The 98,820-nt window shown below is 55.5% G+C and carries 103 protein-coding genes, 1 other RNA gene, 1 pseudogene and 1 other annotated feature; of the genes and pseudogenes, 59 read left to right on the top strand and 46 right to left on the bottom strand.

Going from position 1 to position 98,820, the window contains the following annotated elements; genetic code table 11:
- Positions 1-213: 213 nt before the first annotated feature.
- The 3 genes from clpB to rluD all read right to left on the bottom strand — a co-directional run bounded on the left by clpB (position 214) and on the right by rluD (position 4,624).
- The gene (gene clpB, locus SOM48_RS20885) at positions 214-2,787 is read right to left on the bottom strand and encodes an ATP-dependent chaperone ClpB (protein WP_320512933.1); all 2,574 of its coding nucleotides are present in this window, start codon (positions 2,785-2,787) and stop codon (positions 214-216) included.
- Positions 2,788-2,915: 128 nt separating this feature from the next.
- Positions 2,916-3,647: a purine nucleoside phosphorylase YfiH gene (yfiH, locus tag SOM48_RS20880; protein WP_320512932.1), complete on the bottom strand. Its 732-nt coding sequence runs from the start codon at positions 3,645-3,647 to the stop codon at positions 2,916-2,918.
- The gene (gene rluD, locus SOM48_RS20875; protein ID WP_054804222.1) at positions 3,644-4,624 is read right to left on the bottom strand and encodes a 23S rRNA pseudouridine(1911/1915/1917) synthase RluD; all 981 of its coding nucleotides are present in this window, start codon (positions 4,622-4,624) and stop codon (positions 3,644-3,646) included. Before rluD ends, yfiH begins: the two co-directional genes overlap by 4 nt.
- A gap of 131 nt (positions 4,625-4,755) precedes the next feature.
- On the opposite strand from rluD, the gene bamD reads away from it, so the two are divergent.
- The 4 genes from bamD to pheA all read left to right on the top strand — a co-directional run bounded on the left by bamD (position 4,756) and on the right by pheA (position 7,504).
- A complete protein-coding gene (gene bamD / locus SOM48_RS20870) occupies positions 4,756-5,493 on the top strand; it encodes an outer membrane protein assembly factor BamD (protein ID WP_023480633.1) in 738 nt (245 codons plus the stop codon).
- 268 nt (positions 5,494-5,761) lie between these two features.
- The gene (gene raiA, locus SOM48_RS20865; protein WP_288883712.1) at positions 5,762-6,097 is read left to right on the top strand and encodes a ribosome-associated translation inhibitor RaiA; all 336 of its coding nucleotides are present in this window, start codon (positions 5,762-5,764) and stop codon (positions 6,095-6,097) included.
- Positions 6,098-6,195: 98 nt separating this feature from the next.
- Positions 6,196-6,321: a sequence feature (Phe leader region), on the top strand.
- Entirely contained in the window at positions 6,197-6,247 is a 51-nt protein-coding gene (gene pheL / locus SOM48_RS20860; RefSeq protein ID WP_200134660.1) for a pheA operon leader peptide PheL, read from the top strand. Its footprint overlaps the feature before it by 51 nt.
- 22 nt (positions 6,322-6,343) lie before the next feature.
- Complete coding sequence (pheA, locus tag SOM48_RS20855) at positions 6,344-7,504, top strand: bifunctional chorismate mutase/prephenate dehydratase (protein WP_042718544.1); 1,161 nt, start codon at positions 6,344-6,346, stop codon at positions 7,502-7,504.
- Here pheA and SOM48_RS20850 read toward each other — a convergent pair.
- From SOM48_RS20850 to SOM48_RS20820, 7 genes are all read right to left on the bottom strand, one after another.
- Positions 7,501-8,373, bottom strand: coding sequence for an SMP-30/gluconolactonase/LRE family protein (locus tag SOM48_RS20850; RefSeq protein WP_320512931.1), 873 nt, complete (start codon positions 8,371-8,373; stop codon positions 7,501-7,503). The two genes, pheA and SOM48_RS20850, sit on opposite strands and share 4 nt — an antisense overlap.
- Before the next feature lie 68 nt (positions 8,374-8,441).
- Positions 8,442-9,563: a bifunctional chorismate mutase/prephenate dehydrogenase gene (gene tyrA / locus SOM48_RS20845; protein WP_076769061.1), complete on the bottom strand. Its 1,122-nt coding sequence runs from the start codon at positions 9,561-9,563 to the stop codon at positions 8,442-8,444.
- A 9-nt stretch (positions 9,564-9,572) separates the two neighbouring features.
- Complete coding sequence (gene aroF, locus SOM48_RS20840; RefSeq protein ID WP_320512930.1) at positions 9,573-10,643, bottom strand: 3-deoxy-7-phosphoheptulonate synthase AroF; 1,071 nt, start codon at positions 10,641-10,643, stop codon at positions 9,573-9,575.
- A gap of 182 nt (positions 10,644-10,825) precedes the next feature.
- Entirely contained in the window at positions 10,826-12,169 is a 1,344-nt protein-coding gene (locus tag SOM48_RS20835) for a PepSY-associated TM helix domain-containing protein (protein ID WP_320512929.1), read from the bottom strand.
- A 60-nt stretch (positions 12,170-12,229) separates the two neighbouring features.
- Positions 12,230-12,697 carry a DUF2946 domain-containing protein gene (locus SOM48_RS20830; RefSeq protein WP_054804227.1) on the bottom strand — a complete coding sequence of 156 codons (468 nt, stop codon included), beginning with the start codon at positions 12,695-12,697 and terminating at the stop codon, positions 12,230-12,232.
- 173 nt (positions 12,698-12,870) lie between these two features.
- Positions 12,871-13,920, bottom strand: coding sequence for a site-specific integrase (locus tag SOM48_RS20825; RefSeq protein ID WP_076769062.1), 1,050 nt, complete (start codon positions 13,918-13,920; stop codon positions 12,871-12,873).
- Between the two features lie 6 nt (positions 13,921-13,926).
- Positions 13,927-14,772, bottom strand: coding sequence for a helix-turn-helix domain-containing protein (locus SOM48_RS20820; protein WP_320512928.1), 846 nt, complete (start codon positions 14,770-14,772; stop codon positions 13,927-13,929).
- Positions 14,773-14,965: 193 nt separating this feature from the next.
- Here SOM48_RS20820 and SOM48_RS20815 point away from each other — a divergent pair, with 193 nt between their 5' ends.
- From SOM48_RS20815 to SOM48_RS20675, 29 genes and pseudogenes are all read left to right on the top strand, one after another.
- The gene (locus SOM48_RS20815) at positions 14,966-15,256 is read left to right on the top strand and encodes a Cro/Cl family transcriptional regulator (protein ID WP_373456993.1); all 291 of its coding nucleotides are present in this window, start codon (positions 14,966-14,968) and stop codon (positions 15,254-15,256) included.
- A 38-nt stretch (positions 15,257-15,294) separates the two neighbouring features.
- Complete coding sequence (locus SOM48_RS20810) at positions 15,295-15,633, top strand: DUF5347 domain-containing protein (protein ID WP_054804228.1); 339 nt, start codon at positions 15,295-15,297, stop codon at positions 15,631-15,633.
- Between the two features lie 66 nt (positions 15,634-15,699).
- Positions 15,700-15,927: a DUF2732 family protein gene (locus tag SOM48_RS20805; protein ID WP_128482325.1), complete on the top strand. Its 228-nt coding sequence runs from the start codon at positions 15,700-15,702 to the stop codon at positions 15,925-15,927.
- Positions 15,927-16,148 carry a TraR/DksA C4-type zinc finger protein gene (locus SOM48_RS20800; protein WP_023480592.1) on the top strand — a complete coding sequence of 74 codons (222 nt, stop codon included), beginning with the start codon at positions 15,927-15,929 and terminating at the stop codon, positions 16,146-16,148. The genes SOM48_RS20805 and SOM48_RS20800 overlap by 1 nt, the downstream gene beginning before the upstream one ends.
- The gene (locus tag SOM48_RS20795; RefSeq protein ID WP_320512927.1) at positions 16,149-18,188 is read left to right on the top strand and encodes a replication endonuclease; all 2,040 of its coding nucleotides are present in this window, start codon (positions 16,149-16,151) and stop codon (positions 18,186-18,188) included.
- Between the two features lie 89 nt (positions 18,189-18,277).
- Positions 18,278-18,463 carry a hypothetical protein gene (locus SOM48_RS20790; protein ID WP_023480627.1) on the top strand — a complete coding sequence of 62 codons (186 nt, stop codon included), beginning with the start codon at positions 18,278-18,280 and terminating at the stop codon, positions 18,461-18,463.
- 197 nt (positions 18,464-18,660) lie between these two features.
- Positions 18,661-18,864 (top strand): tail protein X, encoded by a 204-nt coding sequence (locus tag SOM48_RS20785; RefSeq protein ID WP_054804230.1) that lies wholly within the window; start codon positions 18,661-18,663, stop codon positions 18,862-18,864.
- Positions 18,855-19,076, top strand: coding sequence for an HP1 family phage holin (locus SOM48_RS20780; RefSeq protein WP_023480641.1), 222 nt, complete (start codon positions 18,855-18,857; stop codon positions 19,074-19,076). The genes SOM48_RS20785 and SOM48_RS20780 overlap by 10 nt, the downstream gene beginning before the upstream one ends.
- On the top strand, positions 19,060-19,569 hold the full coding sequence (locus tag SOM48_RS20775) for a lysozyme (RefSeq protein WP_320512926.1): 510 nt from the start codon (positions 19,060-19,062) through the stop codon (positions 19,567-19,569). Before SOM48_RS20780 ends, SOM48_RS20775 begins: the two co-directional genes overlap by 17 nt.
- Positions 19,566-19,997 carry an Rz-like lysis system protein LysB gene (gene lysB / locus SOM48_RS20770; protein ID WP_320512925.1) on the top strand — a complete coding sequence of 144 codons (432 nt, stop codon included), beginning with the start codon at positions 19,566-19,568 and terminating at the stop codon, positions 19,995-19,997. Before SOM48_RS20775 ends, lysB begins: the two co-directional genes overlap by 4 nt.
- Positions 19,885-20,130 (top strand): Rz1-like lysis system protein LysC, encoded by a 246-nt coding sequence (gene lysC / locus SOM48_RS20765; RefSeq protein WP_312605036.1) that lies wholly within the window; start codon positions 19,885-19,887, stop codon positions 20,128-20,130. Before lysB ends, lysC begins: the two co-directional genes overlap by 113 nt.
- A complete protein-coding gene (locus SOM48_RS20760) occupies positions 20,093-20,560 on the top strand; it encodes a phage tail protein (protein ID WP_320512924.1) in 468 nt (155 codons plus the stop codon). The genes lysC and SOM48_RS20760 overlap by 38 nt, the downstream gene beginning before the upstream one ends.
- 87 nt (positions 20,561-20,647) lie before the next feature.
- Positions 20,648-21,283 carry a phage baseplate assembly protein V gene (locus SOM48_RS20755; protein WP_139966958.1) on the top strand — a complete coding sequence of 212 codons (636 nt, stop codon included), beginning with the start codon at positions 20,648-20,650 and terminating at the stop codon, positions 21,281-21,283.
- A complete protein-coding gene (locus SOM48_RS20750; RefSeq protein WP_023480652.1) occupies positions 21,280-21,627 on the top strand; it encodes a GPW/gp25 family protein in 348 nt (115 codons plus the stop codon). The genes SOM48_RS20755 and SOM48_RS20750 overlap by 4 nt, the downstream gene beginning before the upstream one ends.
- Positions 21,628-21,631: 4 nt before the next feature.
- A complete protein-coding gene (locus tag SOM48_RS20745) occupies positions 21,632-22,540 on the top strand; it encodes a baseplate assembly protein (protein WP_076769064.1) in 909 nt (302 codons plus the stop codon).
- A complete protein-coding gene (locus tag SOM48_RS20740) occupies positions 22,533-23,144 on the top strand; it encodes a phage tail protein I (RefSeq protein ID WP_042713141.1) in 612 nt (203 codons plus the stop codon). Before SOM48_RS20745 ends, SOM48_RS20740 begins: the two co-directional genes overlap by 8 nt.
- Before the next feature lie 141 nt (positions 23,145-23,285).
- Positions 23,286-24,248, top strand: coding sequence for a phage tail protein (locus SOM48_RS20735; protein ID WP_320512923.1), 963 nt, complete (start codon positions 23,286-23,288; stop codon positions 24,246-24,248).
- Between the two features lie 150 nt (positions 24,249-24,398).
- Positions 24,399-25,502 carry a phage tail protein gene (locus tag SOM48_RS20730; RefSeq protein WP_320512922.1) on the top strand — a complete coding sequence of 368 codons (1,104 nt, stop codon included), beginning with the start codon at positions 24,399-24,401 and terminating at the stop codon, positions 25,500-25,502.
- Positions 25,502-26,098 carry a tail fiber assembly protein gene (locus SOM48_RS20725; protein ID WP_320512921.1) on the top strand — a complete coding sequence of 199 codons (597 nt, stop codon included), beginning with the start codon at positions 25,502-25,504 and terminating at the stop codon, positions 26,096-26,098. Before SOM48_RS20730 ends, SOM48_RS20725 begins: the two co-directional genes overlap by 1 nt.
- Positions 26,099-26,299: 201 nt before the next feature.
- Positions 26,300-26,842, top strand: a pseudogene (locus SOM48_RS20720) (phage tail protein); the annotation flags it as partial.
- Between the two features lie 998 nt (positions 26,843-27,840).
- Positions 27,841-28,032 (top strand): hypothetical protein, encoded by a 192-nt coding sequence (locus tag SOM48_RS20715; protein ID WP_315080258.1) that lies wholly within the window; start codon positions 27,841-27,843, stop codon positions 28,030-28,032.
- Between the two features lie 163 nt (positions 28,033-28,195).
- Positions 28,196-29,377: a phage tail sheath protein gene (locus SOM48_RS20710; protein WP_288883398.1), complete on the top strand. Its 1,182-nt coding sequence runs from the start codon at positions 28,196-28,198 to the stop codon at positions 29,375-29,377.
- A gap of 11 nt (positions 29,378-29,388) precedes the next feature.
- Positions 29,389-29,907 (top strand): phage major tail tube protein, encoded by a 519-nt coding sequence (locus tag SOM48_RS20705; RefSeq protein ID WP_023480575.1) that lies wholly within the window; start codon positions 29,389-29,391, stop codon positions 29,905-29,907.
- Between the two features lie 62 nt (positions 29,908-29,969).
- Positions 29,970-30,251: a phage tail assembly protein gene (locus tag SOM48_RS20700; RefSeq protein WP_042713148.1), complete on the top strand. Its 282-nt coding sequence runs from the start codon at positions 29,970-29,972 to the stop codon at positions 30,249-30,251.
- Between the two features lie 32 nt (positions 30,252-30,283).
- Positions 30,284-30,403: a GpE family phage tail protein gene (locus SOM48_RS20695; RefSeq protein WP_034813568.1), complete on the top strand. Its 120-nt coding sequence runs from the start codon at positions 30,284-30,286 to the stop codon at positions 30,401-30,403.
- Positions 30,396-32,258 carry a phage tail tape measure protein gene (locus SOM48_RS20690; RefSeq protein ID WP_320512920.1) on the top strand — a complete coding sequence of 621 codons (1,863 nt, stop codon included), beginning with the start codon at positions 30,396-30,398 and terminating at the stop codon, positions 32,256-32,258. The genes SOM48_RS20695 and SOM48_RS20690 overlap by 8 nt, the downstream gene beginning before the upstream one ends.
- Positions 32,255-32,704, top strand: a complete 450-nt coding sequence (locus SOM48_RS20685; protein WP_076769068.1) for a phage tail protein — start codon at positions 32,255-32,257, stop codon at positions 32,702-32,704. The genes SOM48_RS20690 and SOM48_RS20685 overlap by 4 nt, the downstream gene beginning before the upstream one ends.
- Complete coding sequence (locus SOM48_RS20680) at positions 32,704-33,843, top strand: phage late control D family protein (protein ID WP_320512919.1); 1,140 nt, start codon at positions 32,704-32,706, stop codon at positions 33,841-33,843. The genes SOM48_RS20685 and SOM48_RS20680 overlap by 1 nt, the downstream gene beginning before the upstream one ends.
- Positions 33,844-33,924: 81 nt before the next feature.
- Positions 33,925-34,119, top strand: a complete 195-nt coding sequence (locus SOM48_RS20675) for an ogr/Delta-like zinc finger family protein (RefSeq protein ID WP_054804241.1) — start codon at positions 33,925-33,927, stop codon at positions 34,117-34,119.
- A gap of 159 nt (positions 34,120-34,278) precedes the next feature.
- Here the strand turns inward: SOM48_RS20675 and rplS are convergent, their stop codons facing one another.
- The 5 genes from rplS to ffh form a co-directional block, all read right to left on the bottom strand.
- Complete coding sequence (gene rplS, locus SOM48_RS20670; RefSeq protein WP_006178051.1) at positions 34,279-34,626, bottom strand: 50S ribosomal protein L19; 348 nt, start codon at positions 34,624-34,626, stop codon at positions 34,279-34,281.
- A gap of 41 nt (positions 34,627-34,667) precedes the next feature.
- Positions 34,668-35,438, bottom strand: coding sequence for a tRNA (guanosine(37)-N1)-methyltransferase TrmD (gene trmD, locus SOM48_RS20665; RefSeq protein WP_023480607.1), 771 nt, complete (start codon positions 35,436-35,438; stop codon positions 34,668-34,670).
- Positions 35,439-35,468: 30 nt separating this feature from the next.
- Positions 35,469-36,017, bottom strand: a complete 549-nt coding sequence (gene rimM / locus SOM48_RS20660; protein ID WP_023480523.1) for a ribosome maturation factor RimM — start codon at positions 36,015-36,017, stop codon at positions 35,469-35,471.
- Between the two features lie 18 nt (positions 36,018-36,035).
- Positions 36,036-36,284 (bottom strand): 30S ribosomal protein S16, encoded by a 249-nt coding sequence (gene rpsP, locus SOM48_RS20655; protein ID WP_023480584.1) that lies wholly within the window; start codon positions 36,282-36,284, stop codon positions 36,036-36,038.
- 257 nt (positions 36,285-36,541) lie between these two features.
- Complete coding sequence (gene ffh / locus SOM48_RS20650) at positions 36,542-37,903, bottom strand: signal recognition particle protein (protein WP_023480583.1); 1,362 nt, start codon at positions 37,901-37,903, stop codon at positions 36,542-36,544.
- Between the two features lie 168 nt (positions 37,904-38,071).
- On the opposite strand from ffh, the gene SOM48_RS20645 reads away from it, so the two are divergent.
- Complete coding sequence (locus SOM48_RS20645) at positions 38,072-38,860, top strand: cytochrome C assembly family protein (RefSeq protein ID WP_023480617.1); 789 nt, start codon at positions 38,072-38,074, stop codon at positions 38,858-38,860.
- 16 nt (positions 38,861-38,876) lie between these two features.
- On the top strand, positions 38,877-40,163 hold the full coding sequence (locus tag SOM48_RS20640) for an HlyC/CorC family transporter (RefSeq protein ID WP_076769071.1): 1,287 nt from the start codon (positions 38,877-38,879) through the stop codon (positions 40,161-40,163).
- 33 nt (positions 40,164-40,196) lie between these two features.
- On the opposite strand, the gene grpE is transcribed toward SOM48_RS20640, so the two are convergent.
- Positions 40,197-40,793, bottom strand: a complete 597-nt coding sequence (gene grpE / locus SOM48_RS20635) for a nucleotide exchange factor GrpE (RefSeq protein WP_023480606.1) — start codon at positions 40,791-40,793, stop codon at positions 40,197-40,199.
- A 122-nt stretch (positions 40,794-40,915) separates the two neighbouring features.
- On the opposite strand from grpE, the gene nadK reads away from it, so the two are divergent.
- The 3 genes from nadK (at position 40,916) to bamE (ending at position 44,034) form a co-directional block, all read left to right on the top strand.
- On the top strand, positions 40,916-41,794 hold the full coding sequence (nadK, locus tag SOM48_RS20630) for an NAD(+) kinase (RefSeq protein WP_023480522.1): 879 nt from the start codon (positions 40,916-40,918) through the stop codon (positions 41,792-41,794).
- A gap of 86 nt (positions 41,795-41,880) precedes the next feature.
- Positions 41,881-43,542: a DNA repair protein RecN gene (gene recN, locus SOM48_RS20625; protein WP_139568126.1), complete on the top strand. Its 1,662-nt coding sequence runs from the start codon at positions 41,881-41,883 to the stop codon at positions 43,540-43,542.
- 147 nt (positions 43,543-43,689) lie between these two features.
- Complete coding sequence (gene bamE / locus SOM48_RS20620) at positions 43,690-44,034, top strand: outer membrane protein assembly factor BamE (RefSeq protein ID WP_320512918.1); 345 nt, start codon at positions 43,690-43,692, stop codon at positions 44,032-44,034.
- Between the two features lie 99 nt (positions 44,035-44,133).
- On the opposite strand, the gene SOM48_RS20615 is transcribed toward bamE, so the two are convergent.
- Entirely contained in the window at positions 44,134-44,442 is a 309-nt protein-coding gene (locus SOM48_RS20615) for an RnfH family protein (protein ID WP_320512917.1), read from the bottom strand.
- The gene (locus SOM48_RS20610; RefSeq protein WP_023480643.1) at positions 44,432-44,869 is read right to left on the bottom strand and encodes a type II toxin-antitoxin system RatA family toxin; all 438 of its coding nucleotides are present in this window, start codon (positions 44,867-44,869) and stop codon (positions 44,432-44,434) included. The genes SOM48_RS20615 and SOM48_RS20610 overlap by 11 nt, the downstream gene beginning before the upstream one ends.
- 158 nt (positions 44,870-45,027) lie before the next feature.
- Between SOM48_RS20610 and smpB the strand changes: the two genes are divergently transcribed.
- A complete protein-coding gene (gene smpB / locus SOM48_RS20605) occupies positions 45,028-45,510 on the top strand; it encodes an SsrA-binding protein SmpB (RefSeq protein ID WP_023480573.1) in 483 nt (160 codons plus the stop codon).
- Between the two features lie 52 nt (positions 45,511-45,562).
- Here the strand turns inward: smpB and SOM48_RS20600 are convergent, their stop codons facing one another.
- The 4 genes from SOM48_RS20600 to SOM48_RS20585 all read right to left on the bottom strand — a co-directional run bounded on the left by SOM48_RS20600 (position 45,563) and on the right by SOM48_RS20585 (position 62,530).
- Entirely contained in the window at positions 45,563-46,732 is a 1,170-nt protein-coding gene (locus SOM48_RS20600) for a beta-barrel domain-containing protein (RefSeq protein WP_042712414.1), read from the bottom strand.
- A gap of 10 nt (positions 46,733-46,742) precedes the next feature.
- On the bottom strand, positions 46,743-48,875 hold the full coding sequence (locus SOM48_RS20595; protein WP_042712416.1) for a type I secretion system permease/ATPase: 2,133 nt from the start codon (positions 48,873-48,875) through the stop codon (positions 46,743-46,745).
- Positions 48,876-48,896: 21 nt separating this feature from the next.
- A complete protein-coding gene (locus SOM48_RS20590) occupies positions 48,897-50,204 on the bottom strand; it encodes a TolC family outer membrane protein (RefSeq protein WP_233631582.1) in 1,308 nt (435 codons plus the stop codon).
- A 101-nt stretch (positions 50,205-50,305) separates the two neighbouring features.
- Entirely contained in the window at positions 50,306-62,530 is a 12,225-nt protein-coding gene (locus tag SOM48_RS20585) for an Ig-like domain-containing protein (protein ID WP_320512916.1), read from the bottom strand.
- 573 nt (positions 62,531-63,103) lie between these two features.
- On the opposite strand from SOM48_RS20585, the gene ssrA reads away from it, so the two are divergent.
- Positions 63,104-63,466: a transfer-messenger RNA gene (ssrA, locus tag SOM48_RS20580) on the top strand.
- A gap of 376 nt (positions 63,467-63,842) precedes the next feature.
- Here the strand turns inward: ssrA and SOM48_RS20575 are convergent.
- Together SOM48_RS20575 and SOM48_RS20570 are read right to left on the bottom strand one after the other, a co-directional pair.
- Positions 63,843-64,088: a hypothetical protein gene (locus SOM48_RS20575; protein ID WP_320512915.1), complete on the bottom strand. Its 246-nt coding sequence runs from the start codon at positions 64,086-64,088 to the stop codon at positions 63,843-63,845.
- 362 nt (positions 64,089-64,450) lie between these two features.
- Positions 64,451-64,720: a hypothetical protein gene (locus tag SOM48_RS20570; protein ID WP_320512914.1), complete on the bottom strand. Its 270-nt coding sequence runs from the start codon at positions 64,718-64,720 to the stop codon at positions 64,451-64,453.
- Positions 64,721-65,030: 310 nt separating this feature from the next.
- Between SOM48_RS20570 and SOM48_RS20565 the strand changes: the two genes are divergently transcribed.
- A complete protein-coding gene (locus tag SOM48_RS20565; RefSeq protein WP_320512913.1) occupies positions 65,031-65,477 on the top strand; it encodes a DUF943 family protein in 447 nt (148 codons plus the stop codon).
- Positions 65,478-65,612: 135 nt separating this feature from the next.
- Here SOM48_RS20565 and SOM48_RS20560 read toward each other — a convergent pair whose 3' ends face one another.
- Positions 65,613-65,948, bottom strand: a complete 336-nt coding sequence (locus SOM48_RS20560; RefSeq protein ID WP_320512912.1) for a hypothetical protein — start codon at positions 65,946-65,948, stop codon at positions 65,613-65,615.
- Positions 65,945-66,133: a hypothetical protein gene (locus tag SOM48_RS20555; RefSeq protein ID WP_320512911.1), complete on the bottom strand. Its 189-nt coding sequence runs from the start codon at positions 66,131-66,133 to the stop codon at positions 65,945-65,947. Before SOM48_RS20555 ends, SOM48_RS20560 begins: the two co-directional genes overlap by 4 nt.
- Before the next feature lie 525 nt (positions 66,134-66,658).
- Between SOM48_RS20555 and SOM48_RS20550 the strand changes: the two genes are divergently transcribed.
- The 6 genes from SOM48_RS20550 (at position 66,659) to SOM48_RS20525 (ending at position 69,577) form a co-directional block, all read left to right on the top strand.
- Complete coding sequence (locus tag SOM48_RS20550) at positions 66,659-67,057, top strand: DUF7079 family protein (protein ID WP_320512910.1); 399 nt, start codon at positions 66,659-66,661, stop codon at positions 67,055-67,057.
- A 99-nt stretch (positions 67,058-67,156) separates the two neighbouring features.
- Positions 67,157-67,519 carry a hypothetical protein gene (locus SOM48_RS20545; RefSeq protein ID WP_320512909.1) on the top strand — a complete coding sequence of 121 codons (363 nt, stop codon included), beginning with the start codon at positions 67,157-67,159 and terminating at the stop codon, positions 67,517-67,519.
- A gap of 242 nt (positions 67,520-67,761) precedes the next feature.
- The gene (locus SOM48_RS20540; RefSeq protein WP_320512908.1) at positions 67,762-68,124 is read left to right on the top strand and encodes a hypothetical protein; all 363 of its coding nucleotides are present in this window, start codon (positions 67,762-67,764) and stop codon (positions 68,122-68,124) included.
- Between the two features lie 62 nt (positions 68,125-68,186).
- The gene (locus SOM48_RS20535; RefSeq protein WP_320512907.1) at positions 68,187-68,576 is read left to right on the top strand and encodes a hypothetical protein; all 390 of its coding nucleotides are present in this window, start codon (positions 68,187-68,189) and stop codon (positions 68,574-68,576) included.
- Positions 68,577-68,633: 57 nt separating this feature from the next.
- The gene (locus SOM48_RS20530) at positions 68,634-68,969 is read left to right on the top strand and encodes a hypothetical protein (RefSeq protein WP_320512906.1); all 336 of its coding nucleotides are present in this window, start codon (positions 68,634-68,636) and stop codon (positions 68,967-68,969) included.
- 245 nt (positions 68,970-69,214) lie between these two features.
- Positions 69,215-69,577 carry a hypothetical protein gene (locus SOM48_RS20525; protein ID WP_320512905.1) on the top strand — a complete coding sequence of 121 codons (363 nt, stop codon included), beginning with the start codon at positions 69,215-69,217 and terminating at the stop codon, positions 69,575-69,577.
- 130 nt (positions 69,578-69,707) lie between these two features.
- Here the strand turns inward: SOM48_RS20525 and SOM48_RS20520 are convergent, their stop codons facing one another.
- Positions 69,708-69,974 carry a SymE family type I addiction module toxin gene (locus SOM48_RS20520; RefSeq protein ID WP_288883269.1) on the bottom strand — a complete coding sequence of 89 codons (267 nt, stop codon included), beginning with the start codon at positions 69,972-69,974 and terminating at the stop codon, positions 69,708-69,710.
- A gap of 621 nt (positions 69,975-70,595) precedes the next feature.
- On the opposite strand from SOM48_RS20520, the gene SOM48_RS20515 reads away from it, so the two are divergent.
- Complete coding sequence (locus SOM48_RS20515) at positions 70,596-72,032, top strand: hypothetical protein (RefSeq protein ID WP_320512904.1); 1,437 nt, start codon at positions 70,596-70,598, stop codon at positions 72,030-72,032.
- Between the two features lie 208 nt (positions 72,033-72,240).
- Here SOM48_RS20515 and SOM48_RS20510 read toward each other — a convergent pair whose 3' ends face one another.
- Positions 72,241-72,423, bottom strand: coding sequence for a hypothetical protein (locus SOM48_RS20510; protein WP_042712430.1), 183 nt, complete (start codon positions 72,421-72,423; stop codon positions 72,241-72,243).
- 18 nt (positions 72,424-72,441) lie between these two features.
- Positions 72,442-73,575, bottom strand: coding sequence for a dienelactone hydrolase family protein (locus tag SOM48_RS20505; RefSeq protein WP_320512935.1), 1,134 nt, complete (start codon positions 73,573-73,575; stop codon positions 72,442-72,444).
- Positions 73,576-74,187: 612 nt separating this feature from the next.
- Between SOM48_RS20505 and flhD the strand changes: the two genes are divergently transcribed.
- Together flhD and flhC are read left to right on the top strand one after the other, a co-directional pair.
- Positions 74,188-74,535, top strand: a complete 348-nt coding sequence (flhD, locus tag SOM48_RS20500; protein WP_042712433.1) for a flagellar transcriptional regulator FlhD — start codon at positions 74,188-74,190, stop codon at positions 74,533-74,535.
- Positions 74,536-74,546: 11 nt separating this feature from the next.
- Complete coding sequence (gene flhC, locus SOM48_RS20495) at positions 74,547-75,107, top strand: flagellar transcriptional regulator FlhC (protein ID WP_042712517.1); 561 nt, start codon at positions 74,547-74,549, stop codon at positions 75,105-75,107.
- Positions 75,108-75,196: 89 nt separating this feature from the next.
- On the opposite strand, the gene SOM48_RS20490 is transcribed toward flhC, so the two are convergent.
- From SOM48_RS20490 to fliF, 14 genes are all read right to left on the bottom strand, one after another.
- Entirely contained in the window at positions 75,197-75,796 is a 600-nt protein-coding gene (locus SOM48_RS20490) for a helix-turn-helix transcriptional regulator (RefSeq protein ID WP_042712434.1), read from the bottom strand.
- Between the two features lie 78 nt (positions 75,797-75,874).
- Positions 75,875-76,654 (bottom strand): flagellar biosynthetic protein FliR, encoded by a 780-nt coding sequence (fliR, locus tag SOM48_RS20485; protein ID WP_054804456.1) that lies wholly within the window; start codon positions 76,652-76,654, stop codon positions 75,875-75,877.
- Between the two features lie 2 nt (positions 76,655-76,656).
- Positions 76,657-76,926 carry a flagellar biosynthesis protein FliQ gene (fliQ, locus tag SOM48_RS20480; protein ID WP_042712437.1) on the bottom strand — a complete coding sequence of 90 codons (270 nt, stop codon included), beginning with the start codon at positions 76,924-76,926 and terminating at the stop codon, positions 76,657-76,659.
- A 14-nt stretch (positions 76,927-76,940) separates the two neighbouring features.
- Positions 76,941-77,675, bottom strand: a complete 735-nt coding sequence (fliP, locus tag SOM48_RS20475; RefSeq protein ID WP_414672800.1) for a flagellar type III secretion system pore protein FliP — start codon at positions 77,673-77,675, stop codon at positions 76,941-76,943.
- Positions 77,676-77,700: 25 nt separating this feature from the next.
- Complete coding sequence (gene fliO / locus SOM48_RS20470; protein WP_042712439.1) at positions 77,701-78,102, bottom strand: flagellar biosynthetic protein FliO; 402 nt, start codon at positions 78,100-78,102, stop codon at positions 77,701-77,703.
- Positions 78,102-78,503 carry a flagellar motor switch protein FliN gene (fliN, locus tag SOM48_RS20465; RefSeq protein ID WP_312278388.1) on the bottom strand — a complete coding sequence of 134 codons (402 nt, stop codon included), beginning with the start codon at positions 78,501-78,503 and terminating at the stop codon, positions 78,102-78,104. Before fliN ends, fliO begins: the two co-directional genes overlap by 1 nt.
- 7 nt (positions 78,504-78,510) lie before the next feature.
- Complete coding sequence (fliM, locus tag SOM48_RS20460) at positions 78,511-79,512, bottom strand: flagellar motor switch protein FliM (protein ID WP_139965842.1); 1,002 nt, start codon at positions 79,510-79,512, stop codon at positions 78,511-78,513.
- A gap of 5 nt (positions 79,513-79,517) precedes the next feature.
- Positions 79,518-79,913: a flagellar basal body-associated FliL family protein gene (locus SOM48_RS20455; protein WP_288883276.1), complete on the bottom strand. Its 396-nt coding sequence runs from the start codon at positions 79,911-79,913 to the stop codon at positions 79,518-79,520.
- A 262-nt stretch (positions 79,914-80,175) separates the two neighbouring features.
- Positions 80,176-81,399, bottom strand: coding sequence for a flagellar hook-length control protein FliK (locus SOM48_RS20450; protein WP_313276903.1), 1,224 nt, complete (start codon positions 81,397-81,399; stop codon positions 80,176-80,178).
- Position 81,400: 1 nt separating this feature from the next.
- Entirely contained in the window at positions 81,401-81,847 is a 447-nt protein-coding gene (gene fliJ, locus SOM48_RS20445) for a flagellar export protein FliJ (RefSeq protein ID WP_225975664.1), read from the bottom strand.
- Positions 81,848-81,859: 12 nt separating this feature from the next.
- Complete coding sequence (gene fliI, locus SOM48_RS20440) at positions 81,860-83,227, bottom strand: flagellar protein export ATPase FliI (RefSeq protein WP_042712446.1); 1,368 nt, start codon at positions 83,225-83,227, stop codon at positions 81,860-81,862.
- Positions 83,224-83,937, bottom strand: a complete 714-nt coding sequence (locus tag SOM48_RS20435; RefSeq protein ID WP_076769083.1) for a flagellar assembly protein FliH — start codon at positions 83,935-83,937, stop codon at positions 83,224-83,226. Before SOM48_RS20435 ends, fliI begins: the two co-directional genes overlap by 4 nt.
- Positions 83,924-84,910: a flagellar motor switch protein FliG gene (gene fliG / locus SOM48_RS20430; protein ID WP_054804585.1), complete on the bottom strand. Its 987-nt coding sequence runs from the start codon at positions 84,908-84,910 to the stop codon at positions 83,924-83,926. Before fliG ends, SOM48_RS20435 begins: the two co-directional genes overlap by 14 nt.
- Positions 84,907-86,601, bottom strand: a complete 1,695-nt coding sequence (gene fliF / locus SOM48_RS20425; RefSeq protein ID WP_320512903.1) for a flagellar basal-body MS-ring/collar protein FliF — start codon at positions 86,599-86,601, stop codon at positions 84,907-84,909. Before fliF ends, fliG begins: the two co-directional genes overlap by 4 nt.
- Positions 86,602-86,842: 241 nt before the next feature.
- Between fliF and fliE the strand changes: the two genes are divergently transcribed.
- The 8 genes from fliE to SOM48_RS20385 all read left to right on the top strand — a co-directional run bounded on the left by fliE (position 86,843) and on the right by SOM48_RS20385 (position 94,036).
- The gene (gene fliE, locus SOM48_RS20420) at positions 86,843-87,178 is read left to right on the top strand and encodes a flagellar hook-basal body complex protein FliE (protein WP_139965837.1); all 336 of its coding nucleotides are present in this window, start codon (positions 86,843-86,845) and stop codon (positions 87,176-87,178) included.
- A gap of 176 nt (positions 87,179-87,354) precedes the next feature.
- Complete coding sequence (locus tag SOM48_RS20415) at positions 87,355-88,212, top strand: CheR family methyltransferase (protein ID WP_139965836.1); 858 nt, start codon at positions 87,355-87,357, stop codon at positions 88,210-88,212.
- 5 nt (positions 88,213-88,217) lie between these two features.
- Positions 88,218-89,264, top strand: coding sequence for a protein-glutamate methylesterase/protein-glutamine glutaminase (locus tag SOM48_RS20410; protein WP_054804583.1), 1,047 nt, complete (start codon positions 88,218-88,220; stop codon positions 89,262-89,264).
- Between the two features lie 46 nt (positions 89,265-89,310).
- Positions 89,311-89,700, top strand: a complete 390-nt coding sequence (gene cheY / locus SOM48_RS20405) for a chemotaxis response regulator CheY (protein ID WP_042712453.1) — start codon at positions 89,311-89,313, stop codon at positions 89,698-89,700.
- 3 nt (positions 89,701-89,703) lie between these two features.
- Positions 89,704-90,348, top strand: coding sequence for a protein phosphatase CheZ (gene cheZ, locus SOM48_RS20400; protein WP_139965835.1), 645 nt, complete (start codon positions 89,704-89,706; stop codon positions 90,346-90,348).
- A 33-nt stretch (positions 90,349-90,381) separates the two neighbouring features.
- Positions 90,382-91,527: a flagellar biosynthesis protein FlhB gene (gene flhB / locus SOM48_RS20395; RefSeq protein WP_320512902.1), complete on the top strand. Its 1,146-nt coding sequence runs from the start codon at positions 90,382-90,384 to the stop codon at positions 91,525-91,527.
- The gene (flhA, locus tag SOM48_RS20390) at positions 91,527-93,635 is read left to right on the top strand and encodes a flagellar biosynthesis protein FlhA (RefSeq protein WP_042712456.1); all 2,109 of its coding nucleotides are present in this window, start codon (positions 91,527-91,529) and stop codon (positions 93,633-93,635) included. The genes flhB and flhA overlap by 1 nt, the downstream gene beginning before the upstream one ends.
- On the top strand, positions 93,632-94,036 hold the full coding sequence (locus tag SOM48_RS20385; protein ID WP_320512901.1) for a flagellar protein FlhE: 405 nt from the start codon (positions 93,632-93,634) through the stop codon (positions 94,034-94,036). The genes flhA and SOM48_RS20385 overlap by 4 nt, the downstream gene beginning before the upstream one ends.
- 53 nt (positions 94,037-94,089) lie before the next feature.
- Here the strand turns inward: SOM48_RS20385 and fliT are convergent, their stop codons facing one another.
- Genes fliT through fliD form a run of 3 tightly spaced genes read right to left on the bottom strand, consistent with a single transcriptional unit; the run spans position 94,090 to position 96,354 of the window.
- Complete coding sequence (fliT, locus tag SOM48_RS20380) at positions 94,090-94,428, bottom strand: flagellar protein FliT (protein ID WP_054804580.1); 339 nt, start codon at positions 94,426-94,428, stop codon at positions 94,090-94,092.
- A complete protein-coding gene (gene fliS, locus SOM48_RS20375; RefSeq protein WP_042712461.1) occupies positions 94,421-94,828 on the bottom strand; it encodes a flagellar export chaperone FliS in 408 nt (135 codons plus the stop codon). Before fliS ends, fliT begins: the two co-directional genes overlap by 8 nt.
- 47 nt (positions 94,829-94,875) lie before the next feature.
- Positions 94,876-96,354 carry a flagellar filament capping protein FliD gene (gene fliD / locus SOM48_RS20370; RefSeq protein WP_288883295.1) on the bottom strand — a complete coding sequence of 493 codons (1,479 nt, stop codon included), beginning with the start codon at positions 96,352-96,354 and terminating at the stop codon, positions 94,876-94,878.
- 523 nt (positions 96,355-96,877) lie between these two features.
- Between fliD and SOM48_RS20365 the strand changes: the two genes are divergently transcribed.
- On the top strand, positions 96,878-98,131 hold the full coding sequence (locus tag SOM48_RS20365; protein WP_054804579.1) for a FliC/FljB family flagellin: 1,254 nt from the start codon (positions 96,878-96,880) through the stop codon (positions 98,129-98,131).
- Positions 98,132-98,820: the final 689 nt, after the last annotated feature.

Genomic DNA, 98,820 nt, shown 5'->3' with positions numbered 1-98,820 from the left:
TTCAGAATTCTTCACCTGACAGGCCGGTGTGTTTGCCGTTGTGCCGTGTCAGTGGAGGCGCATTATAGGGAGTTAATTCCTGCTGACAACCCCTAATTTGAAAAAAGTTACCGTTCGCTCACTTTCCAGGCAGAAACTATGAAAAGAGTCTATTTCTGCTCTTTTATTAAACAAAAACGGGCCCCGAGAGGCCCGTTTTTCAGTTTTTATCTTTTATTGAACAGCAACAATGCGGTCATCTTTCACCACAAGCTGCACTGGCTTGCCCGGAATCAGGGTGCCAGAGAGGATCTGCTGCGCCAGCGGGTTCTCTATCTGTTGCTGGATCGCACGTTTCAACGGCCGCGCACCGTAAACCGGGTCGTATCCATTGGCGCTAAGCAGTTTCAGCGCCTCGTCGGAAAGTGTCACACTGTAGCCACGCTCCTCGAGACGTTTATACAACCGCTGCAGCTGGATCTGCGCAATAGAAGCAATGTGTTTTTCACCTAACGGATGGAACACAACGACTTCATCTATACGGTTGATGAATTCAGGGCGGAAGCTCTGGCTCACCACGCCCATCACCAGCTCTTTCATATGGCCGTAATCGAGATCGCCAAAACGCTCCTGAATCAGGTCAGACCCAAGGTTAGAGGTCATGATCACCACCGTATTACGGAAGTCTACCGTTCTGCCCTGCCCGTCCGTCAATCGACCGTCGTCAAGCACCTGCAACAGAATATTGAAGACATCCGGATGCGCTTTCTCCACTTCATCAAGCAGAATGACGGAATAGGGACGGCGACGAACGGCTTCCGTCAGATAACCGCCCTCTTCATATCCGACATAGCCCGGAGGCGCACCGACCAGCCGCGACACGGAGTGTTTCTCCATAAACTCGGACATGTCGATACGCACCATGGCGTCGTCGCTATCAAACATAAAGTTAGCCAGCGCTTTGCACAGCTCGGTTTTCCCGACCCCGGTCGGACCAAGGAAGAGGAAGGAGCCAATTGGGCGGTTCGGATCGGATAGCCCTGCACGGCTGCGGCGAATGGCGTTAGAGACCGCATCGACAGCCTCATCCTGACCAATCACGCGGTGGTGAAGATCATGTTCCATGCGCAGCAGTTTCTCACGCTCACCCTCCATCATTCGCGAAACGGGAATACCGGTCCAGCGCGCCAGCACTTCGGCGATCTCAGCATCGGTTACACGGTTACGCAGCAGGCGCATGGTTTTGCCTTCACTCTGTGTCGCCGCCGCCAGCTGTTTCTCCAGCTCGGGGATTTTCCCGTACTGCAACTCAGACATTCTGCCCAGGTCGCCATTACGACGAGCCTGTTCCATGGCGATTTTCGCCTGCTCAAGCTCTGCTTTAATCGTCTGCGTACCGGAAAGAGAGGCTTTTTCGGCCTTCCACTCCTCTTCAAGGGAGGAGTATTGACGCTCTTTCTCTTCCAGCTCCTCGTTCAGCATGTCGAGACGTTTTTTACTCGCCTCATCAGACTCTTTCATCAACGCGCGCTGTTCCAGCTTGAGTTGGATAATGCGCCGGTCGAGCCGGTCAAGCTCTTCCGGTTTCGAGTCAATCTGCATACGAATGCTGGATGCCGCTTCATCGATCAGGTCGATGGCTTTATCCGGCAACTGGCGATCGGAGATGTAGCGATGCGAGAGCGATGCCGCCGCGACAATCGCCGGGTCGGTGATCTGCACATGGTGGTGCAGCTCATAGCGTTCTTTCAGACCGCGCAGAATAGCAATGGTATCTTCAACAGAGGGTTCAGCCACCAGCACTTTCTGGAAACGTCGCTCCAGCGCGGCATCTTTCTCGATGTACTGGCGATACTCGTCCAGCGTCGTTGCGCCGACGCAGTGCAGTTCACCGCGCGCCAGCGCCGGTTTCAGCATGTTCCCCGCATCCATAGCGCCATCGGCTTTACCGGCACCGACCATGGTATGCAATTCGTCGATAAACAGGATCACTTTACCTTCCTGTTTGGAGAGATCGTTGAGCACCCCTTTCAGGCGCTCCTCAAACTCACCGCGATATTTTGCCCCAGCGACCAGTGCACCCATATCCAGCGCCAGCACGCGGCGGCCTTTCAGCCCCTCCGGCACTTCACCGTTCACAATGCGCTGCGCCAGCCCTTCAACAATGGCAGTTTTACCGACACCCGGCTCACCAATTAATACCGGGTTGTTTTTGGTACGGCGCTGCAGCACCTGGATGGTACGGCGGATCTCTTCGTCACGGCCGATGACCGGGTCAAGCTTGCCCTGCTCGGCACGTTCGGTCAGATCGACGGTAAATTTTTTCAAGGCCTGACGTTGGTCTTCAGCCCCCTGATCGTTCACGTTCTCTCCCCCACGCATTTGCTCGATAGCCTGAGTCACGTTCGCAGTCGTTGCGCCAGCGGATTTCAGCAAATCCGTCAGCGTGCCGCGTGACTCCAGCGCAGCCAGAACAAACAGCTCTGACGAAATAAAGTTATCACCCCGTTTTTGCGCCAGCTTGTCGCAAAGGTTAAGCACGCGCATCAAATCTTGCGAAGGCTGCACATCACCGCCGGTACCTTCTACCTGCGGTAAGCGGCTCAGCGCCTGTTCAATGGCAATACGTAACTGGCCAGCATTGACGCCAGCAGAGGTTAATAAAGGTTGAACCGAACCGCCTTCCTGGTTCAGTAAGGCGCTCATTAAATGAAGTGGTTCGATGAATTGGTTGTCGTGCCCCAGTGCGAGCGACTGGGCATCGGCAAGAGCAAGCTGGAATTTATTAGTAAGACGATCCAGACGCATAACTCCTCCCATAACAGGTCAAATTTGCTACTGGAGATTAAATGAGGTCATCCCTCAATTATTCAAGGTGATTGACCTGATTTATGTGAAGAAAACTCACGCGTACTGGATCGTCTTGATTCGTTAGGTTATATCAGCCAAATGAAACTTGCCATACGCCCGGTCGTCTTGTCCCGACGGTATGAGAAAAAATCACTCTGCTGGCTGAAGGTGCAGTGCTCGCCGCCGTAGATATGCTCGACGCCGACGCTTGCCAGCCGCTGACGCGCCAGCTGATAAATATCAGCAAAATATTTCTCACCCTGCGGGCGAAATGCGCGTTCGGCTTCAGCATCGTGAGCCATAAATGCCTCACGCACTTCCGGGCCCACTTCGAAGGCCTCCGGACCAATCGCCGGGCCAAGCCACGCCAGAAGATTGCCGGGCTTATCAGCAAAACAGGCTACCGTCTCTTCCAGCACGCCTGCGCACAACCCGCGCCAGCCAGCGTGCGCTGCCGCCACTTCATTGCCATCCCGGTTACAAAACAGCACTGGCAGACAGTCGGCGGTCATCACCGCGCACACCGTGCCCGGCGTATTGCTGTATGAAGCATCCGCGCGTTTCGAGGCATAAGGCTCGCCGTCAAGCTTCAATACCGCCGTGCCGTGCACCTGCTCGAGCCAGACCGGTTTAGAAGGCAAACCCGCCGCCGCAAACAGGCGCGCGCGGTTCTCTTCGACATGCTCGCTGTTGTCGCCGCAGTGCGCGCCGAGGTTCATGGCATCATAGGGCGGCAGGCTTACACCGCCGATACGCGTTGAGCTGCAGGCCGCCACGCCTTTCGGCAGCGGCCAGTCCGGGACGATCAGTTTGGTCATAACCAGGCGACATCATCCTTATGGGTTTCAAAATCCGCGCGCATCGCGGCAATAAGATCGACCATATCCTGTGGAATTGGCGCATGCCACTCCATTTCAATACCGGTAATCGGATGGTAGAGACGCAGCATGGTCGCGTGCAGAGCCTGGCGGTCAAACTTGCGCAGCGCATCAATGAACTCATCCGATGCGCCTTTCGGCGGACGAGGACGACCGCCGTAGAGCTGATCGCCCACCAGCGGATGGGTAATATGCGCCATATGGACGCGGATCTGGTGCGTACGGCCAGTTTCAAGACGCAGACGCAGGCGCGTATGGATACGGAAATGCTCCATAATGCGGTAGTGCGTGACGGCCGGTTTGCCCATCGGGTGAACGGACATATGGGTGCGTTTGGTCGGATGGCGGCTGATAGGCTCCTCCACCGTACCGCCTGCGGTCATATGACCGATGGCAACCGCTTCATATTCACGGGTGATTTCACGCAGCTGCAAGGATTCAACCAGTCGGGTTTGCGCCGGAACGGTTTTCGCCACGACCATCAGGCCAGTGGTGTCTTTATCCAGACGGTGCACAATACCAGCGCGCGGTACGTCGACAATCGGCGGATAGTAGTGAAGCAGCGCATTCAGCACCGTACCGTCAGGATTACCGGCACCGGGATGCACGACAAAGTCGCGCGGCTTATTAATGACGAGAATATCGTCATCTTCATAGACGATATTGAGAGGAATATCCTGCGGCTCAAAGCGCGCTTCTTCTTCAATTTCCGCATTGATAGCAATGCGCTCACCGCCCAACACTTTCTCTTTCGGTTTGTCGCTAACGACATCGTTGACCAGCACGCGCTGATCAAGAATCCATTCTTTTATACGCGAACGTGAATAATCAGGGAACAATTCGGCCAAAGCCTGATCTAAGCGTTGACCGAGTTGATTCTCGGATACCGTTGCGGTGAGTTGTACCAGTTGTGCCATATACAGCTTCTTCGTTAACGTTGGGTTTTACGGCTTCGCCGTTTAATATAGTGTGCTATTGTAGCTGGTCTTAGTCGGGAGCAGGAGTAAAGAATCTCCCGCATGAACATTCTGAGGAAAGTCTAAACGTTATGACGCGCTTGAAATATCTGGTGGCAGCCGCCACGTTAAGTCTGGCTTTGGCAGGTTGCTCCGGTTCTAAGGAAGAGGTACCTGATAATCCACCAAACGAAATCTACGCGACCGCCCAGCAAAAGCTGCAAGACGGTAACTGGAAGGCGGCAATAACGCAACTGGAAGCTCTGGATAATCGTTATCCGTTTGGTCCTTACTCCCAGCAAGTGCAGTTAGATCTTATCTACGCCTACTACAAAAACGCCGATCTGCCGCTGGCGCAGGCCGCCATCGATCGCTTTATTCGTCTTAACCCAACGCATCCGAACATCGACTACGTGATGTATATGCGCGGGTTGACCAACATGGCCCTTGATGACAGTGCGCTGCAGGGCTTCTTCGGCGTTGACCGCAGCGATCGCGATCCGGCTCATGCGCGTGATGCGTTCAATGACTTCTCACGTCTGGTGCGCGGTTATCCGCAAAGTCAGTATGCGACCGATGCCAACAAGCGTCTGGTCTACCTGAAAGATCGCCTGGCGAAGTATGAATACTCCGTCGCGCAGTACTACACCGATCGCGGTGCCTGGGTTGCAGTGACCAATCGCGTGGAAGGCATGCTGCGTGATTTCCCGGATACCAAAGCGACGCGCGATGCGCTGCCATTGATGGAGCACGCTTACCGCGAGCTGCAGCTCAATGCGCAGGCTGACAAAGTGGCGAAAATTATCGCCGCCAATAACAGCAACGCATAACGCCTGTAAACGCAAAACGGCAGCCCGCGGGCTGCCGTTTTTTTATCCGTTGAATGCCTGGCTGTCGTGCTTTCACGCCAATGCAACCTATCAACTATGACCGCTAACTGCACATCCGACAAGCTATATTTCCCCTCTTCCTGCCCTGCCTCACAAACCCCTCGCCTTTGACAAAAAGTGACAAAATTACGTGATTTTAATCACACATTTTGACATTAGGCGCGCTATGCTGAAGTGACTTAGACGGAAAGACAGAGAGGTAAGATGTATGACAATGAACATTACCAGTAAACAAATGGAAATTACTCCGGCAATCCGCCAGCATGTCACCGACCGTCTCGCCAAACTGGATAAATGGCAAACTCAGCTGATTAATCCCCATATCGTCCTCTCTAAAGAGCCACAGGGTTTTACCGCCGATGCGACCATCAGTACGCCTAACGGGCAGCTTGTCGCCAGCGCTAAACATGATGATATGTATATCGCCATCAACGATTTGATCAACAAGCTGGAACGGCAGCTCAATAAAGTGCAGCACAAAGGCGAAGCGCGTCGCGCCGCAACATCGGTGAAAGATGCCAACTTCGTTGAAGAAGAAGAGTAGTCTCTACATTGAGTTTCCAACGCGCCTGCGGGCGCGTTTTTTATTGACAGAGCGAAAAGAGAGCAGTTACTTTAACCCCCTCGCTCAACAGGAAAAATGATGAAAACCACCCCGTTTCTCTTCGCACTCTTTTTTACCTTCCCCAGTTAGGGAGGCGATTCGTTTTGTGAGAAAAAGTGCGAAGACGAACAATAAAGCCTCCCAAGCCGGGAGGCTTTTTTATTGATAACAATGAAAGGCAACAACATGACGGCTGAAAACCCCTTACTGGATTTACGCGTGAAGATCAGCGCGCTTGACGAGCAGTTGCTGACGCTGCTGGCCGAGCGCCGCCAGCTCTCCGTTGAAGTTGGCAAAGCGAAACTCGCCTCCCACCGCCCGGTACGCGATATCGACAGAGAGCGGGCCCTGCTGGAACATTTAATCGAGCTTGGCAAAACGCATCATTTAGATGCCCACTACATCACCCGCCTGTTTCAGCTCATCATTGAAGACTCTGTTCTCACCCAGCAAGCCCTGCTCCAGCACCACCTCAATAACATCAACCCACGCTCTGCGCGTATCGCGTTTCTTGGCCCGAAAGGCTCCTATTCGCATCTTGCCGCGCGCCAGTATGCCGCGCGTCATTTCGAGCAGTTTATCGAGAGCGGCTGCGCACGTTTTCAGGATATTTTTAGTCAGGTCGAAACCGGCCAGGCGGATTACGCCGTCGTGCCGCTGGAGAACACCAGCTCGGGCGCGATTAACGATGTCTACGATCTGCTTCAGCACACCAGCCTGTCGATTGTCGGCGAGCTGACTGTGCCGATCGACCACTGCGTGCTGGTATCAGGTACCACAACTCTTGAGCAGATCCAGACGGTCTACAGCCATCCACAACCGTTCCAGCAGTGCAGCCAGTTCCTGAACCGCTATCCGCACTGGAAGATTGAGTATTGTGAAAGCACCTCGGCGGCGATGGAGAAAGTCGCCCAACTGAACTCACCGCATGTCGCGGCGCTGGGCAATGAACCGGGCGGCGCGCTGTATGGTTTACAGGTGCTGGAGCGCAACCTGGCAAACCAGACGCAGAACATCACCCGTTTTGTGGTGCTGGCGCGTAAAGCGATTGATGTATCCGAGCAGGTACCGGCGAAAACCACGCTGCTGATGGCGACCGGGCAACAGGCAGGTGCGCTGGTAGAAGCGCTGCTGGTGCTGCGCAACCACAACCTGATCATGACCAAGCTGGAGTCGCGCCCGATCCACGGCAACCCGTGGGAAGAGATGTTCTATCTGGATATTCAGGCCAACCTGCACGCCAGCGCGATGCAAAAAGCGCTGCGCGAGCTGGGCAGCATCACCCGCTCGCTGAAAGTGCTGGGCTGCTACCCCAGCGAAAACGTCGTGCCGGTCGACCCGGTTTAACGCTCGATAAAGAGCGCTTTCTTCATCCCTGCCACCGACACAGGCAGGGTGAAGATTGCCCCCGAAAGCGGATAATCGGCAATCTCTTGCTCATCCATATTTTCGCGGGTAGTAGTAATAAACAGCGTCTTCATATCCGCCCCGCCAAAGCAGACCATCGTCGGGCAGCGCACCGGCAAACGGTACTCCTCCAGCTGCTCGCCCTGCGGGGAGAAACGGGCAATGCGCCAGCCGTCATACATTGCGCTCCAGTAGCACCCTTCAACATCCATCGCGGCCCCGTCCGGAATACCTTCGCCCGGGTTAAAGCGACGGAACAGCTCGCGCCGCCCAGGCTCGCCCTGCTCATCCAGCGGTGTACGGTAAATCACGCCGTGCGGTGTGTCAGAGGTGAACATCCACTGTTTGTCATGGCTGAAGGCCAGGCCGTTTGCGCCGTGAATATCACACTGCACCACTTTCGGCGTCAGATCGTTATCCACGCGCAGCAGCAGCGCGCCGTTATAATCCCCCGGCGCCCAGAAAGTGCCAGCATAAAAGCGGCCATGGTGATCGGTGCCGCCATCGTTAAAACGCGCCAGTTGTGGGTTAGAGGGGTTATCGCACACTTTCTGTCGCAGCAGCCCGCGCTCGTCCGTCAGCCAGACGGCCTGCCGCATGGCGACGATAAAACCGCCCTTCTCACGCAGCGCGAAGCAGCCCACCTCTTCCGGGAACGAGAGCACCGTATGCTCGCCCGTCTCCAGCCGGTAGCGGTGGATTTCACCTTCCAGAATATCAGCCCAGTAGAGCGCCTGTTCGGCTTCGTTCCAGGTCGGACACTCAGGTAAATGTCCGGTGTAATCAAACAGTCTCTGCAACTCAGCCATTGCGCATCCCTTAAATAAAAAAAGCCAGCGGGTGACCACTGGCTTTTCAGTATAAACGGCTTTTGAAGTTACGCCCGGCTGTCGTTGGCCTGGCGTAACAGGGTACGGCTCTCGCTCTGGAAACGCTGAGCATAATCGCCGAACCAGTGCTCCACTTTGCGGAAGCTGTCGATAAACGCCTGCTTATCGCCCTGCTCCAGCAGGCCAATCGCTTCGCCGAAGCGCTGGTAGTAACGTTTGATCAGCGCCAGGTTATCGGGCGAGGACATAATAATGTCGGCATAGAGCTGCGGATCCTGGGCGAACAGACGCCCCACCATCGCCAGCTCAAGGCGATAAATCGGTGATGAGAGCGACAGCAACTGCTCAAGCTGCACATTCTCTTCCGCCAGATGCAGGCCATATGCGAAGGTGGCAAAGTGGCGCAGCGCCTGGATAAAGGCCATGTTTTGATCGTGCTCGACGGCACTGATACGGTGTAGCCGCGCGCCCCAGACCTGAATCTGTTCCAGGAACCACTGATACGCTTCTGGTTTGCGACCATCACACCACACCACCACCTGTTTGGCGAGGCTACCGCTGTCCGGGCCAAACATCGGGTGCAAACCAAGCACCGGGCCGTTATGCGCCGACAACATCGCTTGTAACGGGCCGCTTTTCACCGACGCCAGATCGACCAGAATGCAATCCTCCGGCAGCGGTGGCAGCTTCGCAATCACCGCTTCGGTGACGTGGATCGGTACGCTGACAATCACCATGCCGGCATCCGCCAGCAGCGTTTCAGCCTGCGCCCAGTCCTCTTTCTCCAGCGTACGTACCTGGTAGCCAGAGAGCGTCAACATTTTGCTGAACAGTTTCCCCATCTGGCCGCCGCCGCCAACAATGACCACCGGACGCAGCGCAGGACAGAGCGTTTTAAACCCTTTGTCGTTTTCGCTGGAGTAGGATTCGCGCATCACGCGGCGCAGCACATCCTCAATCAGATCGGGCGGCACACCCAGCGCCTCGGCCTCTTTACGCCGCGAGGCCAGCATTGAAGCTTCACGCTCGGGAACATAAATCGGCAGCCCGTAGTGGCTTTTGACTTCGCCCACCTGCGCCACCAGCTCCAGCCGGCGCGCCAGCAGCCCCAGCAGCGCCTTATCCACTTCATCAATTTGATCGCGCAGCGCGGTCAGTTCAGCAACCATAACACCCTCTTATGCAAAACGCGCCGCCAGGCTATTGCGCAGATCGCTGTCGATTTCGCGCAGCAGCGCTTCGGTCGCTTCCCAGCTGATGCAGGCATCGGTAACAGAAACACCGTACTTCATATCACAGCGCGGCTGCTCGGATGATTGATTGCCTTCGTGAATATTGCTCTCAATCATCAGGCCGGTAATCGAACGGTTGCCATCTTTGATCTGCGCGACAACGGACTCAGCAACGGCAGGCTGGCGACGGTAATCTTTATTGGAATTCCCGTGGCTGCAATCTACCATCAGCGACGGTTTCAGTCCCGCCTGCTGCATCTCTTTTTCACACTGCGCCACATCTGCCGGGCTGTAGTTCGGCGCTTTGCCGCCGCGCAGGATCACGTGACCATCCGGGTTGCCCTGGGTTTGCAGCAGACAGACCTGGCCGGCCTGGTTAATGCCAACGAAGCGGTGCGGCATCGCAGCCGCGCGCATCGCATTGATGGCGGTGGCCAGGCTGCCGTCGGTACCGTTTTTGAAGCCGACCGGCATCGACAAACCGGAGGCCATTTCACGGTGGGTTTGTGACTCCGTGGTGCGCGCGCCAATCGCCGACCAGCTAAAGAGATCGCCGAGGAATTGCGGGCTGTTCGGATCGAGCGCTTCGGTCGCCAGCGGCAGGCCCATGCTGACTAACTCCACCAGCAGACGACGCGCAATCTTCAGGCCAGCTTCCACATCAAACGAGCCATCCATATGCGGATCGTTAATCAGCCCTTTCCAGCCAACGGTGGTACGGGGTTTTTCAAAATAGACGCGCATCACCAGGTAGAGGCTATCGCTGACCTCTGCGGCAAGGGTTTTAAACCGACGGGCATACTCCAGCGCTGCTTCCGGATCGTGAATCGAACAAGGACCGCAGACCACCAGCAGGCGCGGATTGCGCCCGGCAATGATGTTGGAGATGGTCTGGCGGGATTGCGCGATTTGCGCCTCTTGTTCGCCGGTCAGCGGGAAAGCGGTTTTCAGCTGTTCCGGAGTGATCAGAACCTGCTCGTCGGTGATGTGTACGTTGTTCAGCGCGTCTTTTTGCATGATCAAATCCTGTATGGCTCGTGTGCGATAGGTTTCCTCAAGCGAGGGAGTTGACACCATACCACATCAGGTAAACATTTCAATCCACAAAACGTACAGATATCGTTACATAACCAACTTTAATAGCGCTTATATGGCTGCTAGCTGTAATTATAAATTTACAGATAGCAGCCACTGGCACTTTACCCCGCGCGAACCGGCTGCGTTTTCCGCTGCCAGCGCAGGGCATCGACCAGCATAAACAGCAGTAAGCTGCCGCCCATAACCGGCATTGCCAACCCCAGCAGCAGGGCGATGATTGGCACCACACAGCGGCCCACAATAGGCAGTTGCAGCCACGCGTGGAGCAGCGTTTCGCTCGCCGCCGGGCGGCGGATCCACCACAAACGATAGCCGACGATAATCATCACGCACAACGCGCTGCCAAAGACGATCAGCACCAACTGATTTAAGATGCCGAACAGCACGCCCATATGGAAATCAACGCCCCAGCGTGTCAGCTTCGCCATCAATGGGAAATCGGCGAAATGCACGTGATCTATCACTGCCAGCGAACTCCCCGCAATGGCGACCGCATCTACCTGCGTCGGCCAGCGGCGATCGATCTCCGTAACCGTCCAGGCGTGCTCAGCATCGCGCGGTGGGCGGATCTCAACCTTCGTCGCCGCGATCCCGGCCGCCTGCGCGCGGGCGAGCACCGCGTCAAGTTGTGCCGGGTTAAGCGTCATGTCGGGCATCGCCATCCCTTCGTGATGCATATGGTGTTCAGCGTGCGGATCGGCCGGTGCGGCTTCGCCCTTGAGCTGCGTATTAACCTGCGGCGTCATCCAGTTAAATGCAGCGCGCAGTTTATCGACGTTGCCGCCCGCCCACTGCGACCAGGTCAGGCCGGTGGCGGAGAAGAGCAGCATCCCGGCAAGCAGTAGCCAGCCAAGCGTGACGTGCAGGCGGCGATGGTTCTGCACACGGTTATTGATGCGCCGCTTCGGCCGGGTAAAAAACCACAGCGCAATGCCGCCGAGCGCGGCGATCCACATCCACGATGCCGCCAGTTCACTGTAGAGCCTGCCGGTATCGCCCAGCAGCAGCGAGCGGTGCAGGTAATCAATCCACTGGCGCAGCGGCAAAATACCGCTGGTGCCGTAAACGGTCATATCCCCTTTCACCTGTAACGTCACCGGATCGACAAAAATCGCCCGGCTCTCCGAGACGCCAAGCTGCGGGTCTGCAAACATCACCCGTGTCGTCTCGCTATCGCTCAGGCCTGGCCGCACGGCTTGTAAGCGCAGATGGCCGCCCGTCACCTCTTCGGCGACGTGAAGCTGGTCAGCCAGCGGTTGCCGCTCGCCGCTCTCCACGCCATACAGCGCATCGTGATAAAGCCAGCTCTCCAGTTGCGGCGTCGCAACGTAGAGCGTGCCGCTCAGCGCGGCGATAAAGATAAACGGGCCGACAAACAGGCCAATATAGAAATGGAGGCGTCGCAGCAGGTTAAGCCACGCCGCACGAGGGGTGCAGGAAGTCATACTTTTCCTCAAAAAGCGCAAAGGTGTGCCATTCCGCGCAGGCGGAACACTATTTTGGGGTCAGGAAAAGCGTGAAGATGGCGGCGCGCGGGTGTCCGGCCAAAGCCAGGGGATAAAGTGCCACAGCCGAGGGCGCGTGCGGGCAGGCGGGCAGGTCACGCGCAGCACGCGTCCCAGCAGCAGCAGAACAAGCAGGAAGATCAGGCCAGGAACATGGGCCAGCAGCACACAGTAACCACACGCTTCGGCGTGATCGAGCGGCATGGCAGGCGGCGGGCTCTCCGGCGGCGACATTTCATGGTGTGAAACATCGTGGTGTGCATGATCGTTCTGCGCGGGCATTGGCATGCTCATCTCATGATGCATACCGGGCATCGCGCTCATCGGATCTTTTTGCAGCGCGGTAGAGATAAGAGGGGCGACAAGGATCAGCAGGATCGCAAACAGCGCCAGCCACAGGGCTGAGCGTTGGGCTCTCGTAGGATGAAAAACGTGCTTCACCGCGTCTCCTTCAGGTCGAAGCGGCATTGTAAATTAAACATCACCAGAAGGTTAATCATTTTACCCGAAGAGGCAAAACGGCGTGGCGTAAAGGGCCAGATAAGTTAGTTAAGCCGCTTTTGCAGGCCCTACCACGCCATCTGGCCTGCGTCCTGATTTTCCTGGCACTCCAGGCAAGTTAAGTGCAGTGAAATGCAGGGTTATGCATCTTCTGCCGCCACATTGCCGCCATTGAACGCCGCCAGCGGGTTGAGCGTCACCGCCTCTTCGAGGTGATCGGGAGCGAAGTGGGCATAACGCATGGTTTCACGAATATTGGCATGGCCAAGGATGCGCTGCAGCACGAGGATATTGCCGCCATTCATCATAAAGTGCGAGGCGAAGGTGTGGCGCAGAACGTGGGTTTTCTGCCCCTCGGCAAGGGCAAGAGAGGTGGTGGCCAGCATGCGGGTAAAGTCGGGATAACAGGGCTGAAACAGCGCCCCCTCGAGCGGAGCCAACTCGTCAAACAGCCACTGCGGGATCGGCACGGTGCGGTTCCTGCCGCCTTTGGTTTTAACAAAGGTGAGCTTATTGGGCGACAGCTGCGTGCGGGTGAGGGATTCAGCTTCGCGCCAGCGCGCGCCGGTGGCGAGACAAATTTTCACCACCCGCGTTAAATCGACATTGCCGAAACGGACACAGGCCGCCAGCAGTTCGGCGATCTGCGCCTGCGTCAGCCAGCTCATCTCGCGCTCTTTTTCGCGAAACGGACGGACGCTCTCCAGCGGATTGGGCAGCGACCATTCACCCAGCCGCGTAAGCTCGTTAAACACCGCGCTGAGATAGTGCTGCTCGCGATTGACGGTGATGGGCTTCACTTTCCACTTTGCCGGGTCCGGCGTGTAGCCATTGTCGATCTCACCGCTCAGGCGCTTATCACGGTAATGCGCCCAGGCTTTCGCCGTCAGCTGCGCGGCGATGGGATCGCCCAGCCCGCGGCAGACAATCTCCAGTTTCGCCAGCCGCGATTTGCTCGCCGCCAGCGACTGACCGTGCAGCTTGTACCACAGCGCAATCAGCTCGCTTAAGCGGCGGCGGTCGGCCTTCTCGCCGAGCCAGGGTTTCTCCTCCGCTTCCCGCTTCGCCCACGTCTCAAAGGCTTCCGCTTCGCCTTTGGTGGCGAACTGTTTGCGGATGCGCCGCCCGTCGCGCCCCTGCGGATAGACTTCGCAGAGCCACTTCCCACTCTTCTGTTTGCTGACCGTCATTGCCGCTTACACATGCTTTTCCAGCGTAAAGAGCACCACGCCGAACGGCGCGATCTCCGCTACGCCACACTCAAAATCGACCGCGTTATTGCTCAGGCGCACTTTGCCACCGGGCAAGCGCACGACATCAAAGACATCCAGCGCGTCATCAATCCCAATCACCCAGCGCCCGTTGCCAATCTTCTGCGCAGCTGTATCCACCAGCCAGCCGGCATGCAGCCCGTCAATAAAGCGCAGGCTATCGGTAGCGGCAGGTGCCAGCGACGGATCCAATACCCAGACGCCCGCCTCTTTCAGCTCGCCAGACTCATGGCGGAATTTCGGAATGGTAATAACAGCATCGTTCTGCGCAGCAGCCGGTGCCGGGTACATCTCTCCCTGCCCGGTTGCCAGCCACTTCAGCGAGACGCCGGTATCCAGCGCGCAGGTGACGACCACATCACCGGGGAAGAAGTCGCGGCGCACCCAGGTGCTGATGGTGCCTGAAGAGATATCGAGCAAATCGCCCAGATCTTTTTGCATCTGGAAGCCATAGGCATCAAGAATGCGACGCAGCACCGGGCGTCCGCCCGCCGAGAGGATCTCCTCATACAATGCCTTGCCTTTTACCTGCGGCTTCTCAACCAGATTCGCATTTGCAAACTCGCCATTCACCAGCCAGTGCAGATCCGCGCCGGTATCGAGCGCACATTTGACCACCGCTTTATAGGGCACGCTTTCCCGCTGGATCCAGCTGCTGATATTGTTCGCCGGCACATCCAGCGCCTCGGCAAGCGCTTTCTGACTGGATACGGAGTAGGACGACGCAATGCGATCCACCACATCCTGAACACTCATCTTGTTTTCACTCATGGACACCAACATCGAAAAAGTGATTTACACAATCGCATTTGCGATTTATATTGCTGTTCATCGACCAAAATGCACAGCAGTGCACTACATTTCAAACAACAGGAGATAATGCGATATGTCAGATGCAAAATCAATGCCGTCGCATCCGTTATCCGGCTCTCAAATGCAATTCAGCACCTTTTCACATGGGCAGATGGATGAGCTGATGTCCGCCCTGCTGCCGGCGCTGCAAACCCTGATCCGCTCGGCGATGTCCGATGCGATGACGGTGAAGGATTTCGCCGCAATGCGCGGTATCAGCGAGCGTCTGGTGTGGCAGTGGCTCGATGAGGGGGTGCTGCTCAAAGCGCCAACCCGCGAGCATACCGAAGCCGGTAAACGCAGCCGCACGCTGATTAACGTCAAAGCCTGGCGCGATAAATTAACGCAGCAGGCTATCGACTGCCGTTACATCGACCGGCGCTCCGCCACCTCATTCGGTTAATTTTGCATTTGCGAGTTCACGCTCACGCAGGAGGATCTATGGCGATCACCTCACCTGCCGCCAGCGCACCGTTGAGTGCCGGCGAGCGGCTTACCGGGTTAAACCACATCAGCGAACTTCGCGGCCGCCACTGGGGGGACAGCTGGAGCGAGGTGGCGCGCTTTATCGACGATATGCGCGACAGACGCGACGAGCAGTATGAGGCAAATGCCCGGGCGCTGGCGGCGATCTTCTTTCTCGCCCGCGTACCCACTGCCCGCCAGGCGCTCGACCCGCAGCAGCTCACCCTCGAGGAGAAGCGCGCGCTGATCGCTGCCATGAACCACTTTCGCGTCGTTGTCAGCCTGTTTCCGAAACGGCTAACCATGCCGCTTTAACCCCAACTTTCAAACCAAGACGTCAACCCGTCGGGCATCCCTTTGCCCAAATTCAGGAGAATTACCATGAGAAAGACCGCGATTCACTCCCCCGCCCGCAGCGGCGACGAAGTCACGCTGCTGCTGGCTGAAGCCCGCAATAACGAACGCCTGCGCTGCGCCGGTGCCGTTTCTGCCCGCCTTGCTACGCTGGCGAGCTTTATTGCCTCCCAGCGCCTCGACTGGAGCGACGCTGCTGAGCTGCTGCGCCAGGAGGCGACCCATATTGATAACCAGGCGCTGGAGCTGCACTGATGGCCGATGAAATGGATGGCGTTCAACAACGCGAAATGGAGGAGCGCGAGCGGCATATCCTGCACGCCCGCCGCCGTTTACTCCTCCCCTCCCGCTTAACCTGCGAATGCTGCGACATGCCGATCCCCGAGGCGCGTCGCATGGCGCTGCCGGGCGTGACCTGCTGCGTCAGCTGCCAGCAGATTGCCGAACTGAAAGATAAGCACTTCAGGAGAACATAAGTGGCTGTCAGCCTGGCTTACCCCTGGAACGCGCCGCGCAGCGCTATCGCCAGCCCCTACCTGACTCACGCCGAACAGCACCGCCGCAATCAGCATATTGCGGCGGTGCTGCAGGCGCGTCATGCACTGTCCCTTCAGCCCGCCTGCGTGCGCCTCTCCATCAGCCGCACAGAGCAAGCGCTGGAAAAGGCGCATGGCGCGGCGCGGGCGCACGCCTTTCTGCTGCGCTTCGCCAGGCAAACCCTGCCACGCCTGAAGGCAGTGAATGCCCGCTACCAGATCGATTGTTTGCAATCACGCGTCTCTAAGGCGGTATTCAACGGCCATTTTGATACCGCTTTCCAGCAGGCGCTGGCTGGCCGGCTGGTCGATTTGGTTAACCGCTACAACCAGCTAGCGGACTGCAACCGGGCCAGCGTCGACCGGCTGGCGGAAGATATCGCCCACTTTATCCGTGGCGAGCTGGCGGATATTGATGCCGATGAGCAGACCGAGCTGAAAACCCTGCACCGCTGGTATCACCACGCTGCTCTTATCGCCCTGCAATTTAACGTCACACCGCCGCACTGGCAGCGCGTGACGCAACACCGCGTCTGCGCGGAGGATCTCGCCCCGGCGGTGATCCGTCTTTTCAGCGAGCAGTGGTGGCGTGGCCATCTTCGCCGCGCCGCCGCCCAGTGGCGCGAACATCTGCACATCGCGCTGGGCGTGGTGAGCCGGAAAACGCAGCCCTACGCCAGCCGGGACTGCATCACCACCTGGCGCGAGCAGAAGCGCCGCCACCGGGCATTTCTCAAAAGCATGGAGCTGGAGGATGAAGAGGGAAACCGCATCAGCCTGATTGATAAGCATGATGGGTCGATAGCCAACCCGGCGATCCGCCGCTGCGAGTTGATGACGCGCATTCGCGGTTTCGAAACTATCTGTCAATCCCTTGGCTACCTCGGCGAGTTTTACACGCTGACCGCGCCTGCCGCCTTTCATGCCACCTCCCATACCGGGCATCGCAATCTGAAATGGAACGGCGCCAGCCCGGCGCAAACCCAGGGGTACTTTACCCGCCTGTGGGCGCGCATTCGCGCCAGGCTGCACCGCGGCGGCCTGCGCATTTTCGGTATCCGCGTTGCGGAACCGCATCACGATGGCACCCCGCACTGGCATCTGCTGCTGTTTATGCAACCGCAGGACCGAGAGAAGGTGCGCGAGATCCTGCGCGATTTTGCCCACCAGCAAGATAGTGAAGAGTTACGCAACGACAAGGCGCGAAAAGCGCGTTTTCATGCCGAAGCGATCGATGCGCAAAAAGGGAGCGCGACGGGGTATGTGGCGAAGTATATCGCCAAGAATATTGACGGCTACGCGCTGGATAATGAAACCGACCACGAAACGGACGCGCCGCTGAAAGAGAGCGCCTGCGCGGTCTCCGCCTGGGCGGCGCGCTGGCATATCCGCCAGTTTCAGTTTGTCGGCGGCGCACCGGTCACCGTCTACCGGGAGTTACGCAAAATGGCCGACAGCGCCACGGCCAAAGGGCTGAGCGTGGAGTTCGCCGATGTCCACGATGCCGCCGATAACGGCGACTGGGCTGGCTACGTCAATGCTCAGGGCGGCCCGTTTGTCCGCCGTGACGATCTGCAGGTACGCACCCTGTATGAAGCAGAGGGTGAATTTAACCAGTACGGCGAACCGACGGTTCGTATTCGCGGCGTGTATGACACGGTAATCGGTAGCGGTTCGCCGGTGCTGACGCGCCTGAAGAAGTGGACCATCGTGCCGAAGCGCGCGGCAGCGGTTTTTCAGGGCGCGGCTGCGCCCGCTTGGAGTTCTGTCAATAACTGTACGCCCTTCGAGCCGGGTAAACCGCTAACAGATTACCAGCGGCGGCAACTCACCCACCGGCTGCGGGAAGGGATCCTCAGTGAACGAAACGGGAGGTTAAAAACCGATCTCAACATCATTAAGAATAATGACTTTTTGGCAAGCAATAGATGGTCAGAATATTTGTCACTTCACAATACTGTTTTTTTATCAGCGACATAGTGATTAGACAAAATAATCTTCGCTTCCCATAAATATCCAGCCTATGATACTGTATATACATACAGTAAGAGAATTCATGAGAGGAATTCATGGTCTTTGAACGACTAAATAAGACTCAGCACAAATGGGCATGCGTGCAATTCATTGCCGAGGTGTCGCTTATCGCCAACTGCAAGCCTTCCGACCTGAAGCTGGCCTTAAGCCTGATCGCGGATCTGGCAGAGAGCGAGAACACTACTCCCGATGATGAGGATATTTATTACAAAGCCGAATAGCCCGCCGAACGCCATTCCGGCCACTCTCTTTACCGTACTCTTACGCACCGGCTAGCGTTTCCCTCGCCCGGTGCGTCGCTTTTTCCTCCCCGTTGTTGTACCAGCCACGCGCCAGCACCAATTCATAGCCCTTAGCCTCTCTGTTGCGGAAACTTAACCATGGAAAAAACCTTCCGGATGGTAAGAGACGCAAAACGATGAATGCGATAACACAACAGGGCGACACCCTCGATCTGATCTGTCTGCGCTACTACGGGCGAACGGCGGGCGTCGTCGAACGCGTGCTGGCCGCCAATCCTGGTCTTGCCGGGCTGGGGGTGGTTCTCCCGCACGGCACCGCCATCACCCTGCCCGATGTCGCGGTGCAGACCATGCAGGAGACGGTAAATCTATGGGCGTAAGTATCGAGAGAATCAGCTCGTCGCTGGCCTACTGGATTAGCGTCGCCCTGACCTTTTTTGGCGCCATGACGCCACAAGACTTTGCTGCTTACTTCGGCGCGCTGGGCGTCGCCATGACCGTCGGCGTGAACTGGTATTACCGCCGTAAAAGCTATCTGTTCCTCAAATCCTGTGCGGTGAGCCAGGAGGTGGTCAATGGGCTTACCCGTTAAACGCTGTAGCGCGGCGGCTGTGCTGGCGCTGGCGCTGCTGCTGCCCGATTTCCAGCTGCTTCACACCTCACAGGCGGGGCTGGCGCTGATTACCGATCTCGAAGGCTGTCGTCTGCGCCCCTATCAGTGCAGCGCGGGAGTCTGGACCTCAGGGATTGGCCACACGGCGAAAGTGATTCCCACGCGCGATATCAGCGAAAAAGAGGCCGCCGTCAACCTGGTTGCCGACGTGCTGAACGTTGAGCGCCGCCTGGCGCACTGCGTGCCGGTGGAGATGCCGCAACCGGTCTATGACGCGGTAGTCAGTTTCACCTTTAACGTCGGCAGCGGCGCGGCGTGCGCCTCAACGCTTGCCTGGCACCTGCGCCAGAAGGCGTGGAAACAGGCCTGCGATCAGCTGCCGCGCTGGGTCTATGTCGATGGCGTACGCAACCGCGGGCTGGAAAACCGCCGCCAGCGCGAGCGCGACTGGTGCCTCCGGGGGGTGAAATGAGCACCCGCCTGATGATAGTGGCCGCGCTCCTGGCGACGCTGACCGGGCTGTGGTTGTTTGAGCAAAACCACGTTCTGCGTGCGTCTTTAGCCAACGCGCAGCAGCTGGCGCAGGAGCAGAACGCCACGCTGACGCGCCTCAAAACTGCCCTCAATGCCACCGCCGAACTGGCGGCAAAGAACCAGCAGGCGCAGGTCACGCTACGCCAGCAGCTCGATGCCGCCAGCGCGCAGGCGCTGCAACGAGAAAACGCGATCGCGAGGTTATTAAATGAGAACGAGGCTTTTCGCCACTGGTATCGCACTGAGTTACCTGATGCTGTGCGCCGGGTGCACCAGCGCCCGGCCTGCCCCTCCGCCGCTCATTGTTTACAACAGTTGCCCGCAGGTCAGCCTCTGTCCGATGCCGGCAAGCGCGCCGCAAACTAACGGCGATCTGAGCGCCGATATCCGCCAGCTTGAGCACGCGCTGGTGCAGTGCGCGCTGCAAGTTGAAACCCTTAAACATTGCCAGGATGAGATCAATGCTAAAACCCAACTCTCTGCGCAGCGCCCTGATTAACGCCGTCCCGGCGCTGCACGATACCCCCTCGATGCTGCGCCTGTGGGTCGATAAAGGCAGCAATATCGCCACGCTCGCCAGCTCCTTATCGTTTGAAAAACAGTTCAGCCTCAATGTCACCATCACCGGTTTCAGCGGCGATATCGACACGCTGTTTGTGCCGGTAATGGCGTGGCTGCGCGATAACCAGCCCGACATTCTCTCCGTTGAAGCGGGGCAGAAAGGCGGCTTTAGCTGGACGCTGCACACCAATGCCGGCGGTACCCAGGATGTGACGATGGTGCTCCAGCTGACCGAGCGCACCCAGGTGAAAGAGCGCAACGGCGCGCTGATTGCCGAAACGCTGCCGGAGCCGCTGCCGCCGGCCTTCGTCACCCGCCCGAAAGAGTTCTATATCAACGGCGAGCTGGTGAGCCGCTGGCAGGCGTGATCGCCTGCGCCACGGGCTGCGTTGTGCCAAAAGCCGGACAGCCTTGTTCAATTTTCAAAACCGGGGACGCATAGCATCATTTCGCTTATGAACAGACAACTTTCGCTTCACGAGCTGGCCCGCCAGCTTCGCAATATGATCCGCACCGGAATTATCGTTGAGGTCGACCTGAAAGCCGGGCGCTGCCGGGTGCAGACCGGCGGTATGGTGACCGACTGGCTACAGTGGTTAACCCACCGCGCCGGGCGTTCGCGCAGCTGGTGGGCCCCCTCCGTCGATGAGCAGGTGTTACTGCTTGCGGTCGGCGGCGAGCTGGAGACCGCCTTCGTGATGCCGGGGATTTATGCCAACGATCATCCGGCACCCTCCGCCTCGGCAGACGCCTGGCACGTCACTTTTCCCGATGGCGCGGTGTTTGAATATGAACCGCAGACCAGCGCTCTGAAGGTGAGCGGCATTAAAACCGCCGATATCACCGCCTCCGAGTCGATTACCGCCAGCGTGCCACAAGTATTGGTAAAAGCCTCGACGCGCATCACCCTCGATACGCCGGAAGTGGTCTGCACCAATAAGCTGATCACCGCCACGCTGGAGGTGCAAAAAGGCGGCACGATGAGCGGCAATATGACGCACAGCGGCGGCTCGCTCACCTCGAACGGCAAAGTGCTGCATAGCCACCAACACCCCGGCGATAGCGGCGGCACCACAGGAGCACCTTTATGACAGCACGTTATTTCGGCCTCGATCGCACCAGCGGGCGCAGCCTGACCGACGTCGACCATATCCGCCAGAGTATCAGCGATATTCTGCGCACGCCGGTGGGCTCGCGCGTGATGCGCCGCGATTACGGTTCGCTGCTGTTCGATATGCTCGATCAGCCGCAAACCCCGGCGCTGGCGCTGCAAATTCAGGTGGCCTGCTACATGGCGCTGCTGCAATGGGAGCCGCGCATCACCCTCAGCGCGGTGACGGCCGAACGTCAGTTCGACGGCAAGATGGTGGTCAATCTGACCGGCCAGCTTGCCAGCACCGGCGAGTCCCTCTCTTTAACCCTTCCTGTGAGTTGATACCATGCCGATTATCGATCTGAGCCAACTGCCCGCGCCCGATGTCGTCGAGGCGCTGGATTATGAGCGCATCCTGGATGAGCGCAAAACGACCCTTGTTTCACTCTTTCCCGCCGATCAGCAGGAGGCCATCGCCCGTACGCTGGCGCTGGAGTCCGAACCGCTGACTAAGTTTCTCGAAGAGAATGCTTACCGCGAAGTGATCTGGCGCCAGCGCGTCAACGAAGCGGCCCGTGCAGTGATGCTGGCGTATGCTTCCCGCAGCGATCTCGATGCCATCGCGGCGAACAGCAACACCGCGCGACTGGTGATCGCCCCTGCTGATGAGAGCACGATACCGCCCACGCCAGCGGTAATGGAGTCCGACACCGATTTACGCCTGCGCGCGCAGCAGGCTTTTGAAGGACTAAGCGTGGCCGGGCCGGTGGGTGCTTATGAGTATCATGGCCGCAGCGCCGATGGTCGCGTGGCGGATATCTCTGCCGTCAGCCCGTCCCCCGCCTGCGTCACCATCTCCGTGCTCTCCCGCGAAGGCGACGGTACCGCCAGCCCTGAACTGCTGGCGATTATCGATAAAGCGCTTAACGCGGAGGATGTGCGTCCGGTCGGCGATCGCGTGACGGTACAGAGCGCGAAGATTGTGCCCTACCAGATTGATGCCACGCTTTTTCTCTACCCCGGGCCTGAATCGGAGCCGATTCGCCAGGCGGCTGAGCAGAAGCTGAAAGCCTATATCACTGCCCAGCGCCGACTGGGGCGCGATATTCGCCTGTCGGCAATCTACGCAGCGCTCCACGTTGAGGGCGTGCAGCGGGTGGTGTTGAACGCACCGCAGCAAGATATTGTGCTCGATCAGAGCCAGGCCTCCTGGTGTACGGCGTGGAAAATTACCACCGGAGGTACCGATGAGTGACGACCGTCTGTTGCCTGTTGGCTCATCGGTTCTTGAGGTGGCGACAGCACACGCGGCGGCGCAGATTGAACGCGTACCGGTGCCGCTGCGCACGCTGTGGGATCCGCTAACCTGCCCGGCCGAGCTGCTGCCCTATCTCGCCTGGGCACTCTCCGTTGACCGCTGGGATTTTAACTGGCCGGAAGCGACCAAACGTAAGGTGATCGCCTCCTCCTTTTTCGTCCATCAACATAAAGGGACGCGCAGCGCCATTCACCGGGTGGTTGAGCCGCTCGGCTTCCTGATTGAGCTGCGTGAGTGGTGGCAGGATAACGCCGAACCCGGCACTTTCCGGCTGGTGATTGGCGTCCAGGAGAACGGCATTACCGAGGAGACGTACCAGGAGCTGGAGCGGCTGATTAACGATGCCAAACCGGCAAGCCGCCATTTGACGGAGCTGAATATCAGTCTCAGCAGCCAGGGCGAGTGCTACGTTGGCGCGGCCTGCTACCTTGGCGAGGAGCTGACGGTCTACCCTTACAGCCCGGAAGAGATTGTTGTCGGCGGCGAAAGCTATGCGGCATCGGCGATCCACCTGATTGATAGCCTCACTATTACGGTTTAATCCTCCCCTTCGGGCTACGGCCCGTTTTTTTTATCTACCCTGTTGTGTACCCCTCAGACCAACGCCGCCGCGTGGCGTCCGCCAGATGCTGAACGGAAAATATCGCTACCGTTCACTGCTCAACAAACCTGAGAGAATCCCATGTCTGTAAAATATTTCGCGATTTTAACCCATCAGGGCGCGGCAAAGCTGGCGAACGCCACCGCGCTTGGGACGACGCTTAACCTCACGCAACTGGCCATCGGGGATGGCAACGGCACGCTACCGGTACCGGACGCGGCGCAAACCCGGCTTATCAATCAGACACGCATCGCGCCGCTCAATGCCCTGTCAGTCGACCCGGAGAACCCAAGCCAGATAGTAGCGGAGCAGATTATCCCGGAGAATGAGGGTGGGTACTGGATCCGCGAGCTGGGTCTGTTCGATGACGAAGGGGTCTTGATTGCGGTGGCGAACTGCCCGGAGACCTACAAACCGCAGCTACAGGAAGGTAGCGGACGCACACAGACCATTCGCATGGTGGTGGTCGTCTCCTCAACGACGGCCGTGACGTTGAAAATCGATCCGTCGGTGGTGCTGGCGACGCGTAAATACGCCGACGATCTGCTGGCCGGACACCTGAAGGCGGCGAATCCCCATCCACAGTATCTGCAAATTGCCGATATCGCCTCCTTCACCCCGATCGGCGTGCCGCTGCCCTACCCGTCTGCCACTCCGCCCGCCGGCTGGCTAAAATGCAACGGCGCGGCCTTTAATAAAGGGCAGTATCCAAAGCTGGCGGCCCTGTTTCCCTCAGGCAATTTGCCGGATCTGCGTGGGGAGTTTATTCGCGGGTGGGATGATGGGCGCGCAGTGGATAGCGGGCGTGCCCTTTTAACCAGTCAGGCTGATGAGATAAAGAAATTCACGCTTAAATATCTAGGCCCAGGAGCGGGAACAGGTTCAACGACAGTTTTTGCATTGCAAAGCGGTATGAACCCGATCTATACCAGCGGGATTAGCCAGGCGGTAAACAGTTCTACTGCCGATGCGTTTCAGATTCCGGGTGGGAATGAAACCCGCCCACGCAACGTCACCTTTAACTACATCGTCAGAGCAGCGTAATCCTCTCTATATCCCAGCGGGCATCGCCCGTTTTTTTGCCCGCCCTGTTGTGTGAGTTCGCAACCAACGCCCCTTAATGGTGTTTGCCTGCGGCTGAACGGAAAATATCGCCATCGTTCACTTCTCAACAAACAACCTGAGAGCGTATGCATGACCGCAAAATTTTTCGCTATTTTGACTAACCTGGGGGCAGCAAAGCTTGCCAACGCCGCCGCGCTGGGCACGCAAATCAACCTGACGCAGATGGCCGTTGGCGATGCCAATGGCCAGCTACCTACGCCCGATCCGGCGCAGACCCAACTGATTAACCAGAAGCGTATCGCGCCGCTAAACCGGCTCTCGATTGACCCAAAAAATAGCAGCCAGATTGTTGCTGAACAGGTGATTCCGGAAACCGAAGGTGGCTTCTGGATCCGTGAAATTGGCCTCTATGACGATGCTGGCGTGCTGATTGCGGTGGCGAACTGCCCGGAAACCTATAAACCGCAGCTGCAGGAGGGTAGCGGACGCACGCAGACCATCCGTATGGTGGTGGTCGTCTCCTCAACGGCGGCGGTGACGCTGAAAATCGATCCGTCGGTGGTGCTGGCCACCCGCCAGTACGCTGATGAGCTACTTGATAACCACCTCAAGGCCGCCAATCCGCACCCGCAATATGCGCTGCTCGCCAGCCCAACCTTTACGGGCATCCCGAAGGTTCCGGATACGCCGATCGGTAACTACGGTCAGCAGATTGCCAATACCAAATATGTGCATGATGTCGTGGCAAGTGATGTCTACATTCTGCCGGTCGGTGCACCGGTCGCCTGGCCACTCGCGGAGCCACCACTAGGCTGGCTCATCTGCAACGGCGCCACGTTCGACAAAACAAAGTTTCCGCGCCTGGCGGCAGCGTACCCGGCCGGTTTAGTGCCGGATCTGCGCGGCGAGTTTATTCGCGGCTGGGATGCAGGACGTAATGTGGATCCTGCACGTGCGTTACTAAGCTGGCAGAAAGGGACCATTAATATCAACGATCCTTCACTCAGCTCGGTAAACCTGGCAAGCCCAATTCATGCCAATGACAACGTGGCCACTGCCAGGAGTGACTTCGGATTAGACCCTGTGATGAAAAGCGATTATGCAAATGTGATGAATGCGCTTTTTGTCACCCATGATGCCGCAGCTGATATAGATGCCGGCGGGTTTGCCGGAGGCTATGGCAGCACCCGTCCACGCAACATTGCCTTTAACTACATTGTGAGAGCCGCATAATGACCACCGCAATTTTGAACGAAAATCACCTGGCCAGCCAGGCGGGCACTGTCACCGTCTATAACTTTGACGCGTTGAGCCGCGAGTGCCTTGGCAGCACCGTCGAGTATCTTGCCGTCGGCGTCGGCATTCCGGCGAACTCCACGCTTGATAAGCCTTTAGCAGCGAAATCGGGTTTTGCAGTACGCCGCAACGCAGCGCTGGATGGCTGGGAGTATGCCCCCGACCATCGCGGCAGCGAGGTGTATGACAAAATCACCGGCGAGAAAAAGACGCTGACGCAGTTGGGCGACTACCCGGACGATGTCACCCCGCTTGCCCCCGCCACCCCCTATGACGTCTGGAATGGCAGCGCCTGGGTAACGGATGATGCCACCCAGCAGGACGCGCAAATCGCGCAGGCAGAGCAGACCAAAATCCGTCTGCTCAACAATGCGAAAAACACCATCAGCCTGTGGCAGACCGAACTGCAACTCGGCATCATCAGCGATGATGATAAAACGCAACTTATTGCCTGGATGCGCTACATTCAGGCGCTGCAGAAAGTCGATACGGCAACCGCGCCCGATATCGCCTGGCCTGAACAACCGCAATAAAAGATGACGGGCTGCGGCCCGTTTTGCCGGGTGGCACTGCGCTTACCCGGCCTACAACATCCTCAGGCCTGATAACGCGACGCCGCATCAGGCTTTTTCCGTTGGGTTGTCCCGCCTGGCAGCCAACCGCATTCGATAGCCTCTTCCCCAGAGCGCCCACGACAATAGCGTTTACTCAATCGCAAACCTGAGAGTGAACGCCTGACTATGAAATATTTTGCCATTTTGACTAACCAAGGTACCGCGAAGCTTGCGAACGCCACCGCGCTCGGCACGCAGCTGAAGCTGACCCATATGGCCACCGGTGACGGTAACGGCAGCCTGCCAACGCCCGATCCCGCACAAACGAAGCTGGTTAACCAGAAACGTATTGCGCCACTGAATATGCTGTTCGTCGACCCTGGTGACGCGAACCAGATTATCGCCGAACAGGTCATCCCCGAGAATGAAGGCGGTTTCTGGATCCGCGAAATCGGCCTTTATGACGCCGATGGCACGCTGATTGCCGTTGCTAACTGCCCGGAGACCTATAAACCGCTTCTGCTGGAGGGCAGCGCCCGCACACAAACCCTGCGTATGGCGCTGGTGGTCTCTGCTACCTCGGCGGTGAGCCTGAAGATCGACCCGGCGGTGGTGCTGGCGACTCGCAAGTATGTCGATGACAGAGCGCTTGGAGTACAGGTCTATGCTGATGAGGTAATGAAAAAACACCTGGCTACCGATAACCCACATGCGCAGTATGCATCTGTGAAAGCAATGGCAGCCGAACTGGAGAAGAAGCTGGATAAGGGCGTTACAGGGATAACACTGCCGGCCGGATATAACATCCCCTTTCATATCCGCAATACGCAGGGTCTGATCTACACCGCAACATCGCCTGGCACTTACACTAACGAGCCGGAGTTTGACAGCGAGTTTTTCGATGTCATGGCCATGCGGCACTCAGAAAACAAAGGCGGTGAAGTCACGTTTATTGCCGTAAGCAAGTCGGGAAAAATCGCGACCGCAGCGCTTTCCGGTGATGATTTCTCCGGCTGGAATCCTCTTCTTGACTTTACACATACCACCCCGGCAGGGCGCCAACTTATTGGCAAAAATAACGCCGGTGAGATGGTGGAATACCTTGGCCTCAATTCTATCCCCGGACGTTTATTGAATTTCCGAAAAATAACTACTTCTGGGATCTACACGCCTACGGCGGGAACCCGCTGGATTATTGTTGAACAGACGGGCGCGGGCGGCGCAAGCGGCAATCTAACCGCAACCAGCACAGGTGAGAATGCGATTAGCGCAGCAGGTTCAAACGGTACGTATGCAAAAGCGCTTATTACGGCAGGTTTCAGCTCAGTTAATGTGACTATCGGCTCCGGTGGCCAGCCTAATGGCGGCGCAGGTGGCAATGGTGGCAATGGCGGAACAACTTCATTTGGCTCGCTGGTGATTTGCCCTGGCGGCAAAGGCTCTGGCGTGGGGTACTCAAATTTGCCGCCCTTTAACAACGGTGGTGCAACAGGCTCTGCCCAGCCTACTGGGGTCGGTATTCTTTACTCCCTTTATGGCATCAGTTCCCCCTGGCCGACTGTAGTAGCCGTCGGTCAGGGCAGTAATTTTACGGCGACCACACCCACGCCGCTGGGGCGATACGGTATGGGTGGTGATGGGCTGGTAAGTAATGAAGCTGAGAAGGCAAAAACCGGTAATGCAGGGACTTCAGGTTACGTAATTGTTTGGGAGTACGCGTAATGGCAATTTATGCAGTAGTTGAAAAAGGTGTCGTGACAAATATCGTCGAATGGGATGGGCAATCTGCATGGAAACCCGACGCGGGGGATGTTATCCATCCCGGCGTTCCGGTAAGCCCGGGCTGGTTATATGACGGACATAATTTTACTGCGCCGGAGAGCGATGGAATGCCGCCCTTTAACCTCAAATAGTGAATTACATGACAACGACGCCGTGGAAAACCCACGGCGTTTTATATTATGCATCCTACAGGCCATCACCGGTTGTGCCATCCTTTAGCCAATCCTCTCCGCTCGCACCCGCTCTTCAGACACTCGAAAATAGCACTCACCCCAACACCACGGAGTTAAACGGATGAGTGATTATCATCATGGCGTTCAGGTCGTCGAAATCAACGATGGCACGCGCGTCATTTCCACAGTCTCAACGGCCATTGTCGGCATGGTTTGTACCGCCAGCGATGCAGACGCGGGGATGTTCCCTCTCAATGAACCGGTTCTGATCACCAACGTGCAGAGCGCGATTGCCAAAGCGGGCAAACAAGGCACGCTGGCAGCTTCGCTGCAGGCGATTGCCGACCAGGCGAAACCGGTGATTGTTGTTGTTCGTGTTGCCGAAGGCAGCGGTGAGGATGCGCAGGCGCAGACCCTCTCCAACATCATCGGCACCACCGACGAAAACGGTAAATATACCGGCCTGAAAGCGCTGCTGACCGCCGAAGCGGTGACCGGCGTGAAACCGCGCATTCTTGGCGTACCGGGTCTCGATAGCCTCGAAGTCGCTACCGCGCTGGCACCGATCTGCCAGAAGCTGCGCGCCTTCGGTTATGTCAGCGCCTGGGGCTGTAAAACCATTTCTGAAGCGATCAAGTATCGCGAAAACTTCAGCCAGCGCGAACTGATGGTCATTTGGCCGGATTTCCTCGCCTGGGATACCGCCAGCAACAGCTCCGCCGTGGCTTACTCGACGGCTCGCGCGCTGGGTATGCGTGCGGCGATCGACCAGTCCGCCGGCTGGCATAAAACCCTCTCCAATGTCGGCGTCAATGGCGTTACCGGCATCAGCACCCCGGTGTTCTGGGATCTGCAGGAGTCGGGCACCGATGCCGATCTGCTGAACGAAGCGGGCGTTACCACGCTGATTCGCAAAGATGGCTTCCGTTTCTGGGGCAACCGCACCTGCTCCGACGATCCGCTGTTCTTGTTTGAAAACTACACCCGCACCGCGCAGGTGATTGCCGACACCATGGCTGATGCGCATATGTGGGCAGTGGACAAACCGATCACCGCATCGCTGATCCGCGACATCATCGACGGCATCAATGCCAAATTCCGCGAACTGAAAAGCAATGGCTACATCATCGATGCCACCTGCTGGTTCGATGAAGAGGCTAACGACGCCGCATCGCTGAAGGCGGGCAAGCTCTATATCGATTACGACTATACGCCGGTGCCGCCTCTGGAAAACCTGACCCTGCGCCAGCGCATCACGGATAAGTATCTGGCGAACCTGGTCTCCTCCGTTAACAGCAAGTAAGGAACAGATAGATGGCAATGCCGCGAAAACTTAAATATATGAACGTGTTCCTCAATGGCTTTAGCTATCAGGGGATCGCCAAATCCATCACGCTGCCGAAGCTGACCCGCAAGCTGGAGAACTACCGTGGCGCAGGCATGAACGGCGTGGCGCCGATTGATATGGGTCTCGATGACGAAGCCCTGTCGATGGAGTGGTCGCTGGGCGGCTTCCCGGATGCTGCCATCTGGGAACTCTATGGTGCCACCACCGCGGATGCGGTTCCGATTCGCTTTGCCGGCTCCTACCAGCGCGACGACACCGGCGAGACGGTTGCCGTTGAAGTGGTCATGCGTGGTCGTCAGAAAGAGATCGACACCGGTGAGAACAAGCCGGGCGAAGATACCGAGTCCAAAATCTCCGTGGTCTGCAGCTACTTCAAGCTGACGATGGATGGCAAGGAGCTGGTGGAAATCGACACCGTAAACATGGTGGAGAAAGTGAACGGCGTCGATCGCCTTGAGCAGCACCGCCGTAACATCGGCCTGTAACAACCGCCCGGTCAGCCTGCTGGCCGGGTACCTTTTCCCGCGAAGAAGAGAGTGAGGATGCCATGAGCAACGAAACTGACAACGTGATTACCCTGGAAACGCCGATTAAGCGCGGTGAGCAGCTGATTAACAGCGTGACGCTGATGAAACCCAACGCCGGTACGCTGCGCGGATTGAGCCTGGCGTCGGTGGCGAACGCCGATGTCGACGCACTGATCAAAGTGCTGCCGCGCATCACCTCCCCGTCGCTGACGGAGCAGGAAGTAGGTGCTCTCGACCTGGTCGATATGGTTGCGCTGGCGGGCAAGGTGGTCGGTTTTTTGTCACCGGCTTCGGCACAGTAACTTTTCCGGCCTCTCTGTCGGTTGACGATCTGATGGCGGATATCGCGGTGATCTTTCACTGGCCGCCGTCAGAACTCTACCCCCTGAGCCTGACAGAACTCATCACCTGGCGCGAGAAAGCGCTACAGCGAAGCGGAAACAGATATGAGTAACAGCGCAAAATTAGAGGAATTGCTCACGGCTGTTGATCAGGCGACGCGCCCGTTTCAATCGTTGCAGACAGAGAGTCTCTCTCTGTCTGACAGCGTGAAAGGAACGGAGAAAAACCTGCGCGGCTTGTACACCCAGCTTGCGCAGGTCGACGACATCATGCGCGCGGAAAAAGCCCTTGCCTCCGTCAATGCGCAGCTGAGCGACATCAAACAGAACAGGCAAAATGCCGCCAACGGCACAGCAGCGCCAGCGATTATCGATCCCTGGAGCGGAAAACCCAGGTCGGAGAAAGCGCTCAAAAAGGAACGTCTTACCCTGCGCAGAACGATCAAAGCTAATAAGACCTCCCTGAAGACAGCCGGTATTGAGGCGAGAACGCCGTTATCCGCACGACTCCAGCTCAATAGCCGTATCAGCGATGAGTCGGCACAGTTGATCACCCAACGCCAGGCGCTCAAACAGGAGCAGCACCAGAAGCGCCAGCTACGTGCGGCAAAAATCCAGGCCGTGCAGCAGCGCATTCTGGGTGCGGGCGAAAAGGTCTCCGCCATTGGCGAGAGAGGCAAGTCGATTGCCACCACCGGCTTTGAACTCGGCAAAAAAATTATGCAGCCGGGCTATGAAGCGTCGCTGAAAAACAGCCCGCTTGCGCCGGCTGCGGCGTCCGATAACGCAGAGCCCGGTGCACAGAACAGTACCCCCGCCTCCGGAACAGCGGTCGCTACGCTGCAAAATGGCTCGGGAACAGCCGTTGCTACCCTGCAAAACAGTACCGGAGCTCCGGGAACGGCGGTCGCAGCACTGCAGAATAGCGCTGCCGGCCCCGCCGCGGCGATGCAGGGCAGTGTCGGCAACTTGGGTACCGATCTTGAGGCGCTGCAGGCGGCTTATCAGTCCCTGAGCGTTGATATTTTCAGTACCCAGGAGTCATCCCTGCGCTCGCTGGTGCAGACTGCGACCCGCTACGTCGGGAAGTTGCAAGAGTGGGTGCAAAATAATCAGGGCCTGGTGCAGAGTTTTGGGCTTATCGCCACGGTCGTGGTGGGCATCGCGGGTGCCGTCGGCACCGTGGCGGGCGTTATCGCGCCGGTGTTCACCGGCATCAGCACGCTTATCACCATCGCGACGACGCTCGGCAGCGTATTTACCACTATTTTCGGCGGGATAGCGGCAGTTATTGGCTCACTCACGCTACCGATTATCGCCATTATTGCCGGCATCGCGGCAGCTGCGCTGCTGATATATAAGTACTGGGAGCCGGTTAGTGCCTTCTTTGGCGGCGTGATTGAAGGCATCAAAACGGCGTTTGCCCCGATTGCCGAGTTGTTTGCGCCGTTCCAGCCGCTTTTCGAAGGTATCGGCCAGGTGATAAGTAACATTGCAGGGTGGTTCGGCGATCTGCTCACCCCCGTCAAATCCAGCCAGCAAACCCTTGAGAGCTTCGGTAACGCCGGAAAGATTTTCGGTCAACTGCTGGTTGAGGCACTGACACTGCCTTTCAAACCGCTAAAACTGCTGATCGAGGGCGTCACCTGGTTGCTGGATAAGCTTGGCGTTATTAACAAACAATCCGCTGATGCCAGCCCGGATAAGCAAACCCAACCGACCACTGGCGGTGCAGCGTTTGGCATGGTGCAACCTCCACGCTTAGACAATTATCAGGCGGCGCGCCCTGCGACCGGCGGATCCTATGTCGATCAAAGCAAGAGCGAATACAACATCACTCTGCAGGGAGATATGTCATCCGGCGGCGATGGCACGCGCCAGTTAAGAGATCTGCTGGCGCAGCACGAGCAGGAGAAACGCACTAACTCCCTTTCACAATTCAGCGCGGCAGGAGGATTTGCCTCATGATGCTGGCACTTGGGCTTTTTGTATTTATGCGGCAGACGCTGCCCTATCAAACCATGCAACGCGATAGCACCTTCAGATGGCCCAGCAACGCGCGCATGGGTAAACGCAACGCCTTTCAGTACACCGGGCCGGAAAACGACACCATCACTATCAGTGGCGAACTCTTCCCGGAGATTACCGGCGGCACGCTGTCACTTTCGGCGGTACGTCTGATGGCGGAACAGGGCAAAGCCTGGCCGCTGATTGATGGCACGGGCATGATTTACGGGATGTTTGTGATTAATAGCGTCAGCGAAACCGGCACCCTTTTTTACCCGGACGGATCGCCGCGCAAAATCAACTTCACCTTGAAGCTGACCCGCGTCGATGAGTCGCTGAAAGCGATGTTTGGCGATATTTATGACCAGGGTAAGCAGCTGGCGACCAACATGCTGGAGAGGTTCTGATGCTTAATGCATTCACAAACGGCTTAGCACGGGTAAAAACGCCGGCATTTTCATTAAAGCTCGGGAAGAAGGATATTACGGGCAATATTCAGTCCCGGTTGATTGCCCTGACGGTGACGGATAACCGGGGGTTCGAAGCGGATACGCTTACGCTGACACTTGATGATGCTGACGGGCAAATCGAGATGCCAGAGCGGAGCAATGTCATTACGCTGGCCATCGGCTGGCAGAGTGCTGCGCTGACTGAAATGGGCTCCTTTATTGTCGACCAGGTCAGCCACAAAGGCACACCGGATCAGGTTAGCGTCACCGCTAAAAGCGCAGATTTTCGCGGCAGCCTGAACAGCCCACAGGATAGCTCCTGGCATGATACGACGCTCGGCGCCATCGTTGAGGAGATTGCTAAACGTAATAAGCTGGACACCAGTCTGCCAACCTCGCTGGCGCAGATTAAGATTGCGCATATCGATCAGTCGAATGAGTCCGACGCAAACTTTCTGACGCGCCTGGCGCGGCGTAACGGTGCCGAGATCGCCGTCAAATCGGGCAAACTGTTTTTCATCGTCCCGGGCATGTGCGTAGTAGGCGGCGAAACAATGCCCTCCGCCACGATAGCCCGTAGCGATGGCGACAGCCATGATTTCTCGGTTGCCGATCGCATCAACTACTCTGGCGTCACGGCGCATTGGCAAGATACCGCCATGCCAAAAAACCAGAACACGATTCAGCTACAGAGAACATCATCGCAACAGAAGGTCACGCCGATTTCCCATCCGCAGGCGGTCAGTAGCCAGGCAGCCTCAAATGGGAAAAGCGAGCCGACAGACTACACAGCAGGCTCAAAAGAAAACGTTCTGATTCTATCCACGACGTTCGCGAATAAAGAGGAGGCGAAGCTGGCAGCTGAAGCCCAATGGAGCGAGATCCAGCGCAACGCGGCGAAATTTTCAATTACCCTTGCGCAGGGCAGAGCAGACCTGCGTCCCGAAACGCCGGTGATAGTGACTGGATTCAAAAATGTGATTAACGCCAGGATGTGGGTCGTCAAAAAAGTGACCCATACCATGAACACGCAGGGTTTTGTCAGCAGCGTGGAGCTGGAGGTTCGCATCAATGATGTTGAGTATGAAGCAAAATAAAAATCACAAATGCATTATTTAATTTGTATTTGCAAGATTGGAGGCTATCATAGCTAGCATAAACACGAAGGAGACCCCATTATGATGCATTGTCCGGTATGCCAGCAGGCCGCGCATGCGCGCTCAAGCCGCTACCTCAGTACCGAAACCAAAGAGCGTTATCACCAGTGCCAGAACGTTGAGTGTGGTTGTACGTTTGTCACTCATGAATCGCTGGCACGCTATATTGTCCGGCCTGTGGCAGCGCCCACCGCTTCGCCTGCCAGCCTGCGCTAACGTCGCACCTCATTAAGCCTGCATCCGCAGGCTTTTTTTATGCCTGTAGATCGCCCGTTTTTCTGCCGCCACTCTGCCGCCACAGTCAATAAAAAAGGGGTTAGCATTACGCTAACCCCTTGTTCTATAACACGCTTTGGATGTAGCGCGTGCGCTATCTTAGTTAAGACGCTCTTTAATACGAGCAGACTTACCGGTGCGCTCACGCAGGTAGTACAGTTTAGCTTTACGTACAGCACCACGACGTTTAACAGCAATGCTGTCAACTACCGGAGAGTGAGTCTGGAAGACACGCTCAACGCCTTCGCCGTTGGAAATTTTGCGAACAGTGAATGCAGAGTGCAGACCGCGGTTACGAATAGCGATAACCACGCCCTCGAATGCCTGCAGACGTTTTTTGGAACCTTCAACAACCCATACTTTCACTTCCACGGTATCACCCGGACGGAAGGAAGGTACGTCCTGCTTCATCTGCTCTTGTTCAATTTGCTTAATGATGTTGCTCATAATTTAATCTCTTATCCTGGGTAAACTGATATTTGGAGGGCTTAAGCCATCCCATCATGTTTCTGTTGCTGCTGTTGTGCGTGTTCGCTTTTGAACTCCGCCAGCAACCTTGCTTGCTCTTCAGTCAGAGCCAGGTTTTCCAGAAGTTCAGGTCTTCTAAGCCAGGTGCGGCCCAGCGACTGCTTCAGACGCCAGCGACGTATCTCGGCATGATTTCCCGACAGTAAAACCGCCGGTACTTCCATCCCTTCTAACACTTCAGGACGAGTATAGTGCGGGCAGTCCAGCAATCCATCAGCAAAGGAGTCTTCCGTTGCTGAAGCTTCGTGGCCCAGTACCCCCGGAATAAACCGGGAAACCGAGTCAATCAGCGTCATTGCTGGCAGCTCACCGCCGCTGAGCACGTAATCACCAATAGACCACTCTTCATCAATCTCGGTCTGGATTACCCGCTCATCTATCCCTTCGTAGCGACCGCACACCAGAATCAGTTTCTGATTGGTAGCCAGTTCGCTCACGCCCGCTTGATCAAGCTTGCGTCCCTGAGGCGAAAGATAAATCACCTTCGCGCCTTCGCCCGCCGCGGCTTTCGCTGCGTGAATGGCGTCCCGTAAAGGATTCACCATCATTAGCATTCCCGGTCCGCCGCCGTAAGGACGTTCGTCCACGGTACGGTGCCGGTCATGAGCGAAGTCACGTGGACTCCAGCTCTCAATGCTCAGCAGGCCTTTTTTTACTGCCCGGCCAGTTACCCCGTAGTCGGTAATCGCGCGGAACATTTCAGGAAACAGGCTAATAATGCCAATCCACATAGCGCCGTCTTTTACCGTATATCCGGAGGTTTAAAAACCAGGATCCCAATCTACTTCAATGGTTTGAGTAGCGAGATCGACTTTCTTGATAACCTGCCCATCGAGGAACGGAACCAACCGCTCCTTGATACCGAACGCATCTTTCAGGTTTGCCTTGATGACGAGAACGTCATTCGACCCGGTTTCCATCATATCGATGACTTTACCGAGGCTGTAACCTTCAGTAGTCACTACCTGGCAACCCATAAGGTCTTTCCAGTAGTAGTCACCCTCTTCCAGTTGCGGCAACTGCGCGGAATCAACGAGAATTTCGCAATTCGTCAGAAGATTCGCGGCATCGCGATCGTCAACGCCTTTCAGCTTGATGACGATATCCTGATTGTGGTAGCGCCAGCTTTCCAGCTCAATGCTCTGCCACTGACCCGCCTTCTGGATAAACCAGGGCTGATAGTCAAAAATGCTTTCGGCGTCTTCGGTGGAGGAAAACACTCTGAGCCAACCACGAATTCCGTAAGAAGATCCCAGTTTGCCAACAATAATTGGCTCAGCAGGGGCCGATGCGGTTTGTTGCTTGCTCATCATGACCACCGTGACAGATTAAGCTGCTTTCTTTGCTTCTTTGATCAGCGCGGAAACGCGATCGGAAACGGTAGCGCCCTGGCCAACCCAATGTGCGATACGATCCAGATCCAGGCGAGTGCCTTCTTCTTTATCAGACGCGATCGGGTTGAAGAAACCAACGCGCTCAATGAAGCGACCGTTGCGTGCATTACGGCTGTCAGTAACAACAACCTGGTAGAACGGACGCTTTTTAGCGCCGTGACGAGCTAAACGAATAGTTACCATAACATCCTCTTGTGTGAATAAAACACCCGGCCCCATCGAGGAACGGAGCCTGGTGTCATATTAAAAGCCCGAAAATTTTACTGATTTTGGGGGGAATTGCAATCAAGATAAAGCAAACAAGGGAAATAAGGCGTATGTCGGTGCAGCCAGTTTGGTTCCGGCGTGCGCGCAGAAAGCGGAGCGTACACGTGGTACGTGAGCATTTCGAGCACACCCCGGGGCCAAAATGGCAAACAAGATAGCCTTATACCCTTGTTTTAGCGGCCAGGGAAACCAGGCGGCATCATCCCTTTCATCCCGCGCATCATCTTCGCCATCCCGCCCTTCTTCATCTTCTTCATCATGCGTTGCATGTCGTCGAACTGTTTAAGCAGACGGTTTACATCCTGCACCTGCATACCGCAGCCTGCAGCGATGCGGCGTTTGCGCGAGCCTTTGATGATGTCCGGGTTGGCGCGCTCTTTGAAGGTCATCGAGTTGATGATCGCTTCCATACGCACCAGCACTTTGTCATCCATCTGCGCTTTAACGTTATCGGGGATCTGGCCCATGCCCGGCAGCTTGCCCATCAGGCTCGCCATACCGCCCATGTTTTTCATCTGGCGCAGCTGCTCAAGGAAGTCGGTCAGATCGAAGCCGTCGCCTTTTTTCAGCTTGTTCGCCAGCTTCTCAGCCTGCGCACGGTCAACTTTGCTTTCGATATCTTCGATCAGCGACAGCACGTCGCCCATGCCGAGAATACGCGACGCGATACGATCCGGGTGGAACGGCTCCAGCGCTTCGGTTTTCTCACCGACGCCGAGGAATTTGATCGGCTTACCGGTGATATGGCGGATAGAGAGCGCCGCACCGCCGCGGGCATCGCCGTCCACTTTGGTCAGCACGACACCGGTCAGCGGCAGCGCTTCATTAAAGGCTTTTGCCGTGTTGGCGGCATCCTGACCGGTCATGGCGTCGACAACAAACAGCGTCTCAACGGGCTTAATGGCCGCGTGAACCTGTTTGATCTCCTCCATCATCGCTTCATCAACGTGCAGACGACCGGCGGTATCCACCAGCAGCACGTCATAAAACTTCAGCTTCGCCTCTTTCAGCGCCGCGTTAACGATGTCGACCGGCTTTTGCGCGACGTCAGAGGGGAAGAAATCGACCTCGACCTGCTGCGCCAGCGTCTCCAGCTGTTTGATCGCCGCCGGGCGGTAAACGTCCGCGGAGACGACCATCACTTTCTTCTTGTGCTTCTCGCGCAGGAACTTACCGAGCTTACCAACGCTGGTGGTTTTACCCGCACCCTGCAGGCCCGCCATCAGCACCACTGCCGGTGGCTGCGCCGCCAGGTTGAGGCTTTGGTTCTCTTCGCCCATCGCGGCAACCAGTTCGTTGCGCACAATTTTGACGAACTCCTGGCCCGGGGTCAGACTCTTGTTGACTTCGTGACCAACCGCTTTCTCTTTCACACGGTTGATAAAGTCACGCACTACCGGCAGCGCAACGTCAGCTTCCAGCAGCGCCATGCGCACTTCGCGCAGGGTCTCTTTGATGTTGTCTTCAGTGAGGCGTCCACGGCCACTGATATTGCGCAGTGAGCGCGACAAACGATCGGTTAAATTATCAAACATTGTCTCTCGCCTGAGGTGATACGATTGGCCGCCAGCGCGACGCATAACAGAAATTCGCCGCAGTATAGCATGAAGACATCGCGGCTGTATGTGATGGAACTGTTGGAGGCTGGGTCACGTAACGTTATACTGCTTCTCTTTCTCTCTTAGTCAACTGTCGACACGCCTATGCCCGTTTTTGCCCTGATCGCTCTTGTTGCCTACTCAACCAGCATTGCGCTGATTGTTCCCAGCTTGTTACAAAAAAATAGCGGCTGGCGCAAAATGGCCATCTTTTCAGCGGTGCTTGCGCTTATATTCCACGGCTTCGCGCTGAAAGAGCGCATCTTCCCTGATGATGGCGGTCAAAATCTCAGCCTGCTGAACGTCGGTTCCCTGGTCAGCCTGATGATCTGTACGGTGATGACCATTGTTGCCTCGAAAAACCGCGGCTGGCTGCTGCTGCCGATTGTTTATACGTTCGCGTTAATCAATCTCGCTTTCGCCATTTTCATGCCGAATGAGTTCATCACGCATCTGGAAACCACGCCCGGCATGATGGTGCATATCGGCCTGTCGCTGTTCGCCTACGCCACCTTAATTATCGCGGCCATGTATGCGCTCCAGCTGGCGTGGATCGATTATCAGCTGAAGAATAAAAAACTGGCTTTCAGCAATGAAATGCCGCCGCTGCTGGTGATTGAACGCAAGATGTTTCATATCACCCAGGTCGGCGTGGTGCTGCTGACGCTGACGCTCTGCACCGGCCTGTTCTACATGCAAAACCTGTTCAGCATGGAAAATATCGATAAAGCGGTGCTCTCGATCATCGCCTGGTTTGTCTATATTGTCCTGCTGTGGGGCCACTATCATGAAGGCTGGCGCGGTCGCCGCGTCGTCTGGTTCAACGTCGCAGGAGCCGGTATTTTAACGCTCGCCTATTTCGGCAGCCGCGTCCTGCAACATTTCGTAAGTTAAAGCAAAGGAGTTCCCCCTGGAACACATCTCCACCACGACGCTGATTATTACGCTTATCATCATGGTCGTGGTTTCAGCCTATTTCTCCGGTTCAGAAACCGGCATGATGACCCTCAACCGCTATCGCCTGCGCCATATGGCCAAACAGGGCAACCGTGCGGCCAAACGCGTCGAAAAGCTGCTGCGTAAGCCCGATCGCCTGATTAGCCTGGTGCTGATCGGCAACAACCTGGTCAATATTCTCGCCTCGTCGCTGGCGACTATTGTCGGTATGCGCCTGTACGGCAACGCCGGGGTTGCCATCGCTACCGGTGTGCTGACCTTCGTAGTGCTGGTCTTTTCTGAAGTGCTGCCAAAAACCATCGCTGCCCTTTATCCAGAAAAGGTCGCCTTTCCCAGCAGCCTGCTGCTCGGCCCGCTGCAAATCATCATGCTACCGCTGGTGTGGCTGCTGAACGGCGTGACGCGTATTTTGATGCGTATGATTGGCATTAAAGCCGATGTGGTGGTCAGCGGCGCACTCAGTAAAGAGGAGCTGCGCACCATCGTTCACGAGTCGCGCTCTAAAATTTCTCGCCGCAATCAGGATATGCTGCTGTCGATTCTCGATCTGGAGAAGGTCAACGTTGATGACATCATGGTGCCGCGCAATGAGATCGTCGGTATCGATATCAATGATGACTGGAAATCGATTGTGCGCCAGCTGACCCACTCGCCGCACGGCCGCATTGTGCTCTATCGCGACTCACTGGATGACACCATCAGCATGCTCCGCGTGCGTGAAGCCTATCGCCTGATGACCGAGAAAAAGGAGTTCACCAAAGAGGTGATGCTGCGCGCTGCCGATGAAATTTACTATGTGCCGGAAGGCACACCGCTCAGTGTTCAGCTGGTGAAGTTTCAGCGTAATAAGAAGAAAGTCGGCCTGGTGGTAGATGAGTATGGCGACATTCAGGGGCTGGTGACGGTCGAAGATATTCTTGAAGAGATTGTCGGGGATTTCACCACGTCTATGTCGCCTGCGCTGGCAGATGAAGCGACGCCGCAGAACGACGGTTCGGTAATTATTGAAGGCAGCGCCAGCGTTCGCGAGCTGAACAAAGCCTTTAACTGGCGATTACCGGAAGATGAAGCGCGGACCATCAACGGCATGGTGCTTGAAGAGTTAGAAGAGATCCCGGCGGCAGGCACGCGCGTGCGCATTGAGCAGTATGATATCGATATTCTCGATGTGCAGGAGAACATGATTAAGCAGGTAAAAGTGATCCCGGTTAAAGCGCTGCGGGAGAGCGTTACAGAGTAAAAAAAACCCTCTCATCATGAGAGGGTTTTCGTTTTATGCTTTCGCTTTGGCGACGGTAACCATCGCGGCGCGAATAGTGCGACCATTCAGGGTGAACCCTTTCTGCATCACACCCAGCACGTTGCCGGCGCTGACCTCTTCCGACTCGACCATCGCAATCGCCTGATGCACATTTGGATCCAGCGGAACGTTGGTGTCGGCAATCACCTCAACACCAAATTTCTTCACTACATCCAGCATGTTTTTCAGGGTCAGTTCGATACCTTCGACCATCGGCGCCATCTCGGCGTTCTCTTTGTCAGCCACTTCCAGCGCGCGATCCAGACTATCGATGACCGGCAGCAGTTCATTGATGAACTTCTCCAGCGCAAATTTGTGCGCTTTCTCGATATCCAGTTCGGTACGGCGACGCAGGTTTTCCATCTCCGCTTTGATACGCAGCACCGTCTCGCGCTCGCGGGTTTCCGCTGCTGCTAACTGCGCTTCCAGATTCGCAATTTTCTCATCGCGCGGATCCACCTGCTCAGCCGCTTCGTCAGGCTCAACTACCGCCTCAACGTCGTCGTGCTGTTCCTTGATAATTTCTTCCGGGGACTGCCCGTCAGGCGTTTTCTGTTCTTCACTACTCATGAATTTCTCCGCGTTTTTTTGCAATCATCTCGCTAACCTGCATTATTATGGGGATCCGTTTCCTGGATTCAAGGGAACAAGTCAGATTGTCATCATTCATTCGCCACAAGGACCCGCAGAAAATGACCCAACATTTCAAGTGTATTGGTATTGTCGGGCACCCGCGCCACCCTACCGCGCTCACCACACATGAAATGCTCTACCGCTGGCTGCATGCCAAAGGCTATGACGTGATGGTTGAACAGCGTATTGCTCATGAGCTGAAACTCGCGAATGTGAGAACCGGTACGCTGGCGGACATTGGGCAACAAGCGGATCTGGCGGTGGTGGTCGGCGGCGATGGCAATATGCTTGGCGCGGCGCGCACGCTGGCGCGTTACGACATCAAAGTGATTGGCATCAACCGCGGCAATCTGGGCTTTCTGACCGATCTTGACCCCGATAATGCGCAGCAGCAACTGGCCGATGTGCTTGAGGGTCACTACATCGCTGAGAAACGGTTTTTGCTGGAAGTACAGGTGTGCCAGCAGGATTGCCAGAAGCGCATCAGCACTGCCATTAATGAAGTGGTGCTGCACCCTGGCAAAGTGGCGCACATGATTGAGTTTGAAGTCTATATAGATGAAGTTTTTGCCTTCTCCCAGCGCTCGGATGGCCTGATTATCTCCACACCAACTGGCTCCACGGCCTACTCGCTCTCAGCGGGCGGCCCGATCCTCACCCCTTCGCTGGATGCCATTACGCTGGTGCCGATGTTTCCGCATACCCTCTCGGCGCGTCCGCTGGTGATTAACAGCAGCAGCACCATTCGCCTGCGTTTTTCCCATCGCCGTAGCGACCTTGAAGTGAGCTGCGACAGCCAGATCGCGCTGCCGATTCAGGAAGGCGAAGATGTGCTCATCCGCCGCTGTGACTATCATCTGAATCTCATCCACCCTAAAGATTACAGCTATTTCAACACGTTAAGCTCCAAGCTTGGCTGGTCAAAAAAATTGTTCTGAAAAGAGGCTGCAGGGCTTTACTGTATATAATTCCAGTTTATACTGTACGAAAACACAGTTATGGTTTTTCATACAGGAAAGCAACCATGTTGGCACAACTCACCATCAGTAATTTTGCTATCGTTCGTGAGCTTGAGATCGATTTTAATAGCGGGATGACGGCTATTACCGGCGAAACCGGCGCAGGTAAATCCATCGCGATTGACGCGCTCGGGCTCTGCCTTGGCGGTCGCGCTGAAGCTGACATGGTACGCGCCGGTGCACAGCGCGCCGATCTCTGCGCCCGCTTTGCTCTGAAAGATACCCCTGCCGCGCAGCGCTGGCTCGAAGAGAATCAGCTTGAAGATGGACGTGAGTGTTTACTTCGCCGCGTCATCAGCAGCGATGGCCGCTCCCGTGGCTTTATCAACGGCACTGCTGTTCCCCTTTCCCAGTTGCGCGAACTGGGTCAACTGCTTATCCAGATCCACGGTCAGCATGCACATCAGCTGCTGATTAAATCCGAACACCAGAAAACCCTGCTCGATGGCTATGCCGGTGAGTATGCGCTCACTCAGCAAATGGCGGAGCGCTACCGCGCCTGGCATCAAAGCTGTCGTGAGCTGGCACAGCACCAGCAGCAGAGCCAGGAGCGCGCCGCGCGCGCTGAGCTGCTGCACTATCAGTTAAAAGAGCTTAACGAGTTCAGCCCGCAGCCGGGCGAATTTGAACAGATCGATGAAGAGTACAAGCGTCTCGCTAACAGCGGGCAGTTGCTCTCCACCAGCCAGCATGCGCTGAACGTGCTTGCCGATGGCGAAGACGTTAACCTGCAGAGCCAGCTCTACAGCGCCCGTCAGCTGCTTACAGAGCTGACCGGGATGGATACGCGTCTCTCCAGCGTGCTGGAGATGCTGGAAGAGGCCGCGATCCAGATCAGCGAAGCCAGCGATGAGCTGCGCCACTACTGCGACCGTTTAGATCTCGATCCCAACCGCCTTTACGAACTGGAGCAGCGTATCTCCCGCCAGATCTCGCTGGCGCGCAAGCACCATATCGCGCCGGAAGAGCTGCCGCAGTTCCACCAGTCTCTGCTGGATGAGCAGCAGCTGCTTGAAGATCAGGCAGATTCGCAGGAGACGCTGGCGCTGGCTGTTAGCCATCATCACCAGCTGGCGCTGGAGAGCGCGCAGCAGCTGCATGCGCAGCGCGTAAAGTATGCGCAGGAGCTCAGCCAGCTGATCACCGAAAGTATGCACTTACTCTCTATGCCGCACGGCGTGTTTGAGATTGATGTGGCATTCAATGACCATACCCTGACGGCAGACGGTGCAGATCGTATCGAGTTTCGTGTCACCACCAACCCAGGGCAGCCGCTGCAGGCGATCGCCAAAGTCGCCTCCGGCGGTGAGCTGTCACGTATTGCGCTGGCGATTCAGGTGATTACCGCCCGTAAGATGGAAACCCCGGCGCTGATCTTCGATGAAGTGGACGTGGGTATCAGCGGCCCGACTGCCGCCGTTGTCGGTAAAATGCTGCGCCAGCTGGGCGAATCGACGCAGGTTATGTGCGTGACGCACCTGCCGCAGGTGGCCGGTTGCGGGCATCACCACTTCTATGTCAGCAAAGAGACCGATGGCGCCATGACAGAAACCCATATGCAGCCGCTGGATAAACGTGCGCGTCTGCAGGAGCTGGCCCGTCTGCTGGGCGGCAGCGAAGTGACGCGTAACGCGCTGGCGAATGCCAAAGAGCTGCTGGCAGCGTAAACTTTTCGGTAATATGACGGTCTGACTTCTCGACAAAACGACAACAGACCCGGCCACAAAGGTTTTAAACTGGCGAAAGGTCTATTATTATCGGCATATTACATATGAGCCACGTACTGTTCGGGCCCGAAAAGGAATCAAATCACTATGCGCTGTAAAATGCTGACTGCTGCCGCAGCGGTTCTTCTGATGTTGACCGCTGGTTGCTCCACTCTGGAACGCGTGGTTTACCGTCCGGATATCAACCAGGGGAACTACCTGACGCCCACCGACGTTGCCAAACTCCGTGTAGGTATGACGCAACAGCAGGTTGCGTATGCACTGGGAACCCCGATGATGAGCGATCCGTTTGGCACCAATACCTGGTTCTATATCTTCCGTCAGCAGCCAGGCCATGAAGATGTGACTCAGCAGACGCTGACTCTGACCTTCAACAGCAACGGCGTGTTAACCAATATCGACAACAAACCGGCACTGACCAACCAGCGCTAAGTTTGTAAAAAGCGGTTAAACACCAGCTGGTTTAACCGCCTGTAAAAGAAAAAGGTGCTCAGTGAGCACCTTTTTTGTATGTCGCGCCAGGCTAAGCAGTTATGACTTGTTTGCCGCTTTCTCGTTCGCCGCTTTTTCAGCACGCTGGCGACGCAGCTCTTTCGGATCGGCAATCAGCGGGCGGTAGATCTCCACGCGATCGCCGTCATTGACGTTGTCGTTCAGCTTCACCGTCCGGCTGTAAATACCGACCTTGTTTACCTTTAAGTCGATATCTTCGCGCAGCTCCAGCAGCCCGGACGCGCGAATCGCCTCTTCGACGGTCGCGCCTACCTCCAGCTTCACCCGCAGCAGATACTGCTTCTCCGGCAATGCATAGGCCACTTCGACAGCGATCTTACCCGGCACGGTAAACCTCTTTCGCGCGATGGGTAAACGCCTGCACCATGTTCGCCGCCAGCTCTTTAAAGATGCGGCCGAAAGCCAGCTCAATCAGCTTATTGGTAAACTCGAAATTGAGCTGAAATTCCACACGGCAGGCATTCGAGCTGAGCGGGGAAAAGGTCCAGCCGCCGCTCAGCGACTTAAACGGACCATCCACCAGGTGCATCAAAATGCTTTTGTTAGCTTCCAGCGTGTTGCGCGTGGTAAAGGTCTTACTGATCCCCGCTTTCGACACGTCCACGGCCGCCGTCATCTCCGTCGGGCCGGAGTCGAGAATTCGGCTGCCGGTACACCCCGGCAGAAACTGCGGGTAGGAGTCCACATCGTTCACTAACTGATACATCTGCTCAGCGCTATAGGGCACCAGCGCAGTACGGCTAATCTGAGGCATAAGGTTTTCCGCATTCACACAATCGTTAAATAATAACATCTCCCCCGGTTGAAAGGAAAACGCGTTGCCCTAACTCATGCTAAGATAACCCGTTCAGCCTCACAGGACGCAATGAGGTCAGTTTCAGATATCAGATTACCGGATGGCTCCACGATACTATGACGAAGAAAAAAGCATATAAACCAGGTTCAGCCACCATTGCGCTGAACAAGCGCGCCCGCCATGAATACTTCATTGAAGAGGAGTTTGAGGCCGGGCTTTCACTGCAGGGCTGGGAAGTAAAATCCTTACGTGCCGGTAAAGCCAATATTGGTGATAGCTACGTGATCCTTAAAGATGGCGAAGCCTATCTCTTCGGCGCTAACTTCACGCCGCTGACCGTCGCCTCCAGCCACTATGTTTGTGACCCGACGCGCACGCGCAAACTGCTGCTGAACCAGCGCGAGCTGGATTCACTCTACGGCCGCATCAACCGCGAAGGTTACACCGTGGTTGCGCTCTCCCTCTACTGGAAGAACGCCTGGTGTAAAGTGAAGATCGGCGTGGCGAAAGGTAAGAAACAGCACGACAAACGTACCGATGTGAAAGAGCGCGAATGGCAGCTCGATAAAGCACGCATCATGAAAAACGCGGGCCGCTAAGTGCTCGCCCGCGCTGCCCTCTCACCCCGGGAGAGGGCATCAACTCCCCGTCCTACCGCTCCCGCAGCGCCTCATTAAGTTTATTCAACGGTTTAATCAGATAATCCATCACCGATTTTTGCCCGGTTTTAATCTCCACGTTGGCGATCATCCCCGGCAGGATAGGGAAACTTTTGCCGCTGCGGTTCTTCAGCTCCGCGCTCTGCGTGCGGACATAAACACGGTAGTAAAACTGATCGCGCCGCACCTCATCCTGCAAGGTATCCGGCGAGACCACCTCAACTGTCCCTTTCAAATCGCCATAGATGGAAGAGTCATAGGCTGTCACCTTCACCGTCGCCGGTAAACCGGGACGAATATAGGCGATATCCCGCGGGTTGATGCGCGTCTCCACCAGCAGTTGATCCTCCAGCGGTACAATCTCCATCAGCTTGCCGCCCGGCTGCACCACCCCGCCAACGGTGTTGATCTGCACATCTTTAACGATCCCGCGCACCGGTGAGTTAAGCACCGCGCGATCCAGCTGATCCGCTTTGCCCGCCATTACCTGTAGCTGCGCATCAAGATCGGCATTATTTTTCACCTGCTCTTCACGGGCGCGCACCGCAAACTGGTTACGCGCCTCGTCGATTTTTCCCTTCAGCTCCGTCGCCTGGCGTTGCAGGCGGATCACCTCGACATCGCTCGCCGCGCCCTTTGCCACCAGCGGCTGCGTCATGCGCAGCTCCGACATCACCAGTTGATGCGTTTTTTGCAGATTCGCCACCGTCTCGTTGAGGTTGCGCCGCCGCGACTCATACAGCTGCCGCTCGCGGGCGACCAGATCCGGTTCGCGCATCGACTCGGCGCTAAAACGCAGCGGCTCGCCGGTTAGCTCCGAGCGCAGACGTTCGCTGGAGGCGCGCAGTGCCCGCACCCGCGCCGCCGCTTCGCCATAGTTAGACTGAAAACGGGTCGGATCGAGCCGCGCCAGCATCTGCCCGCGCTCAACAATATCCCCCTCTTTTACCATCAGGGCGCTGACAATCCCGCCATCAAGGCTTTCAATCACCTGCGCATGAGTTGAGGGGGTGATTTTGCCGGTGCCGACCGTTACCTCATCAAGAATGGCAAACGTCGCCCAGGCAATAAACACCACCAGGCCAAGCAGCGTCAGCCAGATCACCGACGAGTAGAAGCGCCCCTGCCGCGCCAGCTCATCCTGCATTGAGAGTTGACTCATTTCCCGCTCCTCAGACGATGGACGCCACGTTACTGTTGCGCGCCGCCTGTTTCAGCAGCGTATCGCGCGGCCCATCGGCCACCACTTTGCCGTTCTCCATCACCACAATCCGGTCCACCAGGTTGAGCAGCGCCGGGCGATGGGTTACCAGCACCAGCGTGCGTCCGGTGAGCCACTGTTGTAGCTGGCGGATCACCCACGCTTCCAGTTGCTCATCCATGGAGGCCGTTGGTTCATCCAGCAGCACTATTTGCGGATTGCGCACAATCAAACGGCTCAGCAGCACCATCTGCCGCTGCCCGCCGGAAAGCCCGCGTCCGCCCTCATTAATCAGCCGATCGAGGCTGGCGGCATCCTGCTGGACAAGGTTGATCGCCCCGCTGATGCGCAGCGCCTGAATAAGCTCCGCCTCGGTAGCATGTGGATGCCCAAGCATCAGGTTCTGGCGCAGCGTACCGAAGAAGAGGCGCGAATCCTGCGACAGATAACCCACCTGACGGCGCACGTCGGTCGGATCGATATGCGCCATATCGACGCCATCAATAATCACTTTCCCTTTGCTGGCCTGCGCCTGGCCGGAGAGCAGTTTTAACAGCGTTGATTTCCCGGCACCGGTCTTGCCGAGGATCGCCACCCGCTCACCCGGTTTGATCTCCAGTTCGTTAATATTGATCGCCACATCGCCCTTCTCTTCGTCATAGCTGTACTGCATCTGCTGCAACTGAAAGTGGCCTGCCAGCACCGGGCAGTGCGCCATCTTCTTATCTGCCTCTTTATCGAGCGGCTTTTTCAGCAGATCGTTGAGGCCGCTCATCGCCGATTTGGCATGCTGCCAGCGGGAGAAGACCATGGTGAGCTGCATCAGCGGCGCAATGGTGCGTGACGAGAGCAAACTACAGGCCACCAGCGTCCCGGTAGTAATGTCACCATCGATCACCAGAAAGCAGCCAAACACCAGCATCCCGGCATAGGTGATCTGCTGCACCGTCGAGGCCCAGCCGCTCAGTCGTGCGCCCCACACGCGCTGCTTCATGCCAACATTGGCCCCCACGGCGTGAGTGTTCTCCCACTGCCGCTGGAAGTAGGGCTCCGCCTGTAACGCTTTAATGTCCTCCACCCCTTCGATGGACTCCACCAGCACCGCGTTGCGGATCGCACTCTCACGCATCCCGGCTTTCGCCAGCTTGGCCATCGGCCACTGCACCAGCAGCCCGGGGATGATAATCAGCGGAATGGCAACCAGCGGGATGATCACCAGCGGGCCACCGACCAGCGCCATAATGCCGAGAAACAGCAGTACAAACGGGATATCCATCGCCGCGCCGACGGTGGTGGAGGTAAGCAGTTCGCGCACCTGATCAAGCTCGCGCAGCTGGGAGATAAACGATCCGGTCGATTTGGGCCGCGCATCGTTTTTGATCGCCATCGCGCGGGCAAAAAAGAGCGACGAGACATTAAGGTCGATATGTTTGCCCATAATGTCAGAGACATGGGTACGCGCGAGGCGGATAAAGAACTCCAGCGCCGCCGCCAGCAGGACGCCGAAAAACAGCACCCACAGCGTCGGCAGTGACTGCGCCGGGATCACCCGGTCGTAAACCTGCATCGAGAAGAGAATACCGGCCAGCGCCAGCACGTTGCCGACCACCGAGGCGAGGGCGATCTCCGTAAGCTTGCGCCCGCTGTGGCGGAAGTGCTTCCAGAACCAGTGCGCCTCCCACGGGCGGGTAAAATCATCGATACGCGAATCGCGCCCGCGCGCGGCGATGCCCAGCATCACCACCTCAGGCTTCACACGGGTGAGCAGCGTTTCCAGCGGCTCTTCGCGCACCAGATCGCCGCCGTTATCGAGCCAGTAGGTCGCCAGCCCGTCGGCATCCAGCGACTCAAGCAGCAGCAGCTCACCGCTCTCCAGTTGCACAATCACCGGCAGGTTTTGCCCATTCCAGCGCATGCGGGCGAGCGGCACACTGCGCACCTGCAACCCCATTAATCCGCTCAGGCGTTCCAGCTTTGCGCTGAGCGGCAGCGCTTCAAACCAGCGCATCTGTTGGCGCACCGCGGGCGCATCGGCGGGCAGGCCAAAACGTCCTGCCGCGCGCACCATCACATTAATCCAGCTTTCGGTATCCGGCTCTTGCATTACCACTCCTGTGTTGTGCGCTTACAGCGCGGGCAGGTCATCGCCCACGGTACGACTACGTTCAACCCCCAGCATATCGAGCAGGTTGTCTGCCGCGGCGGCATAGCGCACGGCGGCATCCCAGGCGTCATAGCGCGCGGTGATCGACGCGGTATCTGCCTGGAAGACATCCTGTTCAATGCTGAGCAGGTCGTTCAGGCTGCGCTTGCTCAGCCGGTACTCATCGCGGTAGACGCCGCGCGCGCGCCCGGCGCTGTTAGCCTGCGCCTCGCCCGCCTGCTGGCGCAGCTGCGCGCCGGTCAAATCGGCCCACGCTGTGGCCGCCCGCTGGTTAACATCCAGCTTGCTGGCCTCTACCGCCGCCTGCGCATTGGCGCGATCGCCCTGCGCGGCATCGACGCGGGCGCTCACCGCCCCGCCCTGATAGAGCGGCGCATCGACCACCAGCTGTACCTGGTCATCCCAGTAACTGCTTTGATCGTTCTGGTAACGCGTGCGCCCCGCCTGCACCGAGAGCGTCGGCCAGTGCTGCGCCTGCGCCTGGCGAATACGCTGCTCTGCCGCCTGCTGTTTCGCCTGCGCGCTGCGCACGCTGTTGTTGCGCTCATAGGGCAGCGCATCGAGGGTGATATTTTGTTTGAGGAGATCTTCAGGCAGGTCGGGCAGGTTATCGGCAACCACGCCGGTCAGCACGCTGAGCGCCGCCTGGGCGGAGCGCATCTGCGCCTCATATTGCGCCAACGTAGCGTTCATCCCGGCGATGCGCGACTGCGCCTGCAGGCCATCGGAAGCCGAGCTTAATCCTGCTTCGGAGCGCAGCGTCGCCATCTCCAGCACGCTCTCCAGTGAGTGGATATTGTTGCGTGCCGCGTCAGCCAGCGCCTGGTAGCGTTTGACCTGCAAATAGGCTTGCAGGGTCTGCATCCCTACCTCATTGAGCGTGCTGTAGAGATCGTAGCGCCAGGCATCAGAGAGATTGTGCTGCTCATCGATGCTGCCGCCAGTTTTGCCAAAATCGTAGAGCAACTGGCGTAAGGTGACGCCGCCGGAACCGTTGTTATTTAATGACCCCGACGAGTCGGTGCGGTGCGAGCGCCCCAGGTTGCCCTGCAAAGAGAGCTGCGGGAACCAGGCGCTCTCCGCTTCGGTTAAATTGGCTTTGCCCACGCGGATCTGTGCGGCCGCCTGGGCAATTTTTGGATTACGGGCAAAGGCGCGCAAAATCGCGTCTTTGATCGTAAGCTGCGCCGCGCGCTGTTCGCTCGGCGCCCTCTGCCAGCGAAAATCCTGCTCTTCGCCGGGTGCTGCTAATAAACTCGTAACGGGCATAACCAACAACAACAACCCTACCGCTCTTTTCATTCATCCACCCCTGGTGCGCCCGTAATGACCTCTTCCTTAATGCGCCTCATCCCTGAGGCGGCAGACCGTCAGACCATATTGACGTGCAGGCCATGCTGGATCAGCACATCGCTGAGGGTATTGGCCTGCGAACTGTTGTGATAAACGTCGAACTGAATGCCATCCACGTCGCGCTGCCCGCTGATAGCCCAGGTATCGCTGACGCCATGCTTGAGGTTGATCTCATCCCCGATGCTGCCTTTGATCAGCAGATCATCTTCCGGTTTATCGGTAATGCTCAGCGCCTCGTTGACATCCAGCGTGACGCTGTTGCTGCCCGATTTACCGAGATCAATTATCTCGATATTGCTGACTTTGCTCCCCAGTTCGATCAGGTTCAGCAGCAGGTTGGCACCATCAAGCACCAGCGTATCCGTCCCCGCGCCGCCATCGATCTGCACAAAGCCGAGTGAAGAGAGGTGAATGGTGTCGTTGCCGCTGCTCCCCTCCACACTTTCGCCGCTTTCACTGGTGCCATCGGCAAGATCGATACTCAGCCCGCCAATGGTATAACTCTCGTCGCTTGCCGTGGCGGCAGCCGCCGTCTCCTTCTCTGGCTGACGCGCCGTTTCCACCGTGGCCGTATGCTGCGCATTCAGGCTGTCACTGCTGGTGGTTGAGTCCGACTCTTCACTCGCGCTCGCTGCCAGCAGTGAGAAGGTGTTGGCCTCGGCCATCAGCGACGCGCTGGTGCCCGCCGGTGGAGTGGTGGTCGGGTTGCTGCCGTTAAGGCCGACGTTGAGATAGGCCAGGTTACCCGCCACATCCGCGGTGTAGAGGTTCACCACCGTATTGAGCGAGAGGATTTTCGCCAGGTCGAGACCGACATCAAGCTGCGTCGACCACTTGCCGTCCGCGCCAACAATCGCCGTCGCCATGGCGAGGTTGAGTAAATTAACGTGAACAATCGCCCCTTGATTGAGATTAGTTGACGCACCGCTGATCGTCAGTTTTGCTGAGCCAACCAATCCTAGCAGGACGTTGCCGAGGACACTGGTCAGGTTGGTAATCGGGTTAGTGCTGAGCGTCGGCTGGGTCAGTTTCACCTGCACATCAGCTTCCGTCGCGGTGGTGTTGCCCACCCGGTCGGTCACCGAAATACCCACTTTCGCCGCGCCGCTGCTCAGCCCCTGCAGCAAGGTTTTATTCACCGTCGCCGTCCAGTTGCCGTTCGCATCGACGGTGGCGTTGATTGCCGTGCCGCCAACGGTCACTACCACTTTCGAGCCGCTGACCACTCCGCCAATTTTGCCGCCAATGACCTGACCGTTCGCCGCTTCACTGATGTTCAGATAGCCATCGTTACCGAAGAGCGAAGAGAGGGTGATAGTCGGCAGATTATGGGTAATCACATCCAGCGGGCTGGTGATGTTCGCCACTTTCCCGGCGGCGTTGGTCACCGCGACGCTCACCGCCTGGGTACCGTCAGCCAGTGCGCTGAGATCGACTTTCGGTACCGTCACGCTCCAGCTGCCGTTCGATGCCACGGTGGTGAGGTAATTTTTACCGCCAACCGTGACCGTCAGCTGCGAACCGACGGCGTTCTGGCTGGTGCCGGAAATTACCTGCGCGGTGGTGATATCCGCGAGGCTCAGGGCGCCATCACCAAACAGCGAGGTGATCGCCACCGTCGGCAGGGCCTGGATCGCCACGCTGGCGCTCTGTACCACATTGGCGATATTGCCCGCAGCATCCGTCGCGCTGGCAGAGACTTGCAGCGCATTGTTGCCATCCTGCAGGTTTTGCAGCGACACCGCCGGGATCGCCAACTGCCACTGGCCGTTAGCACCGACGGTGGTGGTGTAGGAGAGCAGACCGACCTTCACGGTGATCTGGGTGCCCGCTGCCAGGTTGCTGCTGGTGCCGGAGAGGATCGGGTTGGAGAGCAGATCGTTAAGGTCCAGCGTCCCGTTGCCAAACAGCGTGTTGATACCGATCGAAGGCACCGCCTGCACAATGGCGTTCACCAGCTGGCTGCCGGTCGCGGTGTTACCCACCGCATCGGTTACCGTTGCCGTCACGCTCAGGGTGCCATCGGCGATTGAAGCCAGCGCACCGGCAGAGAGTGCCAGCGACCAGCGCCCGTCGGTGACCGGTACCTGATACGCCGTGCCGCCGACATTCACCGTCACCTGCCCGGAGGTCAGCCCGGTAACAGTACCGGAGATAGTCTGCGCCGCCAGTGCTTCGCTCTGGTTAAGGAAACCATCGTTGCCAAACAGGGAGGTGATTGCCACCGTCGGCACATTTTTCACGCCGATAATCACCTGGCTACCGGCCGTGGTTGAACTGTTACCGTCCGGCGTGAGCAGCGTAATGGACGGCGTAAAGGTGCCATCCGCCAGCCCGGCAAGATCCGTCGGCGTCAGGGCAATAGCGAAGGTGCCGTCAGCATTCACGACGCCATTAAAGACTTTCGCGCCAATCGCCACCTGCACGGTACTGCCGATCGGCGCACCGCTGGCTGCCCCGCTAATGGTCTGATTGACCAGCGAATCGGCCACGTTCAGCAAACCATCGCCAAACAGCGTCACGTTGTTGAGTACCGGCGCCACCAGGTTGACCTTCAGCCCCGCACTCTGCGACGCCTGGTTACCATACTGATCGGTGGCGGTAATGGTCACGGTTTGCGTACCGCTGCCCAGCCCTTGCAGCGCGGCTTTCACCGCATCCGGCAGGTTCACCGACCAGCGCCCGCTATTATCGACATTGGTGGTGAAGGCGGTGGCATCGCCAATCTTGATGGTCAGTGCGCGCCCGGCAAGGTTGGTCGCCGTACCGCTCAGCAGGCCGCTGGCGAGTTCAGGAATGCTCAGCACGCCATCGCCAAACAGCGGATCGAGAGAGATAGCCGGCAGGTTATGGCTGACGACGTTAAAGCTGGCATCGCTCTTGATGACGTTGCCAAACTTATCGGTCACCGTCACGTTGGCAGTCGCCGTGCCGTCCGGCAGTGTGCTCAGCAGTTCAGCGGGAAGCGCGGCGCTCCAGTTACCCAGCGCATCCACGGTAGCGTTAATCGCCCGGCCGCCGAAGTTCACTACCACGCTTGTGACATTGGCGACATTGCTCACCGTGCCGGAAAGGGTCTGCGCCACTGTGCTTTCGACGAGGTTAATCACGTTATCGCCCGCGATCACCACATCGTTAACCACCGGCAGGTCGGTCAGCGCCAGCCCGACATCCACCGTTTCATACCGGGTATTGCCATTGGCATCAACGACACTAACTTGCAGTTGCAAGGTATCGGTAATCAATCCCTGCCAGAGAGAAGGCGGCAGTGAGAAGCTGTAGGAGCCATCCGGCGCTACCGCCAGATCGTTAATGGTGAAGTCCGTGCCGATTACCGTGAGCGACACTTTCGCGCCGCGATAATCGCCACTCACCTTACCGGTAAGCAACTGTGTGACCAGCGATTCCGCGACGTTAAGGATCCCGTCGTTAAACACCTGGTCGATGGCCACGCCGAGGCCTTTGTTCAGCGCAACATTGAGCGACAGATTATTGCTGGAGGTGTTGCCCGCCGCATCCGTTGAGGAGATGGTGACTACCTGCGGCCCGTCGGTCAGGGTAGTGAGATCGAGCTGCGGGAAGGTGTGGCTCCAGTTACCCTGCTGATCGACCGTGCCGGTCCAGCTCAATGGCCCAAGCTGAATCGTCACGCTGTTGCCCGGCTCGCCCTGCCCCTGTAACACCACGCCAGAAGCAGCGTTAACGCTATTGAGCACCGCCGGGACACCGAGGGCATCCACCGCCAGCAACGGCGAGGAGGCATCAACGGTGAAAGCCTGTGTGGCGTTCGTCGCGTTGCCCGCCGCATCGCTCAGGGTGGCAGTAATGGTGTAGCTGCCGTCGCCGAGCGCCGCCATATCTGACTGCGGCACGTCGACCGACCATGTGCCGTTAGCCACCAGCGCAGTGTAGGTTTTGCCATTCAGCGTGACGGTGACCTGGCTGCCGTTGGCATCCGAGGTGCCGCTGATGGTCTGCGCCACCGCTTTTTCACTGCTGTTGATCACGTCATCGCTGGTAAATTGCGTCATCGCCAGCGTCGGCGCGACGGTATCAACGATCACCGTCTGCGAGGCCTTGGCGCTGGCCTGCGCATCGCTCTGCACCGTTATGGTGTAGTTACCGTCCGGCAGCGCGGCGCGCGGCACATCCAGCGTCCAGCTGCCGTCGGGGTTGACCGTCGCCGTGCCGAGCGTCGTTTGCCCATTCAGGATGGTCAACGTGGTGCCGTTGAGGTTAAAAGCCTGACCGGAGAGTCGCAGCGTTCCGCTGCTGAACTCGGTGGCGTTGACATAGTTGTCGCCAGCGACCAGATCCATATTCACCGAATATTGTGGCGGCGTGAGATCGATAGTCAGTGTGCCGCCGTTATTCGCCGTGCCGACGTTGCCCGCCTTATCAATCCCTTCAACCGTAATGGCCCCAGCCTGCAGCTGTGTAAGATCGCCTGGCGTTAATACCAGCTCCCAACTGCCATCGGCCAGAACGGTGGTCTCGAAGACTTTTCCTCCCGCAAAGGTGACACGCACCGTATCGCCGGTGGCTAAGCCGGTTGAGGTGCCGCCGATCGCCTGGCTGGTCTGGCTTTCAGCAAAATCGAGCAGGTTATCGCCCGCAAACGGCGCGGTTACGCTGACCGTCGGTGGATCAAGCAGCAGCGTAGTGGTGATGCTGGCAGTACCGACGTTTTGCGCGCCATCAGTCACGCTGACAGTGATGCTTTGCTGACCGCGCGCGGTAATGCTGCTCCAGTCATCAGCATCCATTGCCAGTGTCCACTGGTTGCCGTTCACCGTGGCGTTAAAGGTTTGATCGCCGATGGTCACTTTGACCTGCGCGTTAGCAGGGTAAGAGGTTGAGAAGGTTCCGCTCAGCGTTGTCCCGGCCGCCGCTTCAGCTGCGCTGACATAGCCATCCGCGAAGACCGGCGCGGTGATGGTGACCGACGGCGGCGTCAGCGCGACCTGGTACTCAACGGTGCTGGTGTTGCTGTTGCCATACTGATCTTCGGCATAGATCGAAATCTCATGCTCGCCCGGGGCGAGAGATTGCAGCGTGCCGGCCGGGAGCACCACCGACCAGTTGCCGTTGGCATCGACGTTAGCGGTATAGGTAACGCCATCGACGTCAATCTTCACCGTCACATACTGGTTCGGCCCGGTGGCACCGGTGAGACCCGCCAGCGTGACCTCACCTGCCGCTTCGCTAATATTGACAATGCTATCGCCAAACGGATTGGTGACTGTCGGTGCAGGCAGCGCAGTGTGTACCGTGACGTCCGGAGTTTGCTGCGCATCGGTGGTGGCCGTGTTGCCCGCGCGATCGGATACCGTGACGCTAAACGGCAGCGAGTCGTTATCGCTCAGCGCCGCTAAATCCGCCTGCGGAACCGTCACCGTCCAGTCGCCATTCTCATTGACCGTGCCCGTGTAGGTTTTCGTCCCCAGCACTACCGACACAGTTTGCCCGGTGCCAATCACCCCGGTGTTACCGGTGATCAGCTGATCGCTCTTGGTTTCAGCGCTGTTAATGGTGAAATCGCCAAACGGCGTCACATAGTTGGCCTGCGGTAGCGCATTGATAATCGCTTCAAAACTGCCCTGCCCGGTCGACTGGTTATCCGCCGTATCAGTCACCGTGACGGTGACAGGCAGCACGCCATCCGGCAGTGCCTGCAACGTGGCGCTGTCGACATTCAGTGACCAGGTGCCATCCGCATTGATGGTCGCCGCCAGCGGCGCGCCGTTATTAATGCTGACGGTAACCGAGGCAACGCGCGACGGATCAAGGTTAAGCTGCCCGCTAAGGGTTTGTGTGCCCGCGGCCTCGGTGGCGCTGAGAATGCCGTCGGTAAAGAGCGGCGCTAATTGCGGCTCAGGCAGCGGATCGGTGCGGATTTCAACGCTTACCGGGTCAGAAACCGCCGTGTTACCCGCGCGATCGGTGACCGAGATCTGCACATCGTGCGTCCCGTCGGTGATGGCAATCAGCTGCGCCGGTGTCAGGGAGACGATCCAGTTGCCGTTGTTATCAACGGCGCCGGTAAACTGCTGACCGTTATCAAGGATGATGCTTACTGACTGCCCAGGGCCGGACTGGCCGGTGGAGCCAGTCAGTTGCACACCGGCGTTGGCTTCCGCCTGGCCGAGAATATTGTCATCGCCAAACAGCGGTTCGGTGACCGTGGCCGTTGGCCGTGTCAGCACCACATCGAGGTTGCCATTAACCGTGGCCGGGTTACCAAACGCATCCACCCCGGTGACCGTCACGGTGTATTGACCGCTGGTGTCCAGCGAACCGCTCGGGATCACCGCCGACCAGGTGCCATCGTTGACCTCACCGATATAATCTTTGCCATTGATGGTCACCACAACCCGCGTGCCGTTGGCAAGGCCGCTGGCACTGCCGCTGAGCGTGCTGTCGCTGGCGGCTTCACTAATGCTGACAATGTTATTGCCGAACATAGGATCGAGTGCCAACGTCGGGCCATCGACGGTTTTGACATTGATGTCGACCGGCTGCGGGTTGCTATTGCCTGCGGCATCGGTGGTGACGAAGGTGATTTGCGACGTGCCCTGCGGCAACGCCTGCAAACTCCCCGCCGGGATCACCATGCTCCACGCGCCCTGCTCATTGACCAGCGCCGAGAGCGTAGTGCCGTTGAGAGTAAGCGTCACCGTCTCGCCAGGGGTACCTGTGCCACTCACCGTCTGATCGACGGCCGCTTCAGCGATGCTGATATTGCCATCACTGAGGAACGAATTCGCAACATCCACCGCCAGCGTCGGCGCACTGAGATCGACCGTTACACTGCTGCTGGCGCTCGCCGGGTTCAGCGCGGCATCGACCGCCGACGCCGAGACGACATATGGCGTGCCGTTGGCCGTCTCTTGCAGCGCCTGCATATCGGCCTGCGGCACGGTAATGGTCCAGTTACCGCTGCTGTTGACGCTGCCGGTGTAGGTTTTATCGTTAAACAGAACGGTGATTACCGTTCCTGCAGCCAGCGACGTTGATGACCCGCTGATGTTCAGCGGCTGACCACGCTCGAGGGCGTTAATCACATCATCCTGCGCGACCGGGTTAATGGTGATGGTCGGCTGCGCCGCGGGCTGCGCGGCGAAGGTGACGTTATGGCTGGAGATGGTGCTGTTGCCCGCCACATCGTTCACCGTAACCGAGATGGCCTGACGACCATCCGGCACCTGCGCCAGATCGGCCGGCGGTACCGTTACCGACCAGCGCCCCTCGGCGTTAACCGTCGCCGTATAATTTTTGCCGTTTAAGGTTACCGTCAGCGTCTGGCCTGCTTCGACATTCTGTGAAGAGCCGGAAATCGTTACCCCACTCTGCCCGTTCGCTTCCGCGCGGTTAATGAAATCATCCCCGGCGACTTTATCGATCTGCACCTGTGGCGCATTGGCGGGAGAGGCGTCGAGCGTAAAGGTGTCGGTTTGCGTACTGCTGTTACCCGCAGCATCGGTAACGGTAACGCGCACCGCGACCGGACCATCCGGCACGCCTGCCAGCGCACCGGCAGGGAGCACTACGCTCCAGGTGCCGTCCGGCTGGATAATGGCGTCGTAGTTCTGCCCGTTGACCAGCACGATAACGGTTTGCGCCGACTGCGCATCGTAGACGCCGGTACCGGTGATGGTGACCGCGCCAGCGGCTTCAGCGCTGTTAATGATGTTATCGGTGGTGACGTCGTCGATAGTGAAAGTTGGCAATACCGTATCGACGGTCATCGGTGCCGAACTGCTGACGGTGTTACCCGCCGCATCGGTGGCGGTTACCGTCACAGTATGGGGCCCTTGGGAGAGAGCACCGAGTTGTGCAGGCGTTAGCGGCAGCGTCCAGTTGCCGTTCGCATCCACCTGGGCGGTGAGCGGCGTGCCGTTATCAAGGGTGATGGTTACACTTTGACCGGCGCCAACGATACCGGTATTGCCCGCCAGGTTACCGCCTGCGGCCGCTTCCTGAGCGTTAACCACGCCATCACCGAACGGCGCATTGACGGCAGGCTGCGGCAGCACGTGGGTGATGATAGTAAATGGCAGTTCGTTGGAGATAATCGCATTGTTGGCATCCACACCGGTGACCGTCAGCGTCGCGGTACCATCGGCAATGGCGGCGGCATCCGCATTCGGCACCGTCACCTGCCAGCCACCGCCCGCCGTCACGGTGGCGGTGTACTGCACACCGTTCAGGGTCACGGTAATGGTGTTCCCTTCCGGGATACGCACCGACGTGCCGCTGATGGTCAGGCCATCGGCAATGTCTGCGGCGCTGATACGGTTATCGCCGTCAACCGGGTTAATGGCAATTGCGCTGGCAGTGGTATCGACTTTGAAGGTGCTGGAGACCGGCGGCGAGGTGTTGCCCGCGCTGTCCTTTACCGTCACTGAAATGGTGTAGCTACCGTTGGTCAGGCTGCTGAGCACTGACGGAGCGACAGGAATGGACCAGAGGCCATCGCCGCCCACCACGCCGGTGAGTGTTTGCCCGTTGAGTATGACGGAGACCGTCGCGCCCGGCTCGGCCGGAACCGTGCGTCCGGTCAGGCTAAAGCCAGTGTTCTGCTCCGCCAGATCGATAATGTTGTCGCGGGCCACCGGATCCATCACCACGTTAGGCGCGGAGGTATCGACAGTCACCGTGCGGATGGTTGTCGTTACGTTACCTGCGCTGTCGGTGGCCGTGACGGTCCATGAACTGGCACCGTCAGGCAGAGCGCCAAGCGCGCCGCTGCCGAGGTTAACGCTCCAGCTGCCATTGGTGATGGTTGCCGGATAGCTTTTGCCGTTAAGGGTGATGACCACCGAAGCCGCATCGCCAGAGGTGGTGCCAGAAAGCGTGATACCGGCGGCGATATTGCTGCCGTTCAGCACATCGGTACCGTTAATCGGCGTAACGCTTAATGCTGGCGGGGTTTTATCCACCGTAAAGTTGACGGTGCTGTTAGCACTGTTACCTGCCACATCGGTCGCCACTACGGTCAGACTACCAGGCCCTTCGGCTAACAGCTCCATTGCACCCTGCGGCAAGGTCAGTGACCAGCTGCCGTCAGCATTCACCACGCCGCTGTATTGCTGGCCGTTCAGGATGGCGACCACTTTTTGCCCGGCGCCGACAACATTGGTGTTGCCGGTCAGCGTCTGGCTCTGGCCCGATTCCGCCAGGCTCACAATGTTATCCACAAAGGCCGGATCGACCGATACGCTCGGCAAAGTATTGATCGCTACCGTGAAGTTGTGGCTATCAAGCACCGTACCACCGCTGGTGGTGACCGTGGCAGTTACCGTCTGGGTGCCATCTGCAAGCGCCTTCAATGCGGCCGGATCGACCACCGTTTGCCAGGAGCCATCCGCCTGAATCGTCGCCGCATAGTTCACACCGTTCAGCGTGACGGTAACGACCGTGCCCGCAGGCAGGCCTGCGCTGTTACCCCGGATGGTTAAACCATTAGCCGCTTCACTGGCGTTGAGGTAGTCATCGCTGGCGATAATATTGATCGCCACCGCATCGCTGGTGGTGTCGACATTAAAGCCCGACTCAATAGTGGTGCTCTGCCCAAAGCCATCCGTCACGCTTACGGTGAGCGTTTGCCCGCCATCGGCCAGCTTTTGCAGCTCAGCGGCAGGAAGGGTCACCTGCCAGTTGCCCTGAATGTCCGTGACCCCTTCGTAACGCACGCCATTTAAAATCACGGTGACGATACTGCCCGCCTCCGCGTTGGATGTGCCATGCAGGATCTGATCAACTTTGATTTCCGCCGCATCAAGCGTGTTGCCGTCGGTAAGCGCCTGTAGGCCAATTTCCACACCGCTGGTTTTCACCGCGATCGGCTGCGTAACGGTGGTGCGGTTACCGGCCGCATCGGTCAGCGTAACCGTCAGCGGGTAACTGCCGCTTTGAAGCGCGCCCAGATCTGCCGACGGCAACGCGAGTTGCCAGTTACCGTCGCTGCCCACAACCGTGGTGTAGGTTTTGCCATTCAGGGTGACGACGACGGTTTGTCCCTGCTCACTGACCCCGCTTACGCCCCTTAAAACCTGATCCTGGTCCAGTTCTGCGCCGTTTAGTTTGCCGTCGTTGGTGAGCGGCAGCACGCTCAGCGCCGGGAATTGCGTATCCACAATTGCCGTCTGAGTGAGCGGGGCAGTGTTACCCGCCGCATCGCTGGCGTTCACCGTCACGGTGACGAGGCCATCCGGGATATTTTGCAGATCGCCGGCGGGAATGGTCACTTTCCAGGTACCGTCGTTATCGACCGTCGCCTGGTAGGTTTTACCCGCCACCTGGACGGTAACGCGCTGTCCGATGCTGGTCACACCGGTGTTGCCGCTCAATACCTGATCAACCCCTTTCTCGGCGGCATTGAGATAACCGTCGCCAAACGGCGCATCCATGACCGGATCAGGCAAGCGGTGAACTTGCACATTGAGCGTGCGCGAGTCTTGCGCGCTCTGATCGTCAAGTACCACCGTGGCGGTGATGACATTTGCCCCATCTTCAAGGCGCAGTAAGTCTTCCGACGGAATGGTCACGCTCCAGCGCCCGGAGGCATCAATGCTGGTCACCGGGTAGTTGATGCCGTTGACGGTGACATAAATCGTCACCCCTTCGCCAAAGACGGTAGTTACGCCGCGCACTTCAAGCGGGTTTTCCGCTTCGCTGGCGTTGAGATAGTCATCGGTGGAGAGGATGGCGATGGCGACACCGGTCAGCGTGGTATCGACGTTAACCGGAACTGTCCTGACGATCGCATTGCCATCCGCATCGTTAACACTGACGGTCAGTGCACTGTCGCCCTGCGGCAATAAGCCGAGATCGCCCGCAGGGATTGAGGTTTTCCAGCTGCCATCACCCATCACTTCGGCATAGTAGGTTTTGCCATTAAGGGTAATGGTCACCACCTGCCCTGGCGGGATGTTGTAGGTCTGACCAGAGAGCACCTGCGTGATGAGGATTTCGGCGCTGTTAATGATGTTGTCGGTGGCAACCGGATTGATGGTGATATCCGGGGTGTTGAAGTTGGTACTGAAGTCGCGCGTCTCTTCGGAGACGTTACCGGCAATATCGACCGCGCGATAAAGCAGGGTGTAACTCTGCCTGTCTACCAGCAGCGCCATGTCTGCTGCGGGAATAACCAGCTGCCACTGACCGTCAGCATCGGCAATTGCGCTGTAGGTGCGGCCATTAAGCGTGACGTAAATCGTGCTGCCGGCATCCTCTGCACCGACATAGCCGCGGACGATTTTATCCGCCACATGCTGATCCTGATCGAGGACGTCGCCCGGCGTGAACTGAGTAAGCTCAAGCACCGGCGGCGTGGTACTGATCATGATTTGCGTATCCGCAGCCGCGGTCGCGCCCGCAGGGGTCACCAGCGCAAAGCGTAAGAGATGGAAGCCCTGTGAGAAGGTGTTCAGATCGGCTGGCGAGAGCCAGACGCCCCAACTGCCATCATCTGCAACGGTGGTGGTCCACTTTTTGCCGTTGGCGCTGATGGTGACAGTACTCCCGGCATGAATCGCTTCTGTCATGCCGCTCAGGAGCTGCGGCTCGGTTGATTCGGCAAGGTTGATGATGTTATCGGAGGCAATCGTGTTAATTCTGAGCGTCGGAACCACCGGTGTCTCGCCGCCGCCGTTATCTCCTCCCCCGTTGTCGCCACCGCCGTTATTACCGCCGCCGTTGTTGCCACCGCCATTATCACCGCCGCCGTTGTCACCGCCGCCGTTATTGTTATTGCCGCCTCCACCTCCGCTATTATTTGCTGCAGCGGCTACGCCCACAATACCGCCAACGGCCGCCAGGCCGCCGAGTACCGCCAGGGCCGACAGGCCGCTGGTACCGACCAGCGATCCCAGCGCTACGTCGCTAAACGCCGGAACGATGGTCTCTGCAGTGGCCGGCCCCGCAGCTGCCGCATAGGGGAAGGCGGCCTGATGTGTGCCCAGCTCATCTTCAAAAATCATCTCGCTGTGTAGACCCTCGCCATCCACGGCAAAGAAGCTGGTGTAGCGCACCGTGGAGCCATCTTTCATATGGACGATCAGGTCGTTTCCTTCACGCTCGAAGAAATTCACTGACTCCTGCGAAGCATTAACGCGGACGATACTGGTTTCAGTCAGATTTACTACTCTGTCGCTGCCTTTTGCATATTGCGCAACTACATCGCCAGTTTTTTGGTTTATTACATCGACGGAACCAGGAAGACTATTTTGCGGGGCCATATTTTCACCTCGGAAGCGAAAGCAATATTAGAGCGCCTGCGAGCATCTGTTTTTGCGCAGGATTACGGTTTACCAATTCACCAGGATTGACAGGAAGCGGATGTGGGACATACGAGATGAAAAATAGCTAAGTCGTTGTTTTTCATTTATTATGTTAATCCATCATCATTTAATAAATTTTTACATTAAGAAAGATATAAACAAGCTTCTCTATTTAGGCAACGTTTTAAATCACAAATTGATAACAATTACCTTCGATACAGAATATATTTTAAGGGATATATCTCAAATTAAGTGCCGCTTAATTTTGCGCATAAATTGATTAATAGAAATTGAATTAATGACGCGAGAAATGTAAAGAAATTTACAATGTATAATATATTAGAGAACGCTAATTAATATTACCCTTAGTCTCTCTTCATATTTATTTACGCCTGAAATAATTGCTTTTCTATATAACTATCCTGCTTAAGCAGTTGGTTAGAAAACAGGCAGATGGTTGAAAGTAAAAACGTTGCGGATATGGACTGGCATGTCACGGTGAAAGTTTGCTATACTCCTTTTCACACTTTTGGGGCTGATTCTGGATTCGACGGGATTCGCGAAACCCAAGGTGCATGCCGAGGGGCGGTTGGCCTCGTAAAAAGCCGCAAAAAAATAGTCGCAAACGACGAAAACTACGCTTTAGCAGCTTAATAACCTGCTTAGAGCCCTCTCTCCCTAGCCTCCGCTCTTAGGACGGGGATCAAGAGAGGTCAAACCCAAAAGAGATCGCGCGGATGCCCTGCCTGGGGTTGAAGTGCTAAAACTAATCAGGCTAGTCTGTCAGTGGCGTGTCCTTCCGCAGCTGGCCGGCGAATGTAAAGACGGACTAAGCATGTAGTACCGAGGATGTAGGAATTTCGGACGCGGGTTCAACTCCCGCCAGCTCCACCAAAATTCTTGGTTGATGGTCACCAGAGCCAGTCAACGAAGTCCTGAAAGCCCGCACGGCGAAAGCCCTGCGGGCTTTTTTGTGCCCTCAGTTTGTCCCGCAAAGTCCGAAGAGAACTAATTAAATCCGAACCTTTTAGGCCCATTGATAGGCCCAACGAAAAGCTCTATTGTTTTCGTTGGGCCTAAACGCATGGAGACTCCACCATGGAAGAAAAACCAAGCCGTTAACCGCTAGCAAATAAAACAAGGGGTTACGTGAAAGCGTAGCCCTTTATTTTATACAATGTCCACTTTAGGTCCACCCAGACAGGAAAAGGGGGGTCACGTCTAAACGTAACCCCTTTGGTCTGCGTGTCGTCTCTGTTTCTTAATGCTTTTACGCTTCGCCTTTCAGTACGTCCATTAACCACGCGATCAGATAGGCCAGGATAAAGAACCCTACAAATCCCGTCAGCTTAAACCAGCCATCCAAAACAAACAGGCTACCGAAAGCAGCCCAGGAACAAACGCCGGTCGATATCCCCTCGACCAGACCGGCAAACTGAAACCCAATAAATTTGCAAAACTTAACGAGGGAGAATTTTGCAGATTTCGTTTTTAGTTCCTTGCAATAGAGGGGCATAAATGAGGTAGGTCTCCAGTTTCTTTTGGCAAACAACCATATCCAGATTCTATGGTCGATTACATAAAAGCATTATGCATCATTTCCCTTTAGTTTATCTGAAACATAGATAATCAGGCATATCAATGCGAAGCAGCTCAAAAAAACGCCTAACTTATATAACCACCTATCAAAAATAAATAGGCAAGTAAACGCCGCGATAGACAGGATACCTCTTCCACAGGCATCGAACATATCAACTGCATGTATCCATATCTTCTTCGAAAGATCATTTTCCGAGGATTTTGTAGATTTCATCCTGTATCCCTTTGCACTGTATTGGGTGACTGTGATTATACATAAGATAGGGTTCTAACGGCTTTTCAACGAGAAAGTAAAGCATATCCAGATTCATGGGAGGCGCCCATACAGGCATTCTTAGCAATATTTCGTGGATTTGGCACTTCGATCTGCATATCAACTTCCTCCAGCAGATTGCTGGTGCCATGAAAGAAAAGCGTTGCTCCAGCCACTACCTCCAGGATATCCCCGGTAGCAGCGGCCCCCGCGCCATAGCGAAACCGCTTGCCATCTGTAATACGCCAACGAGGATTCCAACAACTGCCACGTTCCACAAAGAATTTGCTTGTCATGTAAATGAGATCTAAAGGGGCCTTGAATCAAGAAGCTCCCTGCCGGTAGCATTCATCTCAATGAGATTCGTTCTGGGGCATGCAAAAAGGTGTTGCGCGTACAGAATTTCAATTAAAAATAAGCGAAAATGGTAAATGGGTGTACCCAGTATAAAGGCAACTCATCGCCATATGTAGCAGCATCCGTGCAGAGCTTAAGGGTGAGCCAGGAAAATTAAGAAGAACCATAATTGAACTATTTACATATAACGGTTAGCTTAAAATATCACCCATCAACCTGAAGCGACTATGACACTGGCAGGAAAAGACAATGTTTAGTTATAAAAAGAGTGCAGTAATTATAGTTGTTCTGATAGCTGCATACTTTATATGGAATGCTGTCAAACCAACAAAAATAGTCAGAGTAAATCATGGCGCTATTTTTGCAGAAAATTTACCAATCACCACAGAAGGAAAATTGAAATGGTGGTTGCAAAACAAGGAGTGGCTGCAGCAGAAATATCACATTATTATTCACCCCTACAACTTTACAGTTGTTATCATGAAATTCAACGGGTATGAACCATTACCTAAAGGAACCAGAGATGGTTCTGTTGATGACTACACCTGTTTTAATGATAATAATGGAAACCATGATAAATGTGCATATAACAACATAGCAATAATTGTCAGGGGTAACCTGAATGGCAAGCAATTTATAAACATAGGCGAAAAAACTTATATCCAGACAAGTGATGGAAAAGTCGCATTACAATAATCAGCCGCTGCACAGTAGCCATTGAAGAGTAAAGCAGATATGTGCTGTAGCGTGTTTGACAGGAAAATTCGCCATTACTTTTTAGTTGAGGAGCGGCAAAACCGCTCCAGTTAAATCAAGAACCGCAGAGGGATGCTACGGATTAGCATAATCTAAAATTTCTTCGCCCATGAGAGTACAGTCATTGAGGAAGATGAATCGCATGCGGTACTTACCTTTGTAGATATAACCCCACGTCTGTAGTACATCGTAATACTGAGATTTATTTTCCTGGTTTTGCATTTTCGCCAATGCAGTTACATCCTTATCAACTTCTGCCCTGTCATCGTTGTCTCTGTAAAAAGCTAAAAGTTTCTTAGATTCGGTTATTGCTTGACTTTTACACGTTAAGTCAGATTTTTTAGCAGCAGCAAAAGACGAAAAACTCATCGAAAAAATTAATGTTGCTATAATGCTGAATGATATTTTCATAAAATTCCAAGCTCTTTTTTGGCTCTTATTAATGCCTTTTTTCTTTCTTCAAGGCAGTTATAACCACCATTAACAAGAAGTATGACTTTATTTACATCATCCCTGTCTGCTGCCGTATTAACATGCCTGAGGTTCCAGTAATAGGAAGCAGCCTTAACAGCAACATACGGGTTCGTGGCAACCATAGTGGGATCGGTTACGTAATCTTTATCAAATTGGCTTCCGAAATTCGTATAGTTATCCCTACCTGTAAGATCAATAACCCGCGTCCCATGAATTTAGGACTATCGCCGACTTCTGTGTTACCTAAATCACGTCCAATCCGCGTTCCTGCGTCATATTCCCTGCCACCATCTCTTGGAACTTCAGTAAAGCTTGAGAAGTTTGCAGTTTCAACACAAGCTTGGGCGAGAAAATGTGCTGCTCTTAATTCGCTATTAATTTCATAGACGGTAAAACGTTGATTTAATGTGGTACTATGGCATAGACATTATAATGCTGTGAATTTAACAAGGTTTCTTGATGTTTATAATGCCTGGCTATATTCCGCAGCATGTCTACAGTAATATCAACCACTTGCCTTTTCCTTTTTTTATCACCCATAATCATTTTACCTAACGTGACTGGACATTTGGCAGGTATTTTTTACTTACTTTTACGATCCAGGAAGATTCTCATCCTTCTGTTTACCGGTAACGAGGGCTACTGAAATGTTGTTATCAGAAAAAGCGCAATCAAACCGTGCCACTGTCTGGCTGGCGTTATCAGAACTTTTCACAGCGCGCGAGCTTCAGGATTACGATTACAAATGGATGGTTCTGCTGCTGAAAGAGTCAGGGATGAGCAGAGATGAGATCTTCCGGATCCTTGACGAGGAAGTTGCTCCTGCTCTGTCAGTTAATCTACTCTATAACCCTACGCCAGTGATGGACGGCTGGTGTGCAGAAGAGATAAAAACTATTGTCATGAAGTATCTCGCCAAAAAACCCACTTTCGCTGAGCATTTCGTGCCTGCTCGTATCCTTTCAAATTGGCGTCGAAAATTTGTTTGTAAGGAAATAAACATGCTCTCTAAAGAACTGGATAACTACTCCCGGAAAGAGCTATGAAAATCTAGTATGCTCAGATATAAAAAATTATTCTTTTTAATTAATAATAGCTAAAATTGCGTGTGAATTAATTCGAAAACGTAATGCAGAGAGGAGTACATGTCACTACATTCAGGATGGATAGCATGGTTCTTTTTTTATGGCATCATGGGATTTATGGTTTTCTATATATTACAGGGCTACTTTTTGTATAGAATCATAAAAAAAGATCCAGTATATACTAAAGCAAAAATTGCCAGCTATGTGCCTAAAGCACCAAATGAACTGGGCAAAGTAGATATTGTTATGACCTACAGCTTTATTGCTAATGATGAAACCTACAGTAAAGATCAGCAGACTTTGAATATAAACACCCTCGATCTGGAAAAATACTACGTGGGCAAAGAAATCCCAATTGTCTATTACCGTAAGAATCCTAACTACAGTAAAATTGACGTGTATGATGAGAGCCTGCGTAAATAGTTATTCGCGGATAACTACACAACACATTTTCACATATGATTAGGCGGAGGCATCAGAAGAATCGCCTGATCATATGAGCGTCGCTCCGGAACGCTTGCCGCTCCATGTAACTTCATTGATACTGGCCCATTCAATATTCATTTTCCATCATCCTCTCCTGTCATTTCAAATATATTTGTAGAATATATTTTTTATCTCATTTAAAATTACGCAATTAGTTTCGCCGAGAGAAGTTTTGGACGATGTCAAAGTATTCATGGATAATAGCAGCAATTGGCCCTGCACTGCTAATCGGTAGCGTAATTTTTTACTTCCTGAAAGGATACTGTCTCTATCTGAAGATAAAAAAAGATCCGGTCTACGTTAAGGCTAAAATTGTCAACTACATCCCCGGAAGCCCTAATAATATGGGAAAGGTAGATATTGCAATAACTTATACCTTTACGGCTGACAATAAAGTCTACACAAATGGGAAAGAAAACTTAACTATCAACACGCGAGATCTGAATAAAGACCATATCGGTAAAGAAGTGCCGATCGTCTATTACCGAAAAGATCCTAATTACAGCAAAATCGATGTATATGATGAGAGCTTACGTAATTAATTTCATATCTGCTTTCAGCCTATAAATCAGAATTAGTACGATGTTCTTACAAGGAGTCTTTAATGTCCAGTTTCTCAGGAATAATCGCAATGATAGGGCCTTGCGTTATACTCGGCTTTATTATTTTATTTATTATAAAAGGTTATATATTGCACAGTACGATCAAAAAAGATCCGGTCTACACCAAAGCTAAAATAGTTACCTATGTCCCCAAAGCACCAAACGAAAAAGGTCGCGTCGACATTGTTATGATCTATAGCTTCGTGGCTGATAATAAAATCTACACTAAAGAGCAGCAGACACTAAATATTAATACGCTCGATCTTAATAAATACCACATAGGCAAAGAGGTTCCTATTGTTTATTATCGTAAAGATCCTACTTACAGCAAAATTAATGTTTATGACGAAAGCCTGTGCATTAAAGAGAAGTCTAAACTGCGAATGGATTAATTTAGAAATTACTTAGCGTTGAGGAGGATTTATGTCGCAATATTCAGGATGGATAGCTTGGTCATTTTTTTCTGGAATGATAGGCTTTGTTTTTTTCTTATGTTAAAAGGTTATTTTTTGTATAAAATCATAAAAAAAGACCCAGTCTACAAAAAAGAAAAAATCGTTAGCTATGTGCCAAAAACTCCTGATGAAATGGGTGAGGTAGATATTGTTATGACCTACAGTTTTATTGCTGATGAAAAGACGTATATCAAGGAGCAGCAGGCATTAAATATTAAAACACTCGATTTAGACAAATACTATGTAGGCAAAGAAGTCCCCATAGTCTATTACCGTAAGAATCCTAACTATAGTAAGATTGATGTATATGATAAGAGCCTGCGCAATTAATTACTGGCGAATAATTAGATAACAGTATTTCGCAGATAGTGATCTTGCGGCTACAGAAGGAAACTCTGATTATACGGTCATCACGCGGGAGCGATTGTCGCTCCTCACTAATTAATTTGATACCAGCACTTTGACAATTGATTAGTGCCGCATACTTTTCAGTTATTTATAACTTATTATGTAGCAGATGTTCATCCGCTCATATATAATTGCGCGAACAATTCTAACAAAAGCAGATTAGGATAATGTCGAAGTACTCATGGATAATCGCAATAATCGGGCCTACACTTCTCATCGGGTATTTTATTATCTATTTACTTGAAGGTTACTATCTCTATCTGAAGATTAAAAAAGATCCTGTTTATATCAAAGCCAAAATTGATAGCTACGTTCCCGGAAGGCCTGATGACATGGGAAAAGTAGATATTACAATAACTTACAGTTTTACAGTCGATAGTAAAGTCTACATAAAAGAGAAACAGTCCTTAAATATCAACATGCTGGATCTCATTAAAGATCAAGTCGCTAAAGAAGTGCCGATCGTCTATTACCGCAAAGATCCTAATTACAGCAAAATTAACGTATATGATGAAAGCCTGCGTAATTAATCTCATACCATTTGTTAGGGCATAAATCAGAATCTACTCAGGGGCGTTTACCGCCCCTTTTGAATGGTTCGAGTCACCAGGCTACCGTCAATTAAACCTTCAAAACCATTAAACAAAATAACCCCCAGCTCTAAACCCCCCTCACCCCTTCCCTTACGTTATCAATCACCGCCCTGGCCTGTTCCAGTTGCACACGCAGTTCATGCACGGTGTCATTATCGGGAATCAGCACAATGCAGCCTTTCGATATCTGCACCGTGACATGCACGCCGGTTTCAAAGCCTGCTTCGCGCAGCCATTTGCCTTTCAGTTGCAGGGCGGGTGTGCTGGTGTCGCCGCGGTTCGGGCGGTAGCCGACAATACAGTGGCGCTGGGTTTTGGTAAGGGTTTTCGTCATAAGACATTCTCCAATGGCAGTCATTATTTCCGCCAGCAGAGAGGCTAATCTCATGGGTGGCGGAGCCAGACAGGGTTAGCCTTACCGGCCCATCGGAAACCGGCGCGTCTCGCGACGCCCCTGCCCGGCCCACCATTGAGATGTAACCGAGCGCACAACAGAACTGCTCTGTTGCCGATGAGGGTTTCCAGGAGGCTAATCCCGACGCCTGCTGTGGCAGGCGCTGCCAAACAATAAAAAGAAAACCCTACAATCAGCAAGGAAAAACCGCTCTATAGTAACGCGTCGTTTCGAAACTGGAACCCTTCCCGCAAAACTTCAGAGCAATGGCTCCACACTTACTCTTTACGCTACATCAAAATGCACTCAGGAGAGACTCACCGTTGATAAGAACAGAAACCGCCTGAAGACCTCTTAGCCCCAAAACTAACCAGGCTCATTTTCCGCATGGCCTAAATCGCCTTCAGCAAATTCATCGTAAAGAAGTGTTCATTTTGTGATCTGCATCCAGGTTTCCTTGCATTGCTTACCTGTCGGAGTGCCTTCTCTGTACTCCTGTTCCAATAAAAACAGGTATGCTTATCACAATTACGTTATTTTGACCGTCTATCAGGTGACACAATGAGCAACGCTGTTATTTTCCTAAAAGAAGTTCATGTCCTGGCACAAAAACTCAGCTGGATTAATAGTGATGCTGTCGTTGATGAATTAAAAGAGTTAATTATCAAAAATAGTAGCCTGCTAAATGATGATGAGATAACAGCGTCGTTTATTAACACGCTTATTTATTGTGCGGAAAAAAACGTTACCCCTGAAGACGTTGATAATCTGATATCGAGCTTAGACAACTTCTTTGTCAATTTCCTCTTAATGCAATCCTGTCATGTATATTTTGTAGGAAAAAGCTGGGACACCTATCGGCTTAATGTACTGTTCCTTCCACCCAATATGGGAAAAATTACGCTTTTTGAAATTGATGCAGATACTGATCCGGCAAGCATAAAAATAAACCCGGAGGACGACTCACTCATTCCAGTGGTTATCACGGATCATATAGGCTTCAACTTTATTAAAAATAACAATATCAAGCTCCCCGAGGCGCTTACCACGTTACTGCTGCCCGAAAAGAAAAGCACGCATCTGGATATGGATGTTGGATTTATCCCTCTTCTCAACGCGCGTTATCAGAAACTTAACGGCGAGGCTGAAGTAAAGAGCGTAATAATAGGATCATCCTACGCATACCAGGGGTTCCCGGATGCTTTATTAGATAAAGCAGTCAATCTTTCTATGTTCTCTGGGGATTTTACGTGGACATACAGCCTGATAAAACACATAACCGGCACCACCAGCATTAGAAACTTCATCCTCTGCGTGGGGCTGTATGACGCTTTTTATGAGCTATCGATGGGGGCGTCGCCGATGTTCCCTGTGGCGCGCTATTTCTGCAAAAGCCAGGATATCGAATACACTTACAGAAACAAAAACGAAGCGTTAAATCAGACACCCGTCACGCAGCACATATTAGGCCCTCTTGATCTGCTTGTTCAGCAAACCTATAAAAACCATATTTATCCGCAATTCTCCAATGATGAGGAGTTAGCCACGCTGGACAGATTGCTGCAGGATGAGTCGGCAGTAAAAAAATCCCTGGATTTCATCAATGGCAGAAGTTCCCGCACGGATTTCACATACTCCTCCTCAGAAATTCTCAATCGGGTATCGGAGCTATCAAGAAATTATCAACGAAAGCACAGCTTTGAGAACAATAAGCGTGTCATGTCATCGCTGACTACGTTAATAAAAGAAAAAAACGCAACGCTTAATATTATCGTAATGCCGTTCACTGAATTCTATATCGAAAATTACGACAAAAATCTGAAAGATGAAACGCTGGCATATTTGAAAAGCGTTACCGATGACAACAATATCTTTATAACGGATCTTAATAAGCTTAAGACATTCGCGCCTGAAGATTTTTACGATGCCGACCATTTAAACTTCAACGGTGCAAAAAAAGTCTGTGAGATGGTCAAAGCGTTAGGGTTCGACATTTAACTGGCCCTGCCAACCGCGTCACACTTGAAGCCGTGTCGCGCACCGCCATTTGCCTCTCAGTTGCCATCATCTGAGAAGCTAACCTGGCACGCGAGGGTCAGCCTTACCGGCGCGTCTAACGACGCCCGGCAAGGAAAACCGCTTTACGGCTGCGAATACGTTCGAAACTGGAACCCTTCTCGCAAAACTTCAGGGAACCCGTCCGGCGTTACACTTCGTTCTCTTCGCTCCCCAGCAGCCGCTTAATGTGCTCCAGCTTCGCCGTCATCCTGCGGATCTCCAGCAGATGCAGCGCCTCATAGGCCTCAATCCCCACCAGCTGGCTCTCCCCCAGCTTATCGAGGTCCGCTTTCAGTAACGTGATTTCGTCATCGGTCATCGGTGGTCTCATCGTTCCTCCTGATTTTCACTAACGTTGCACGGTCTGTTCAGGTACAACCTCATTATTAATAGTGTAGAGGTGGCATCCCGCCTTGCCAGCTTCCTGCTGCTTTGCGCAGTAGCCGAGCGAGCTTTCCGCCGCCTCGTCGCGCGTTCTCGCCCAGTAAGCAACACCCCAGTCTCCCTGCGCGTCGATGGCGAACGCCTTTTCATAACGTTGTGATGCAGCATATTCCTGGAACGCCTTGCGCCCTTCGTCATTCAGTACCGACGGCACAGGAAGATGCGTCTGCGGAAGCGCGACGACGGGCTGATAGGGGAGCGCCTGCTGCTGTAAGAAGTTTGCAACCGGCTTCCACCAGAACGCCTCGGGGGCCGAGTCCATAAAGGTATGGCCATTCTCGCCAAATGCCGGCATCGCGACGAACGTCGCGGGCGCTCCTGCCTGTTTATAAGCGCTGAACATCGCTTTCGCCGTCGCCGGGGGAAAGGCGCGGTCGTTGGCGGCGTAGAGCCACAGCGACGGAATCGTGGTTCTCTTACCGTAATCACTAAGCGCCTTCAGCAAGCCGGGCTGATCGCAGAAGGATTTGCCATCCAGCGCGCCGCGCCCGCCGTCAAAGTTAATTATCGCCTGCACGCCGGGCGGGTTGGCCGCGCCGGTCGCCAGCATGGCGAAACCGCCGGAGGACATCCCCACCAGCACCGCCTGCTTCGGCGACGCCCACGGCTGCTGACGGATCGCCTTCAGCGCCGCCAGCAAGGTATCGCGATCGCGCTCACCTGCCAGTTGATGGTGCGGCTGCGCGCACGAGCCGCCCGCATACTCCGCCGCCCCGCTGGACTGCCCATACCCCTGGCGCAGCACCACCACCGCCGCATAGCCGTGGCGGGCAAACGCTATCGCCGTCGAAGCATAGCGGTTGGGGTTCATCACAAAGCGGTCAAAGTCGGCAGTGTCCGCCGTGCCGTTGGTAATAAGTGCAACTGGCGCAGGGTCGTTGTTCGCCGGGCGGGTAACAAACGCCTCCAGCAGCGCAGGCTGGCCGTTCGCAAGCGTCACCGGCAGCATCAGCGGCGTGCGGATCAGGCCCGCAATCTGTTGGTTTTCCAGCGCAGGGGAATTATCCGCCCAGGCGGGCAAAGCGCCTGACAACATCATGGCTAACGCTATCACTGCACGCATCGCTGAAGCTCCTGGTTAACACAGGTGAAATTACCATTAACGCCGGGTGAGGGAGTATCCTCGCTTTACCGGGAAAAACGTTGTTCGCCACAGTAAAAACCACAACAAAGGTGTTTATTTAATGCGTTACCACCATACTTTTTCGCTCTTCGTGAATGACGGTGCCGTTACATAATATATTTTCTGTGTATCAGATAATTCAATAAGATAACAACTTTCTGGAAAAGAGAATCTTTTTCATTTCAACGGCTTCGATTATGTAATTAAAGTAAACGCACAGGCAATGTTAATGCAACATATTGAAAATAAAGGCATCAACCAGAAACAATAAAAGCGGAACTGCAATGATCCGCTTTTTTCCGCATTTAGGCGATTGTTTGAATTAAGTCAAATGTGTAATCTTATTTCCGTCTTAGGGAACAACGTAAAGACAAACAGATGCAGGAATAAAAAACATCGCCTGCACAATAAGAGTGTCAAGTTTCATTTATTAGTTAGTTTATTCTTATCGAAATAAAGTGGTTGCTCGCATATTTATTGTTAAATAATAGTAATTCCGCATCCGGTGTGGTGTTACGGGAGCAACTTATGAACGAACACAATTTTGAAGAACAAATGCAGTCTATTCAGGATCTGAACCTCTCCTATTTATTACTGGCTCAGCGTTTGATCCGTGAAGATAAGATTGCCGCCGGTTTCCGCCTTGGCCTGAACGATGCCACGCTGGAGACGCTAAGCCACTTATCGCTGCCGCAACTGATTAAACTCGCCTCTACCGGGCAGCTGATCAGCCGCCTGCGTATCGATGATGATGTGGTGATTAACTGCCTGACTAAAGAGTCCCGTATCGATGCACTGCAACGTCTGCACACCGGGATTATTCTGTCGAGCAACCTGCTCAACACGGTTGATAATAACGGCGACGAGGCAGCGTAATGAGCGAGATAATGCTGCACGAAAAAAGCATCATGTCTGAAATTAAAGACGCGCAAATCGCGATGGAGTTAATTAATTTCGGTGCGAGGATGCAGGTTCTGGAGAGTGAAACTAATTTAAGCCGCCGTCGTCTGTTAAAACTCTATAAAGAGTTGAAAGGCGATTCGCCGCCGAAAGGTATGCTGCCGTTCTCCGCTGACTGGTATATGTCGTGGGAGCAGAATATTCACTCGTCAATTTTCTACAATATTTACCGCTATTTGCAGAGAGCGGAAAAGGGTCGCTCTGTAGAGCTGATGATTAAAGCCTACCGTATCTATCTGGAACACGGTCTGGCGCAGGCGGACGAGGAGCCGGTACTGGGGCTGACTCGCGCATGGACGCTACTGCGTTTTATGGAGGGCGGCATGCTGAAGCAGACCCAGTGCGACTGCTGCGGCGGCAATTTTGTCAGCACGCCAGAGCATATGTTTAACGGTTTTACCTGTAGTCTCTGTGTACCGCCTTCACGGGCGATGAAAAGAAGCCCGCAGCTCGATTTCGCTGCCGGCACCATGACAACCCTGCAATAACAGGCGTTACAGCGGGTTATCAATGAAAGCCCCGACGGGTCAGCCATAGTGCGGCCCGCCGGGGCTTTCCTGTTTCTGAACCGACGAGATTACGCCAGGCGGCCGGTAAAGACGCCGCGGTAGTAGCTCGGGCCGATGTTAAGACGCGTGAGAATATCGCGCCGGTGAACGTAGGCGGTTTTCAGGCTGATGCCGAGCGTAGAGGAGACCTCCTGCGCGCTGGAGCCGGACGCCAGCAGGCATAACACTTCGCGCTGGCGGTGAGTCAGCAGCGGCAGCACCGAAAGTTCCTGCGGTTTCGCGCGCTTTTTCGACATCAGGCCGGTAATCGACTCAAATACCGTGCGGATCGGCGCGTTGAGGCTGAGCCGCAGCATATCCGGCAGCAGCGCGGGCAGCACGGGATCGAAATCCTCGCACAGCAGCAGGCAGGGCAACCCCTCTTTTAGCTCACGCAAATAGTGGGTGGTCTGCATCAACGACATCAGATTAGTGGCCTGAGTGGCCACCGCCACCAGAATACGCAGCTTACTCCCCGTCGCCCGGCTCGCCTCCTCAAGGCTGCTGATATAGCTGACGCGTAAATTGGGGCGATAGAGCTTTATCAGCGTGATCAGCCCCATCGCCGAAAAGTGATCTTCGCTGTAAATCAAAACATTAGCGTTACTGACGGAGGATTTCAGGCTCATAACCCCTTCCCTGGCAAACGTCACCTCCGGTGACGAAAAGTGAATAACAGCACGGTAAATAGCAGCATCCCTTCATGGCTATCTGAACCCCGTAAGGATCACGAACAGGCGGTCAAAAATGCCGCCCATCATATTTTCGAAGAAGGGAGCCAGCGTGAACATCACCAGCGACATGGCGACCATGCCGACGGTTAACGAAATCGGAAAACCAATGACGAAGATGGAGAGCTGCGGCGAGAGGCGGTTGAGCAGCCCCATGGTCAGGTTGAGGCACAGCAGCAGAGTGATAACCGGCAGGCCGAGCATCATGCCGTAACGGAAGATCATCTCCCCGGCGCTGACCATCGCCATAAAGCCGTTTGCACCCAGCGGTGCGGCGTTGATCGGAAACGCGGTGAAACTGCTGGCCAGCACTTCCAGCATATAGAGATGGCCGTCAAAGGTGAGAAACAGCAGCGTGACAAAGAGGTTTAACAGGCGCGCGACCACCGGCATACTCGGGCCGCCGGCAGGATCGTAAACCATGGCAAAGGAGAGCCCCATCTGCATGCCGATAATCTCGCCCGCGTGGCGCACGGCGACAAAAATCAGCTGCACGGAAAGGCCAATGGCGATGCCGATAATCAGCTGCTGGCAGCAGGCCCAGAAGCCATCCAGCGAGGCGATGGCAATGTTGCTGGCGGGCAGTTGCGGCGCAATAAGAAAAGCGGTTAACAGCGCCAGCGCTACTTTAAAACGGGCACTGAGCGGCTTCTCGCTGAAAATCGGCGCGGCGCCAAACAGCGCCAGCATGCGCAGGCAGGGCCAGAAGTACTGGTTTACGTTGTCATAGAGGTGAACCAGCGAGAGCGTAAACATAGTTAGCGAATAAGGTACGGCAAGCTGGTAAAGAGCCCGCGCATGTAGTCAACCAGCGTGGTTAACATCCACGGGCCGCAGGCGATAAGCACCACCACCAGCGTCAGGATCTTGGGAATAAACGACAGGGTCATTTCGTTGATCTGCGTCGAAGCCTGCAGAATGCTGACCAGCAGGCCAGCGGCCAGGGCGGCTAACAGCAGCGGGGTGGCGATCATCAGCCCCACTTTGGTGGCCTGGAACCCCAGCGACATTACACTTTCAGGTGTCATTTTTTACTCTCTTGCTAAAAGAAGCTCTGCGCGAGGGAACCAATAATCAGCTGCCAACCATCGACCAGCACAAACAGCATCAGCTTAAAGGGCAGCGAAATCGTCGCCGGCGGCACCATCATCATCCCCAGCGCCATCAGAATGCTGGCGACCACCAGGTCAATGATGAGAAACGGGATAAACAGCGTGAAGCCAATCTGGAAGCCGGTTTTTAGCTCGCTGGTGACAAACGCAGGCACCAGGATGCTCATCGGCACCGCGTCGGCGTTAGCAAAGTCTCCAGCGTTGGCGATGCGGGAGAAGAGCGCCAGATCCCCTTCACGGGTCTGCTTCAGCATGAAGGCGCGCAGCGGCTGCGCCCCCTTCTCTATGGCGACTTCCATAGAGATCTTGTCCTGCGACAGCGGCACCCAGGCGTCGTCATAGACCCGGTTCAGCACCGGCGACATCACGAAGAAGGTCAAAAAGAGCGCCAGCCCGAGCAGCACCTGGTTGGGCGGCGTGCTTGCCGTACCGAGCGCGCTGCGCAGCAGCCCCAGCACAATCACAATGCGGGTAAAGCCGGTCATCATCAGCAGGATGGCGGGCAAAAAGGTGAGCGATGTCAGCAGCACCAGGGTCTGCACCGGCAGCGACCAGCTTTCGCCGTTTGCGGAGTGCGAGAGCAGAATGTCATTGTTGGCCGCCAGCGCCATCTGGGCCGGGAGCAGCCATCCGGCCAGCGCCAGGCCTGGGCCGCAGAGGGGCATCAGCAGGCGTGCGTTACGTTTCATCTTATTTGCTCTCACCTTTGCGCCGGGCAATGCAGTTCACTAACGCGCTCTGGAAAGTCGGCAGGAACGACGCTGCTTTAACGTCTTCAACGTCTGCCCGTTTCTCCATGGTCATCAGGTTAGTGATATTGTCCTGCGTCACGCCCAGCAGCAGCCATTTGTCGTCCACTTCGACCACCACCAGGCGCTCGCGCGCACCGATTGACTGGGTGTGTTTCACACAAAGAATGTTATGTCCCTTTACCATTCGCGTAGCGACGCCACTGCGGCGGGCGATCCAGGCGATAGCCGCCATTAACAGGATCACCAGCGCCAGTGCGCCGATAATATTGCCGGTGCCAACAGGCGCCATTGCTGGCGCTGCGGAGACGGGCTGAACAGCATTAAGCGACGGCGTATTCATTATCTGCTCAAACGATGCATGCGCTCAGACGGGGTAATAATGTCGGTAATACGGATGCCGAATTTATCGGAAACCACCACGACCTCGCCCTGAGCGATTAAATAACCATTGATCAAAATATCAAGCGGCTCGCCCGCGAGGCCATCCAGAGAAACAATGGAGCCTGGGCTTAATCGCAATAACTCTTTGATCGTCATTTTGGTGCGGCCTAATTCCACGGTCATTTTCACCGGGATATCGAGCACCAGATTTAAATCTTCAGATAAATTCACCATTACATCTTCCGCCTGGGAAAGCACCTCGGCACTATTTTCACTGGACAACTGTTCACTCATTGCGTCGCCCCAGATGTCGCCGAGCGAAGACTTATTTGAGCCTGAATCATGTTCCATATCGCTCATACGACAATTACTCCTTCTTGAAACCTAACAATGTTGAATTCTGTAACGCATCAACCTGGATGGCGTATTGATTATTTGCGCTGCCGTATTTACCGGTCATTACCGGCACATCATTAACAAACCCGCCAAGCTGCTCGGGCTTATCCAGTGGAATAATGTCATCCGGTTTCAGCTTCATAATTCTTGAGAGACGGGTGGAGATCTCAGCAAATTTCACCACTAACTCCAGTTCGGTATCGCGCATTTGCGATGCTAATGAATTGCGCCACTGATTATTTTCATGCTGCGAGTTTTCCAGCGGCGGATTGGTCAACAATTCGCGAATCGGCTCAATAATGCTAAACGGAATACAGATCTGTAACTCACCGCTGTGCGAGCCGATATCCACCTGAAAAGGCGTCGTCACCACAATATCGTTCGGTGATGAGGTGATATTGGTAAATTTCACCTGTAATTCAGAACGCACAAACTCGGTTTTAATTTTGAAAATTGAGGTCCAGGCATAGTCATAGGCCTCGCGCGCCATCGCTAACATGCGCTGAATAATGCGCTGTTCCGTTGGGGTAAATTCGCGTCCGTCCGCCTTCGTCGGGAAGCGACCGTCACCGCCAAACAGGTTATCCACCGCCGTAAAGACCAGATTCGGCGAGAATACGAAGAGCGCCGTGCCGCGTAGCGGGTTCATGTTCATCAGGTTCAGGCTGGTCATCACCGGCAGATTACGCGCAAACTCATGGTACGGCTGAATCTTAATGTTTCCTGCGGTGACATCCGGGCTACGACGCAAAATATTAAATAAGCCGATGCGAAACTGGCGCGCAAAACGTTCGTTGATAATCTCTAACGAATATAAACGTTCACGGACAACACGACGCTGCGTATTCGGATCGTAAGGCTTAATATTATCTTCTGGCGAAGCGGGGGTGGCCGGCGCACTATTTTGACTGCTGCTGGGACCGCCATTCAGAAGATTGTCGATCTCATCCTGGGATAAAATACTGTCCGACATTATGATTACCGTAAGATAAATGCATTAAACAGGACGTTTGTTACCATCGGTTTATGCTGGCCTGGGAGTGAGGCATTAACCGCATCTTTGGTTTTCGCCGCGAGTAAAGCTTTTGCCTGATCGCCGGTTAATTCAGCCGCAGTTTGTTGAGAAAAGAGCACCAGTAAATGGCTACGAATTTCCGGCAGATGTTTTTCCAGCGCGACTTTCGCTTCAGCACTCACAACCTTGAAGGTCAGGCCGATATAAAGAATACGATCGCTGTCATGGGCATCGGGTTTCAGGCTGACGGTAAAGGTGTCGAGATCCATATAAACCGGCGTCGCTTCCACTACCGGTGCAGCGGGCGGCTTGCCACTATTAATATGGGTGACCTGATTTTTTAATTTACTGATTTCCACATAGGCATACGCGCCAATTGCGCAGACACCCAGGATAACTAACAGGATGAGTAAAATTAATAGCGGACTTTTTTTCCCGCCTTGCGCTGCATGTTTTTTCTTCGGCATTTGATGGATAACTCTGTAGTAAAAATTAAATCAGCAATCACGCGACTGGCGAATGACCTGATGGAATGCCGTTATTTTAATACAGCACCCATCCAGGACAATTCATTGAAAAACTGAAATTAGTGACGGCACCTTGCCAGTTCACGCCTGGCAATTACGCAAAGGTGTTGATTCCGCGCGAATAATGCATAACGCGCGTGACGACCGGGCTCTCTTCCTCGGAGGAAACACTCAGATCGCCCTGCCCGCTCTCAGACTTTCCTTGTCCGGATGTATGACCAGAGTGGGCATCCCCTGCCGAAGAGGAGGTGTCTGCGCCCACGCTGCTCTGCCCGAGGGAAATACCGGACTCCTCAAGCATGGTGCGCAGGTTCGGCATTGCCGACTCCAGCGCCGCGCGAACGTGGTGGCTCTCGGAGACAAAATGCACCTGCGCCTGATCGTTATTCACCCGCAGGCTCACCTGCAACGCGCCCAGCTCTTCCGGATGGAGGCGCAGCTCGGCGTGGTGCACGCCGTTACGGCTAAAGACGGCAATCTGCTGACCTAAAGATTGCTGCCAGGCCGGGGTGCCGACTTCCGCCTGTAACGTAGCGGTTGCAACGGTTGAGGTGGCGATCGCGGTTGCGGGAGCGGTCGCCGTCACTGGTGCGGCCTGAGCGACGATATGCGGCGTGGCAACCGGCTCGGCACTTTTTAAGTTATGCAGCGCCTGCGTCAGGCTCTCGCTGACGGGGGCCGCCACAGGCGTAGTCGGCTGGGTGCTGCTGTCAGCAGGGGTTAACGATTGCGCTTTACCCTCAACGGCACTCTCCGTCACTGGCATGGCGGGTTGTGCCTCGGGCCGTGTCGGCTGCGGCTTAACGCCAGCAGGCAGATCCTGGGTCGGCTTTTCCTTATCCAGCACGGCGGTGAAATTGACCTGAGTCAGCGGATCGCCAGCCTGCGGCTCAACCGGCAGCGCCGCGGCAAGAAGCGGGCTTGCCGGTACGGCGGCAGCCAGCGTCGGATCGGCACTCACCTGCGGCAGTGCCGCCAGATCGGCCTGCGCCGTCTGCACGCCCTGCGCCAGCAGCGCGTCCGCCGTGGTGGCAGAGGCATCAAGCGGCATCGCCAGGGTAGTCGCCGCCTGGGTAAGCAGGTCGGCAGGTAAAGCCTGAGTCGCAGGCATGGCGTCAGCGAGCTGCGCTTTTTTATCAGCAGGTTTTTTCACCTTATCCTGCGGCGCACCGTGCTGCCGGGTTTCCTGAGCCTCTCCGGATGAGAGCTGCTTTTTCAGTTCGCCAGCGAAGTGCCCCTCTTCCTGCGCGGAGGACGCGGAAGCGGTCTGACGTCCCGCGTCAACGGGCGAGGCCGGGAGTGAATGTCGGATAATCATCTTATTTATTCCTTTGACTGGCGCGACGGGCGAACTCATCCATCATCTTCTGTTCCAGTCGGTTCTCTTTTAATAATCGCTGTGCGTCGGCACGGTTTTTCAGTGCTTCGAAAGCATTCAGCCGCTGCTTATCTTTTCTCCATGCTTCCTGCACGTTATCCACCGTGTACTGACTGGCAGATACTCTCCTGACTTGTTGCGCCACGACGCCATCCAGCGAGGTCAAAAAGTGCTGGTGCGCCTGTAGGGCCATAATCGATACGCCCTGATCGACAATCGTCGACTGCATCTGCTCGCGATACTCTTGCGCATAGGTCTTGAGCTGATCGAGCCGTGCGGTTTCGTTAAGGTGGGTCTGGCGCGCCGAACCGAGGCGGGTCGTGGTGTCGTTCAGTTTCTTCTCTGCCAACTCGCGCAGGACATCCATCGGGTTTTGGCTCGCCATCATTTCACCTTCACATTACGCGTTATTGCCCTGTGGAAAGAGCGCCGACAGCCCGCGATAGGAGTCGTCATATTCGCAGGACTCATGAATGCCCTGGTGCAGATAGGCCTCCATTTTTGGATAGAGGGTAATCGCCTGATCCAGCAGCGGATCGCTGCCGGCGGCATAGGCCCCTACGCTCACCAGATCGCGGTTGCGCTGATACGAGGAGAGCATCTGCTTAAAACGCTGCACCTTTTTGTAGTGCGCCGGGTCAATCAGTTCGGTCATCGCACGGCTGATCGAAGCTTCGATATCGATCGCCGGATAGTGGCCCGACTCGGCCAGACGACGGGAGAGCACCACGTGACCATCAAGGATCGCGCGCGCCGAGTCGGCGATCGGATCCTGCTGATCGTCCCCTTCCGTCAACACGGTATAGAAGGCGGTGATCGAACCGCCGCCTTTAATGCCGTTCCCGGCGCGCTCCACCAGCGCGGGCAGTTTGGCAAACACTGAGGGCGGATAGCCTTTAGTGGCGGGCGGCTCGCCAATCGCCAGCGCGATCTCACGCTGTGCCATCGCGTAACGGGTCAGGGAATCCATAATCAGCAGAACGTTGAGGCCGCGATCGCGGAAATCCTCCGCCAGGCGCGTGGCGTAAACCGCGCCCTGCATACGCAAAATCGGCGAAACATCGGCCGGGGCAGCAATCACCACCGATCGTTTAAGCCCATCTTTGCCAAGAATGTTTTCGATAAAATCTTTCACTTCGCGGCCACGTTCGCCAATCAGACCGACGACAATGACGTCCGCTTTGGTAAAGCGCGCCATCATGCCCAGCAGTACGCTTTTGCCGACGCCGGAACCGGCAAACAGGCCCATGCGCTGCCCGCGCCCGACGGTAAGCAGGCCGTTAATGGCACGCACGCCGACATCAAGCACGTTTTTAATCGGATCGCGCTGTAACGGGTTAAACGGCGGCGTAAAGAGCGGCCCGCGATCGCTAGTGTTCGGCGGCGGCAGGCCGTCGAGCGGGCGGGCGCTGGCATCGAGCACACGCCCGAGCAGTTCCGGCCCCAACGGTAACTGTTTGCCTTTGGTGTTGCTGCCCAGCGCGTAAACGCGCGCACCCGGCAACACGCCCTCGACGTTCTCAAGGGGCATCAGATAGAGGATCTCACCATTAAAGCCGACCACTTCGCTCTCGACGCGCTGGATCCCCTCTTCACTTTCACGCTCGACAATGCAGAGCGTGCCGATGGGCAGCTTCAGGCCGACGGCTTCCATCACCAGACCGGTGGCGCGGGTCAGGCGGCCGTAGCGGCGAAACAGCGGCAGCGCCGCGATGCGCTTCTCGCGCAGATCCACGCCATCAAGCCATGTCTTCAGCCGCGCGGTCATAAGGAGAAGTCCTCCCTGCTCAGGATGCAGAGTTCGTTCCAGCGGGTTTCGGTGGTGGCATCAAGCTCACCGCCGTCGGTAGTCAGGCGGCAGCCGCCCGGCAGCATCTGCGCATCGGTGCACAACTCCCAGCCACGGGCATGCAGCACTTCGCCCAGTTGCTCCTGAACCGACGCCGACGCCTCCGGGCTGATCCACAGCTTCACCTGCCCCAGCTGTTTAGTATCTTCCTGCAACAGCTGTTGAATGCGGGTCAGCAGCCAGGCGTTAGTGGTGGTGGAGACCACGCTTTCGCCGAGCAGGCTGCGCGCCGCCATCAGCGCCACCTGCACCAGCCGCGCGGGCATCACGCTGTCGAGGCTATCAAGGGTAATTTTGACGTTATCAACCAGTTGCGCGAACTCCTGTGCCTGCGCTTGCTGTAACTGACGGTACTCGGCCTTCCCTTTCTCGATGCCCTCTTCGCGCCCCTCTTCAAAGCCTTTGGCGTAGCCGAGCTTTGTCCCCTCTTCCACGCCGCGCGTCTGGCCCTGGGCAAACCCTTTCTGCTCGGCCTGCTTACGCAGACGTGAGAGTTCCATTTGCAGCGCCGCTTCACTCGCCGGATCGCTGGCCGGCACGGCGGTGCGCAGCTCGGGCTCGCTGCTTAACGCGTCGTCGAGCAGGTTTTCAGGCCGCCAGGCGTGCCACTGGGTCTTAGACGTAGGCATCGTCGCCTCCACCAATCACAATCTCGCCGGTCTCCGCCAGACGACGTACCACCAGCAGGATCGCTTTCTGTTCGTTTTCGACCTGCGACATACGCACAGGGCCACGGGAGTTCAGATCGTCACGCATAATGTCGGCCTGACGTTTGGACATATTGCGGAAGAACTTGTCGCGCAGCGCGTCGTCCACGCCTTTCAGCGCGACGATCAGCGATTCGTTGTCGATATCCTGCAGGATGCGCTGGATGCTGCGATCTTCCATCTCGACCAGGTTCTCGAAGAGGAACATCTCGTCGATAATTTTCTGCGCCAGCTCCTGGTCGTATTCGCGTACCGCTTCGATAGCCGCATCTTCCTGGTGAGATTTCATCAGGTTGAGGATCTCCGCCGCCGGACGCACGCCGCCCATCTTGTTGCGCTTGATGTTCTGACCATGCAGCAGGTTGTTGAGCACTTCCGTCAACTCCTGCAGCGCCACCGGCTGCACGCCGCCGAAGGTGGCGATACGCAGCAGAATGTCGTTGCGTTCGCGCTCGTCGAATTTCGCCAGCAGATCGGCTGCCTGGCTGCGTTTCAGGTGGACAAGGATGGTGGCGATAATCTGCGGATGCTCATCACGGATGAGATCGAAGACCATCTGCGGCTCCATAAAGTTGAGCGTTTCGATGCCGTTACGATCATCATTGGCCTCAAGCAGATCTTCGAGCAGGCTGTTAGCGCGCTCTTCGCCCAGCGCTTTCACCAACACGCTGCGTAGGTATTCATTGGTGTTGACATCCAGCACCGCAAATTCACCGGAATCGCGGCGGAACTCCTTCATCACTACCGCCAGCTGGTCGTGGGTGTAGGTGCCCATCGAGACCATGGCGCTACTGATCATGGTCACTTCGTGGGTATTCAGGTGCTTAAAGACTTCGGCTGCACGCTCGTCACCGAGCGTCAGCATGACTATGGCGCATTTCTCGGCGGCGTTCATGACGACTTCTGCTCCTTATTTAACCATTGGCGAATCACCAGGGCGATGACCTGCGGCTCCTGGTCAGCCATTTCACGCAGGTGCTGCGCCTGTTGTTCGGTTTCGACGCGCTGCTGCGCTTTGGCGGTTTCCGCGCTCTGGCGTTTACGCACCTGCTCATCCAGCTCCGCCTGGCGCACCTCTTTCTCCATCTCCAGACGCTGGATCAGCATCTCCTGATGGCGGATCCAGAAGGGTTGCACCGCCTTGCGCCACAGGATCCAGGCGATCAGTGCCACAAACAGATAGCGTGCGCCGGAGAGCATCAGCTTGATAAATTCCGGCTGTTTCCACAGCGGAACAGGCGCTTCCTCTTCCTGGTCGGTGAAGATGGTGTTGACGACGTTCAGCGTATCGCCACGTTTGTCGGAGAAGCCCATCACCTCTTTAACCAGCGCATTGATCTGATCCAGCTGCGCTTTGTTGAGCGCCACCGGCTTGCCATCTTTGCCCTGCTTATAGTTCACCACCACCGCAACAGAGAGGCGCTCAAGCACGCCGGTGTTGCGCTTAATGTGGGTCAGCGTTTTATCCACCTCGTAGTTGGTGGTCTCATCGCTCTGCTTGTTGTACGGCGTCAGCGTCGGTGCCGGTGCCGCAGCGGGTGCTGCGTTATTACCGTTCGCGCCGCCCTGCCTGTTGGCCTGCTGCGCTGCGGGATCTTCAATCGGTGTGGAGACCGGGGCCGGTGGCTGGTTGCTTAACGCGCCCGGCACGCCGCCGACCGCGTTCTTGCCGCCCTGCTCGTTGTTGCTGCTCTGACGGCTGCGAATCGCCATATTTTCCGGGCGGCTGTTCGGCTGATACTGCTCCGCCGTCTGCTCATGCTGGGTGAAGTCAACCTGCGCGGTCACCTGGGTTCTGACGTTCTGCGTGCCAACAATCGGCGCGAGGATCGCCTGAATACGGCGCTGATAATCGGACTCCATCTTGCGCACATATTGCAGCTGCGTGGTCTGGGTGGCCTGTGCGCCGTTCTGCGACATCATGTGGCCGCTCTGATCGACAATCGTTACCCGATCGGCGCTCAGTCCCGGCACAGCGCTGGAGATCATGAAAGTAATGGCGCTCACCTGCCCCGAATCGAGCGTTCTGCCGTTAATCAGGTTCAGCGTCACCGAAGCGGAAGGCTCTTTGCGATCCTGCAAAAAGAGCGACGGCTTCGGCATCGCCAGGTGGACGCGCGCCGAGCGCACCGGCCCCAGGGTTTCGATAGTGCGAGACAGTTCGCCCTCCAGCGCGCGCTGGAAATTGACCTGCTCGTTAAACTGGCTGATACCAAACTTCTCCTGGTCCAGCAGTTCAAAACCTACCGAGCCGCCCTTCGGCAACCCTTGCTGCGCCAGCTTGAGACGCACTTCGTAGATCTGCTCTGAGGGGATCTCGATGGAGCCGTCATGCTCGGCAAAACGGTACGGCACCTGCATCTGTTTCAGTTGAGTGACAACCGCGCCGCCATCCTCCTCGCTGATATTGCTATAGAGCACGCGGTAGTCTGGTTCTTTCGCCCAGAACATCAGCGCAATAACAATAGAAATAGCGGCCGCAGCCGCGACAAAAAAGAGGATGCGGGGGTTAGCCCGAATATTTTCGAGCACTGCCTTTACATCGACAATGCCTTTCTTTTTACTACCGGTGATTGTGGCAGTCATGCCAATGTCCTGTAAAAGTGAATGCCGGAATTAAAAGTAAAAATAATTACGGCTCGGCTCATCTGGTATGCAATTAATAAAAGCAAATGTATTTCTCAGGAAAATTCCCGGATGCGTATTATCTACAGAAAGCCCGTTTTTCTAAGTGGTAATAAGGTGAAATTTGTGTCAGCTATTCACGTTATGTCGTTTTTCAGACCACATGGTAAGCTTGCGGCCAATAACTAATAAGGTCATTTTCATGTCGATGAATACATTAGGCGGCGTATTGAATCAGATTCAGTCGCAGGCCAGACAAGTCTCAGATATCAGTGCGTTAAACCCCTTTAACGCGACGCGTAAAACAGAAAGCAGTTCACAATTTTCTAATATTTTGCTTAACAGCATTAACAATATTAGCGGAATGCAGACATTTGCTAAGCAACAGTCACAGGCTTATCTCACCGGTGCCGAGGGGATCGGCCTGAATGATGTGATGGTCTCCATTCAAAAATCGTCGGTGGCGTTAAACCTGGGCGTGCAGGTGCGAAATAAACTCGTCAGCGCCTACCAGGAAATAATGAGCATGCCGGTATAACGCCTAAGCAATATCTTATTCTCGATTAACGCGAAAATAGTGCTGCTATTTTTCACGGCTGAATAAGTCCGGCTGTTTTATAACTGTTAATAAAATAGCCGGCATATCGCCGGTGATTCATTTTAGCGTCACCAGCAATGTGCGTTTAAAAAACCCATGGGTTTAAGCCAACACTTATGACAAAGAGCCAGAAAAATAGATTTTCATCTGCCGATAGCGCAGCGCCCACTCCGGGCACGTTGACCGGCCATGAATTAGAAAAGATCAGCGCGCTGATTTACCAGCGCGCGGGCATTGTGTTGACGCCGCAAAAAAAAGACATGGTGTTCAACCGCCTCTCCCGCCGCCTGCGCGAGCTGAATCTGCGCAGATTCGACGACTACATTGCGCTGCTGGTGAACAACCCGACCAGCCGCGAGTGGCAGGAGTTTATTAACGCCCTGACCACCAATTTGACCTCCTTTTTTCGCGAGGCGTACCACTTTCCGACGCTGGCGAAACATGCCCAGTCTCGACCGGGGATGTACAGCGTCTGGTGCGCGGCGGCCTCAACCGGCGAAGAGCCGTGGTCGATCGCCATGACGCTGGAGGCGGCGCTGGGCCGCAGTATTACCGGCCCGCGCGTGCTGGCGACCGATATCGACACCGACGTGCTGGAACGAGCGGTACAGGGCGTTTATCGCCTGGCGGATATCGACAACCTGAGCGAGCAGCAGAAAAAAAGCTGGTTTTTACGCGGCACCGGCGAGCAGGCAAATATGGTGAAAATCAAAAGCGAACTGCGCAACAGCGTGCAGTTTCGCCAGCTCAACCTGATCGAAAGCCAGTGGGATATTCCCGCCCCGTTCGATGCGATTTTTTGCCGCAACGTGATGATCTATTTCGATCACAACACCCAGGGGAAGCTGCTTCAGCGCTTCGCGAAAATGCTCAAGCCTGGCGGGCTGCTGTTCGTGGGTCACTCTGAACATTTTCAAAACATGAACAGTCCATTTCGTTTGCTCGGACAGTCCGTCTATCGCCTCGCGGAGTGAGAAGGATGAAAAAGATTAAGGTGCTCTGCATTGATGACTCGTCGCTGATTCGCAAAATCATGACGCGCATCGTCAATGAACAACCGGATATGGAAATGGTAGCGACTGCCCTCGATCCCATCATCGCCCGCGATCTGATTAAGCAGCACAACCCGGATGTGCTGACGCTGGATGTTGAAATGCCGCGCATGGATGGCCTCGATTTTCTTGAGCGCCTGATGCGTCTGCGCCCGATGCCGGTGGTGATGCTCTCATCGCTGACCAACAAAGGCTCGGACATTACCCTCAGCGCGCTGGAGCTGGGGGCAGTTGATTTTATTACCAAACCGGAAACCGGTTTGCAGGACGGCATGGCGCACTACAGCGAGATGATTGTCGACAAAATCCGTATGGCGGCGAAAGCGCGCGTCGCCCGCCGCGACGGCAAACCGCTGCCGCGACGGATTGTGCATGGCCCGCTGATTGGCAGCGAAAAGATTATTGCCATTGGTTCATCGACCGGTGGCACCGAGGCGCTGCGCCAGCTGCTGGTGCCGATGCCGGCCACCAGCCCCGGCATCGTGATTGCACAGCATATGCCGGGCGGTTTTACCCGCTCGTTCGCCAACCGACTCGACCATCTCTGTCAGATGTCGGTACAGGAGGCTGAAGAGGGCGACCGCGTACTGCCCGGTCATGTTTACATCGCGCCGGGCGGCTTCCATATGGAGCTGACGCGCAGCGGGGCGAACTATCACATCAAATTGAGTGATGACTCGCCGATCAACCGCCATCGCCCGTCGGTGGATGCGCTCTTTCACTCCGTCGCACGCTGCGCGGGGAAAAACGCCGTGGGGGCCATTTTAACCGGCATGGGCAGCGACGGTGCCGCCGGCCTGCTGGCGATGCGTGAAGCCGGCGCATGGACCATCGCCCAGAGCGAACGCAGCTGCGTGGTCTTTGGTATGCCGCGCGAAGCGATTGCCCTTGGCGCCGCCTGTGAAACGGTCGATCTGGACCATATTGGCCAGCACATTTTGAACCACTCGGCCGATCAGGCTCGCAGAATTTAACCACCACCCCACTACCCGTTCCACTTACTGAGTTTAGGAAATAGAGATGGCCGACAAGAACTTACGTTTTTTAGTTGTCGATGACTTCGCCACCATGCGACGCATTGTGCGCAACCTTTTGAAAGATTTGGGCTTTAACCGCGTTGAAGAGGCGGAAGATGGCCTGGATGCACTGAACAAGCTGCGCGAAGACGCCTTCGACTTTGTGATCAGCGACTGGAACATGCCCAACATGGACGGCTTACAGCTGCTGACGGAAATTCGCAACGATGCGAACTTGAAAACCATGCCGGTGCTGATGGTCACTGCCGAAGCGAAGAAAGAGAACATCATCGCCGCCGCGCAGGCCGGTGCCAGCGGCTACGTGGTGAAACCGTTCACCGCGGCGACGCTTGAAGAGAAGCTGAACAAAATTTTTGAAAAGATCGGCTGGTAACCCATGACGGCGGAACATACGCAACCTGAAGAGGATTTCAAAGGCATCTTCTCCCGCGTCGGGCAACTGGCGCGACTGCTGCGCGACAGCCTGGTCGACCTCGGGCTGGATCGCACCATTATCGAAGCGGCCGACGCCATCCCGGATACCCGTGAGCGATTGAACTATGTGGTAGGCAAAACCGCGCAGGCCGCCGAGCGCGTGCTGACCTGCGTCGAAGAGGCGCGCCCGCTGCAGGAGAGGATCGTTAATGACGGCGAGCAGCTGGCGACACGCTGGGATGCCTGGTTTGCCGCGCCCGTGGAACTCGCTGATGCCCGGGAATTAGTCACCGCAACCCGTGACTACCTGACGCAGGCACCGCAGGCGGCACGCAAAAGCGATGAGCACCTGATGGAGATCATGATGGCGCAGGACTTCCAGGATCTTACCGGCCAGGTGATTCGCCGCATGATGTCGCTGATCGAAACGGTCGAGACCGAGCTTATCCAGGTGCTGCTGGAGTACGTGCCAGAAGCGCCGCAGGAGAAGAGAGTGAAAGAGGATGAAGTGACGCTGGTCAACGGTCCGCAAGTCGACAGCAACAAAGCCGGAGTGATGGCGACGCAAGATCAGGTCGATGACCTGCTTGATTCGCTGGGCTTCTAAAGCAGCGGGCGCGGCCCGTGCACTGAGCAGATCATGTCAGAAGAGAGCGACGTAGAAAAAACCGAAGAGCCCACGCCCCACCGAAAACAGAAGGCGCGTGAAGAGGGGCAGATCCCACGCTCGAAAGAGCTGAGTTCGTTACTGATGCTGCTGGCCGGCTGGGCGCTGATGCTCTCCGGCGGCAATGAGTTTGCCCACAGCATGATGCAACTGCTGCGCAGCGGGCTGGTGCTCAACCGGTTACCGGTGATGGATCCGCAGTCGATGTTCCATCAGGCGCGCTTTTTACTGGAGATGATGGGCAGTGCGCTGCTGCCCATCTTATTCGGTCTCTTCGTCACCGGGATTGCCGCGCCGATGCTGCTGGGCGGGGTCAATTTAAGCGGCAAATCGCTGAAGGTCGATCTCAAGCGGTTGTCGCTGTTGCAGGGGTTGAAACGGCTCTTCTCCGCGCAGGTGATGTCGGAAATGCTCAAAGGCAGCCTGAGGGTGGCGCTGGTGGCGTGCGCCTTCGCGCTCTACCTCTACAACAACAAAGCGCATTTCATCCAGCTGGTTAACGAAGCGTTACCGATGGCCGTCGCCCACGCCATGAGCATGGTACTTAACTGCCTGCTGATGGTGATCTTCTTCCTGCTGCCGGTGGTGGGCTACGACGTCTTTTACCAAATCACGAGTCACCTGAAGAAGCTGCGCATGAGCCGCCAGGAGATCCGCGATGAGTTTAAACAACAAGAGGGCGATCCGCATATCAAGAGCCGCATCAAGCAGATGCAGCGCGCAGCGGCTCGCAGCCGGATGATGGCCGACATCCCACAAGCGGATGTCATCGTCAATAACCCGACGCACTACTCGGTGGCGCTCTCCTACAAAGAGGGCGGCATGAGTGCGCCGACGGTGGTGGCGAAAGGTGCCGGCGATATCGCCTTAAAAATACGTGAGCTGGGCGCGCAACACCGCGTGCCGATGCTCGAAGCGCCCCCGCTTGCCCGCGCGCTCTACCGCCACTGTGACATTGGCGAGCAGATCCCGGGTGAGCTTTATAGCGCCGTCGCGGAAGTTCTGGCCTGGGTTTACGGCCTGCGACGCTGGCGCAGTAGCGGCGGCATTCCGCCGAAAAAACCCGGGAACCTTGCGGTTCCTGCGTCGATGGATTTCGCAACTGAGAGTAAAGACTGATGGCTAATCTCGCCAGCAAACTACGCTTACCGGCGTTTAAAGAAACCGAATGGCAAATTATGGCCGGCCCGGTGCTGATCATGCTGATTCTGGCAATGATGGTGCTGCCGCTGCCCGCCTTTTTGCTCGATACGCTCTTCACCTTCAATATCGTCCTGTCGTTGATGATCTTGCTGGTGGCGATGTTTACGCAGAAAACCCTCGAGTTTTCCGCCTTCCCGACCGTGCTGCTCTTCTCAACCCTGTTGCGACTGGCACTTAACATCGCCTCAACGCGTATTATTTTGATGGAGGGCCACACCGGTGCTGCCGCCGCGGGCCGGGTGGTTGAGGCCTTCGGCCACTTCCTGGTGGGCGGCAACTTCGCGATTGGTATCGTGGTGTTCGCCATCCTCATCATCATCAACTTTATGGTCATCACCAAAGGTGCCGGGCGTATCGCCGAAGTGGGCGCGCGCTTTGTGCTCGACGGCATGCCCGGCAAACAGATGGCGATCGACGCCGACCTCAACGCCGGGCTTATCGGCGAAGCCGAGGCCAAACGTCGCCGCAGCGAAGTGACCCAGGAGTCCGACTTTTACGGCTCGATGGATGGTGCGAGTAAGTTCGTGCGCGGGGATGCGATCGCCGGGCTGCTGATCATGGCGATTAACGTCATCGGCGGTCTGACCATCGGCGTGCTTCAGCACGGCCTGAGCGTCGCCGAAGCGGGCGAGACTTACACCCTGCTGACCATCGGTGACGGCCTGGTGGCGCAGATCCCGGCGCTGATTATCTCGACCGCCGCCGGTGTGATTGTCACCCGCGTCTCCAACGATGAAGATATCGGCGAGCAGATGGTCAGCCAGCTGTTCAATAACCCGCGGGTGATGGTGCTTTCTGCTGGCGTTATCGGCCTGCTGGGGCTGATCCCCGGCATGCCAAATTTTGTCTTCCTGATGTTTACCGCCATTCTGCTGGGGCTTGCCTGGTGGATGCGTGGACGCCAAATGAAACAGCCCGCCGCCGCCAGGCGCGGTGTTGCTGATGATAAAGATAGCGCCAGCGCGCAGGCCGCCAACGATCACGCGTCTGCCGAAGCCTCGTGGGAAGATGTCGAGATGGAAGATGTGCTCGGCCTCGAAGTGGGTTACCGCCTGATCCCGCTGGTTGACAGCACCCAGGATGGCCAGTTGCTGGTGCGCGTACGCGGTATCCGTAAGAAGTTCGCCCAGGAGATGGGCTTTCTGCCGCCGCCGATCCATATTCGCGATAACCTCGATCTGGCACCCGGCCATTACCGCATTCTGCTGAAGGGCGTGGAGATTGGCAGCGGCGATATTGAGTCCGATCGCTGGATGGCGATCAACCCCGGCTATGCCGAAGGGACGCTGCCCGGTACGCCGTGCGTCGATCCGGCGTTCGGTCTGCCCGCCTGCTGGATCGATGAGGTGTTGCGTGAACAGGCGCAGATCCAGGGCTTTACAGTGGTCGATCCCAGCTCGGTGATCGCCACCCACCTGAACCATCTCATCACGCTGCACACCGAAGAGCTGTTCAGCCGCCAGGAGACGCAGCAGCTGCTCGATCGCATCACCAAAGAGATGCCGAAGCTGGTGGAAGATCTGATCCCGGGCGTTATCTCCGTAACGCTGTTCCACAAAGTGTTGCAGAACCTGCTGGCCGAGCGCGTGTCGATCCGCGATATGCGCACCATTATCGATACGCTGGCGGAGTATGCGCCGGTGCAGAGCGATCCGGATGAACTCACCTCGCAGGTGCGCGTACGTCTGGGCCGCGCGATCACCGCCCAGTGGTTCCGCAATGATGACGATATAAAAGTGATTGGCCTCGACAGCGCGCTGGAGAGATTGCTGATTCAGTCATTGCAAAGCGGCAGCGCCATTGAGCCGGGTATCGCGGAAAACCTGATGCGTCAGGCCGATCGCGCCATTACCGAACAGCAGTCCCTCGGCGTCTCGCCGGTGGTGCTGGTCAATCCGGCGCTGCGCACCATGGTGTCGCGCTTCCTGCGCCGCGCCTTCCCGCAGCTTGGCGTGCTGTCGACCATGGAGATCAGCAACAATAAAACGGTGCAGATGACCGCCGTGATTGGCACCAGTGCATGAAACGCGCTCTGCTGATAAGCCTGCTGCTGGCATTGCCGGCAGCGGCTCAACCGCCACAAGGCGCCTGGAGCGTCACAAGCATGGGCGGCAGCGTCAGCCTCGGTAAAGCGATCCTGCGCGGCCGCCCGCTGCATGCCCCTGACCATCTCTCCCCTTCTGCGCGCGTGACGCACTTCTCCTGGCGCATTACTCTGCTCACCCCTCCCCCACTGGGATTAGAGATTAAGCTCTGCCGCATCGAGCGCTGCGTCATATTACCCGCGCTTGCGGGAACGCAACGCGTGGCGATACCTTTTCCAGCCAGCGGAGAGTTTCGTTTTATCTATTCTGTGAACCGTGCCGGTCAACTGCAGCCGCCGCTTACTGTGCTGCGCAATCAATTAACCGTGAATTATCGTTAAGGTAATTAAAAAGGCTCCAGGTTTAGAATCAACCTACAGCCTTTTTTATAAACTCAATGTAACGAAGGGGCTTGATGAAGGGTATAAAGTTGGCTGCACCGGGCACCACGATGTATAGAGGATAAGTTCTGCTTTAACGTATCAAGACGCGCCCGTAAATTGCGGGTGATTTCAGCTTCATTATCGAGCAACTGTTGTAGCAGACCTTTCAGCGCCTCTTTTTCACTGGCCGAAAGGGCATCCGTACTGTTATTTAAAATATCCTGCTTCTTGATGACATAACGCGAAGCAACCTCAATAAAATCATCCCAGCGCGCTTCTCTCGCCATTGCGAGGATCGCCAGGTTCATCTCATACAGCTCGCGATAGTAATGAGGGATTATTTCAGCCATAGCGCACCCTTTTCTGTGCCGGTTCAATCTCTTTCCAGGTCGCTGCCAGCTTCATTAATAAACCATCAATATGTTTTAACGGCTCGGGATTATTATGCAGATTGGCCTCAAGCAGCGTGCGCGACATATATTCATACATCTGTTCGAGGTCAGCGGCGATACCTTTTCCGGTTTCATGATCGAGCGCGGCGCGCAGGCCGTTATCAATAATATTGATCGCTTTCGAAATCATTTTGCCGCGCTGGGCGACATTACCGTTCTCAAAATGGATGGCGGCCTGCAGGATGGCGCTGTGCGCGCCGTCAAACAGCATGGTGATCAGTTGGTGCGGCGTCGCGCCAGCGAGTTTGCTTTGCAGCGAAATCCGGGCGTAGGCGTTGGCGCCTTGTGATGCATACATAAAAAGCTCCTCAAAGCAGGCCGATAATGGCCTGCTATAAATAAAAATTAGAGTGTGGAGAGCAGCGAGGTGAGCTGCGAACTCATGCTGTTGAGGTTCGACATCAGGGAGTCGAGGTTCTGGAACTGCACGCGGTAAACCTCCACCTGCGCATCAATCAGCTTCTGGGTTTTATCGATCTGCGCCTGTACGATTTCAGTCTGATCTTCCAGGCTGTCAGTCGCCCCTTCGATGATTCCGTCGGTATCCGTTTTCGAATCACCCAGGTAATCGGTCATGATTTTGCCGAGCGACGTGGCCATACCTTCGCTATCGCTGCGTCCGGTGAACATGGTGGCGATCTCTTCCGGGTTATCGGCAATCGCTTCGTCCAGCGTATCTTCATCCAGTGTCATCTGGCCGGTAGCGGCATCGATAGTAATGCCCAAATCCGCCAGTGAACCGTAAGTTGCGCCCGCATCGCCATACACACCGTTGACGGTCGAACGCAGCTCGCTCACCAGCCCACGCAGCGTGGAGTCGCCCATCAGCGAACCGTTGTCGGAGTTTTCGGTCGCCACTTCTTCATCGCCCAGATCGGAGGTATCTGCCGCGACATACTTGCTGGAAGAGGTGGTTTGCTTGAGCAACGCGTTGTATTTACTGACGAAGTCTTGCAGGCTGGTTTTGATCGCCGAGGTATCGTTGGTCAGCGTTAACTGCTCAGCGTCACCATTTTCCGACACGGTTTTCAGGTTCAGCGTGACGCCATCAATGATGTCGGTGATGTTATTGCTGGAGCGGGTGTAGTCCGACCCGTCGACGCGCAGTTTGGCATCTTTCGCATCAGAGACCGAAATCATATTGTCACTCTGGCCCGGGTCATTAATCACCTGGCCCTGATCGTCAATATGCTGACCACCGTTAGCGGTATCAAGCACGCCCGCCAGCGCGCTGTCGCCATCCACTTTTACCGACATTTCGCCATCGGAACCGGTAGTTTTCGAGCTCAGCACTAACTGGTAACCATCATCGGTACGCTGTACCGAGGCGGTGACGTTGCCCTTCTCTTTATTGATCGCTTTCGCGATCTGGTTCAGGGAGGTTTCATCATCTTCCAGTTCAACTTCCATGGTTTTGCCATCGTTCTGGGTGATGGTGATGGTGCGCGTACCGCCGGTGTTACTGGTGCCAAGCGCGGTATCGGCACTGGCTTGCGCCTGAGTTTTAAGCTTGTGCGCGGCAGCTAACTGAGAGATGGTCACCGAATGGCTGTCGGCTTGTGCGCTGCTGGTTGCCGTGGCGGTGAACGCTTCGTTGCTGCTGACGTTTAATTTATTAAAGGCATCACCGCTCATGGTGGTGATGCTTTTTTGCAGCGTCGACATCAGGCTGGAGATTTTGCCCCAGTCGGAAATCTGCGACTCATATTTGCTCTTAAGGTTAGTGTAAGGCGTCAGTCGCGTTTGCTCGGCCGCCTGAATTTGATCAAGCATCGAGGCTGTATCAATCCCGCCGGTACCGACGCCTAGTGATGAAATACCCATTTTTTCTCCTGTCGGAAATCTCGTTTTGCGGTGGTTCTCTATTAAGCTATCGGCGCAGGAAAATAAAAGATGAATTTTTTACCGTTATCTAAAAAACAACAAATATATAGCCAGCAGCCTTCCCTTGCGTATTAACAGGCCATCAAGCGGGTTTTGAAAAAGCATTAATTTATTGCCTTTAAATGGCAGCAAAAATGACTTTAATTTGGCCCATCGCGCTCTCCTCATCTTTTCTTCTTTATATAGGAAGAGTCACCAAAGAAATCACCAACTACTAACCCACAACTAAATACTCGATATAATGCCACTCCTGGCGCCAATTCTTAAAATAAAAACAAAAAACGTATAAATAAGAGACAGAATTACATCAAAACGGCGTGTTTAATCAAAAAACGGCCGACTCAAGAAAAAGTTTTTGCCCTGAAAAACTTTAGTCATTTTTTAAAAGGCCGATTTATTTAGTATGCGAACGAAATGACGCATAACCATACTCTGTATAGTAAATTGTGTATAAGGAACTATCATGTCCCAGGTTATTAATACTAACGCCCTTAGCCTCGTCGCTCAGAACAACCTGAACAAATCTCAGGACTCTCTGGGCACTGCAATTGAACGTCTCTCTTCTGGTCTGCGTATTAATAGCGCGAAAGACGATGCAGCAGGTCAGGCGATCTCTAACCGTTTCACCGCCAACATCAACGGTCTGACTCAGGCTTCCCGTAACGCCAACGATGGTATCTCCATTGCACAGACCACTGAAGGCGCGCTGAACGAAATCAACGACAACCTGCAGAACATCCGTCGTCTGTCCGTACAGGCTCAGAACGGCACCAACTCAGATTCTGACCGTCAGTCCATCCAGGACGAAATCGATGCGCGTCTGGACGAGATCAACCGTATCTCTGAACAGACCGAGTTCAACGGCGTGAAAGTACTGAGCAAAGACCAGAAGCTCTCTATCCAGGTTGGTTCTAACGATGGCCAGACTATCGATATCGAACTGAACCAGATGGACTCTTCTACTCTGGGTATGGACGGCTTCAGCGTAGCTAACGGCATTGACACTACTACTCTGACTGCAAGCACCGGTACAGTGAAAGTTGACAGTGGTTTCGACTACGATGCAGCTAAATTCACCGACAGTGGCGCGACCGCAGCAACCAGCATCGACGATATCGTGGTTGATGATAACGGCGACGTGTTTGCAGTGAAAGGCGCTGAAATGTACGCCGTAACCGAAGATCCGACTACTGGTGAAATCTCCTTCAACTCCGATAACGACGTTGCCAGCTCTGTTGTGGGCACACCGACCAGCGTTGTTGGTGAAGATATGATGAAAGACCAGGCTATTAACATGACCGGTATCACCGGTACGTTAATGGAAGATGGTAAAGGTAACTACTACGTTGACGACGGTGCCGGCAACCTGACTGAAGCGACTATTGATACCACTACCTGGACTGCAACGGATACCGGTAAAGCTGTTTCTACTACTCCGGCAACTTCCGATCCGCTGACCAAAATCGACGAAGCACTGGCGCAGGTTGATGAAATGCGTTCCGGTCTGGGTGCGGTACAGAACCGTTTCGCGTCTGTTATCAGCAACCTGAACAACACCGTTAACAACCTGTCTGAATCCCGCTCTCGTATTCTGGATGCTGACTTCGCGTCTGAAGTATCTGAAATGAGCCGCGCGAACATTCTGCAGTCTGCAGGCACCACCGTGCTGGCACAGGCTAACCAGGTTCCGCAGAACGTGCTGTCTCTGCTGGGCTAATCTCTGCCGCTTAAGGCAGGTGTTCCTGCCTTATCCTTCAACCGCCCCTCACCGGGCGGTTTTTTTATGCCTGCGTTTTGTTAGATCGCATTGTTGCGGGCATTGATTGCCGGATGGCGGCTGCGCCTTATCCGGCCTACAAAACCACTCCGGCCCCGTAGGCCGGATAAGCGGTACGCGCCATCCGGCAATGGGGTTTGCATGTGGCTTTGGTGGAAGGGTTCCGTTCACCAGCATTATCCCCGAGGCACCTTTGCCGGATGGCGGCTGCGCCTTATCCGGCCAACAAAACCGCTCCGACCCCGTAGGCCGGATAAGCGGTACGCGCCATCCGGCAATATATCAGCGACACCGGCTTTGTTTTTTATCTGCAATATGACAGCGAGGGGGCTGTGTCCCCGCTGAAATCGGCGAACCGAAGCGGGAATGATAAGGTCTGGACGCCATGGATGGCGGACAGAGGCGAACCGAGACATGACAAAATTGCCGGGAGCAATTTTGAACAGCGCTTGCGCTGGCCCCGAAGGGGCGAGTCCCATGGATGGGACGAGTAAACCGAGTTCCAGAATGGAACGAGTAAGTCGAGTCGAGCCGGCCGCCGTCAGGCACGCGGGAGGTGAGCGCAGTGCGCAGCACCGATTTCCTCGCGGGGCCGCGGGGATTGACAAGGGGGGAGCGGTGTATGAACC

Origin of the sequence: Kosakonia sp. CFBP8986, assembly GCF_034044935.1 — a bacterium.
Lineage (GTDB): Bacteria > Pseudomonadota > Gammaproteobacteria > Enterobacterales > Enterobacteriaceae > Kosakonia > Kosakonia cowanii.
This window is presented reverse-complemented; position numbering and strand designations above follow the sequence as displayed.

Coding starts and splice junctions, on each gene's coding strand:
- flhC (WP_042712517.1), top strand. CDS start 74,547: ATGCTGCACGAAAAAAGCATCATGTCTGAAATTAAAGACGCGCAAATC.
- SOM48_RS20505 (WP_320512935.1), bottom strand. CDS start 73,575: ATGATGTTGTCAGGCGCTTTGCCCGCCTGGGCGGATAATTCCCCTGCG.
- fliN (WP_312278388.1), bottom strand. CDS start 78,503: ATGAGCGATATGGAACATGATTCAGGCTCAAATAAGTCTTCGCTCGGC.
- flhB (WP_320512902.1), top strand. CDS start 90,382: ATGTCAGAAGAGAGCGACGTAGAAAAAACCGAAGAGCCCACGCCCCAC.
- SOM48_RS20520 (WP_288883269.1), bottom strand. CDS start 69,974: ATGACGAAAACCCTTACCAAAACCCAGCGCCACTGTATTGTCGGCTAC.
- lysC (WP_312605036.1), top strand. CDS start 19,885: ATGCTGTGCGCCGGGTGCACCAGCGCCCGGCCTGCCCCTCCGCCGCTC.
- SOM48_RS20545 (WP_320512909.1), top strand. CDS start 67,157: ATGTCACTACATTCAGGATGGATAGCATGGTTCTTTTTTTATGGCATC.
- SOM48_RS20760 (WP_320512924.1), top strand. CDS start 20,093: ATGCTAAAACCCAACTCTCTGCGCAGCGCCCTGATTAACGCCGTCCCG.
- raiA (WP_288883712.1), top strand. CDS start 5,762: ATGACAATGAACATTACCAGTAAACAAATGGAAATTACTCCGGCAATC.
- SOM48_RS20645 (WP_023480617.1), top strand. CDS start 38,072: ATGCCCGTTTTTGCCCTGATCGCTCTTGTTGCCTACTCAACCAGCATT.
- SOM48_RS20775 (WP_320512926.1), top strand. CDS start 19,060: ATGGGCTTACCCGTTAAACGCTGTAGCGCGGCGGCTGTGCTGGCGCTG.
- SOM48_RS20790 (WP_023480627.1), top strand. CDS start 18,278: ATGGTCTTTGAACGACTAAATAAGACTCAGCACAAATGGGCATGCGTG.
- SOM48_RS20780 (WP_023480641.1), top strand. CDS start 18,855: ATGGGCGTAAGTATCGAGAGAATCAGCTCGTCGCTGGCCTACTGGATT.
- SOM48_RS20560 (WP_320512912.1), bottom strand. CDS start 65,948: ATGAAAATATCATTCAGCATTATAGCAACATTAATTTTTTCGATGAGT.
- SOM48_RS20550 (WP_320512910.1), top strand. CDS start 66,659: ATGTTGTTATCAGAAAAAGCGCAATCAAACCGTGCCACTGTCTGGCTG.
- fliE (WP_139965837.1), top strand. CDS start 86,843: ATGTCGATGAATACATTAGGCGGCGTATTGAATCAGATTCAGTCGCAG.
- SOM48_RS20595 (WP_042712416.1), bottom strand. CDS start 48,875: ATGCAAGAGCCGGATACCGAAAGCTGGATTAATGTGATGGTGCGCGCG.
- grpE (WP_023480606.1), bottom strand. CDS start 40,793: ATGAGTAGTGAAGAACAGAAAACGCCTGACGGGCAGTCCCCGGAAGAA.
- bamE (WP_320512918.1), top strand. CDS start 43,690: ATGCGCTGTAAAATGCTGACTGCTGCCGCAGCGGTTCTTCTGATGTTG.
- SOM48_RS20525 (WP_320512905.1), top strand. CDS start 69,215: ATGTCGAAGTACTCATGGATAATCGCAATAATCGGGCCTACACTTCTC.
- SOM48_RS20805 (WP_128482325.1), top strand. CDS start 15,700: ATGAGAAAGACCGCGATTCACTCCCCCGCCCGCAGCGGCGACGAAGTC.
- fliP (WP_414672800.1), bottom strand. CDS start 77,675: ATGCCCCTCTGCGGCCCAGGCCTGGCGCTGGCCGGATGGCTGCTCCCG.
- SOM48_RS20820 (WP_320512928.1), bottom strand. CDS start 14,772: ATGAGTGAAAACAAGATGAGTGTTCAGGATGTGGTGGATCGCATTGCG.
- SOM48_RS20435 (WP_076769083.1), bottom strand. CDS start 83,937: ATGCCTACGTCTAAGACCCAGTGGCACGCCTGGCGGCCTGAAAACCTG.
- SOM48_RS20835 (WP_320512929.1), bottom strand. CDS start 12,169: ATGACTTCCTGCACCCCTCGTGCGGCGTGGCTTAACCTGCTGCGACGC.
- rplS (WP_006178051.1), bottom strand. CDS start 34,626: ATGAGCAACATCATTAAGCAAATTGAACAAGAGCAGATGAAGCAGGAC.
- SOM48_RS20590 (WP_233631582.1), bottom strand. CDS start 50,204: ATGCCCGTTACGAGTTTATTAGCAGCACCCGGCGAAGAGCAGGATTTT.
- fliS (WP_042712461.1), bottom strand. CDS start 94,828: ATGTATGCATCACAAGGCGCCAACGCCTACGCCCGGATTTCGCTGCAA.
- flhD (WP_042712433.1), top strand. CDS start 74,188: ATGAACGAACACAATTTTGAAGAACAAATGCAGTCTATTCAGGATCTG.
- fliT (WP_054804580.1), bottom strand. CDS start 94,428: ATGGCTGAAATAATCCCTCATTACTATCGCGAGCTGTATGAGATGAAC.
- rluD (WP_054804222.1), bottom strand. CDS start 4,624: ATGGCACAACTGGTACAACTCACCGCAACGGTATCCGAGAATCAACTC.
- SOM48_RS20675 (WP_054804241.1), top strand. CDS start 33,925: ATGATGCATTGTCCGGTATGCCAGCAGGCCGCGCATGCGCGCTCAAGC.
- SOM48_RS20745 (WP_076769064.1), top strand. CDS start 21,632: ATGCCGATTATCGATCTGAGCCAACTGCCCGCGCCCGATGTCGTCGAG.
- fliM (WP_139965842.1), bottom strand. CDS start 79,512: ATGTCGGACAGTATTTTATCCCAGGATGAGATCGACAATCTTCTGAAT.
- SOM48_RS20810 (WP_054804228.1), top strand. CDS start 15,295: ATGGCGATCACCTCACCTGCCGCCAGCGCACCGTTGAGTGCCGGCGAG.
- SOM48_RS20510 (WP_042712430.1), bottom strand. CDS start 72,423: ATGAGACCACCGATGACCGATGACGAAATCACGTTACTGAAAGCGGAC.
- SOM48_RS20515 (WP_320512904.1), top strand. CDS start 70,596: ATGAGCAACGCTGTTATTTTCCTAAAAGAAGTTCATGTCCTGGCACAA.
- SOM48_RS20830 (WP_054804227.1), bottom strand. CDS start 12,697: ATGCCGCTTCGACCTGAAGGAGACGCGGTGAAGCACGTTTTTCATCCT.
- SOM48_RS20735 (WP_320512923.1), top strand. CDS start 23,286: ATGTCTGTAAAATATTTCGCGATTTTAACCCATCAGGGCGCGGCAAAG.
- SOM48_RS20410 (WP_054804583.1), top strand. CDS start 88,218: ATGAAAAAGATTAAGGTGCTCTGCATTGATGACTCGTCGCTGATTCGC.
- SOM48_RS20690 (WP_320512920.1), top strand. CDS start 30,396: ATGAGTAACAGCGCAAAATTAGAGGAATTGCTCACGGCTGTTGATCAG.
- SOM48_RS20575 (WP_320512915.1), bottom strand. CDS start 64,088: ATGCCCCTCTATTGCAAGGAACTAAAAACGAAATCTGCAAAATTCTCC.
- SOM48_RS20540 (WP_320512908.1), top strand. CDS start 67,762: ATGTCAAAGTATTCATGGATAATAGCAGCAATTGGCCCTGCACTGCTA.
- SOM48_RS20365 (WP_054804579.1), top strand. CDS start 96,878: ATGTCCCAGGTTATTAATACTAACGCCCTTAGCCTCGTCGCTCAGAAC.
- SOM48_RS20610 (WP_023480643.1), bottom strand. CDS start 44,869: ATGCCTCAGATTAGCCGTACTGCGCTGGTGCCCTATAGCGCTGAGCAG.
- rimM (WP_023480523.1), bottom strand. CDS start 36,017: ATGAGCAAGCAACAAACCGCATCGGCCCCTGCTGAGCCAATTATTGTT.
- SOM48_RS20815 (WP_373456993.1), top strand. CDS start 14,966: ATGGATGAGCTGATGTCCGCCCTGCTGCCGGCGCTGCAAACCCTGATC.
- SOM48_RS20785 (WP_054804230.1), top strand. CDS start 18,661: ATGAATGCGATAACACAACAGGGCGACACCCTCGATCTGATCTGTCTG.
- SOM48_RS20490 (WP_042712434.1), bottom strand. CDS start 75,796: ATGAGCCTGAAATCCTCCGTCAGTAACGCTAATGTTTTGATTTACAGC.
- tyrA (WP_076769061.1), bottom strand. CDS start 9,563: ATGGTTGCTGAACTGACCGCGCTGCGCGATCAAATTGATGAAGTGGAT.
- SOM48_RS20535 (WP_320512907.1), top strand. CDS start 68,187: ATGTCCAGTTTCTCAGGAATAATCGCAATGATAGGGCCTTGCGTTATA.
- SOM48_RS20715 (WP_315080258.1), top strand. CDS start 27,841: ATGGCAATTTATGCAGTAGTTGAAAAAGGTGTCGTGACAAATATCGTC.
- SOM48_RS20740 (WP_042713141.1), top strand. CDS start 22,533: ATGAGTGACGACCGTCTGTTGCCTGTTGGCTCATCGGTTCTTGAGGTG.
- SOM48_RS20570 (WP_320512914.1), bottom strand. CDS start 64,720: ATGACAAGCAAATTCTTTGTGGAACGTGGCAGTTGTTGGAATCCTCGT.
- recN (WP_139568126.1), top strand. CDS start 41,881: ATGTTGGCACAACTCACCATCAGTAATTTTGCTATCGTTCGTGAGCTT.
- SOM48_RS20755 (WP_139966958.1), top strand. CDS start 20,648: ATGAACAGACAACTTTCGCTTCACGAGCTGGCCCGCCAGCTTCGCAAT.
- smpB (WP_023480573.1), top strand. CDS start 45,028: ATGACGAAGAAAAAAGCATATAAACCAGGTTCAGCCACCATTGCGCTG.
- bamD (WP_023480633.1), top strand. CDS start 4,756: ATGACGCGCTTGAAATATCTGGTGGCAGCCGCCACGTTAAGTCTGGCT.
- SOM48_RS20585 (WP_320512916.1), bottom strand. CDS start 62,530: ATGGCCCCGCAAAATAGTCTTCCTGGTTCCGTCGATGTAATAAACCAA.
- fliO (WP_042712439.1), bottom strand. CDS start 78,102: ATGAATACGCCGTCGCTTAATGCTGTTCAGCCCGTCTCCGCAGCGCCA.
- SOM48_RS20730 (WP_320512922.1), top strand. CDS start 24,399: ATGACCGCAAAATTTTTCGCTATTTTGACTAACCTGGGGGCAGCAAAG.
- SOM48_RS20385 (WP_320512901.1), top strand. CDS start 93,632: ATGAAACGCGCTCTGCTGATAAGCCTGCTGCTGGCATTGCCGGCAGCG.
- SOM48_RS20555 (WP_320512911.1), bottom strand. CDS start 66,133: ATGGTTGCCACGAACCCGTATGTTGCTGTTAAGGCTGCTTCCTATTAC.
- SOM48_RS20415 (WP_139965836.1), top strand. CDS start 87,355: ATGACAAAGAGCCAGAAAAATAGATTTTCATCTGCCGATAGCGCAGCG.
- cheZ (WP_139965835.1), top strand. CDS start 89,704: ATGACGGCGGAACATACGCAACCTGAAGAGGATTTCAAAGGCATCTTC.
- fliQ (WP_042712437.1), bottom strand. CDS start 76,926: ATGACACCTGAAAGTGTAATGTCGCTGGGGTTCCAGGCCACCAAAGTG.
- SOM48_RS20710 (WP_288883398.1), top strand. CDS start 28,196: ATGAGTGATTATCATCATGGCGTTCAGGTCGTCGAAATCAACGATGGC.
- rpsP (WP_023480584.1), bottom strand. CDS start 36,284: ATGGTAACTATTCGTTTAGCTCGTCACGGCGCTAAAAAGCGTCCGTTC.
- clpB (WP_320512933.1), bottom strand. CDS start 2,787: ATGCGTCTGGATCGTCTTACTAATAAATTCCAGCTTGCTCTTGCCGAT.
- fliI (WP_042712446.1), bottom strand. CDS start 83,227: ATGACCGCGCGGCTGAAGACATGGCTTGATGGCGTGGATCTGCGCGAG.
- ffh (WP_023480583.1), bottom strand. CDS start 37,903: ATGTTTGATAATTTAACCGATCGTTTGTCGCGCTCACTGCGCAATATC.
- SOM48_RS20750 (WP_023480652.1), top strand. CDS start 21,280: ATGACAGCACGTTATTTCGGCCTCGATCGCACCAGCGGGCGCAGCCTG.
- SOM48_RS20850 (WP_320512931.1), bottom strand. CDS start 8,373: ATGGCTGAGTTGCAGAGACTGTTTGATTACACCGGACATTTACCTGAG.
- cheY (WP_042712453.1), top strand. CDS start 89,311: ATGGCCGACAAGAACTTACGTTTTTTAGTTGTCGATGACTTCGCCACC.
- pheA (WP_042718544.1), top strand. CDS start 6,344: ATGACGGCTGAAAACCCCTTACTGGATTTACGCGTGAAGATCAGCGCG.
- lysB (WP_320512925.1), top strand. CDS start 19,566: ATGAGCACCCGCCTGATGATAGTGGCCGCGCTCCTGGCGACGCTGACC.
- SOM48_RS20800 (WP_023480592.1), top strand. CDS start 15,927: ATGGCCGATGAAATGGATGGCGTTCAACAACGCGAAATGGAGGAGCGC.
- SOM48_RS20685 (WP_076769068.1), top strand. CDS start 32,255: ATGATGCTGGCACTTGGGCTTTTTGTATTTATGCGGCAGACGCTGCCC.
- SOM48_RS20600 (WP_042712414.1), bottom strand. CDS start 46,732: ATGAGTCAACTCTCAATGCAGGATGAGCTGGCGCGGCAGGGGCGCTTC.
- SOM48_RS20565 (WP_320512913.1), top strand. CDS start 65,031: ATGTTTAGTTATAAAAAGAGTGCAGTAATTATAGTTGTTCTGATAGCT.
- SOM48_RS20695 (WP_034813568.1), top strand. CDS start 30,284: ATGGCGGATATCGCGGTGATCTTTCACTGGCCGCCGTCAGAACTCTAC.
- fliF (WP_320512903.1), bottom strand. CDS start 86,601: ATGACTGCCACAATCACCGGTAGTAAAAAGAAAGGCATTGTCGATGTA.
- fliD (WP_288883295.1), bottom strand. CDS start 96,354: ATGGGTATTTCATCACTAGGCGTCGGTACCGGCGGGATTGATACAGCC.
- fliR (WP_054804456.1), bottom strand. CDS start 76,654: ATGTTTACGCTCTCGCTGGTTCACCTCTATGACAACGTAAACCAGTAC.
- SOM48_RS20450 (WP_313276903.1), bottom strand. CDS start 81,399: ATGATTATCCGACATTCACTCCCGGCCTCGCCCGTTGACGCGGGACGT.
- nadK (WP_023480522.1), top strand. CDS start 40,916: ATGACCCAACATTTCAAGTGTATTGGTATTGTCGGGCACCCGCGCCAC.
- SOM48_RS20825 (WP_076769062.1), bottom strand. CDS start 13,920: ATGACGGTCAGCAAACAGAAGAGTGGGAAGTGGCTCTGCGAAGTCTAT.
- flhA (WP_042712456.1), top strand. CDS start 91,527: ATGGCTAATCTCGCCAGCAAACTACGCTTACCGGCGTTTAAAGAAACC.
- fliG (WP_054804585.1), bottom strand. CDS start 84,910: ATGAACGCCGCCGAGAAATGCGCCATAGTCATGCTGACGCTCGGTGAC.
- aroF (WP_320512930.1), bottom strand. CDS start 10,643: ATGCAAAAAGACGCGCTGAACAACGTACACATCACCGACGAGCAGGTT.
- SOM48_RS20705 (WP_023480575.1), top strand. CDS start 29,389: ATGGCAATGCCGCGAAAACTTAAATATATGAACGTGTTCCTCAATGGC.
- SOM48_RS20725 (WP_320512921.1), top strand. CDS start 25,502: ATGACCACCGCAATTTTGAACGAAAATCACCTGGCCAGCCAGGCGGGC.
- SOM48_RS20700 (WP_042713148.1), top strand. CDS start 29,970: ATGAGCAACGAAACTGACAACGTGATTACCCTGGAAACGCCGATTAAG.
- yfiH (WP_320512932.1), bottom strand. CDS start 3,647: ATGACCAAACTGATCGTCCCGGACTGGCCGCTGCCGAAAGGCGTGGCG.
- fliJ (WP_225975664.1), bottom strand. CDS start 81,847: ATGATGGCGAGCCAAAACCCGATGGATGTCCTGCGCGAGTTGGCAGAG.
- SOM48_RS20680 (WP_320512919.1), top strand. CDS start 32,704: ATGCTTAATGCATTCACAAACGGCTTAGCACGGGTAAAAACGCCGGCA.
- trmD (WP_023480607.1), bottom strand. CDS start 35,438: ATGTGGATTGGCATTATTAGCCTGTTTCCTGAAATGTTCCGCGCGATT.